The 110,218-nt window shown below is 66.2% G+C and carries 113 protein-coding genes and 2 tRNA genes (2 of these 115 cut by a window edge); 55 read left to right on the top strand and 60 right to left on the bottom strand.

Annotation, left to right across the window (positions count from 1 at the left end; translation table 11 throughout):
• From AC1DRD_RS11495 to AC1DRD_RS11460, 8 genes are all read right to left on the bottom strand, one after another.
• Positions 1-1,115: the 5' portion of an alpha-L-fucosidase gene (locus AC1DRD_RS11495; RefSeq protein ID WP_478041472.1), read on the bottom strand. Its footprint begins 532 nt before the window's first position; only the first 1,115 of its 1,647 coding nucleotides appear in the window; its start codon is at positions 1,113-1,115; its stop codon lies beyond the left edge, outside the window.
• A 199-nt stretch (positions 1,116-1,314) separates the two neighbouring features.
• Positions 1,315-1,390, bottom strand: a tRNA-Val gene (locus AC1DRD_RS11490).
• Between the two features lie 43 nt (positions 1,391-1,433).
• The gene (locus AC1DRD_RS11485; RefSeq protein ID WP_478031379.1) at positions 1,434-2,240 is read right to left on the bottom strand and encodes a hypothetical protein; all 807 of its coding nucleotides are present in this window, start codon (positions 2,238-2,240) and stop codon (positions 1,434-1,436) included.
• A 5-nt stretch (positions 2,241-2,245) separates the two neighbouring features.
• Positions 2,246-3,706, bottom strand: a complete 1,461-nt coding sequence (locus tag AC1DRD_RS11480; RefSeq protein WP_478031211.1) for an NAD(P)(+) transhydrogenase (Re/Si-specific) subunit beta — start codon at positions 3,704-3,706, stop codon at positions 2,246-2,248.
• A 97-nt stretch (positions 3,707-3,803) separates the two neighbouring features.
• Positions 3,804-4,115 (bottom strand): proton-translocating transhydrogenase family protein, encoded by a 312-nt coding sequence (locus AC1DRD_RS11475; RefSeq protein WP_066588195.1) that lies wholly within the window; start codon positions 4,113-4,115, stop codon positions 3,804-3,806.
• A 4-nt stretch (positions 4,116-4,119) separates the two neighbouring features.
• Positions 4,120-4,461, bottom strand: coding sequence for a hypothetical protein (locus AC1DRD_RS11470; protein ID WP_478041471.1), 342 nt, complete (start codon positions 4,459-4,461; stop codon positions 4,120-4,122).
• On the bottom strand, positions 4,458-5,579 hold the full coding sequence (locus AC1DRD_RS11465) for an NAD(P) transhydrogenase subunit alpha (RefSeq protein ID WP_478041470.1): 1,122 nt from the start codon (positions 5,577-5,579) through the stop codon (positions 4,458-4,460). Before AC1DRD_RS11465 ends, AC1DRD_RS11470 begins: the two co-directional genes overlap by 4 nt.
• 7 nt (positions 5,580-5,586) lie before the next feature.
• Complete coding sequence (locus AC1DRD_RS11460) at positions 5,587-5,721, bottom strand: aa3-type cytochrome c oxidase subunit IV (protein WP_478031214.1); 135 nt, start codon at positions 5,719-5,721, stop codon at positions 5,587-5,589.
• A gap of 158 nt (positions 5,722-5,879) precedes the next feature.
• On the opposite strand from AC1DRD_RS11460, the gene AC1DRD_RS11455 reads away from it, so the two are divergent.
• The 15 genes from AC1DRD_RS11455 to msrA (AC1DRD_RS11385) all read left to right on the top strand — a co-directional run bounded on the left by AC1DRD_RS11455 (position 5,880) and on the right by msrA (AC1DRD_RS11385) (position 21,165).
• The gene (locus AC1DRD_RS11455) at positions 5,880-7,298 is read left to right on the top strand and encodes a sigma-54-dependent transcriptional regulator (RefSeq protein ID WP_478041469.1); all 1,419 of its coding nucleotides are present in this window, start codon (positions 5,880-5,882) and stop codon (positions 7,296-7,298) included.
• Positions 7,299-7,505: 207 nt separating this feature from the next.
• A complete protein-coding gene (gene hisN, locus AC1DRD_RS11450) occupies positions 7,506-8,288 on the top strand; it encodes a histidinol-phosphatase (protein WP_478031217.1) in 783 nt (260 codons plus the stop codon).
• Between the two features lie 236 nt (positions 8,289-8,524).
• A complete protein-coding gene (rpmI, locus tag AC1DRD_RS11445; RefSeq protein WP_478031218.1) occupies positions 8,525-8,728 on the top strand; it encodes a 50S ribosomal protein L35 in 204 nt (67 codons plus the stop codon).
• A gap of 13 nt (positions 8,729-8,741) precedes the next feature.
• Positions 8,742-9,107 carry a 50S ribosomal protein L20 gene (gene rplT, locus AC1DRD_RS11440; RefSeq protein ID WP_066812844.1) on the top strand — a complete coding sequence of 122 codons (366 nt, stop codon included), beginning with the start codon at positions 8,742-8,744 and terminating at the stop codon, positions 9,105-9,107.
• 87 nt (positions 9,108-9,194) lie between these two features.
• Positions 9,195-9,680: a GNAT family N-acetyltransferase gene (locus AC1DRD_RS11435; RefSeq protein ID WP_478041468.1), complete on the top strand. Its 486-nt coding sequence runs from the start codon at positions 9,195-9,197 to the stop codon at positions 9,678-9,680.
• A complete protein-coding gene (gene pheS / locus AC1DRD_RS11430; RefSeq protein ID WP_478041467.1) occupies positions 9,673-10,749 on the top strand; it encodes a phenylalanine--tRNA ligase subunit alpha in 1,077 nt (358 codons plus the stop codon). Before AC1DRD_RS11435 ends, pheS begins: the two co-directional genes overlap by 8 nt.
• A 141-nt stretch (positions 10,750-10,890) precedes the next feature.
• Positions 10,891-13,266: a phenylalanine--tRNA ligase subunit beta gene (pheT, locus tag AC1DRD_RS11425; protein WP_478041466.1), complete on the top strand. Its 2,376-nt coding sequence runs from the start codon at positions 10,891-10,893 to the stop codon at positions 13,264-13,266.
• A 213-nt stretch (positions 13,267-13,479) separates the two neighbouring features.
• Positions 13,480-13,920 (top strand): hypothetical protein, encoded by a 441-nt coding sequence (locus tag AC1DRD_RS11420; RefSeq protein WP_478041465.1) that lies wholly within the window; start codon positions 13,480-13,482, stop codon positions 13,918-13,920.
• A 3-nt stretch (positions 13,921-13,923) separates the two neighbouring features.
• Positions 13,924-14,670, top strand: a complete 747-nt coding sequence (locus AC1DRD_RS11415; RefSeq protein ID WP_478041464.1) for an SDR family NAD(P)-dependent oxidoreductase — start codon at positions 13,924-13,926, stop codon at positions 14,668-14,670.
• A gap of 249 nt (positions 14,671-14,919) precedes the next feature.
• Entirely contained in the window at positions 14,920-16,317 is a 1,398-nt protein-coding gene (locus AC1DRD_RS11410) for a pyridoxal phosphate-dependent decarboxylase family protein (protein ID WP_478041463.1), read from the top strand.
• Positions 16,314-17,186: an aldose 1-epimerase family protein gene (locus AC1DRD_RS11405; protein WP_478041462.1), complete on the top strand. Its 873-nt coding sequence runs from the start codon at positions 16,314-16,316 to the stop codon at positions 17,184-17,186. Before AC1DRD_RS11410 ends, AC1DRD_RS11405 begins: the two co-directional genes overlap by 4 nt.
• Before the next feature lie 41 nt (positions 17,187-17,227).
• Entirely contained in the window at positions 17,228-18,757 is a 1,530-nt protein-coding gene (locus AC1DRD_RS11400; RefSeq protein WP_478031227.1) for a peptide chain release factor 3, read from the top strand.
• A 117-nt stretch (positions 18,758-18,874) separates the two neighbouring features.
• Entirely contained in the window at positions 18,875-20,074 is a 1,200-nt protein-coding gene (locus tag AC1DRD_RS11395; protein ID WP_478041461.1) for a pyridoxal phosphate-dependent aminotransferase, read from the top strand.
• Between the two features lie 232 nt (positions 20,075-20,306).
• Positions 20,307-20,450 carry a hypothetical protein gene (locus AC1DRD_RS11390; RefSeq protein ID WP_478041460.1) on the top strand — a complete coding sequence of 48 codons (144 nt, stop codon included), beginning with the start codon at positions 20,307-20,309 and terminating at the stop codon, positions 20,448-20,450.
• A 55-nt stretch (positions 20,451-20,505) separates the two neighbouring features.
• Positions 20,506-21,165 (top strand): peptide-methionine (S)-S-oxide reductase MsrA, encoded by a 660-nt coding sequence (gene msrA, locus AC1DRD_RS11385; protein ID WP_478041459.1) that lies wholly within the window; start codon positions 20,506-20,508, stop codon positions 21,163-21,165.
• A gap of 148 nt (positions 21,166-21,313) precedes the next feature.
• Here msrA (AC1DRD_RS11385) and pdeM read toward each other — a convergent pair whose 3' ends face one another.
• A complete protein-coding gene (gene pdeM, locus AC1DRD_RS11380) occupies positions 21,314-21,976 on the bottom strand; it encodes a ligase-associated DNA damage response endonuclease PdeM (RefSeq protein ID WP_478041458.1) in 663 nt (220 codons plus the stop codon).
• Between the two features lie 154 nt (positions 21,977-22,130).
• Between pdeM and AC1DRD_RS11375 the strand changes: the two genes are divergently transcribed.
• Positions 22,131-24,029 (top strand): potassium transporter Kup, encoded by a 1,899-nt coding sequence (locus AC1DRD_RS11375; RefSeq protein ID WP_478031234.1) that lies wholly within the window; start codon positions 22,131-22,133, stop codon positions 24,027-24,029.
• Between the two features lie 118 nt (positions 24,030-24,147).
• Entirely contained in the window at positions 24,148-25,506 is a 1,359-nt protein-coding gene (locus AC1DRD_RS11370) for a glycoside hydrolase family 27 protein (RefSeq protein ID WP_478041457.1), read from the top strand.
• A 77-nt stretch (positions 25,507-25,583) separates the two neighbouring features.
• Here the strand turns inward: AC1DRD_RS11370 and AC1DRD_RS11365 are convergent, their stop codons facing one another.
• The 3 genes from AC1DRD_RS11365 to AC1DRD_RS11355 form a co-directional block, all read right to left on the bottom strand.
• Positions 25,584-26,990, bottom strand: a complete 1,407-nt coding sequence (locus AC1DRD_RS11365; protein ID WP_478031237.1) for a M20/M25/M40 family metallo-hydrolase — start codon at positions 26,988-26,990, stop codon at positions 25,584-25,586.
• Positions 26,991-27,060: 70 nt separating this feature from the next.
• Positions 27,061-28,026 carry an aspartyl protease family protein gene (locus AC1DRD_RS11360; protein ID WP_478041456.1) on the bottom strand — a complete coding sequence of 322 codons (966 nt, stop codon included), beginning with the start codon at positions 28,024-28,026 and terminating at the stop codon, positions 27,061-27,063.
• Between the two features lie 50 nt (positions 28,027-28,076).
• Positions 28,077-29,486: a peptide MFS transporter gene (locus AC1DRD_RS11355; protein ID WP_478041455.1), complete on the bottom strand. Its 1,410-nt coding sequence runs from the start codon at positions 29,484-29,486 to the stop codon at positions 28,077-28,079.
• A gap of 325 nt (positions 29,487-29,811) precedes the next feature.
• Between AC1DRD_RS11355 and AC1DRD_RS11350 the strand changes: the two genes are divergently transcribed.
• On the top strand, positions 29,812-31,224 hold the full coding sequence (locus AC1DRD_RS11350) for a peptide MFS transporter (protein WP_478041454.1): 1,413 nt from the start codon (positions 29,812-29,814) through the stop codon (positions 31,222-31,224).
• A 299-nt stretch (positions 31,225-31,523) separates the two neighbouring features.
• Here the strand turns inward: AC1DRD_RS11350 and smc are convergent, their stop codons facing one another.
• The 4 genes from smc to AC1DRD_RS11330 are packed head-to-tail and all read right to left on the bottom strand — an operon-like array spanning position 31,524 to position 37,040.
• Positions 31,524-34,922: a chromosome segregation protein SMC gene (gene smc / locus AC1DRD_RS11345; protein ID WP_478041453.1), complete on the bottom strand. Its 3,399-nt coding sequence runs from the start codon at positions 34,920-34,922 to the stop codon at positions 31,524-31,526.
• Positions 34,923-34,953: 31 nt separating this feature from the next.
• On the bottom strand, positions 34,954-35,697 hold the full coding sequence (locus AC1DRD_RS11340) for a DsbA family protein (protein WP_478031245.1): 744 nt from the start codon (positions 35,695-35,697) through the stop codon (positions 34,954-34,956).
• Between the two features lie 21 nt (positions 35,698-35,718).
• Positions 35,719-36,447 carry a thioredoxin domain-containing protein gene (locus AC1DRD_RS11335; RefSeq protein ID WP_478041452.1) on the bottom strand — a complete coding sequence of 243 codons (729 nt, stop codon included), beginning with the start codon at positions 36,445-36,447 and terminating at the stop codon, positions 35,719-35,721.
• On the bottom strand, positions 36,444-37,040 hold the full coding sequence (locus AC1DRD_RS11330; RefSeq protein ID WP_478041451.1) for a DUF721 domain-containing protein: 597 nt from the start codon (positions 37,038-37,040) through the stop codon (positions 36,444-36,446). Before AC1DRD_RS11330 ends, AC1DRD_RS11335 begins: the two co-directional genes overlap by 4 nt.
• Before the next feature lie 80 nt (positions 37,041-37,120).
• On the opposite strand from AC1DRD_RS11330, the gene AC1DRD_RS11325 reads away from it, so the two are divergent.
• Genes AC1DRD_RS11325 through nudC form a run of 3 tightly spaced genes read left to right on the top strand, consistent with a single transcriptional unit; the run spans position 37,121 to position 40,319 of the window.
• A complete protein-coding gene (locus tag AC1DRD_RS11325; RefSeq protein ID WP_478041552.1) occupies positions 37,121-38,113 on the top strand; it encodes an A/G-specific adenine glycosylase in 993 nt (330 codons plus the stop codon).
• On the top strand, positions 38,113-39,450 hold the full coding sequence (locus AC1DRD_RS11320; protein ID WP_478041450.1) for a serine hydrolase domain-containing protein: 1,338 nt from the start codon (positions 38,113-38,115) through the stop codon (positions 39,448-39,450). The genes AC1DRD_RS11325 and AC1DRD_RS11320 overlap by 1 nt, the downstream gene beginning before the upstream one ends.
• Positions 39,447-40,319 (top strand): NAD(+) diphosphatase, encoded by an 873-nt coding sequence (gene nudC / locus AC1DRD_RS11315; protein WP_478041449.1) that lies wholly within the window; start codon positions 39,447-39,449, stop codon positions 40,317-40,319. Before AC1DRD_RS11320 ends, nudC begins: the two co-directional genes overlap by 4 nt.
• A gap of 30 nt (positions 40,320-40,349) precedes the next feature.
• Here the strand turns inward: nudC and AC1DRD_RS11310 are convergent, their stop codons facing one another.
• Positions 40,350-40,508 carry a DUF1674 domain-containing protein gene (locus AC1DRD_RS11310; protein WP_478041448.1) on the bottom strand — a complete coding sequence of 53 codons (159 nt, stop codon included), beginning with the start codon at positions 40,506-40,508 and terminating at the stop codon, positions 40,350-40,352.
• An 88-nt stretch (positions 40,509-40,596) separates the two neighbouring features.
• Here AC1DRD_RS11310 and AC1DRD_RS11305 point away from each other — a divergent pair, with 88 nt between their 5' ends.
• The 5 genes from AC1DRD_RS11305 to purH are packed head-to-tail and all read left to right on the top strand — an operon-like array spanning position 40,597 to position 46,056.
• Entirely contained in the window at positions 40,597-40,791 is a 195-nt protein-coding gene (locus AC1DRD_RS11305; RefSeq protein ID WP_478041447.1) for a hypothetical protein, read from the top strand.
• The gene (locus AC1DRD_RS11300) at positions 40,784-42,037 is read left to right on the top strand and encodes an RsmB/NOP family class I SAM-dependent RNA methyltransferase (RefSeq protein WP_478041446.1); all 1,254 of its coding nucleotides are present in this window, start codon (positions 40,784-40,786) and stop codon (positions 42,035-42,037) included. The genes AC1DRD_RS11305 and AC1DRD_RS11300 overlap by 8 nt, the downstream gene beginning before the upstream one ends.
• An 8-nt stretch (positions 42,038-42,045) precedes the next feature.
• Positions 42,046-42,708 carry a ribulose-phosphate 3-epimerase gene (gene rpe / locus AC1DRD_RS11295; RefSeq protein WP_478041445.1) on the top strand — a complete coding sequence of 221 codons (663 nt, stop codon included), beginning with the start codon at positions 42,046-42,048 and terminating at the stop codon, positions 42,706-42,708.
• The gene (locus AC1DRD_RS11290) at positions 42,705-44,429 is read left to right on the top strand and encodes a heparinase II/III family protein (RefSeq protein WP_478041444.1); all 1,725 of its coding nucleotides are present in this window, start codon (positions 42,705-42,707) and stop codon (positions 44,427-44,429) included. The genes rpe and AC1DRD_RS11290 overlap by 4 nt, the downstream gene beginning before the upstream one ends.
• Positions 44,430-44,478: 49 nt before the next feature.
• The gene (purH, locus tag AC1DRD_RS11285; protein WP_478041443.1) at positions 44,479-46,056 is read left to right on the top strand and encodes a bifunctional phosphoribosylaminoimidazolecarboxamide formyltransferase/IMP cyclohydrolase; all 1,578 of its coding nucleotides are present in this window, start codon (positions 44,479-44,481) and stop codon (positions 46,054-46,056) included.
• 211 nt (positions 46,057-46,267) lie between these two features.
• On the opposite strand, the gene AC1DRD_RS11280 is transcribed toward purH, so the two are convergent.
• From AC1DRD_RS11280 to AC1DRD_RS11230, 11 genes are all read right to left on the bottom strand, one after another.
• On the bottom strand, positions 46,268-46,768 hold the full coding sequence (locus AC1DRD_RS11280; protein ID WP_478041442.1) for an MmcB family DNA repair protein: 501 nt from the start codon (positions 46,766-46,768) through the stop codon (positions 46,268-46,270).
• A gap of 51 nt (positions 46,769-46,819) precedes the next feature.
• Positions 46,820-47,491 carry a cell wall hydrolase gene (locus tag AC1DRD_RS11275; protein WP_478041441.1) on the bottom strand — a complete coding sequence of 224 codons (672 nt, stop codon included), beginning with the start codon at positions 47,489-47,491 and terminating at the stop codon, positions 46,820-46,822.
• Between the two features lie 157 nt (positions 47,492-47,648).
• Complete coding sequence (locus AC1DRD_RS11270; protein ID WP_478041440.1) at positions 47,649-47,984, bottom strand: DUF1491 family protein; 336 nt, start codon at positions 47,982-47,984, stop codon at positions 47,649-47,651.
• Positions 47,981-48,451 (bottom strand): PaaI family thioesterase, encoded by a 471-nt coding sequence (locus AC1DRD_RS11265; RefSeq protein WP_478041439.1) that lies wholly within the window; start codon positions 48,449-48,451, stop codon positions 47,981-47,983. The genes AC1DRD_RS11270 and AC1DRD_RS11265 overlap by 4 nt, the downstream gene beginning before the upstream one ends.
• Positions 48,441-48,908 carry a PTS sugar transporter subunit IIA gene (locus AC1DRD_RS11260; RefSeq protein ID WP_478041438.1) on the bottom strand — a complete coding sequence of 156 codons (468 nt, stop codon included), beginning with the start codon at positions 48,906-48,908 and terminating at the stop codon, positions 48,441-48,443. Before AC1DRD_RS11260 ends, AC1DRD_RS11265 begins: the two co-directional genes overlap by 11 nt.
• Before the next feature lie 26 nt (positions 48,909-48,934).
• Positions 48,935-49,519, bottom strand: coding sequence for a ribosome hibernation-promoting factor, HPF/YfiA family (gene hpf / locus AC1DRD_RS11255; protein ID WP_478031272.1), 585 nt, complete (start codon positions 49,517-49,519; stop codon positions 48,935-48,937).
• A 58-nt stretch (positions 49,520-49,577) separates the two neighbouring features.
• Positions 49,578-50,276, bottom strand: a complete 699-nt coding sequence (gene dnaQ, locus AC1DRD_RS11250; RefSeq protein WP_478041437.1) for a DNA polymerase III subunit epsilon — start codon at positions 50,274-50,276, stop codon at positions 49,578-49,580.
• A gap of 8 nt (positions 50,277-50,284) precedes the next feature.
• On the bottom strand, positions 50,285-50,878 hold the full coding sequence (coaE, locus tag AC1DRD_RS11245) for a dephospho-CoA kinase (RefSeq protein ID WP_478041436.1): 594 nt from the start codon (positions 50,876-50,878) through the stop codon (positions 50,285-50,287).
• Positions 50,875-51,678 carry a shikimate dehydrogenase family protein gene (locus AC1DRD_RS11240; protein ID WP_478041435.1) on the bottom strand — a complete coding sequence of 268 codons (804 nt, stop codon included), beginning with the start codon at positions 51,676-51,678 and terminating at the stop codon, positions 50,875-50,877. Before AC1DRD_RS11240 ends, coaE begins: the two co-directional genes overlap by 4 nt.
• A complete protein-coding gene (locus AC1DRD_RS11235; RefSeq protein ID WP_478041434.1) occupies positions 51,675-52,265 on the bottom strand; it encodes a Maf family protein in 591 nt (196 codons plus the stop codon). Before AC1DRD_RS11235 ends, AC1DRD_RS11240 begins: the two co-directional genes overlap by 4 nt.
• Positions 52,262-53,074, bottom strand: coding sequence for a pyruvate, water dikinase regulatory protein (locus AC1DRD_RS11230; protein WP_066812336.1), 813 nt, complete (start codon positions 53,072-53,074; stop codon positions 52,262-52,264). The genes AC1DRD_RS11235 and AC1DRD_RS11230 overlap by 4 nt, the downstream gene beginning before the upstream one ends.
• Positions 53,075-53,360: 286 nt before the next feature.
• Here AC1DRD_RS11230 and hemE point away from each other — a divergent pair, with 286 nt between their 5' ends.
• The 5 genes from hemE (at position 53,361) to AC1DRD_RS11205 (ending at position 57,887) form a co-directional block, all read left to right on the top strand.
• Positions 53,361-54,404 (top strand): uroporphyrinogen decarboxylase, encoded by a 1,044-nt coding sequence (gene hemE, locus AC1DRD_RS11225; RefSeq protein WP_478041433.1) that lies wholly within the window; start codon positions 53,361-53,363, stop codon positions 54,402-54,404.
• On the top strand, positions 54,404-54,841 hold the full coding sequence (locus AC1DRD_RS11220) for a CopD family protein (RefSeq protein ID WP_478041432.1): 438 nt from the start codon (positions 54,404-54,406) through the stop codon (positions 54,839-54,841). Before hemE ends, AC1DRD_RS11220 begins: the two co-directional genes overlap by 1 nt.
• Positions 54,842-54,992: 151 nt before the next feature.
• Positions 54,993-56,249: a transcription termination factor Rho gene (rho, locus tag AC1DRD_RS11215; RefSeq protein ID WP_066805204.1), complete on the top strand. Its 1,257-nt coding sequence runs from the start codon at positions 54,993-54,995 to the stop codon at positions 56,247-56,249.
• Between the two features lie 301 nt (positions 56,250-56,550).
• Positions 56,551-57,204 carry a YjbE family putative metal transport protein gene (locus AC1DRD_RS11210; RefSeq protein ID WP_478041431.1) on the top strand — a complete coding sequence of 218 codons (654 nt, stop codon included), beginning with the start codon at positions 56,551-56,553 and terminating at the stop codon, positions 57,202-57,204.
• 47 nt (positions 57,205-57,251) lie between these two features.
• On the top strand, positions 57,252-57,887 hold the full coding sequence (locus tag AC1DRD_RS11205; RefSeq protein WP_478041430.1) for a TerC family protein: 636 nt from the start codon (positions 57,252-57,254) through the stop codon (positions 57,885-57,887).
• Between the two features lie 21 nt (positions 57,888-57,908).
• On the opposite strand, the gene AC1DRD_RS11200 is transcribed toward AC1DRD_RS11205, so the two are convergent.
• Positions 57,909-58,610: a dienelactone hydrolase family protein gene (locus tag AC1DRD_RS11200; RefSeq protein WP_478041429.1), complete on the bottom strand. Its 702-nt coding sequence runs from the start codon at positions 58,608-58,610 to the stop codon at positions 57,909-57,911.
• Positions 58,611-58,713: 103 nt separating this feature from the next.
• On the opposite strand from AC1DRD_RS11200, the gene AC1DRD_RS11195 reads away from it, so the two are divergent.
• From AC1DRD_RS11195 to AC1DRD_RS11170, 6 genes are read left to right on the top strand one after another with little or no spacing between them, the layout of a single operon-like run.
• Entirely contained in the window at positions 58,714-58,944 is a 231-nt protein-coding gene (locus AC1DRD_RS11195; RefSeq protein ID WP_066824160.1) for a DUF6489 family protein, read from the top strand.
• A 23-nt stretch (positions 58,945-58,967) separates the two neighbouring features.
• Positions 58,968-60,248 (top strand): tRNA uridine-5-carboxymethylaminomethyl(34) synthesis GTPase MnmE, encoded by a 1,281-nt coding sequence (gene mnmE, locus AC1DRD_RS11190; protein ID WP_478041428.1) that lies wholly within the window; start codon positions 58,968-58,970, stop codon positions 60,246-60,248.
• Between the two features lie 37 nt (positions 60,249-60,285).
• The gene (gene mnmG / locus AC1DRD_RS11185) at positions 60,286-62,124 is read left to right on the top strand and encodes a tRNA uridine-5-carboxymethylaminomethyl(34) synthesis enzyme MnmG (protein WP_478041427.1); all 1,839 of its coding nucleotides are present in this window, start codon (positions 60,286-60,288) and stop codon (positions 62,122-62,124) included.
• Positions 62,121-62,732: a 16S rRNA (guanine(527)-N(7))-methyltransferase RsmG gene (gene rsmG, locus AC1DRD_RS11180; protein WP_478041426.1), complete on the top strand. Its 612-nt coding sequence runs from the start codon at positions 62,121-62,123 to the stop codon at positions 62,730-62,732. Before mnmG ends, rsmG begins: the two co-directional genes overlap by 4 nt.
• The gene (locus tag AC1DRD_RS11175) at positions 62,729-63,514 is read left to right on the top strand and encodes a ParA family protein (protein ID WP_478031295.1); all 786 of its coding nucleotides are present in this window, start codon (positions 62,729-62,731) and stop codon (positions 63,512-63,514) included. The genes rsmG and AC1DRD_RS11175 overlap by 4 nt, the downstream gene beginning before the upstream one ends.
• Positions 63,511-64,419 carry a ParB/RepB/Spo0J family partition protein gene (locus AC1DRD_RS11170; RefSeq protein ID WP_478041425.1) on the top strand — a complete coding sequence of 303 codons (909 nt, stop codon included), beginning with the start codon at positions 63,511-63,513 and terminating at the stop codon, positions 64,417-64,419. Before AC1DRD_RS11175 ends, AC1DRD_RS11170 begins: the two co-directional genes overlap by 4 nt.
• A gap of 190 nt (positions 64,420-64,609) precedes the next feature.
• On the opposite strand, the gene holA is transcribed toward AC1DRD_RS11170, so the two are convergent.
• The 4 genes from holA to AC1DRD_RS11150 are packed head-to-tail and all read right to left on the bottom strand — an operon-like array spanning position 64,610 to position 69,098.
• Positions 64,610-65,629: a DNA polymerase III subunit delta gene (holA, locus tag AC1DRD_RS11165; protein WP_478031298.1), complete on the bottom strand. Its 1,020-nt coding sequence runs from the start codon at positions 65,627-65,629 to the stop codon at positions 64,610-64,612.
• Positions 65,626-66,123, bottom strand: a complete 498-nt coding sequence (gene lptE, locus AC1DRD_RS11160) for an LPS assembly lipoprotein LptE (protein ID WP_478031299.1) — start codon at positions 66,121-66,123, stop codon at positions 65,626-65,628. The genes holA and lptE overlap by 4 nt, the downstream gene beginning before the upstream one ends.
• A complete protein-coding gene (leuS, locus tag AC1DRD_RS11155; protein ID WP_478041424.1) occupies positions 66,120-68,612 on the bottom strand; it encodes a leucine--tRNA ligase in 2,493 nt (830 codons plus the stop codon). The genes lptE and leuS overlap by 4 nt, the downstream gene beginning before the upstream one ends.
• Positions 68,613-68,660: 48 nt before the next feature.
• Positions 68,661-69,098 (bottom strand): DUF3576 domain-containing protein, encoded by a 438-nt coding sequence (locus AC1DRD_RS11150; protein ID WP_478031301.1) that lies wholly within the window; start codon positions 69,096-69,098, stop codon positions 68,661-68,663.
• 229 nt (positions 69,099-69,327) lie between these two features.
• On the opposite strand from AC1DRD_RS11150, the gene AC1DRD_RS11145 reads away from it, so the two are divergent.
• Complete coding sequence (locus tag AC1DRD_RS11145; protein WP_478031303.1) at positions 69,328-69,984, top strand: hypothetical protein; 657 nt, start codon at positions 69,328-69,330, stop codon at positions 69,982-69,984.
• An 85-nt stretch (positions 69,985-70,069) separates the two neighbouring features.
• On the opposite strand, the gene AC1DRD_RS11140 is transcribed toward AC1DRD_RS11145, so the two are convergent.
• Positions 70,070-70,630: a thiamine phosphate synthase gene (locus AC1DRD_RS11140; RefSeq protein ID WP_478041423.1), complete on the bottom strand. Its 561-nt coding sequence runs from the start codon at positions 70,628-70,630 to the stop codon at positions 70,070-70,072.
• On the opposite strand from AC1DRD_RS11140, the gene AC1DRD_RS11135 reads away from it, so the two are divergent.
• Together AC1DRD_RS11135 and AC1DRD_RS11130 are read left to right on the top strand one after the other, a co-directional pair.
• Positions 70,629-71,291 carry a YggS family pyridoxal phosphate-dependent enzyme gene (locus AC1DRD_RS11135; protein ID WP_478041422.1) on the top strand — a complete coding sequence of 221 codons (663 nt, stop codon included), beginning with the start codon at positions 70,629-70,631 and terminating at the stop codon, positions 71,289-71,291. The genes AC1DRD_RS11140 and AC1DRD_RS11135 overlap by 2 nt on opposite strands.
• Positions 71,288-71,971: an HAD family hydrolase gene (locus tag AC1DRD_RS11130; protein WP_478031308.1), complete on the top strand. Its 684-nt coding sequence runs from the start codon at positions 71,288-71,290 to the stop codon at positions 71,969-71,971. The genes AC1DRD_RS11135 and AC1DRD_RS11130 overlap by 4 nt, the downstream gene beginning before the upstream one ends.
• 39 nt (positions 71,972-72,010) lie before the next feature.
• On the opposite strand, the gene ribA is transcribed toward AC1DRD_RS11130, so the two are convergent.
• The 4 genes from ribA to AC1DRD_RS11110 all read right to left on the bottom strand — a co-directional run bounded on the left by ribA (position 72,011) and on the right by AC1DRD_RS11110 (position 77,220).
• Positions 72,011-73,063, bottom strand: a complete 1,053-nt coding sequence (ribA, locus tag AC1DRD_RS11125) for a GTP cyclohydrolase II (protein ID WP_478041421.1) — start codon at positions 73,061-73,063, stop codon at positions 72,011-72,013.
• A gap of 10 nt (positions 73,064-73,073) precedes the next feature.
• Positions 73,074-73,865 (bottom strand): exodeoxyribonuclease III, encoded by a 792-nt coding sequence (locus tag AC1DRD_RS11120; protein WP_478041420.1) that lies wholly within the window; start codon positions 73,863-73,865, stop codon positions 73,074-73,076.
• 299 nt (positions 73,866-74,164) lie between these two features.
• The gene (locus AC1DRD_RS11115; protein ID WP_478041419.1) at positions 74,165-74,788 is read right to left on the bottom strand and encodes a LolA family protein; all 624 of its coding nucleotides are present in this window, start codon (positions 74,786-74,788) and stop codon (positions 74,165-74,167) included.
• A 128-nt stretch (positions 74,789-74,916) separates the two neighbouring features.
• On the bottom strand, positions 74,917-77,220 hold the full coding sequence (locus tag AC1DRD_RS11110; protein ID WP_478041418.1) for an FtsK/SpoIIIE family DNA translocase: 2,304 nt from the start codon (positions 77,218-77,220) through the stop codon (positions 74,917-74,919).
• A gap of 360 nt (positions 77,221-77,580) precedes the next feature.
• On the opposite strand from AC1DRD_RS11110, the gene AC1DRD_RS11105 reads away from it, so the two are divergent.
• On the top strand, positions 77,581-78,798 hold the full coding sequence (locus tag AC1DRD_RS11105; protein ID WP_478041417.1) for an FAD-dependent monooxygenase: 1,218 nt from the start codon (positions 77,581-77,583) through the stop codon (positions 78,796-78,798).
• A 43-nt stretch (positions 78,799-78,841) separates the two neighbouring features.
• Here the strand turns inward: AC1DRD_RS11105 and AC1DRD_RS11100 are convergent, their stop codons facing one another.
• Positions 78,842-79,246, bottom strand: coding sequence for a low affinity iron permease family protein (locus tag AC1DRD_RS11100; protein WP_478031319.1), 405 nt, complete (start codon positions 79,244-79,246; stop codon positions 78,842-78,844).
• A 67-nt stretch (positions 79,247-79,313) separates the two neighbouring features.
• Here AC1DRD_RS11100 and aguB point away from each other — a divergent pair, with 67 nt between their 5' ends.
• On the top strand, positions 79,314-80,162 hold the full coding sequence (gene aguB / locus AC1DRD_RS11095) for an N-carbamoylputrescine amidase (protein ID WP_478041416.1): 849 nt from the start codon (positions 79,314-79,316) through the stop codon (positions 80,160-80,162).
• A gap of 42 nt (positions 80,163-80,204) precedes the next feature.
• Here aguB and AC1DRD_RS11090 read toward each other — a convergent pair whose 3' ends face one another.
• Positions 80,205-80,828 (bottom strand): glutathione S-transferase family protein, encoded by a 624-nt coding sequence (locus tag AC1DRD_RS11090; RefSeq protein ID WP_478031321.1) that lies wholly within the window; start codon positions 80,826-80,828, stop codon positions 80,205-80,207.
• 143 nt (positions 80,829-80,971) lie between these two features.
• Here AC1DRD_RS11090 and AC1DRD_RS11085 point away from each other — a divergent pair, with 143 nt between their 5' ends.
• Entirely contained in the window at positions 80,972-81,844 is an 873-nt protein-coding gene (locus AC1DRD_RS11085; RefSeq protein WP_478041415.1) for a sigma-70 family RNA polymerase sigma factor, read from the top strand.
• Between the two features lie 13 nt (positions 81,845-81,857).
• Here the strand turns inward: AC1DRD_RS11085 and AC1DRD_RS11080 are convergent, their stop codons facing one another.
• Positions 81,858-82,106, bottom strand: coding sequence for a hypothetical protein (locus AC1DRD_RS11080; protein WP_478031323.1), 249 nt, complete (start codon positions 82,104-82,106; stop codon positions 81,858-81,860).
• A gap of 31 nt (positions 82,107-82,137) precedes the next feature.
• Positions 82,138-82,794, bottom strand: coding sequence for a uracil-DNA glycosylase (locus AC1DRD_RS11075; protein WP_478041414.1), 657 nt, complete (start codon positions 82,792-82,794; stop codon positions 82,138-82,140).
• A 26-nt stretch (positions 82,795-82,820) separates the two neighbouring features.
• On the opposite strand from AC1DRD_RS11075, the gene folK reads away from it, so the two are divergent.
• Positions 82,821-83,276 carry a 2-amino-4-hydroxy-6-hydroxymethyldihydropteridine diphosphokinase gene (gene folK, locus AC1DRD_RS11070; protein WP_478031327.1) on the top strand — a complete coding sequence of 152 codons (456 nt, stop codon included), beginning with the start codon at positions 82,821-82,823 and terminating at the stop codon, positions 83,274-83,276.
• Here the strand turns inward: folK and AC1DRD_RS11065 are convergent.
• The gene (locus AC1DRD_RS11065; protein ID WP_478031329.1) at positions 83,273-83,608 is read right to left on the bottom strand and encodes a hypothetical protein; all 336 of its coding nucleotides are present in this window, start codon (positions 83,606-83,608) and stop codon (positions 83,273-83,275) included. The genes folK and AC1DRD_RS11065 overlap by 4 nt on opposite strands.
• A gap of 108 nt (positions 83,609-83,716) precedes the next feature.
• Between AC1DRD_RS11065 and AC1DRD_RS11060 the strand changes: the two genes are divergently transcribed.
• Positions 83,717-83,792 (top strand) — tRNA-Lys (locus AC1DRD_RS11060).
• 275 nt (positions 83,793-84,067) lie between these two features.
• Here the strand turns inward: AC1DRD_RS11060 and galE are convergent.
• Positions 84,068-85,063 (bottom strand): UDP-glucose 4-epimerase GalE, encoded by a 996-nt coding sequence (gene galE / locus AC1DRD_RS11055; RefSeq protein WP_478041413.1) that lies wholly within the window; start codon positions 85,061-85,063, stop codon positions 84,068-84,070.
• An 82-nt stretch (positions 85,064-85,145) separates the two neighbouring features.
• On the opposite strand from galE, the gene msrA (AC1DRD_RS11050) reads away from it, so the two are divergent.
• Entirely contained in the window at positions 85,146-85,694 is a 549-nt protein-coding gene (msrA, locus tag AC1DRD_RS11050; protein WP_478031332.1) for a peptide-methionine (S)-S-oxide reductase MsrA, read from the top strand.
• 172 nt (positions 85,695-85,866) lie between these two features.
• Here msrA (AC1DRD_RS11050) and aqpZ read toward each other — a convergent pair whose 3' ends face one another.
• Positions 85,867-86,592, bottom strand: a complete 726-nt coding sequence (aqpZ, locus tag AC1DRD_RS11045; RefSeq protein WP_478041412.1) for an aquaporin Z — start codon at positions 86,590-86,592, stop codon at positions 85,867-85,869.
• Positions 86,593-86,703: 111 nt separating this feature from the next.
• Entirely contained in the window at positions 86,704-87,681 is a 978-nt protein-coding gene (locus AC1DRD_RS11040; RefSeq protein WP_478031335.1) for an L-threonylcarbamoyladenylate synthase, read from the bottom strand.
• Between the two features lie 41 nt (positions 87,682-87,722).
• On the opposite strand from AC1DRD_RS11040, the gene AC1DRD_RS11035 reads away from it, so the two are divergent.
• Both AC1DRD_RS11035 and AC1DRD_RS11030 read left to right on the top strand, forming a co-directional pair.
• Positions 87,723-89,441 carry an acyl-CoA dehydrogenase gene (locus AC1DRD_RS11035; RefSeq protein WP_478041411.1) on the top strand — a complete coding sequence of 573 codons (1,719 nt, stop codon included), beginning with the start codon at positions 87,723-87,725 and terminating at the stop codon, positions 89,439-89,441.
• The gene (locus tag AC1DRD_RS11030; RefSeq protein ID WP_478041410.1) at positions 89,438-90,256 is read left to right on the top strand and encodes an arylamine N-acetyltransferase family protein; all 819 of its coding nucleotides are present in this window, start codon (positions 89,438-89,440) and stop codon (positions 90,254-90,256) included. The genes AC1DRD_RS11035 and AC1DRD_RS11030 overlap by 4 nt, the downstream gene beginning before the upstream one ends.
• 10 nt (positions 90,257-90,266) lie before the next feature.
• Here the strand turns inward: AC1DRD_RS11030 and AC1DRD_RS11025 are convergent, their stop codons facing one another.
• The 4 genes from AC1DRD_RS11025 to AC1DRD_RS11010 form a co-directional block, all read right to left on the bottom strand.
• Positions 90,267-91,826 (bottom strand): hypothetical protein, encoded by a 1,560-nt coding sequence (locus AC1DRD_RS11025; protein ID WP_478041409.1) that lies wholly within the window; start codon positions 91,824-91,826, stop codon positions 90,267-90,269.
• Between the two features lie 111 nt (positions 91,827-91,937).
• A complete protein-coding gene (locus tag AC1DRD_RS11020) occupies positions 91,938-92,498 on the bottom strand; it encodes a hypothetical protein (RefSeq protein WP_478041408.1) in 561 nt (186 codons plus the stop codon).
• A 59-nt stretch (positions 92,499-92,557) separates the two neighbouring features.
• Positions 92,558-92,911, bottom strand: coding sequence for a GntR family transcriptional regulator (locus AC1DRD_RS11015; RefSeq protein WP_066805059.1), 354 nt, complete (start codon positions 92,909-92,911; stop codon positions 92,558-92,560).
• A gap of 39 nt (positions 92,912-92,950) precedes the next feature.
• A complete protein-coding gene (locus AC1DRD_RS11010) occupies positions 92,951-93,529 on the bottom strand; it encodes a nitroreductase family protein (protein WP_478041551.1) in 579 nt (192 codons plus the stop codon).
• A gap of 149 nt (positions 93,530-93,678) precedes the next feature.
• Here AC1DRD_RS11010 and AC1DRD_RS11005 point away from each other — a divergent pair, with 149 nt between their 5' ends.
• Both AC1DRD_RS11005 and AC1DRD_RS11000 read left to right on the top strand, forming a co-directional pair.
• Positions 93,679-95,490 (top strand): peptide MFS transporter, encoded by a 1,812-nt coding sequence (locus AC1DRD_RS11005; protein ID WP_478041407.1) that lies wholly within the window; start codon positions 93,679-93,681, stop codon positions 95,488-95,490.
• A gap of 42 nt (positions 95,491-95,532) precedes the next feature.
• Positions 95,533-96,231: an NnrU family protein gene (locus AC1DRD_RS11000; RefSeq protein WP_478041406.1), complete on the top strand. Its 699-nt coding sequence runs from the start codon at positions 95,533-95,535 to the stop codon at positions 96,229-96,231.
• 166 nt (positions 96,232-96,397) lie between these two features.
• Here the strand turns inward: AC1DRD_RS11000 and AC1DRD_RS10995 are convergent, their stop codons facing one another.
• Entirely contained in the window at positions 96,398-97,675 is a 1,278-nt protein-coding gene (locus tag AC1DRD_RS10995) for a dicarboxylate/amino acid:cation symporter (RefSeq protein WP_478041405.1), read from the bottom strand.
• 69 nt (positions 97,676-97,744) lie between these two features.
• Here AC1DRD_RS10995 and glmM point away from each other — a divergent pair, with 69 nt between their 5' ends.
• Positions 97,745-99,085 (top strand): phosphoglucosamine mutase, encoded by a 1,341-nt coding sequence (gene glmM / locus AC1DRD_RS10990; protein WP_478041404.1) that lies wholly within the window; start codon positions 97,745-97,747, stop codon positions 99,083-99,085.
• Between the two features lie 3 nt (positions 99,086-99,088).
• Here the strand turns inward: glmM and AC1DRD_RS10985 are convergent, their stop codons facing one another.
• The 4 genes from AC1DRD_RS10985 to AC1DRD_RS10970 all read right to left on the bottom strand — a co-directional run bounded on the left by AC1DRD_RS10985 (position 99,089) and on the right by AC1DRD_RS10970 (position 102,446).
• Positions 99,089-99,844 carry an exonuclease domain-containing protein gene (locus tag AC1DRD_RS10985; RefSeq protein ID WP_478031353.1) on the bottom strand — a complete coding sequence of 252 codons (756 nt, stop codon included), beginning with the start codon at positions 99,842-99,844 and terminating at the stop codon, positions 99,089-99,091.
• Positions 99,845-99,947: 103 nt separating this feature from the next.
• Positions 99,948-101,330, bottom strand: a complete 1,383-nt coding sequence (gene pgmG, locus AC1DRD_RS10980; protein WP_478041403.1) for a phosphoglucomutase/phosphomannomutase PgmG — start codon at positions 101,328-101,330, stop codon at positions 99,948-99,950.
• A 52-nt stretch (positions 101,331-101,382) separates the two neighbouring features.
• A complete protein-coding gene (locus AC1DRD_RS10975) occupies positions 101,383-101,676 on the bottom strand; it encodes a J domain-containing protein (protein ID WP_478031355.1) in 294 nt (97 codons plus the stop codon).
• A gap of 2 nt (positions 101,677-101,678) precedes the next feature.
• Positions 101,679-102,446 (bottom strand): division plane positioning ATPase MipZ, encoded by a 768-nt coding sequence (locus AC1DRD_RS10970; protein ID WP_478031383.1) that lies wholly within the window; start codon positions 102,444-102,446, stop codon positions 101,679-101,681.
• A 98-nt stretch (positions 102,447-102,544) separates the two neighbouring features.
• Here AC1DRD_RS10970 and panC point away from each other — a divergent pair, with 98 nt between their 5' ends.
• Positions 102,545-103,375, top strand: coding sequence for a pantoate--beta-alanine ligase (gene panC / locus AC1DRD_RS10965; protein WP_478041402.1), 831 nt, complete (start codon positions 102,545-102,547; stop codon positions 103,373-103,375).
• A gap of 84 nt (positions 103,376-103,459) precedes the next feature.
• On the top strand, positions 103,460-103,759 hold the full coding sequence (locus AC1DRD_RS10960) for an SEL1-like repeat protein (RefSeq protein WP_478033197.1): 300 nt from the start codon (positions 103,460-103,462) through the stop codon (positions 103,757-103,759).
• Between the two features lie 144 nt (positions 103,760-103,903).
• On the opposite strand, the gene topA is transcribed toward AC1DRD_RS10960, so the two are convergent.
• The 4 genes from topA to plsY form a co-directional block, all read right to left on the bottom strand.
• Entirely contained in the window at positions 103,904-106,447 is a 2,544-nt protein-coding gene (topA, locus tag AC1DRD_RS10955; protein ID WP_478033196.1) for a type I DNA topoisomerase, read from the bottom strand.
• Between the two features lie 59 nt (positions 106,448-106,506).
• Entirely contained in the window at positions 106,507-106,881 is a 375-nt protein-coding gene (locus tag AC1DRD_RS10950; RefSeq protein ID WP_478033194.1) for a hypothetical protein, read from the bottom strand.
• 317 nt (positions 106,882-107,198) lie between these two features.
• Complete coding sequence (dprA, locus tag AC1DRD_RS10945) at positions 107,199-108,281, bottom strand: DNA-processing protein DprA (RefSeq protein WP_478041401.1); 1,083 nt, start codon at positions 108,279-108,281, stop codon at positions 107,199-107,201.
• A complete protein-coding gene (gene plsY / locus AC1DRD_RS10940; RefSeq protein WP_478041550.1) occupies positions 108,274-108,843 on the bottom strand; it encodes a glycerol-3-phosphate 1-O-acyltransferase PlsY in 570 nt (189 codons plus the stop codon). Before plsY ends, dprA begins: the two co-directional genes overlap by 8 nt.
• 135 nt (positions 108,844-108,978) lie before the next feature.
• Here plsY and murI point away from each other — a divergent pair, with 135 nt between their 5' ends.
• A complete protein-coding gene (gene murI, locus AC1DRD_RS10935; protein WP_478041400.1) occupies positions 108,979-109,770 on the top strand; it encodes a glutamate racemase in 792 nt (263 codons plus the stop codon).
• Here the strand turns inward: murI and AC1DRD_RS10930 are convergent.
• Positions 109,767-109,949 (bottom strand): hypothetical protein, encoded by a 183-nt coding sequence (locus tag AC1DRD_RS10930; protein WP_478033188.1) that lies wholly within the window; start codon positions 109,947-109,949, stop codon positions 109,767-109,769. The two genes, murI and AC1DRD_RS10930, sit on opposite strands and share 4 nt — an antisense overlap.
• Before the next feature lie 198 nt (positions 109,950-110,147).
• Between AC1DRD_RS10930 and hemA the strand changes: the two genes are divergently transcribed.
• On the top strand, positions 110,148-110,218 hold the 5' end (the start) of the coding sequence (hemA, locus tag AC1DRD_RS10925; RefSeq protein ID WP_478041399.1) for a 5-aminolevulinate synthase. It continues 1,174 nt past the right edge of the window; only the first 71 of its 1,245 coding nucleotides appear in the window; its start codon is at positions 110,148-110,150; its stop codon lies beyond the right edge, outside the window.

Raw genomic sequence — 110,218 nt, 5'->3', positions numbered from 1 at the left:
GGCCGCGAATAATGCCACGATCCGATGCAGGTGCAGGTCTGCCACGGCGTATCGTGGATATCGTCGAGCACGCCGCGCTCGACGTTCCAGGTGATCGCCCGCTGCGCGAACGCGTCGAGCACGCCGCCGGTCATGATCACGTCGGGCGATCCGTGCCATTCGACCGCCTTGTTGTAATAATGGGCGACCGCCTCCAGCCCGTATTTGCCGAACGGAACGCCGGCATGGTCCATGAACATGAGGTCGGGTTTGTAATCCTCGACGATCTGCTTCTGACGTTTCAGCCATTTCTCGACGAAGCGGATGTTGCCCGACGGTAGCCCCTCGAGCCACTGGCCGTCGCGCTTGTCGTGCCAGTCCGACATGTCCTTGATGGATTGGATGCCGTCCGGCGCCACATAATAAGGCCCGGTATAGAGTTCCTGGGGGTCGAGGCCGTCCCAATATTTGCCCGCGCCGTGTTGCTTGCGGAGCCAATAGGCATCGTAGCGCCGGCCACGCATCGGCCCTTCCGCGTCATAGCCATAGGCCGGCTGATACCAATGCCAGGCATGGCCCGAATGGTTGGAGACCCCGAACCTCAAGCCGGCATCGCGCGCGGCCCTTTCCCAGGTCGCGAGGATGTCCTTTTTCGGCCCGACGCGCACGCTGTTCCATTCGTGGTGCTTGCTCGCGAACAGGTCGAGATTGTCGTGATGGCAGCCCATGCCGACGAAATAGCGCGCGCCCGCGGCGGCATATTTGCGGACGAGGTACTCCGGCTGCCAATTCTCCGCCTTCCAATCGCCGATGATGTCGATGAAGCCGGCCCGGCTCGGATGCCCGTAGCGCCGGACATGGTTTTCATAGGCCGTTTCGCCGCGGTCCCACGGCTGGCGACCCTGCATGTACAGCAGCCGTGCATACCAATCGCCGAATTCGGGCTGGCATTGCGGCCCCCAATGCGCCCAGATGCCGAGCTTGGCATCGCGAAACCATTCGGGGTGGCGGTACCCGGCGGCAAGCGACTGCCAGTCGGCAGTGAACGGCTCGCTTGTGGCTGCCTGGGTGACACCGACTCCGCCGGCCAGGGCCGCCGCTCCGCCGCTCAGCAACACGTCACGTCTCGTCAGCATTGGCCGCTCCCAACGGATGCGTGAACCGCCCTCGGCGTTTTCTCGCATATGAAAACGTGGATTACATATGCGAGAGCGAGAATCCAGATGCGCACTCAATCTTTCGGGCATGCGGCAGGCCTTTTGGCGCAAACGACCGCATTGCCCGCCACGGCCGCCCATCGGCGATTGGAGCCTACTTTGCCATGCTGAACAGGAATGGTGGGCGGTGACGGTCTCGAACCGCCGACCCTCTCGGTGTAAACGAGATGCTCTACCAACTGAGCTAACCGCCCGTACTTTTGTCCTCTGACGCGATGCGGCGCGGCACGCAAGGGGTCAGGCGATCGCGAGGCCGTTCTGCGCGAGTGTCGCGAAATAGCGATTCATGCGGTCGAACGCCGCCTCGCTCAGTGCCATGAACGCGCGACGGCGGTCGAACGGGTCGGGCTCGCGCACGAACAATCCGTCCTCGGTCATCTTCGAAATCCAGCGCAATGCAGTGCTCGGCGGCACTGCCGAGGCGATGCACAGGCTCGATACCGACACTTGGGCGCGTTCGAGATGCGCCGCATAGAGATCGAGCAGCATGTCCCAGGCGGGATCCTCGAACAGCACGTCCGGGAATGGCCGGCTGCGCAGCCGCCGCGCGCGGATCGCCTTGCGGACATCGGCCGCGGCGACCTGCACCGGCTCGGCGGGCACGCCATAGTCGCTGCGTTGATCGGCGACCGTGGCGGGAAGCGGGGGGGCTGCGGGCTCGACCGGCGCGACCAGGGCCTGCGCGACCGCCGCCGCGAGATCGGCCGGCTGCGGATCGCACAGCAAGGTGATCCGCCGGGCGAGCAACGATGCCGCGACCGCGTCGATCTGGCTTTCGGCCAGCGTGACGATCAGGCCGAATTCGGTTTCGAGCACATGGCCGAGCCGGTCGACCGCATCGTTCAGCGTATCGGCCGCGAGCTCATCGAGCGCGGCAATGACGAGCTGCGCGCCCGTGGCGCCGGGCAATGCGGCATCCGACCAATCAGCCTCGGCGACGATTACGGCACCCGCGCGGACCGCCGCGGCGGCGAGGTGAACGCGCGCATCGGTCTGGCCCAGCAGGAGCGCTCCGGGGCGCTGGATCGGCGTCGCGCCGTCCATCGCGATCACCCCAGCGCCTTCACGATCTCCTCGACCATCTTCTTGGCGTCGGCGAGGAGCATCATCGTATTGTCCTGATAGAAGACGTCGTTGTCGACCCCGGCATAGCCGACGCCGCCCATCGATCGCTTGATGAACAGCACGGTCTTGGCCTTGTTCACGTCGAACACCGGCATGCCGTAGATCGGCGAGCTCTTGTCGGTCTTGGCGGCAGGATTGACCACGTCGTTGGCGCCGATGATGAACGCGACGTCGGTCTGCGCGAACTCGCTATTGATGTCCTCGAGCTCGAACACCTCGTCATAGGGAACGTTCGCTTCGGCCAGCAGCACGTTCATATGGCCCGGCATACGACCGGCGACCGGGTGGATTGCGTACTTCACCCGAACGCCCTCTTCCTTGAGCTTGTCGGCCATCTCACGCAGCACGTGCTGCGCCTGCGCCACCGCCATGCCATAGCCCGGCACGATGATGACCTGTTCGGCCTGGCTCATCAGGAAGGCCGCGTCCTCGGCCGAGCCGCGCTTCCACGGACGGTCGGTCGCGGCCGCCGCCGCACCGCCACCGCTGTCGCCGCCGAACCCGCCGGCGATCACGCTGATGAAGCTGCGGTTCATCGCGCGGCACATGATGTAGGAAAGGATCGCGCCCGACGAGCCGACCAGCGCACCGGTGATGATCATCGCGGTGTTGTGCAGCGTGAAGCCCATCGCCGCCGCCGCCCAGCCCGAATAGCTGTTGAGCATCGACACCACGACTGGCATGTCGGCGCCGCCGATCGGGATGATCAGCAGGAAGCCGATCGCGAAGCTGAGGCCAGTGATCGTCCAGAACACCCAGGGCGATTGATCCTGGGTGAAGTAAGCGACCAGCCCGAGGATGCCCGCGAGCACCGCCAGGTTGATGACGTGGCGGCCAGGCAACATGATCGGCTTGCCGCCCATATTGCCGTTCAATTTGAGGAAGGCGATTACCGAGCCCGAGAAAGTGATCGCACCGATCGCGACGCCCAGACCCATTTCGATGCGGCTCTGGGTGAAGATGACGCCTGCTTCGGCGATGCCGAACGCCTCGGGGTTGAGGAACGCGGCACCCGCGACAAGCACCGCTGCCATGCCGACCAACGAGTGGAACGCTGCGACGAGCTGCGGCATCGCCGTCATCGCGATGCGCCGGGCAGTAACGATGCCGATTGTGGCACCGATACCGATCGCTACGAGGATTTCGATCAACGTGACCGTATCGAGGCGCGCCACATACGAATCTTCTGCATAGTTCGTGACCAACCAGGGCGCATGCGTCACCAGCGTCGTCAGCACGGCGATGGTCATGCCGATCATGCCGAAGCGGTTGCCGCGTTGGCTCGAGGTCGGGCTCGACAGCCCGCGCAGCGCGAGGATGAAACACACCCCGGCGACAAGATAGGCCAGCGACGCCCAGGGATTCACCGCGATCGCTTCTTCCATTCTGTCCTACCCCGTCATGCCAGCGGACGCTGGCATCTCCCTGTTACCCGCACGGTTCCAAGCCGCACGAGACCCCAGCTTTCGCTGGGGTGACGCATTATTTGTGACCGGCCGCCGGCCGGTCCTTCTTCTTGTACATCGCCAGCATCCGCGCAGTTACCGCGAAGCCGCCAAAGATGTTGACGCTGGCCAGCACCACCGCGAGCAGACCCAACCACTTCGACGTCGCGCCGGTACCGCCGATCCCGATCGCCGCGCTGGCGATCAGCGCGCCGACGATGATCACCGACGAGATCGCATTGGTCACCGCCATCAGCGGCGTGTGCAGCGCCGGGGTCACCGACCAGACGACGTAATAGCCGACGAACACTGCCATGACGAAGATCGAGAGGATCGAGATGAAGTCCATTGCCTTATTCTCCGGGCGCGGGCTGGGCGGCCAGCGCGGAATCGACGAGCTTGCGATATTCGGCGAGATTCGTTTGATAGACCATCATCACCGCACGGCAGTCGCCGGGGCCCGAGGGACCGGGCCGCGGCGGCGAAAAGGGCTGTTTGCCATAGCGCGCGATCAGGCGCTTGCGGATCGAGTCGAATTCGTCGTCGGCCGCCTTGCGATCGGGACCTTCGCATTTGAGGTCGGCGGCGCGCTGGTGAAACGCGACCATTCGGTAGAAGCCGAACAGCAGAGAGGGAGGCACTTGTGGCGCGGGCGTGGACTGCGCGAGCGCCAGGGCGACGAGCGCGATGCTCAACCCAATAGCCTCTGGTTGACGACCTTGCCGCCCTGCGTCAGCCGCACCGCATCCCCGATCTCTTCATCGAGCACCGGCTTGCCCGCTTCCTTGTCCCAGAAGGTCGAGAGGAAATTGTACAGATTGCGCGCGAACAGCGCCGAGCTGTCGGTGGCAAGGCGCGAGGCGACGTTCTTGTGGCCGACGATCCGCACGCCGTGCTTCTCCACCACCTCGCCGGCGACCGAGCCCTCGACATTGCCGCCGCTCTCGACCGCGAGGTCGACGATCACGCTGCCCGGGCGCATCGTCGCGATCTGGGCGTCGCTGATCAGCCGCGGCGCGGGGCGGCCGGGGATCAGCGCGGTGGTGATGACGATGTCCTGCTTGGCGATGTGCCCGGAAACCAATTCGGCCTGCGCCTTTTGATATTCCTCGCTCATCTCGGTGGCGTAACCGCCCGAGCCCTCGCCCTCGATTCCGGCGACATTCTCGACGAAGATCGGCTTGGCGCCGAGCGACTGGATCTGTTCCTTGGTCGCCGAACGCACGTCGGTCGCCGAGACTTGCGCACCCAGCCGCCGCGCGGTGGCGATCGCCTGCAGCCCGGCGACGCCGACGCCCATGACAAAGCATTTGGCCGCCGACACGGTGCCCGCCGCGGTCATCATCATCGGAAAGGCGCGACCATATTCGGCGGCGGCGTCGAGCACCGCTTTGTAGCCAGCCAGGTTCGCCTGGCTCGACAGGATATCCATCGACTGCGCGCGGGTGATGCGCGGCATGAATTCCATCGCCAGCGCCTCGATACCGGCGGCGGCATAGCCGTCGACCCGCGCGCGCTCGCCAAACGGATTGAGCCCGGCGACCAGCCAGACGCCCTTGGCGGCGTCCTTCAACTCGGCCGGATCGGGGCCCTGGATGCCGAGCACGATATCGGCGCCCTTGAGCGTCGCCGCCCGCGTCCCGATCGTCGCCCCCGCGCCTTCATAGCCGGCATCGTCATAGCTGGCGGCAGCGCCCGCGCCCTGCTCAACGGCGACCTGGGCACCCAGCGCGACGAACTTCTTGACCGTTTCCGGAGTCGCCGCGACGCGGCGCTCGCCCGAAGCGGTTTCCCGCAGGACGGCGATCTTCACCCGCGGCTTACTTGTGACCGGAGGAAATGAGCCAGATCACGATTCCCGCGATCAGGATGCACCCCACCGCGCCATATTTGAGCAACCCGAGCACCGAGTGATAGGTCGACTCATGTACTTTCATGTCGGTCTGGTCGGCCATGCCGCAACTCTCTCCACCCTGATTGTGCGGCGGTCTTAGCCAGCACCGCCCCGCGCCTCAAGCCCGCAAGCGTTAAGTTAGTGTCCGCATACGCTTAAGCTCACCTTTACCCGCTCGCCTTATGGTTACCACATGACCCAGGAGCAGAAGAGGGCGGGATGACGCGCAACGGACAGCGCCTCCTGATGTTGATCGACGACGAACCCGCGCAGCGCCGCCTCGTTTCGGCGATCGCCGCGCGGCGCGACTGGCGTTCGGTGTTCGCGCCCGATGGCGAGACCGCGATCGCGATGCTCGGCACTCAGGACGGGATGCAGCTCGACGCGATCCTGCTCGACAGTTTCGGCCCCGAAAGCGAAGCCGAGGCGCTGATCAAGGAATTGCGCGCCCGCCGTCCGCAGCTCCCCATCCTGATGCTCACCGCCAATGGCTCGGTCGCCCAAGCGGTCTCTGCGATGCGCGCCGGCGCCACCGATTATCTGGTCAAGCCGTTCGCGCCCGACCGCTTGTTGTCAGCGCTCGAAGTGGTCGTCGCCGGCACCGATGCGGGCGAATTGCGCCCGCTGACGGAGAAGATTCCGGCCCTGCTCGGCTTTGACGAGATCGTCGGCGCCTCCCCCGATTTCCGCGCCGCACTGGCGATCGCGGCCAAGGCGGCGCGCGCCCGCGTCCCCGTGCTGATCGAGGGCGAAAGCGGCGTCGGCAAGGAAGTCGTCGCCGAGGCGATCCATGCCGCAAGCCCACGCGGCAAGAAGCCGATGATCGCGATCAATTGCGGCGCGATCCCCGCCAATCTGGTCGAAAGCGAGCTGTTCGGGCACGAAAAGGGCGCCTTCACCGGCGCGTTCGAGCGCAAGATCGGCAAGTTCGCCGATGCCGATGGCGGCACGCTGTTCCTCGACGAGATCGGCGAGATGCCGCTCGACGCCCAGGTCAAATTGCTCCGCGTGCTGCAATCGGGCGAGGTCCAGCCGATCGGCGCGCGCCACACCCGCGAAGTCGACGTCCGCGTCATCGCCGCGACCAACAAGCGCCTGATCGAGGAAGTCGAGGCCGGCCGGTTCCGCGAGGACCTCTATTATCGCCTCAACGTCGTCCAGGTGACGATCCCGCCCTTGCGCGAACGCATCGCCGACATTCCCGCGCTTGCCCGGCATTTGCTCGCGCGGATCGCCGACCAGCCCGGGCTGCGCCCGCTCGGCATCACCGACGACGCGCTCGCGCTGCTCGGCCGCTACGTCTGGCCGGGCAATGTCCGCCAGCTGCAGAACGCGCTCTTCCGCGCCGCCGTCTTGTGCGAGGGCGACGCGCTGACCCGCGCCGACTTCCCGCAGATCGCCGCGCTCGGCACCGCGCGCGTGCCGACGCCCGGCGGCCAGATGGCGACCTCGGGCGGCGTCACCCTGTTCCGTCCCGACGGCAATATGCGTCCGCTCGAAGAGATCGAAGCCGACGTCATCCGCCTCGCCATCGGCCATTATCGCGGCCGCATGACCGAAGTCGCACGGCGGCTCGGCATCGGGCGCTCGACACTCTATCGCAAGCTCGGCGAGCTCGGCATCGACAACGCGGCGTGAGATGTGACCCCTCTCCCGCTTGCGGGAGAGGGAGGGGCCCGCCGCCGTCAGGCGGTGGGAGGGTGAGGGTCTTCTTTCTTCTGTCTCAGCACGCGCTCGAAGAAGAAAGAAGACCCTCACCCAACCCTCTCCCGCGTGCGGGAGAGGGCTTAAAGTACCCGCTTCCACCATTGCCGCCCCTTCTGACTCACCTTAGTGCCACCACGCATGCGCATCACCGATACCGACATCGCCCTCGCCATGGCCCTGGCCGACGCCGCCGGCGCGGCGATCCGCCCGCATTTCCGCGCGCCGTTCGACGTTGAGATCAAGGACGACGCCTCCCCCGTCACGATCGCCGACCGCGCCGCCGAACAGGCGATGCGCGCGCTGCTCGCCGCCGAAGCGCCGCGCGACGGGATTTCGGGTGAGGAATTCGGCACGACCGAAGGATCGACCGGGCGGCAATGGGTGCTCGATCCAATCGACGGGACGCGGGCGTTCATCGCCGGGCGGCCGCTGTTCGGCACGCTCATCGCGCTGGTGATCGACGGCTGGCCCGCGATTGGGATCATCGACCAGCCGATCCTGAAGGAACGCTGGGTCGGCGCGATCGGACGGCCGACCTTGTTCAACGGCAAGCCCGCCGCGACGCGGACCTGCCGCGAGCTGAGCCATGCCTTGCTCGCCACCACCTCGCCCGCCTTGTTCGACGATGCGCAACTCCATGCCTTCGAGCATCTCGACGGCGCGGTGCGGTCGGTCGTGCTGGGCGGGGATTGCTACAATTACGCCAGCCTGGCGTCGGGCTGGCTCGACCTGGTGGTCGAGGCGGGGCTCAAACTCCACGACTTCGCCGCGCTCGTTCCGGTGATCGAGGGCGCTGGTGGTCGGATGTGCGACTGGTCGGGCGACCCGCTGACCGCCGCGAGCAAAGGCGAAGTCGTAGCGGCCGGCGATCCGGCGCGCGTCGAGGAAGTGCTGGAAGCGCTGGCCTGTCGCGGACATTGATATTTTCACGCGGAGGCGCGGAGAACGCGGAGGATTTGGCTCGGATGCCCGCGACCCGATAGGCTGCCTTCTTCGCGCCTCCGCGCCTCCGCGTGAATCTGAATCCCCAGCCCGAGGTTGCTTTTCCAGGGACTCGCCGCTATGCGCGCCCACTTCCGAGCGATGCGGATGAAGTTTGCCCGGCCATCAAGGGCTGCCGCGGCATGCTTGCGCATCGCCATAGAGAAAGGACCAAAATGCCCAAGCTCAAGACCAAGAGCGGCGTGAAGAAGCGCTTCAAGCTCACCGCCACCGGTAAGCTGAAGCACGGCGTCGCCGGCAAGCGCCACCGGCTCATCAGCCACAACGGCAAGTACATCCGCCAGAACCGCGGCACCAAGGTGCTGTCGGACGCCGACACCAAGACGGTGAAGGCCTGGGCCCCGTACGGCCTGAACTGAGGAGCTAGATAATATGGCACGCGTCAAACGTGGTGTGACCACCCGCGCCAAGCACAAGAACATTCTTGAGCAGGCCAAGGGCTATTCGGGTCGCCGCAAGAACACCATCCGCATCGCTCGTCAGGCCGTCGAAAAGGCCGGGCAATATGCGTATCGCGACCGCAAGGTCAAAAAGCGGACTTTCCGCGGTCTGTGGATCCAGCGCATCAACGCCGGCGTCCGCGCCGAGGGTCTGACCTATTCGCAATTCATGCACGGCCTGAAGCTCGCCGGCATCGACCTCGACCGCAAGGTCCTGGCCGATATCGCGATGCACGAAGCCGAAGCGTTTACCGCCATCATCGCTCAGGCGAAGGCGGCACTGCCCCAGGCCGCCTAACAGCAGCCTGAGCGTTACGCAGATCAGGGGCGTCGGTGGCAGCACCGGCGCCCTTTTTCGTTCTGGAATACTCCCAAGGAGCCTTTCGTGGTCGAACTGAAAGCGATGCAGGACAGCGATTTCGCGTGGCTGCTGGGCGAGGCTCCGGCAGCGGCGAACCCGCCGGCGATCTGCGATGGCGGCGTCGCGCCGGTCGAGGTGATCGAGTTGATCCGCGGCGTCGCGGTGAAGAACCGAGACGCGTTGGGCGGCGACGTGGCCTGGTTGGTCGTCGCTGACGGCGAAGCGGTCGGGATGATCAGCTTCACGCGCCCGCACGACGGCAAGCGCCCGGAGATCGGCTACGGCATCGCCGACAGCCGTCAGGGACGCGGCCATGCCACCGGCGCGGTCACCGCCTTGCTGCCGATCCTGCGGGCGCGTGGCTTTGACGGCTTGACCGCGGAGACCGGGGTCGACAATCGGGCGTCGCAAGTAGTGCTGGAGCGCAACGGCTTCACCCGCACCGGCGAGCGCACCGACCCCGAGGACGGCGACCTCTATCTATGGACGATCGGATTGAACGATGAGTGATCTCGACCAGCTCAAGAGCGACCTGCTCGCGGCGATCGGTAGCGCCGATCTGGCCGGGCTGGAGGACATCCGCGTCTCTGCACTCGGCAAGTCGGGCAGCGTGACCGGGTTGCTCAAGACATTGGGCGGCATGTCGCCCGAGGAGCGCCAGACGACCGGCCCGCGCATCCATGCGCTGCGCGAGGCGGTGAGCGAGGCGCTGACGGCGCGCAAGACGGGGCTCGAACGCGAGGCACTCGACGCGCGGCTGGCGGGCGAGACGCTCGACATGACCTTGCCGGCGGACGTCCCGTCGGCCGGGACGGTCCATCCGGTCAGCCAGGTGATGGACGAGTTGGCCGAGATTTTCGCCGATCTCGGCTTCGCGGTCGCGACCGGTCCCGAGATCGAGGACGACTGGCACAATTTCACCGCGCTCAACATTCCCGAGTCGCACCCGGCGCGGGCGATGCACGATACTTTCTACTTCCCCGACCCGCCGGACGGGGAACGCAAGATGTTGCTCCGCACCCACACCTCGCCGGTGCAGATCCGCGCGATGATCGAGCAGAAGCCGCCGATCCGCATCATCGCACCCGGCCGCACCTACCGATCCGATTGGGATGCGACACACACGCCGATGTTCCATCAGGTCGAAGGGCTGGTGATCGACAAGGGAATCACGCTCGGCCACCTCAAATGGACGCTCGAGACGTTCCTGAAAGCCTATTTCGAGCGCGACGACATCGTGCTGCGCCTGCGCCCGAGCTATTTCCCCTTCACCGAACCGTCGGCGGAGGTCGATGTCGGCTATACGATCCAGAACGGCAAGCGAGTGATCGGCGGGTCGGACCATTGGATGGAAGTGCTCGGCAGCGGCATGGTCCATCCCAAGGTGATCGCGGCGTGCGGGCTCGATCCCGCCGAGTGGCAGGGATTCGCGTTCGGCTGCGGGATCGACCGGCTGGCGATGCTCAAATACGGTATGGACGACCTGCGCGCGTTGTTCGACGGCGATATCCGCTGGTTGAAGCATTATGGCTTCGCCGCACTGGATGTCCCGACGCTCAGCGGAGGTGTTGGGGCATGACCCATTCCCGTCGCCCCGGCGCAGGGGCACCCCGCAAAGTACTACTTTGCGGGGACCCCGCAGGCCGGGGCCGCTACGTGGCAGCGCGATGCCCTCTCCAACTCTACGGCCCCGGCCTCCGCCGGGGCGACGGGAACTGATATGAAGTTCACCCTGAACTGGCTCAAGGAGCATCTCGATACCCAGGCCTCGCTCGACGACATCGTCGAGGCGCTGACCCGCGTCGGGCTCGAGGTCGAAGGCGTCGACAATCCCGGCGAGAAGCTGGCGGCGTTCAAGGTAGCGCGCGTTCTGACCGCCGAGCGTCACCCCCAGGCCGACAAATTGCAGGTGCTGACTGTCGATACCGGCGACGGCGCGCCGCTTCAGGTGGTGTGCGGCGCGCCCAATGCCCGCGCGGGGCTGGTCGGCGTGCTCGGGCTGCCGGGCGCGATCGTGCCGGCCAATGGCATGGAGCTCAAGGTTTCGGCGATCCGCGGGGTCGAATCGAATGGCATGATGTGCTCGACACGCGAGCTCGAGCTGGGCGACGACCATGACGGGATCATCGAGCTTCCCGCCGATGCGCTGGTCGGCACGACCTTCCCTGAGTATGCCGGGCTCAACGATCCGGTGATCGACGTGTCGATCACGCCCAACCGCCAGGATTGCATGGGCGTGCGCGGCATCGCGCGCGATCTTGCCGCGGCGAGGCTGGGCACGCTCAAGCCGCTCGCCCAGGTCTATCGTGTCGAGGCGATCGCGCCAGTGGCGGGCGAAGGCCCGGGTCCCGACGTAGGCACCGACGACACCGCGGGCTGCCCGGCCTTCTACGGGCAGGAAGTGCGCGGCGTGACCAATGGTGCCGCGCCTGAATGGATGCGGCGCTTCCTCACCGCGATCGGGCAGAAGCCGATCTCGGTGCTGGTCGACATCACCAATTTCGTCTCGGTCGATCTCGGCCGACCGCTGCACGTCTATGACAAGGCCAAATTGTCGGGCGGCCTCGTCGCGCGGCGCGCCAAGGCCGGCGAGCAGGTGCTCGCGCTCAACGGCAAGACCTATACGCTCGACGAGACGATGACGGTGATTGCCGACGATGTCGCAGTCCACGATATCGGCGGCATCATGGGCGGCGAGCATTCGGGCGTGTCGGAGACGACCACCGACGTGGTCATCGAATGCGCCTATTTCGATCCCGACCATATCGCGCGGACTGGGCAGAAGCTCGGCCTGACCAGCGATGCGCGCCAGCGGTTCGAACGCGGCGTCGACCCCGCTTTCCTCGACGACGGGCTGGCGATCGCGACCAAATTGGTGCTCGACCATTGCGGCGGGACGGCGAGCGGGATCACCCGCGCCGGAGAGCCGCCTCTCGCGCCGCGCACGATCAAGTACGATCCGTCGCGGGCGGAGACGCTCGGCGGCCTCGCCGTCGCGCCTGAGCGGCAGAAGGATATCCTCGAACGCCTCGGCTTCGTGGTCGGCAGCGACTGGCAGGTGACGATCCCGAGCTGGCGTCGCGACGTCGACGGATCGGCCGACCTGGTCGAGGAAGTCATCCGCATCGAGGGGATCGACAAGGTCCAGCCCGTCCCGCTCGACCGTGCGCCCGGCGTGGCGCGCCCGACCGCGACCCCCGAGCAGAAGCTCGAACGCAAGCTGCGGCGCGCCGCGGCGGCGCACGGGCTCGACGAGGCGGTGACCTGGAGCTTCCTGAGCCAGGCCGAGGCCGATACCTTCGGCGGCGGGGCGTGGAGCCTGGCCAATCCGATCAGCGAGGACCTCAAGGTGATGCGGCCGTCGCTGTTGCCCGGTCTGCTGTCGGCAGCTGCGCGCAACCTTAATCGCGGCGTGGGCACCATTCGCCTGTTCGAGCTTGGCCGGCGCTATCTGCCCGAGGCCGAGCGTCCGACCTTGGGCGTAGTGTTGGCCGGCGATCGCCGGCCGCGCGGCTGGCAAACGGGCAAGGCGCAGGGCTTCGACGCGTTCGACGCCAAGGCCGAGGCGCTGGCTTTACTCGCCGCCGCCGGGGCGCCGGTCGACAATTTGCAAGTGATGGGGGACGCCGGCGAGACCTGGCATCCCGGCCAATCGGGCACCTTGCGGCTCGGTCCCAAGACCGTGCTCGCCGCGTTCGGCATGCTTCATCCGTCGACCGCCAAGGCGTTCGACCTCGACGGCCCGGTCGCCGCGGTCGAGCTCTATATCGACGCGATCCCGGGCAAGCGCTCGTCTGGTTTCATGCGTACGGCCTATGCGCCGGCCGCGCTCCAGGCAGTCAAGCGCGACTTCGCCTTCACCGTCCCCGCCGGCCTGACCGCCGACGCGCTGACCCGCGCCGTGCGCGGATCGGACAAGGCAGCGATCACGGCCGCGCGCGTGTTCGACCTGTTCGAACGCGATGGCGTCCGGTCGATGGCGATCGAGGTCACATTGCAGCCCAGCGACAAGAGCTTCACCGATGCCGATCTGAAGGCAGTGGCCGACAAGGTGGTTGGCGCGGCGGAGAAACTCGGGGCGACTCTGCGGGGCTAATATACCTGCCCTCACCCTTCCCACCGCCTTCGGCGGCGGGCCCCTTCCCTCTCCCGGCGGGAGAGGGAAGGAGGCGCGAAGCGCCGGAAGGGTGAGGGCAGAAATGGGACGAAGGGAAAGTAAGGTGCGGACGGCCCTGATCATCGGCGAAACACTCAATGTTGGCGGGCCGATCGTCGCGAGGGCGATTCAGCCTGGGGGGGCGCCCCAGCCATGAAGATCGACCATTTCCTCGTCGGCTTTACCGCGCTCCACGAGGAGCCGGGCGATATCTACACGCCGATCCTGCTGCCGGGCGATTTCGATCCGTTCGAACGGCAGGCGCGGTTCACGCAATATATCGACGCCGAGTTGCGGATGACCGGGCTGGGTAGCGCCGGCGGCGGCAGCGCGATCCAATTTCTCGATGAAGACGACGAAGACGAGGATCAGCCCGGCGATGGCCAGTGGCGCGTGCTTTATTCGATCATCGACACCGACGTGACCGACCTGGACGCCGGGCGTGCGCTGATCCGCGTACAGCTGGCGGAACTCGGTTGCCCCGCCGGCACCTTGCTCCAATTCGACGATCGCGAAGATCGCTGGGACGGCGAGCGCTGGCATCTGGCCGAAGCGCGGTCGATCGACGAAGAGAATTTGGACCCGAAGGAGTAGACGATGCGCACTGTCCTGATCACCGGCGGAACCTCGGGCATCGGCCAGGCCGCGGCGCGCGCGTTCGTCGCCGCAGGCTGGCGCGTGGTCGCGACCGGGCGGCGCCAGGAGCGGCTCGACGCGCTGGTCGCCGGGCTGGGCGCCGACAAGGTGCACCCCGCGGTGTTCGACGTGCGCGACGAGGCCGCGCGCGACGCGGCGCTCGACGCGCTGCCGGCCGAGTTCGGCGCGATCGACCTGTTGATCAACAATGCCGGGCTCGCGCTCGGCACCGCGCCGGCACAATCGGCCTCGCTCGATCAGTGGAAGACGATGATCGACACCAACGTCACCGCTCTGGTGTCGTTGACGCGCAAGCTCCTGCCCGCCTTGGTCGAGCGCAAGGGCGCGATCATCAACATCTCGTCGGTCGCGGCGACCTATCCCTATACCGGCGGCAATGTGTATGGCGGGACCAAGGCGTTCGTGCACCAATTCAGCCTGGGATTGCGCTCCGACCTGTCCGGCACCGGCGTCCGCGTCACCTCGATCGAGCCGGGCATGGTCGAGACCGAATTCACCCTGGTCCGCACCGAGGGGAACCAGGAAGCGTCCGACAAACTCTATGGTGGCGCCAATCCGATGACTGCCGAGGATATCGCCAACACGCTGCTATGGGTCGCCCAGCTGCCACCGCACCTCAATATCAATACGCTCGAGCTGATGCCGGTCAGCCAGTCCTTCGCCGGGTTCCAGGTCGCGCGGGCATAGGTCGTAAAATTCCCCTCCCTGCAAGGGAGGGGCTAGGGGTGGGTGAGCATCGGGCGAGGCTCGATGCCTCGTCCGATGCTGTTTTGACGGCAGCTTTTTAGAGTCTTTAGACGCGCAGACGCGCGCACCCACCCCCAACCCCTCCCTGCAAGCAGGGAGGGGAGTCCGAAAACCGAACGGCGATATAGCCCAAGCTTCGACAACAGGTTTCGGGTTGCGCCGGGTCGTCCACGCAACGACACCGGCGGGATGACCGACTCCGACTTCACCGCGATGATGCGCGCCGCCCAGGGCGCGATCGACTATCGCCGCCGCATTGCCACGGCGGAGACCACGCCCGCCGCGACGTACGCCGAGGTCTTGCCGGCGTTCGACGCTCCACTGCCCGAGCTGGGCGGGGATGCGGACGCGATCATCGCCGAGCTGATCGAGCGCGCGACGCCGGGGATCCGCGCCTCGACCGGCCCGCGCTTCTACGGCTGGGTGATCGGCAGCTCGCACCCGACCGGGGTCGCCGCCGACTGGCTGACCGCCGCCTGGGGGCAGAATGCCGGCAATATCCTGGCCGCGCCGGCAGCGAGCGCGGTCGAGGCGGTGGCGGCGCGCTGGCTGCTCGACCTGCTCGGCCTGCCCGGTGAGGCATCGGTCGGCTTCGTCACCGGCGCGACGGTCGCGAACTTCGTCTGCCTCGCGGCGGCGAGGAGCGAGGTGTTGCGCCGGGTCGGCTGGGACGTCGAAGGCGACGGCATGTTCGGCGCACCGCCGATCAATGTGCTGATCGGTGCCGATGCGCACGCGACGGTGTTTTCGGGGCTCAAATATCTCGGCCTCGGCGCGAGGCGGGTGACGTCGGTCGCCACCGACGACGCAGGGCGAATGCTGCCGAGCGCGTTCGAGGCGGCGTTGAAGGCGGCATCGGGGCCGGTCATCGCGATCGCCCAGGCCGGCCAGATCAATAGCGGGGTGAGCGATCCTTTCGCCGACATCGCCCCGATGGCGCACGAGGCGGGCGCCTGGCTCCATGTCGACGGCGCGTTCGGATTGTGGGCTCAAGCCAGCCACCGGTACGCGCACCTTACCCAAGGCGTCGAGTTGGCCGACAGTTGGGCGACCGACGGGCACAAATGGCTGCAGACGCCGTACGATTCGGGGTTCGCGATCGTCCGCGATGCCGAAGCGCACCGCCGCGCGATGGCGATCTCCGCCAGCTATCTGCCGCCCGCCGAGGGCGCCGAGCGCGATCCATCGGCCTATGTCCCCGAGCTCTCGCGCCGCGCCCGCGGGTTCGCTGCCTGGGCGATGATCCGCCAGCTCGGCCGCGCCGGGATTGCCGAGATGGTCGAGCGTTGCTGCCGGGTAGCCGCACGGATCGCCGAGCGCGCCGCCGGCGAACCGGGGATCGCGCTGGTGCTGGTGCCCGAACTCAACCAGCTGATGCTCCGCTTCGGCGATAGCGACGACGCGACGCGTGCCACGGTGCAGCGTGTGCAGGATGACGCGATCGCCTGGATCGGCGGGGCCGAGTGGCACGGACATTGGGTGATGCGCGTGTCGGTCAGTTCGTCGGCGACGACCGAGGCGGACGCGGACCTGACTGTCGACGCGATCGTTTCCGCCTGGCGGGCAGTAAGGGAGAACATCGCGTGACCGAAACCCTGATCGAGATCGGCACCGATCAGCTGTCGGCGGCGATCAATCCGCTCGGCGCCGAGCTCACGCAGTTGCGCGACGCCGAGGGTCGCGAGCTGATGACCGATGCCGATCCCGCTTATTGGACCGGGCACGCGCCGATATTGTTTCCGATCATCGGACGGTTGAATTGCGACACGCTGCGGCTCGATGGCCGCGACTATGCGATGAAACAGCACGGCTTCGCGCGGCACGAAACGTTCGACCTCGCCGCACGCACCGCCACCAGCGCGACGTTCCGACTGACCGCCAATGACGAGACGCGCGCCGACTATCCGTTCGAGTTCGTGCTGGAGGTCGGGTTCTCTATCGATGTGGCGACCTTGGCGATCGACGTGCGTATCTCCAATCCCGGTAGCGCGCCGTTGCCCGCGAGCCTCGGCTTTCACCCCGCCTTCGCCTGGCCATTGCCTTATGGCCGCCCGCGCGACGAGCACCGCATCATCTTCGCCGCCGACGACCCGGGCGACATCGTCGAGCTTGCCGGCGGGTTGTTCGCGTCGACGCGCCCCTCGCCGCTCGATGGCCGCGTCCTTCATCTTGCCGACGATCTGTTCGCCCAAGACGCGCTGATCTGGGATCCGGTGGCGTCGCAAAGCGTGACCTATCGCGCGGCCGATGGTCCGCAGCTCAGGGTCGATTTCCCCGATACGCCCTATCTCGGCATCTGGACCAAGCCCGGCGCCGCGTTCGTCTGTATCGAGCCGTGGCATGGCCATGCCGACCCCGCCGGGTTCGGCGGCGATTTCCGGACCAAGCCGGGCGTGTTCGAGGTCGCGCCGGGCGCGGACTGGACGGGCCGGATGGCGATCACGCTCGAACCCTGACCCTCGACCTAGGCCTACCCTGCGGCTAGGAGCCGCGGACCATGAGTATTTCCGACCGCCGCACCTTCGCGATCATTTCGCATCCCGACGCCGGCAAGACCACCTTGACCGAAAAGCTGCTCTACTTCGGCGGCGCGATCCATTTGGCCGGCGAGGTCAAGGCGCGCGGCCAGACGCGGCGCGCGCGGTCCGACTGGATGAAGATCGAGCAACAACGCGGCATTTCGGTCACCAGCTCGGTGATGACGTTCGAGAAGGACGGCATCACCTTCAACCTGCTCGACACGCCGGGGCACGAGGACTTTTCCGAAGATACCTATCGCACGCTGACCGCGGTCGATTCCGCGGTGATGGTGATCGACGCGGCGCGCGGCATTGAGGCGCAGACGCGCAAATTGTTCGAGGTCTGCCGGCTGCGGTCGGTGCCGATCATCACCTTCGTCAACAAGGTCGACCGCGAAGGCCGCCCGCCGTTCGAACTGCTCGACGAGATCGCCGACATACTCGCGCTCGACGTCGCGCCGATGAGCTGGCCGGTCGGCATGGGCGGGCAATTCCAGGGCGTGCTCGACCTCACCACCAACAAGGTCAGCCGGCCCGAGGGCGACAGCCGCGAATTCCTCGGCAAGGTCGACGACGCGCCCGAACTCCCGATCGACATCGCCGAGGAAGTCGAGCTGGCCCAGGCCGGCTATGCCGCGTTCGACGCCGACGCCTATCGCCATGGCGATTTGACGCCGGTCTATTTCGGCTCGGCGCTCAAGGATTTCGGGGTGGCCGAGCTGATCGCCGCGCTCGCCGATTACGCCCCGCCGCCGCGCCCGCAACCGGCCGAGCCGGCGCCGGTCTCGCCCAATTTCGACGAAGTCACAGGCTTCGTGTTCAAGGTCCAGGCCAATATGGACCCGCAACATCGCGACCGCATCGCGTTCATGCGATTGTGCTCGGGGGTGTTCAAACGCGGCATGAAGCTGACCCCGACCGGCCACGGCAAGCCGATCGCGGTGCATTCGCCGATCCTGTTCTTCGCGCAGAATCGCGAGGTCGCCGACGAGGCCTATCCAGGCGACATTATCGGCATCCCCAATCACGGCACGTTGCGGGTCGGCGATACCTTGTCCGAGCGCGCCGATGTGCGCTTCACCGGCCTGCCCAATTTCGCGCCCGAAATCCTGCGGCGCGTCGTGCTGAAGGATCCGACCAAGACCAAGCAATTGCGCAAGGCGCTCGACGACATGGCCGAGGAAGGCGTGACCCAGGTCTTCTATCCGGAGATCGGATCGAACTGGGTGATCGGCGTGGTCGGCCAGCTCCAGCTCGAAGTGCTGATCAGCCGGCTCGAGGCCGAGTATAAGGTCGCCGCGGGGCTGGAGATGGCGCCGTACGAGACCGCGCGCTGGATTTCGTCGGACGATCCGGCGGCGCTCAAGGAATTCCTCGACCTTAATCGCGGGTCGCTGGCCAAGGATCGCGACGGCAATCCGGTCTATATGGCGAAGTCGGCCTGGGACGTCGGCTATGTCGCCGACCGCTATCCCAAGGTGAAGTTCGCCGCGACGCGCGAGCGGTAACGGCAGCATTCGCGGTTGGGCGCCGACACAGCGAAGCTATAAAGCCGCGAAACTTTTGGTGCGGTTGCGAAGGCCGGTCGCATCGCTATAGCCGCGGGCGACCATCAGGAGCCCATCATGCAGCCTTCCGCCGCGCTCGCCCGCATCAAGCCCTCGCCGACGCTGGCGATCACCAGCCGCGTCCTGGAATTGAAGCGCCAAGGCGTCGACGTGATCGGCCTGGGCGCCGGCGAGCCCGATTTCGACACGCCCGACTTCATCAAGGAAGCCGGGATCAAGGCGATCCGCGACGGCAAGACCAAATATACCAATGTCGACGGCACGCCCGAGCTCAAGGAAGCGGTGCGGCTGAAGTTCAAGCGCGACAATGCGCTCGACTATGACATCAATCAGATCACCATCAACGCCGGCGGCAAGCACACCTTGTTCAACGCGATGGTCGCGACGATCGATCCGGGCGACGAGGTGGTCATCCCCGCGCCTTATTGGGTGAGCTATCCCGACGTCGTGCTGTTCGCCGGCGGCACGCCGGTGTTCGCCGCGGCGGGTGCGGACCAGAATTACAAGCTCAAGCCCGAGCAGCTCGAGGCGGCGATCACTGCCAAGACCAAGTGGGTGATCCTCAACTCGCCGTCCAACCCGACCGGCGCCGCCTATAGCGAAGCCGAATTGAAGGCGCTGGGCGCGGTGCTCGAGCGCCACCCGCATGTCTGGATCTTCGCCGACGACATGTACGAACATATCGTGTTCGACGATTTCAAGTTCACTTCGATCGCGCAGGTCTGCCCGTCGCTCTACGACCGCACGCTGACCGCCAATGGCTGCTCCAAGGCCTATGCCATGACCGGTTGGCGGATCGGTTTCGCTGCCGGCGCGCCGTGGCTGATCAAGGCGATGTCGAAGCTGCAATCGCAATCGACCAGCAATCCCTGTTCGATCGCCCAAGCGGCATCGGTGGCGGCGCTGACCGGCGACCAGGCGTTCCTGAAGGACAATGCCAAATTGTTCGAGCATCGCCGCGATCTCGTCGTGTCGATGCTCAACCAGGCGACGGGCATCACCTGCCCGCGGCCCGAGGGCGCCTTCTACGTCTATCCCGAATTCTCCGCGCTGATCGGCAAGACCACGCCGGGCGGCCGGACGATCGCGACCGACGAGGATTTCGTCACGTACCTGCTCGACGATGCCAAGGTCGCGGCGGTGCAGGGCGAGGCGTTCGGCCTCTCGCCGGCGATGCGGATCAGCTACGCCACGTCGGACGAACTGCTGCGCAAGGCGTGCGAACGGATCCAGACGGCCTGCGCCGCGCTGCGCTGAGAATGCTCAGTGTTCCTGCGAAAGCAGGAACCCAGGACCACGAGCGACACGGCCTGTAACCCTGGGCTCCTGCTTTCGCAGGAGCACGGCGTTGGGACGCCCCAAACCCAAACCCCGGATGAACGGACCGGCCAGAGAAAGTTCAGGCCCGGAAACCTATCGTTTCAATCATCAGGGTTGAAGCGGAACGCCATATTCCCGATTTCGCACCCGCAACCAAGGGACAAGAGCCATGAAGGCCATTCTCACTTCTTCGTTTTTCTGGCGGTTCGCCGGCGGCTTCGCTTTGGGCGGGTTCGGCGTGATGACGCTGCATCCGGCAGGCGCGCAGACCGCGCCGCAGACGCCGGCGTCCGTCGCTCATCTGGCGGATTGAAACCATGGGGCGCCGCGTTCCGTATCTATGTGATCGGAACAACGGAGCCCCGCGTATGATCAAATATGTCTTGCCGCTTGCCGCCGCTGGTGCGCTGGCCGCGGCGATCTTCACCAGCCCCCTCGCCCATGCCGAACGCGCGGTGCCGATCCCGGCGCCGGCGCATGATGTCCAGCCGACCGTGAAGCCCAATGTCGCGGTGTTGGCCGGCGGGTGTTTCTGGGGCATGGAAGCGGTGTTCGAGCGCGTCAAAGGCGTGACGAACGTCACTGCGGGCTATGCCGGCGGCACCGCCGCGACCGCGAGCTATGACCAGGTGTCGACCGAGGGAACCGGCCATGCCGAGGCGATCCGCGTCGCCTACGATCCGCGCGTGGTGAGCTATGGCACGTTGCTGCGCATCTATTTCTCGATCGCGCACGACCCGACCACGCTTAATCGCCAGGGTCCCGATCGCGGCACCAGCTATCGCTCGGCGATCTTTCCCCAGAATTCGGCGCAACGCGCAGTGGCAGCGGCATACATCGCCCAGCTTGGCCAGGCGAAGGCCTATTCGCGGCCGATCGTGACCAAGATCGAGACCGGCGGCTTCTATCCGGCCGAGGCCTATCACCAGCATTTCTTCGACAAGAATCCCAACCACCCGTACATCGTGGCGTGGGACAAGCCGAAGGTCGCGGCGTTCAAGGCGGCGTTTCCGGCGCTGGCAAAGTAAGCGTTCCCCTCTCCCGCTTGCGGGAGAGGGAGGGGCCCGCGAAGCGGGAGGGTGAGGGTCTTCTTCCTTCTTTTTAGACCTCATTGCCCGGAAGAAGAAAGAAGACCCTCACCCAAACCCTCTCCCGTAGACGGGAGAGGGCTAGATTTCATGCCGCCAACGGAAATCGCAGCAACCGATCGGCCACCGGCACCAGTGCCTCGCCGCACCGACCCACCGCGCGGACAATTTCAGGATGATGGACGTCGAGCCCGCCGGTGAGCGAACCGAACGCGGGCAGCACCAGCTTGGTGCCGGTCGCGACGAAGCACCGGCGCGACACCAATCGCCCGCGCACGCGGACGCGCAATTTGGGGTGGAAATGGCCCGACAATTCCGGCCGCATATCGCGCGGATCGGCTTCGTGTCGCAGCACCAGTCCGTCGATCTCGGCCTCGTCGACGATCTCGCCGCCGCAGGGGTCGGCCATTTCATGGTCGTGGTTACCGACGACCCAGACGAAGCGATGCGCCGCGGTGAGCGCGCGCAGCCGGTCCTGTTCGGCGGCGGGCAAGCGCTCGCATCCGCGCGAATCGTGAAAGCTGTCGCCAAGGCACCAAATCTCGGCCGGAGCGGTCGCCGCGACCGCGTTCTCCAGCGCCGCCAGGGTCGCCGCGCTGTCATAGGGCGGCAGCATCTGGCCGAAGCTCGCGAACCAGCTCGCCTTCTCGAAATGCAGGTCGGCGACGATCAGCGCACGCCGCGCGGGCCAGAACAGCGCGCCGTCAGGCAGCGCGGCAAACTGATGGCCGGCGAACGAAAAGGGAACCATTTCCCATCCATGCCGTAATAGCAAGGCGCGATCAATGGCTTGCGGCAGTGCAACAAATGCCACTTGATCGGCGCGCCAACAGGCGTAAAGCGCGCCGTCCTTCCCGGCAGGCCCATCCGACTCCATGTCAGCAGCCATTTCACCCCAAAAAACGATGTCGAAAAAGGCGCTTGCCGCGCTGACCATCGGCGCGATCGGCGTGGTATTCGGCGATATCGGGACCAGCCCGCTCTACGCCTTTCGCGAAGCACTGGGCCAGGCCGCAGCCGACGGGCTGACCGCCGACGAGATCCTCGGCGTGCTCAGCCTGGCCTTATGGTCGCTGATCCTGGTCGTCTCGATCAAATATGTCACCTTCCTGATGCGCGCCGACAATCAGGGCGAGGGCGGCGTGCTCGCGCTGGCGGCGCTCGCGCGGCGCGCGCTCGGCTGGCGCTCGCGCATCGCGTTGGTCCTCGGCGCGGCAGGCGCATCGCTGTTCTATGGCGACGCGATCATCACCCCATCGCTATCGGTGCTGTCGGCGGTCGAAGGCCTGCGCACGATTCCCGGCGGTGCTGATGCGATCGGCGAGCACACCATCATGGCGGTCACCATCGTGATCCTGATCGGGCTGTTCCTGATCCAGTCGCACGGCACCGCGCGCGTATCGGGATTGTTCGGCCCGGTCTGCGTCCTGTGGTTCCTGGTGATTGGCGGGCTGGGCCTGTACCATATCGCCGACGAGCCCGGCATCCTGTGGGCATTCAACCCTTATTATGCCGCCGGTTTCCTGGCGACACATGGCGTGCTCGGGCTGTTCGTGCTGGGCGCGGTGTTCCTGACGGTGACCGGGGCCGAGGCGCTGACCGCCGACATGGGGCATTTCGGGGCGAAGCCGATCCGGCTCGGCTGGTTCCTGCTCGCCTTTCCGGCCTTGTGCCTCAATTATCTCGGACAGGGCGCCTATACGCTCAACAAGCTCGAAGCAGTGCAGGCGGCCGGCGGCAAGTTCGAGAATGCCGATTGGTTCTTCCTGATGGCGCCCGAGCAGGTTCGCCCATTGCTCGTCATCCTGGCGACCTTGGCGACGATCATCGCCAGCCAGGCAGTGATCACCGGCGCCTATTCGCTGACGCAACAGGCCGTCCAGCTCGGCTTCCTGCCACGGCTCAGGGTGCGCAACACCTCGGCCGATTATGCCGGGCAGATCTATCTGCCGTCGATCAACTGGCTCCTGCTGGTCGGCGTGCTGGTGCTGGTGATCCAGTTCCGCACCTCGTCGGCGATGGCGGCGGCCTATGGCATCGCGGTGACGGGCACGATGGTGATCACTACCCTGCTCGCTTATGTCGTGGTGCGGCACAGCTGGCATTGGCCGCGCCATTGGGCGCTGGCGCTGATCCTGCCGTTCCTGACGCTCGACCTGATCTTTTTCGGCGCCAATATCCTGCGCGTGATCGAAGGCGGCTGGGTGCCGCTGGTGATCGCCGCGTTGATCGGATTGGTCATCTTCACCTGGGTGCGCGGCAAGGCGATCGTGAAGACCTTCGAGCAACGCCAGAGCGTCCCGCTCGCCGACCTTGCTGCTGCGCTCGCGCGCCGCGCGCCCGAGCGCGTCGAAGGCACCGCGATCTTCCTGACCGGCAATCCCGACAGCGCGCCCGGGGCGTTGCTCCACAACCTCAAGCACAACAAGGTGCTGCACGAGGTCAATCTGGTCGCATCGGTGCGCACTACCGACCGGCCGCAAGTGCCGCCCGAGGAAAGGTGCGAGGTCAAACGGATCGACGACAATTTCAGCGTCGTCATCCTGCGCTACGGCTTCATGGAAACGCCCGACGTGCCGCGCGCGCTGGCCGACGCGACCGAGGCGGGGCTGATCGACCTGCACCCGATGAAGGCGAGCTATTTCATCGGCCGCAACACGCTCAAGCCCGATGCCGAGGTCGGCATGCCGTTATGGCAGGACCGCATCTTCATGTTCCTGCAGCGCAATGCCAGCGACCCGACCGACTTCCTCCATATCCCGCCGGGCAAGGTGCTCGAGCTGGGCGAGCAGGTGACGGTTTAGACATTCCTGAAGCGGTCGACGACCCGACGAGCGAACTCAAATTGACTCGCGGGACGTCAGCAGCCAAGCGCTCGAGCCGGCGCGCTGGAAGTGCACCAGCAAAAAGGGGAGTGCAAATATGAACGGCCCGACGATCGACCGCCGCGCGCTGCTGCTGGGGACCGGCGCGGCCGCCGCGGCACCGGCCATCGCACGAGCCGGCCGCGCCCGCCGGAGCCCCCCGCTCGCGTCCACGCCGCCAATGGGGTGGAATAGCTGGAACAGCTTCGCCACCACGATCAACGAAGCCCAGGCGCTCGAGACCGCGACAATCATGGCGGCCAGACTGAAGCCGGCCGGCTACGACATCTTCACCATCGACATTCAATGGTACGAACCCGGCGCATCGAGCTACACTTATGCCGCCAAGCCAATGCCGACGATGGACGGCAATGGTCGGCTGCTTCCTGCCCCCAATCGATTTCCGTCGAGTGCGAACGGACGCGGCTTCGCGCCGATCGCGACGCACGTCCACCGGCTCGGGCTCAAGTTCGGCATCCACTTGATGCGCGGCATCCCGCGGCTGGCGGTCGAGCGCAATTTGCCGGTGCTCGGCACACGCTACACCGCGCGCGATATCGCCGATACCGCCAGCATTTGCCCGTGGAATCCCGATATGTACGGAGTCGATATGACCCGGCCGGGCGCGCAGGCTTATTACGACAGCGTCTTCCGGCTCTATGCGTCCTGGGGCGTCGATTTCGTCAAGATGGACGATATGAGCCGCCCCTATGACGCCCACGCGGCCGAGATCGAGGCCGCGCATCGCGCCATCCTTGCGACCGGGCGGCCGATCATCCTCAGCCTCTCGCCTGGCGAAACCCCGGTGATCCGCGCCGATCATGTCCGCAAACATGCGCAGATGTGGCGTATCTCGGACGATTTCTGGGACGAATGGCCGCTGCTGGAGGCGCAGTTCACGCGGCTGGAGAATTGGAACCCGCATCGCTCGCCCGGCTGCTGGCCCGACGCCGACATGCTGCCGCTCGGCCGCCTCGCGCTCGGGCAGCGCGACACCAAGTTCACGCCCGACGAGCAACGCACGCTGATGACCTTGTGGTCGATCGCACGCTCGCCGCTGATCATGGGCGGCGACCTGCGCCATCTCGACCAGGCGACGCTCGATCTGCTGACCAATCCCGAAGTGATCGCCGTCAACCAGCAGTCGAGCGACAACCGTCCGCACTTCCTGGCCGACGACACGCGTATATGGTCGGCGCGCCATCCCGACGGCGACACCTATCTCGCGCTGTTCAACACCGCTGCGAAGCCGCGCGAAATATCGATCGCCCTCAGCCAGCTTGGCCTGCGTGGCACGGTGCGCGTGCGCGATTGCTGGGCGCGCGCCGATGCCGGGACGGCGACGGGCCGGATCGTACGGAATGTGCCTTCGCATGGCGCGGCGTTGCTGCGTTTGAGCGGCGATAACCAGCGGTGACTTAGCTACTGGTGAGGCCAATGGCCCCTCCGGGTAGGCACCCACTTTGATCCGTTCACCGGTGAAGAAGGACTGAGTTACCCCGCATACGCCTTCACCAGGTCGTAGAGGTAATCGCGGCCGACATAGAGCGACTCGACGCGGATGCGTTCGTTCAATCCATGGATGCCGCTGAAGTCGGATTCGATGAACACGCCCGGCGCGCCATAGGTCGGGATGCCGATCGCTTCGAAGAAGATGCCGTCGGTGGCGCCGGTCGACATGCTGGGCAGCATCGGCACGCCGGGGAAATATTTGTCGGCCAGCGTCTTCATCGGTCCGACGATCTTGGGATCGAGCGTCGGCGGGATGCCGATCGGGCGGACTGGCTGGTTGGCGGTGACGGTCACCTTGGACCCGGCCAATTCTTTCAATTTGGCGAGCGTTCCGTCGACGCTTTCGCCCGGGAAGATGCGGCAATTGACGTTGGCGGTGGCCTTTTGCGGCAGCGCGTTCTCGGCATGGCCGGCGTTGAGCAAGGTCGCGACGCAGGTCGTCCTCAGGGTCGAATGCATCGCCTTGTCGAGCGAGACGATCTTGTCGGCCTCGGTATCACTGGGATTGGCGAGCAGCCGCTTGACGGCGGCGGCCATCGGCGCCGGTGTCTGCGGCGCGCCGGCGACCGCGGTGAAGAAGGCGCGGGTCGTGTCGGTGAACTTCACCGGGAATTCGTAGCCGCGCACTTTCTCGAGCGCGTCGGCAAGCTCGTAGATCGCGTTGTCGGGCACCGGCTGCGAACTGTGCCCGCCGGGATTGGTGGTGGTGAAGGTGAAGTTCTGCGCCGCTTTCTCGCCGACCTGAATCGCCAGCAACTCGCGCTCGCCCTTAGCATTGTAGCGCCCGCCGCCGCCTTCGTTGAGCGCGAATTCCGCGGCAATCAGATCGCGCTTGTTCGCGGCCAGCCATTGCGCGCCGTTGAACGCGTAAGTGGTCTCCTCGCCGCACGTCAGCGCCAGCTTGATCGTGCGCTTCGGTTTGTATCCGCTCGCCTTGAAGCGAATCATTGAATCGGCCCAGATCGCCGCCATCGCCTTGTCGTCGACCGTGCCGCGGCCATAATAGAAGCCGTTCTCCTCGATCAGCTTGAACGGATCGCGCACCCAATCCTCGCGCTTGGCGGCGACGACATCGATATGCGCAAGCAGCAGCATCGGCTTGGCCTTGGGGTCGCTACCCTTCAGGGTCGCGACCAACCCGCCATCCTTGGGATGGTCGGGGACCGAGAAGGGCGTCAGCTCGCTGTCGCTATAGCCCGCCGCCTTCATCCGCGCGGCGATCTGCGCGGTCGCCTGGGTGCAGCTGCCGATGTCGACCACCGTGTTGGTCTCGACCAGTTCCTTGTAGAGGCCGAAAAACGCTTGCTGGTCGGGACGGAGGTCGGCTGCCGCTCCGACCACCGGTTGCGCGACGAGGCCCGCCGCAATGATCCATCCCAAAGCGCGCATGCCGACCCCCGATTGTTGCGATGACCAGGAGACTAGAGCGCGAAATCAGGCGGCTGGCAACCGCCCGGGCTCAGGGACGCATGCGGGCCGAACTCGCCATCACGTTGCGCGGCAAGGTCAGGCGGATTTCGCGATTGGCGAAATCGATCTGGACACGGCGGAACAGCCGCAGCGAATCCATGCCGAGCATCAATGCCGGCGTATCGCTCAACCCGAACCGCTTGAACGGCACCGCATCGGCGAACGCGATCGGCAGCCCGTGGAAACCGACTCCCGCAATGTCGAGCGAGTCGATCACGCGGTAATCTGCCAGGAGATATTGGCCGGTCACCGCTTGCAGCGAGACCGTGCCGAGCGACTTTTCGGTCTTCACGCGCTTGAGCAAGGCGAGGTTGCCTACCGTCACCGGCGACCCGGTGTCGATCACCACCGAGATGCGTCTGCCGCGATAGCGCGCGTCGGTGACGATCAGCTGCCCGTAGAGATTCTTGGCCTTGATGACGATGTCGTCAGGGCTGCCCATCAGGCCGCGCTTCTTGGAAGCGCGAACCTCCATCACATTCTTGTCGAAATCGATCGACACGGCGTGGCCCTTGAGCGCGTCGATACCCAGCATGCCCGGCGCGCCGAGATTGGTCGCCTCGACCGCCGGCGCCTCGATCAAGTCGGGCGCGATCATGTTCACGCGGAGATCGGAGAGCTTGTAGGTGCCGAGCTCGGTCTGCCCCGCCATCGTCGTCACGCGGACGCGGCGTCCGGTGGCGAGCTTGAGGACGTCGGCCAGTTCGCGCGACACCACCGTCCGTTCCGACCCGGTATCGATGATGAAGGAATAGGGACCGCTCGGCCCGATCGACACGGGAACGGTCATGCGCTGATCGGCATCGGCGAAGCCGAGCAGCTCGGATGCGGTCGCTGCGGTGGTCGCGCCGGTCGCCGGAACCACCGGCGGATCCTGGGGAACGCCGCTATCGGCCGACGACGGGGCACCCGTCGCGACAAGGGCCAATATCAGCAAGGGGATAAACCCGCGCATGACCGAATGCTACGCCTGTTCCGGTCTTGTACCAAGCGAATTCGTTGGCCTCAGCGCGGCGCTGAATCCCCCTCCGGCACGGGTGCCAGCGCCCGCGCGACCGGCCGCGCGATCGCCAGCATCAGCACGCCGCCGACCATTCCGATCGCCCCGTCGAGCGTCCAGAAAGCGGCCGGGCTCATCGTGTCGTAGAAGCTGCCAACCCAGCCCATGATCACGCTGCCGAGAAAGAACGACAGGAACACACCGCCCATCAACGTCCCGGTCACTTGCTTGGGCGCCGCCTGGCTGATCAGCGCCAGCAACACCGGCCAATAATAGAGGAACGCGACCCCCATCCCGAAGAAACCGATCAACGCCCACCACACACCGGTCTTGCCGTCGGGACCGGCCAGCAGCGCTCCGGCGACGAGGACGAAAGCGGAGAGGCCGGTGAGCAACGATCCGATCGCGATCTTGACGACGTCCGACGGCTCGCGCCCGCGCTTCGCCTGCCACGCCCACAACGCGACCAAAGGCGGCACCGCGACGACCGAGGCGAAGGGATCGATCGAGTTGAACCACGACGGCGGGACACCACCCCATGGCGTCGACAGGCTGACATGCTGGTCGACCCACAGCACGCCGATGCTCCAGATCATCGGATAAGCGACATTGGGGAACAGGGTCATCGCGGCGACCAGGATCAGCAGCCACATCCGCTTGCGCTCGGCCGCGGTCATCGGCGGCAGCTCGACGCGGTCGGCGCGCGGGCTGCGGCCGGCCAGATGGCGCTGGCCGGCGAGGTAGATGACAAGCGCCAGCAGCATCAGCCCGGCCGCCGCGCCGAAGCCGGCGTGCCAGCCGTAGACGGCGGCGAGCGTCCCGCAAGCCAAGGGTCCCAGGATGGCGCCCACGTTGATGCCCGCCGAAAAGATCGTGTAGCCCTGCGTCCGCCGCGATTCCGCTTCGGCCGGATAGAGCTCGCCGACCTGCGCCGAAATATTGCCTTTCAGGCAACCCGAGCCGAGGATCAGCAACAGCAAGGCGATCAGGAACGAGGCGTCGAACGCCATCGCCAGATGCCCGGCGCACATCAGCAGCGCGCCGATCACCACCGTGGTCTTAGCCCCCAGCCAGCGATCGGCGATCAGCCCGCCGAGGATCGGGGTGAAATAGACCAGGCCGCCGTACCAGCCATAGATCAGCGACGCGAAGGCGACGTTGCTGAGCGCGCCGTGCCATCCAAACACCTGGCGCAACGCGGCCAGCCCCAGCACGTGCTCGGCATGACCCGGCAGGAACAATTGCTGCACCATGTAGAGCGTCAGCAGCGAGGTCATGCCGTAATAGCTGAACCGCTCCCAGCATTCGGTGAAGGCAAGATAGGCGACCCCGCGCGGGTGGCCGAAAAAAACGGTGTCGGCGCGAGCGGCTTCGGTCATGCGCACGGTGGTGCCGTAGAGCTCGGCCTGGGGCAAGCGGTCGTCTGAGATTTCGCGCGGGCGTCCGATGGTCCGTCAGGAGCTATATGTTTTCGCGCAAAGGCGCGAAGGCGCTAAGAAGGTTCGCGCGGAGGCGCAGAGGGCGCGAAGAACAAAGAGTCTCGCAAAGGCCACGCTCTCGGTTATCGCGCGCGCCGTCCGGAAGGAAAACACCTCTGCGTTCTCCGCGCCTCTGCGCGAAAAAGCGCTTCGCGCCTTCGCGTGAACTATATCAGACCGCCGGGGCGAAGATCCCAGACGCTGCCCATTGCCCCTATCGCACCATCGCCCTAGCCTCGTCCTTTCGGGTGGGAGCGGGTGCGTGACGATCGAAGAACCGGATGCCGGGCCGCGACCCGTCGATGTGCCGCATCGCCGCGAATTCCTGGGACATCCGCTCGGCCTGCCGGTCATCGCTTTCACCGAAGCGTTCGAGCGCTTTTCCTATTACGGCATGCAGACCTTGCTGGTGCTGTACATGGTCAAGGCGCTGCTGCTGGCGCCGCATGTCGAGCATATCGTCGGGTTCGGCTGGTTCAGCCACGTACTGGCAGGGATCTACGGCGCACCACCCAATACCCAGGCGCTCGCTTCGCACATTTTCGGCACCTACACGATGCTGGTCTATGTCACCCCGATCCTGGGCGGGCTGTTGGCCGATCGCTGGCTGGGCAAGACGCTGACGGTGACGATCGGCGCCTTGCTGATGGCGGCGGGCCATTTCCTGATGGCGTTCGACGTGTCATTCCTGCTCGCCTTGCTGTTGCTGGTGCTGGGCGTCGGCTGCCTCAAGGGCAATCTGGCGAGTCAGGTCGGCGCGCTTTACGCACCGGGCGACGGCCGCGCGACCGACGCATTCCAGATCTATTATATCGGCATCAGCGTCGGTGCCTCGGCCGCACCGCTCATCTGCGGCACGCTTGGCGAGAAGGTCGCGTGGCATTGGGGATTCGGCGCGGCGGGCGTGGGCATGGTGATCGGCCTGATCATCTATCTGTTGGGGCGGAGACATCTGCCGCCCGACCCTCTTGCGGAGCGTCAAACAACAAGCGTGCCTCGACCGCCAATGACTCGACGCGACATCCTCGTGCTTATGTTGCTGCTGTTCATGGTGCCGGTGCTGGCGGTCAGCGCGATCGGCAATCAGCAGATGTTCAATGCCTATCTGGTCTGGGCCGATCGCAGCTATCAATTCATGTTGCTTGGTTACCGAATGCCGACATCGTTCCTCGTCACGTTCGACGCCGTTACCGGCTTCTTGACATTGGGCGGCACGGTCATCTTCTGGCGACTCTATGCGCGGCGCTGGCGCGAGCCCGACGAGATGAGCAAGCTGATCATCGGCTGCCTAATCTCCTCGTCAGCGTTCGTCCTGGTGATGATCGTCGCCAGCCGTCACGAGGCGACCGGCGTCAAGCCGGCTCTATGGGTCGCGCTCGCCGTCAACACGCTCAATAATCTGGGGTTCGCCAACGTCTTCCCGGTCAGCCTCGCGCTCTATTCGCGCGCCGCGCCGCGGGCGATCTCGGGGACGGTGGTCGGCATCTATTATCTGTTCCTGGCGCTGGCCAATTACCTGGTCGGCGTGGTCGGCGGCTGGCTGGAGATCATGCCGGCCGGGCAATTCTGGGGAATCCATGTCGGCGCGATCCTGGGCGCGGCGGCGGTGTTCGTGGCGATCAAGCTGGTGTTCGGGAAGTTGTTGGTGCCGGAGAAAATAGGGCAGCAGCCGTGATCGCGATGGCACTCGCGCTGGCATTGGCCATCTCGGCGGACAAGCCGACCACTTACAAGCTGGTCGGCGGGCCAACGGACACAATCTATCCGAATCTGCGGCGATGCGAGCGCGCTCGGCGAATTGAGACGAGGAAGATACGAGATCGAATGCAACGGGCTCGCGCCAATCCGAGACGGCCACACCATTATCGCGCTACGGTTGAGCCAATTTGCCTTCCCTGGTGACGGATCAGAAACGAGCTTCTTCAGGACAACGTTATATGCGGCCGCAGACGAGAGCCACGCTGGCCGGGTACCTCACTCGGCGGCGAGCAAACTCTCCGCGCCGCCCAGGTCGACCGATACCAGCCGGCTGACGCCGCGTTCGACCATCGTCACGCCGAACAGCCGGTGCATGCGGCTCATCGTCACCGCATTGTGCGTGACGATCAGATAACGCGTCGCGGTTTCCTGGGTCATGCGGTCGAGCAGGTCGCAGAAGCGTTCGATATTGGCGTCGTCGAGCGGGGCGTCGACCTCGTCGAGCACGCAGATCGGCGCCGGGTTGGTTAGGAACAGGCCAAAGATCAGCGCGACCGCGGTCAGCGCCTGTTCGCCGCCCGACAGCAAGGTCAGCGATTGCAATTTCTTGCCCGGGGGCTGCGCCATGATCTCGAGTCCGGCCTCGAGCGGATCGTCCGAATCGACCAGTTCGAGCCGCGCCGCGCCGCCGTTGAACAAGGTCGTGAACAGTCGCTGGAAATGGCCGTTGACCGCCTCGAACGCGGCGAGCAGGCGTTGCCGACCTTCGCGGTTGAGCGTCCCGATCGAACCGCGCAACTGGGCGACCGCCTGGCCGAGTTCGTCGCGCTCGGCGGCGGCGTCGGTGCGCTGCGAATCGAGTTCGGCGAGTTCGGTTTCGGCGACCAGATTGACTGGCCCGAGCCGCTCGCGATCGATCAGCAATTTGTCGTGCTTGACCGATTCGTCCTGCGGATCGCCGACCTCATCGAGATCGAACCCGACGCGCTCGCCGAGCAGGGGCGGCGGGCAAGCGAAGCGCTCGCCCGACAGTCGCGCCATCTCGAGCCGGCGCAGATCCTGGTTTTCCGCGCGCGCCGTGGCTCCAGCGCGGGCCTCGCGCGCCAGCGACAGCGCTTCGGCGGCGATGCGGCCCGCTTCCTCGGTCGTGCGGACGCGCGCTTCGGCCTCGCGCTCGGTGACCGCCGCGGTGTCGGCGGCAGTGCGCAGCTCGGCATGGCCGGTTTCGTGCGCGGCAATCTGCGTGGCGAGTTCGGCCGGACGCGCTTCCGCCGCTTCGGCCTCGGCGGCGAGTTGCGCCTCCCGTTTGTCCATGTCGGCGATTCGCTTGGCCGCTTCGCCGGCGCGCGCTTTCCAGCCTTTCTGCTCGGCCTCGGCCGCCGCCAGCCGTTCGCGGTCGGCGGCGATCGCACGGTCTAGCTGGGCGCGATCGGTGCGCGCGTTGGAGGCATTGGCGCGGCGCGCCTCGGCCTCGGCCTGGAGCCGCGTCACCGCGGCGCGCGTGTCGGCGCCATCGGGCAGGGCTGCCCGCGCCGCCTCGGCCCGCGCCAGTTCGGTTTCGGCTTCACCGACTTCGGCCGCCACGCGGCGCCCGCGCGTGTCGAGATCGGCACGCTGCGCCTCGATCCGTTCGAGCTGCGCGGTGGCGCGATCCTCCGTGCGCGTCGCCTCGCGCGCGGCATTTTCGGCGCGCTCGAGCGACGCGCGCGCTGCCTGGGCGTCAGCGCGCGCGGAAGCGATGCGGCGTTCAGCCTCGTCGAGCTGGCCATTGGCTTTCTCGACCGCGCTCTGCGCTTTGGGGCGTACCTTGTTGAGCGCCGCCAAGCGGTTGATTCGCTCGAGCCGTTCGGCGGCGGCGGCGCCACCCGACTTGGCGACATAGCCGTCCCACCGCCGCAAGGTACCGCCGAGCGTCACCAGCCTCTGCCCGACCGCGAGGACATGGCCGTCGTCGCGTTCGGCGACCAGAATCTGCGCCAATCGCCTCGCCAGCGCCGCGGGCGCTTCGACATGATCGGCGAGCCGCGTCAGCGCGCCTGCCGCCGGATCGCCCGGCTGCGGCTCGGCGCCAGCCCAATAGCGATCGGCCGCGGCGTCGAGCCCGGTTTCGAGATCGTCGCCGAGGGCGGCCGCCAGCGCGCGCTCGTACCCCGGCGCGGCGCGGACATGGTCGAGCAGGCGGTCGCGTCCCGACGGGCGGGTCGTCTTTTCGAGCGCGAGCACTTCGCTTTCGATCGCGGCGAGCTCGGCGCGTGCCGCGGCCCGCGCCTGTTCGGCGGCGTCGCGCGCCTCCTGCGCTGCGCGTTCGTCGGCGTCGGCACGGGCACGGGCGCCGCGCGCGGTTTCGGTCGAATCGAGCGCGTCGGCGCGCGCCTTGATCGCGCGGTCGCGTTCCTCGCGCAGCGGCGCGGCATCGCCCAGCGCCTTCAGTTCGGCGGCCAGGCTCGTCTGATCGCGCAACGCGCGGTCGTGCCGCGCCTTGGCCGCCGCCGCCGCCGCGTCGGCAACACGCGCATCGGCGAGTTCGGCCGCTTGCCGGCTCATCGCTTGGGCAAGCGCGACATCGGCGTCGCGCGCCGCGCGTTCGGCCTCGGCCAAATTGGCGTCGAGCGCGGGGAGCCGCGCGGCGGCCTCGTCGGCGCGTTTCGCCAGCATCTTGGCTTCGGCATCGAGCCGCGCCAGCGCCTCGGCGGCATCGACCGCCAGCGCCCCTTCGCGCTCGCGGTCCTCGCCGATCCGGTTGCGTTGTCCAGCAAGCTCGACGATCCGCCGCTCGGCCGCGCCGTGTTCGGCGCGCAGACCGGCGAGCGCATGCGCCGCCTCGCTCGCCGCTTCACGCGCCGCGGTCGCCACCGCGCGGGCGTCGCCCAGCGCTTCGGTTGCGGCATGCTGGTGCGCGGTCGCCGCGCGCTGCGCCTCGGCGGCGGCCGCCACTTTCTCCTCGCATTGCGCGGCTTCAGCCTTGGCGGCATCGGCCGCCGTCGCGGCGTCGCGCCAGCGCGCGAAGACCATCCGCCCTTCGGCGACGCGGATCTGATCCGAGAGCAGCCGATAGCGCTCGGCCTGGCGCGCCTGACGCCGCAGTGCCGAGGCGCGCGCTTCCTGGTCGGCCATGATCTCGTCGAGCCGCAGCAGATTGGCTTCGGTCGCGCGCAGTTTCTGCTCGGCATCCTTGCGGCGGACATGGAGACCGGCGATCCCGGCGGCCTCCTCGAGCATTGCGCGGCGTTCGGTCGGCCGCGCCGAGATCACCGCGCTGATCCGACCCTGGCTGACCAACGCCGGCGAATGCGCGCCGGTCGCGGCATCGGCGAACAGCAAGGCGACGTCCTTGGCGCGGACGTCGCGCCCGTCTATGCGATAGGCCGATCCCGCGCCGCGCTCGATCCGCCGCACCACTTCGGTCTCGCTGCCGTCGATCTCGGCCAGGATCGACACTTCGGCGAAATCGCGCGCGGTGCGCTTGTCGGTGCCGGCGAAGATGACGTCGTCCATCCCGGCGCCGCGCATCGACTTCGGGCTGTTCTCGCCCATCGTCCAGCGCAGCGCTTCGAGCAGGTTGGACTTGCCGCAGCCATTGGGGCCGACCACGCCGGTCAGCCCCGGTTCGATGCGGAGATCGGCCGCGTCGACGAAGCTTTTGAACCCCGACAGTCTCAGCCGTTTTATCTGCATTCGCTCAATGGCCCCCCGGCGCGGTCAACCGTCAGGCGCCCCGTGCCTTGAGCACGGGTTCGAGCGTCGCCCAGTCGCCGACATCGTTGAGCTTCTCGCCATTGATGATGAAGGTCGGCGTGCCGCTGATCTGGAACTTGTCGTTGGCGAACTTGGTGCGCTCGACCAGCTTGTCGACCGCCGCCTTGTCGTTGAGGCAGGCGCGCGCCTTGTCCTCGGGCAGGCCGCGCTGCTTCATGAAATCGAGATAGCCGAGCCCCTCGGCATACATGGTCGCGACCTGGTTCGGGGTCGCGCCTTGCGCCGCCTGGACCTTGGCCGACACCGCCTGCTCGTTGGTCAGCAAGGTCTGCTGGTTGGCGAACATCTGATCGAGGATCGGGAAGAAGGTCGCGGTGTCGCCCGAACATTGGCCGAGCAGGATCGGGCCGAGGTCGAGCGGACCATGGACCGGATATTCGCGGAATTCGTAGCTGACCTTGCCCGCGGAAATGTACTTCTCCTTGAGCGCCGGGAACCCTTCCTGATCGAACTTGCCGCAATAGGGGCAGGCGCGCGATCCATATTCGACGATCTTGAGCGGCGCATCGGGATTGCCCATCCGCATGCCGCCTTCGGGCGTCTTCACGACCGTGTCGACCCAGGCGGTACCGGCGGGAGCGGGCTTGGCGGCGACCGGCGCGGCAGGAGTCGCGCTGTTGGCGTCGCTGCCCGACCCGCCGCAAGCGGCGAGCGCCAGCAGCGGCAGAGCGGCGAAAAGGGGCAAGATCTTCATGTACTACTCCCTTGGGAAAATTCAGGCGCCGGCGGCGGCGAGCAGCGGTTGCAGATTGGCCCAATCATAGACGTTGTCCGCCTTGGTGCCATTGATGATAAAGGTCGGCGTGCCGCTGACGCCATATTGTTTCTCGGCGGTGTCGGTCATGGCGACGACGCGGTTGAGCGCGACGCGATCGGCCAGGCATGCCTTGGCGCGCGCGGGCGCCATGCCGCGCCGTGTGGCCAACGCGACATAGCCGAGATCATTCGCGACGGTGGTCGCGATCTGGTTGGGGCTCGGGTTGGTCATCGTCTTGAGCTTTGTTTCGGTCGCCTCGGCCTTGGCGAGCAGCGCCTGCTGGCCGGCGAACATCGCGTCGAGCAAGGGGAAGAATTGTCCCGGCGAAACGCACCGGCCGAGCAGAATCGGCCCGAGATCGAGCGCGCCGTGCACCGGAAAGTCGCGGAATTCGTAGCTGAGCTTGCCTGCGGCGATCGGGCCGGTCTTGAGCGCCGGCAAGCCTTCCTTGTCGAACAGCGCGCAATGCGGGCAAGTGCGCGAGCCATATTCGATCAGCTTCACTTTGGCGTTCGGATTGCCCATCCGCATCCCGCCTTCGGGCGTCGCGGCGACGACGTTGATCCAATTGACCTTGGCCGGGGCGCGTTTGGCCGGCACCGCCTTCTTCACCGGTGCCTTGGTCGCGGCGCCGGCGGCCAGCGGGAGCCCGGCGATCAGCGCCAGTACCATCAACGCACGGATCATTTCTCGGTCTTTCCTATAACGGGAACTTTGACGGGCCCGATGACGGGGATACCGCGATTGCCCGCGACGCCGGCGGCGAGCGCGGCCAGCACCGCCTGCAATTCGGGATCGGCGATCGCGCGCAGCCCCGGGCCGAGTTCGGCGGGCGGGATGGCGACCGGGCGCAGGCTGGGGGGCGCGGTCCGCGGCGTGCGCTCGGCGACGCGCCCCTGTTTGAGCGTCAGCCGCGCGACCGCCGCGTAACCGAAGAAGCGATTGACCCGCTCGACGATCTCGGGCGCGATATGCTGCATCATCGACGCGTGCGCGCCCTTGACCGTAACCGTCAGCACGCCATCGGCCTTCTTGCCGGGCGGGAAGCGGATCGATTCGGGCGACGATACGCCAGCATATTTGGGTCCGACGATTTCTGCCCAGCGCGTGACGATTCCGGACTGGATGAAGCCGAACCGCCGGAAAGCGGCGCCGCCGACCTGTGGCAGCAAGTCGCCGACCGCGCGCGCCGGTCCACCCCGCGGGCGCCCAGAATCCTTGGCGAAGCCTTTGGCCGGCGCGGGTTTAGCCGGGCCTTTGGGGGTGGCGCGCTTGCTCATTCGGTCATCCATGCCATAGCCGCGGGGTGGCCGCCAAGCTTCCTTCCGCACCATCCCTGTCCGGTTTTGTCGCGCCGGCGCTGTTGCGCTGGTACGACACCCATCGCCGCACCCTGCCATGGCGCGCCGGGCCGGGCGGGCGTGCGGATCCCTATCGCGTCTGGCTGTCCGAAGTGATGCTGCAACAGACCACCGTCGCGACGGTCGGGCCGCGCTTCGCCGCCTGGGTCGCGCGCTGGCCCGATTTCGCCAGCCTGGCCAGCGCCGACGAAGCTGACGTCATGGCGGCGTGGGCGGGGCTGGGCTATTACGCCCGGGCGCGCAACCTGGTCGCCTGCGCACGCGCAGTCGTCGCCGAACATGAGGGCGTTTTCCCGCGCACCGAGGCCGAGCTGCGCGCGCTGCCCGGGATCGGCGACTATACCGCCGCCGCGATCGCCGCGATCGCGTTCGACGAGCCCGCAACCGTGGTCGACGCCAATGTCGAGCGCGTCGTCGCGCGGCTGTTCCGACTGGAAGACAAGGCGACGATCCGCCCCGCCGCAGCAACGCTGACGCCGGCCGTCCGCACCGGCGATTTCGCCCAGGCGATGATGGATCTGGGCGCCACGATCTGCACGCCGCGCGTGCCCAAATGCCTGTTGTGCCCGCTGCGCGACGGATGCGCGGCCCATGCGGCGGGCGATCAGGAGCTTTATCCGGTCAAGCCGGCCAAGGCCGCCAAGCCGACGCGGCACGGCACGATCTTCTGGGCGCGCAATGGCGGCGACGTGCTGCTGGTGCGCCGGCCGCCAAAGGGATTGCTCGGCGGCATGCGCGCGCTGCCGACCGGACCGTGGAGCGCCGAGCCGCCTGGCCTGGCCGATGCGCCCGCGCCTGCTGATTGGCGCCTGCTCCCCGCGACGGTCGAGCACGTCTTTACCCATTTCAGATTGCAACTCGTGCTTGCGACCGCGCCGATCGATCGGCATGCAGCGCCGGACGGCGCCATATGGTGGCCGATCGAGTCGCTGGGGGAGGCGGGTCTGCCGACCGTCTTCGCCAAGGCGGCGAGCGCGACGGGAGAGCCTTGATGATCCGCCTGACTCCTTTCCTCACCGCCACCGCGACGATCGCGTTGCTGACCGGCGCCGGCATCGCCCAGACCGCCAGCGTACCGCTGCCCGCACCGGCTGCGGCACCCGCGACCGCCAGCCCGCTGCCCGCCACCCAGGCGCTCTATGATTCCTACGTCGCCACCAACAAGATGCCCGGCATCGTCGGCGCGTTCGGCGCGGGCAACGTCCCGACCATGTTCGTCTCGGCGGGCAAGATCGCGACCGACGCCAATGCCGCGCCGGCCGGCCCCGACAGTTTGTGGCGGGTCTATTCGATGACCAAGCCGATCACCGCGATGGCGGCGATGATCCTGATCGAAGACGGCAAGATGAAGCTCGACGAACCGGTCAGCGACTTCCTGCCCGCGTTCAAGACGATGCGCGTCCAGCTCAACGAGAATACCGTCGACAGCCGTCCGGCGGCGCGCCCGATCACGATCCGCAACCTGCTGACGCACACTGCCGGCCTGGGCTACAATATCGTCACCAAGGGGCCGTTGCTCCAGCTCTATATGGACAAGGGTCTCACCCCTGGTCAGGTCAATGCGGCGATGGAGATCGATGCGCGCAAGACGCGCCCCGCATCGCTCCAGGAATTCGCCGACCGGGTCGCGACCGTCCCGCTGATCGCCGATCCGGGGACCAAGTGGAGCTATTCGATCGGGCTCGATTTGATGGGCGCAGTGATCGAGAAGGCGAGCGGGATGCGCTTCGACGCGTTCGTCCAGCAACGCATCTTCGACCCGCTCAAGATGAAGTCGAGCTATTGGTCGGTCCCGGCGAGCGAAGTCGGGCGGCTGTCGACCAATTACGCCTTCCTGCCCGGCGACAAGCTCTTCGCGCTCGATCCGGCCGCGACCTCGGCCTATCTGTCCCCGCCCAGCTTCCCTTATGGCGGTGCCGGACTGGTGATGTCGGCGCGTGATTACGACACGTTCCTGCACATGCTGCAAAATTATGGCGAGCTCGACGGCGTCCGCATCATGAAGCCCGAGACCGCCAAACTCGCCATGTCCAACTTGCTGCCCGCAGGCGTCGAGTTCGGCGGCGTGGCGGGCGCCACCGGCGGAACCTCTGGCCCCAAAATGGGCTTCGGCGCCGGCGGGTCGGTGGTGCTGGAGGACAAGGCGAATTCGATGGGCGCGGGCACCTATGGCTGGGGCGGCGCCGCCGGCACCGCCGCCTGGGTCAATCCGGCCAAGAAGATCCGCGGCACGATCATGGTCAATTACTTCCCCGCCGACAAATGGCCGATCCGCGACGAGACGGTAAAGGCGCTGATCAGCGACATGCAGCGATTCAAGACCAAGTGATTCGCCCAGGTTTTACCGGTAGCCCACTAGATCGGGCCGACCCGCTGCGTCACGATGCCGAGAAACTGGCGGCGGCGATGGGCGACTGGCGCGCCAAGCTGCTCAAGCTCGACAATTTCGAGCCCGACGTGGCCGAGGACGGCACGCTCGGCTGGACCAGCCTGGCCGACGCGCCCGACGATGCCGAACTGGTGCTGCTCGGACTGATCGACGGCAAGCCGCATTTCGCCGCTTACGTGCCGGGCATGCGCGCGCCGGCCGGTCGCTCGCCGAGCCTGTTCCGCGCACTCGACCTGATGCGGCCGGAGGAAGCGGAAACCTATGCCGCGGCGCGCAGCGTGCTCGACTGGCATAGCCGGCATCAATTCTGCCCCAATTGCGGGACGCAGACCGCGATGTTCCGCGCCGGCTGGGGGCGGTTGTGCCCCAATTGCGGCGCCGAGCATTTCCCGCGCACCGATCCGGTGGTAATCATGATCGCCGAACATTCGGGCCGCGCTTTGGTCGGCCGCGGGCCGCAATGGCCGGCAGGGCGCTATTCGGCGCTGGCCGGGTTCATGGAGCCGGGCGAATCGATCGAGGAAGCGGTCGCGCGCGAGATTTTCGAGGAAGCCGGCGTGCGCGTCCGCAACGTGCGCTATATCGCCAGCCAGCCCTGGCCATTCCCCTCGTCGCTGATGATGGCGTGCATCGGCGAGGCCGAGGATGACGTCATCACGATCGATCCGCACGAATTGCAGGACGCGATGTGGGTCAGCCGCGAGGATGTGCGCAAGTCGCTGGCCGGCGACCCGTCCGCGCCGTTCCTGTCGCCCCCGCATTACGCGATCGCGCATACCTTGCTGACGGCGTGGGTGGAGGAGGGGTAGTTCGCCGTCGCCGCTTGAGCGGAGGCGATCCTAGAAATCGACCGCGATGCCCTTCAGCGTCCAGTCACCGTACCGCGTCGGATCCTCGCCCAGCGGATCGTCCTTGGACGGCTCGACCTTTTCCGGTTCGGGCACCGGCGGGCTCGGCGTGAGGTAAACGGGCGGCTTGACGTGCGGCGGGCGGGGCATGGCTGGGTCCAGGATTGAACGTGATGATCGACGATCCACATTGGTTCGATCGGCGATCGGTGCAATAGGCGATCGCATCGGAGGGTCCTTGGGCGGTTTTATCGCAGAGATTTTCGGCGGAATCATCCTGGACGGGGTCGTCTGGGGGACCGGCGCGCTCATTCTCAAGGTGATCAATCCGTCCGCAAAGGTCGACGACACGGGAGCAGTCGTCGTTGGCCTGCTCGCTTGGCTCCTCATCATCTTCGCGGTGATCGCTATCGGATATTGGCAATTTGGTTGACCATTCGCTTCCCCCCGGCGTCCCCGCCCGCCAGGCCGCGCTTCGCCTGCTCGATGCTGTGCTTCGCCGCGGCGAGACGATCGACCAGGCAGCACCGCGCGTGCTCTCCAGCCTGAAGGCGGAGAACGACCGCGCGCTTGCCCGCGCGATCGCGGCCGAAGTGCTGCGGCACCTGCTGGATCTAGACGCGCTGATCGATTCGGCGACGCAGCGGCCATTGCCGCATGACGCCAAGGCGCGCTTCGCGCTGCGCATCGCACTCGCCCAGTCGCTACGGCTCGGAACGCCGGGGCATGCGGCGATCTCGACCGTGCTGCCGCTGGTCGATGGCGGGCCGCGCAAATTGGTCCATGGCGTGTTCGGCACGCTCGACCGGCGCAAGGCGACCTTGCCCGAGCCCCCGACTCTACCCGACGCCGTCACCGCGCGCTGGCAAGCGGCCTGGGGCGACGACATGGTGCAGGCCGCGCGACGCGCTATCGCCGAGCCGCCACCCGTCGACCTGACCCTGGGCGGAGAGGAGGGGCCTGAGGGACTCGAGTTGATGCCCGGCCAGCGCCGCTTGCCGCGCGGCACCGCGATCCCCGATTTGCCCGGCTTCTCGGACGGCGATTGGTGGGTGCAGGATCTGTCTGCCGCGATCCCCGCGCGCCTGCTCGGCCCGGGGAAGGGGAGCGCGATCGACGCCTGCGCCGCGCCGGGCGGCAAGACGATGCAGCTCGCCGCCGCAGGCTGGGGCGTCACCGCGATCGACGCGTCGGAAAGTCGTCTGGCACGACTTCGCGATAATCTGGCGCGCACGCATCTGACGGCGGAGATAATCGCCGCCGACGTCGCTTTCTGGTCGCCGCCGGCGCCGGTCGACGCCGTGCTGCTCGATGCGCCGTGCAGCGCGACCGGCATTTTCCGCCGCCATCCCGACGTGCTCCACCGCGTCCACCCGGCGATCATCGAGGAAGCGGCGCATTTGCAGCGCCAGTTGCTGGTCCAGGCGGCAGGTTGGGTGAAAAAGGGCGGCACGCTGGTCTATGCGACTTGCTCGCTCGAGCGCGAGGAAGGCGAGGAGCAGGCCGAGACCTTCCTCGCCGCCAATCCCGATTTCACTATCGATCCGGTCCGCGCTGGCGAGCTTCCCGCTGGAATCGCGCCCAATCCGCGCGGCTGGGTACGCATTCTGCCAGGCGCGTTGGAAGAACAGGGCGGTTGTGACGGCTTCTTCATTGCCCGATTCGCGAGGGCTGGTTAGAGCAGGGCATGTCCCATCCCGTCCGCATTGCCCCGTCGATCCTGAGCGCCGATTTCGCCAAACTGGGCGAGGAAGTTCGCGCGATCGATGCCGCCGGCGCCGACTGGATCCATGTCGATGTAATGGACGGACATTTCGTCCCCAACATCACGATCGGCCCGCAAGTGGTGAAGGCGATCCGCCCGCACACCGCCAAGCCGCTCGACGTCCATCTGATGATCGCGCCGGTCGATCCCTATCTCGACCAGTTCGCTGAAGCCGGCGCCGACACCATCTCGATCCATGTCGAAGCGGGGCCGCATACGCACCGCAGCCTTCGCCATATCCGCAGCCTGGGTAAGCGTGCGGGGGTCGTTCTGACGCCGCAAACCCCGGCCAAGGCGCTCGATTATCTGATCGAGGAAGTCGATCTGGTGCTGGTGATGAGCGTCAATCCCGGCTTTGGCGGGCAGAGCTTCATTCCGTCGGCGCTGCGCAAGATCGAAGCGATCCGCAAGATGATCGACAAGCAGGGCCTGGATGTCGACCTCGAAGTCGATGGCGGGATCGATCGCGAGACCGCGCCTCAGGTGATCGCGGCGGGTGCCGATGCGTTGGTCGCGGGCACTGCCACTTTCCGCGGCGGGCCAAGCGCCTATGCCGCCAATATCGCGGCGTTGAGGGGCGGGTGACGGACGAGCGCGCGCCAGACGGCATCGACGAAGGCAAGCGGCTGATCCGCATCGGGAGCAGCGCCGGCCTGTCGCTCGCCGACCGGGTCGCCGAACGCTTCCGCAAGCTCGCCTGGCGCACCCCGCTCCACGCCCTTCGGCTGCGCGGCCGCCATCCGCTCAAACTGGTCGCGGTGCCCGAGGATCCGTTCGTCGGCGATCCGCGCCGTGGCAATGCGCTGCTCGACGGACGCATCGCGGTGCGTGGCGACAGCGTGGCGATCGCCGATCTCGATTTCGCCAAGCCCGATTGGTCGAAGCCGCTGGCGCAATACCTCCACAGCTTCGCCTGGCTACGCGACCTGTCGACCGTGGCGACGCGGCCGGTCGGCGTGCCGATCGCCGAGACGATCATGCGGCTGTGGCTGGAAGTTCATGCCGACAAGGTCAGCGAACCCGCCTGGACGCCCGAATTGTGGGGCCGGCGCATCCTCCACTGGACCGCGCATGCGCCGCTGATCCTGTCGTCGTCCGATCTGGTCTATCGCAGCAAGGTGCTCAACACGCTGGCTCGCGGCGCCCGCCACCTCGACCGCAGCGCCGACAAAGCGCCCGCTGGCGTCGCGCGGATCGCGGCCTGGTGCGGCGTGATCTGCGCCGGACTGCTGATCCCGGGCGGCGATCCGCGCCGCCAGATCGGCGAGGACGGGCTGGAAAAGGCGATCGAGAGCGCGGTGTACGAGGATGGCGGCGTGATCGCGCGCGCGCCGCTGGCGCAGGTCGACATCATCATGCTGCTGACCGCGTTGCGCGAGGCCTATACCGCACGGCGGCTGGCGCCGCCGGCGACCTTGTCCGCCGCGCTCGGCCGGATGGTTCCCGCGCTACAGGGCGTGTGTCACGGCGATCATGGTCTCTCGAGCTGGCAAGGCGGCGGCCCGATCCGCGGCGAGCGGATCGACGAGATCGTCGCGGCGACGGGGGTGCGCGCGCGGCCGCTGCGCCAGGCGCGCGACTGGGGCTATCAGCGGCTGGCGCAAGCCGAGGCGGTGGTGATCGTCGATGCCGCCCCGCCGCCGGTGTCGCGGCTGGCCGAAGGCGGCTGCGCCTCAACCCTGGCGCTGGAGATGTCCGATGGCGCCGAGCGGCTGATCGTCAATTGCGGCGGCGCGCGCGCGGCGATCGCACAGATTCCGGCGACGCTGTCCGAAGGGTTGCGCACCACCGCGGCGCATTCGACCCTGGTGGTCGGCGACAGCAATTCGACCGCGATCCATGCCGACGGCACCTTGGGCAAGGGCGTCGCCGAGGTCGAACTGGCACGGCAGGAAAGTAACGGCGCCAGCCGGCTGGAAGCGAGCCATGACGGTTATGCCCGGCGGTTCGGCTTCCTCCATCGCCGCCAATTGCTGCTGGCGGGCGACGGCCGCGAGCTGCGCGGCGACGACATGCTGTTACCGGCCGGACGCAAGCGCAAGGTCGGCACGATCCCGTTCGCGATCCGCTTCCATCTGGGGGCAGGGGTCGAAGCGGCACCGACCGCTGACGGCATGGCGGCATTATTGCGCTTGCCGTCGGGAAGATTGTGGCAATTCCGCTGCCGCGGCGGGTCGCTGACGATCGAGGAGAGTCTGTGGATCGACCCCGACGGGCGACCGGTTTCCACCCAGCAATTGGTGGTCAGCGGCGAAGCGGCGGCGGGCGGCGAGAATATCAGCTGGGCCTTGAAGCGCGCGACCTGATCGGCAATGGGGGCGGCGACTTCTTCCCAGCCCAGTACAGGAATTCGCCATGGCCACCGACATCGTCCCCATCCGGCGGGCGCTGCTGTCCGTTTCGGACAAGACCGGAATCGTCGACCTGGCGACGGGGCTCGCGGCCAAGGGCGTCGAACTCGTCTCGACCGGCGGCACCGCCAAGGCGCTGCGCGACGCCGGGCTGGACGTCCGCGACGTCTCCGACCTGACCGGTTTCCCCGAAATGATGGACGGGCGGGTCAAGACGCTCCACCCGATGGTCCATGGCGGCCTGCTCGCGGTGCGCGACGATCCCGAGCACGCCAAGGCGATGGAAGACCATGCGATCGGTGCGATCGATCTGGTCGTGGTCAACCTCTATCCGTTCGCGCAGACCGTCGCCAAGGGCGCCGCACGCGACGAGATCATCGAGAATGTCGATATCGGCGGCCCGTCGATGGTGCGATCGGCGGCGAAGAACCATGCCTTTGTCGCGATCGTCACCGATCCCGCCGATTATGCGCTTCTGGACAAGGGTGAGACGACCTTCGACGAGCGCAAGAAGCTCGCCGCCAAGGCGTTCGCCGCCACCGCGACCTATGATTCGATGATCGCGAGCTGGTTTGGATTCGCCGACCAGGGCCAGATGTTCCCCGAGACGCTGCCGCTCGTCCTCAACCAGCCGACCGTGTTGCGCTATGGCGAGAACCCGCACCAGCAGGCCGCCTTTTATCGCCATGCCGGGCCGTCGGCGCGCGGCATCGGCCAGGCGCGTCAGGTGCAGGGCAAGGAACTGAGCTACAACAATCTCAACGACGCCGACGCCGCGCTGCAGTTGGTCGCCGAATTCCGCGACGCCGAGCCGACCTGCGTGATCGTCAAGCACGCCAATCCCTGCGGCGTCGCGACTGCGGCGAGCCTCGAGACTGCTTATGCCGAGGCGTTCGCCTGCGACACGGTGTCGGCGTTCGGCGGGATCATCGCGGTCAACCGGCCGCTCGACGCGGCAACCGCGCGCCAGATCACCGGGATCTTCACCGAAGTGGTGGTCGCGCCCGATGCCGATGAGGAAGCGCTGGCGCTATTCGCGGCGAAGAAGAATCTGCGGCTGCTGCTGACCGGCGAACTGCCCGATCCGGCGCGCGCCGGGCTCGACGCCAAGTCGATCACCGGCGGCTGGCTGATCCAGAGCCGCGACAATGGCCGCGTCACTGCTGCCGATTTGAAGACCGTGACCAAGCGCCAGCCGAGCCCGCAGGAACTGGCCGACTGCCTGTTCGCCTGGACCGTCGCCAAGCACGTCAAGTCGAACGCGATCGTCTACGCCAAGGACGGCGCCACCGCCGGTGTCGGCGCGGGGCAGATGAACCGGCTGGAGTCGGCGCGCATCGCCGCCTGGAAAGCCAAGGACGCCGCCGACAAGGCCGGCTGGGCAACGCCGCGCACGATCGGCTCGGCGGTCGCATCGGACGCCTTCTTCCCGTTCGCCGATGGCTTGCTGGCGGCGGTCGAGGCGGGCGCCACCGCGGTGATCCAGCCGGGCGGCTCCATCCGAGACGATGAAGTCATCGCTGCCGCCGACGAGGCCGGACTGGCGATGGTGTTCACGGGCATGCGCCACTTCCGGCACTGATTCTTGATTCACGCAAAGGCGCTAAGGCGCAAAGAATTTTTCGCGCAGAGGCGCAGAGAGCGCGGGGATAAAAATGAGCCCCGCAAAGCGAGGCTCACGATCTTATTTACAGTGTTGGTCCGCTCCGCGGCCCAGTGCGAGAACACCTCTGCGCCTCTGCGCGAAAATCTACTCTCTTCTTTGCGCCTTCGCGCCTTCGCGTGAATCAAATTCACTCCGCCTGAAGCAGGAACCCCAACTCAGGATCCGCCAACCCGCTCGCCCGACGGGCCGCCCGTCGCGCGAAGGCCAAGGTGCAACGCTTGCGCCCAGGCGCCGTCAACGGATGGGTGGCCGCTTCGCGCAGGATCGCGGCGTCGTAGCGGTCGGCGATGATCACGCCCGAGCGTTCGGGGAGGAAAGCATCGCCGTGGAGCGGGCCATGGTCGAAGCCATCGGGCACTGCCCAGAAGAAGCGGTCGCAATGGTCGAGATAGTCGAACCATTTGCCGTCGCCGAGCAGATCGGCACGCGACACCTTGATCTCGACGATGACGATTTGCCCACGCGAATCGATCGCCATGATGTCGGCACGGCGTCCGCCATCGAGCGGGACTTCGGTCATCGCCGCGAGATCGTGGCGCGCGAGCATGCGAATGACGCCGCGCGCGACATCAGCCGCGCACAGCGCCTCGGTTCCATTGGGCGGACAACGGGGAGACGCGTCAAGCATCTCCCCGCTTTAGAACATCACCGGAACATCGGGAAGACCCGATGACGATTTTTACCGGAAGAAGACGTGGTTGCCGATGGTGGCGACGCGGGGTCGGCCCCAGCCGGGGGAAACACGACGCGCGTGGAAATAGAGCGCGCCCGGCGTCGGATTATCCCATTCCTTGTCCATCGCGACCTGCGCGATGGCCATCGCGGTGCGATATTGCGCGGCCGAGCGAATCGCCGGGATCGTGCCGCCACGGATGAACGAGAATTGCCCCGGCTGCTTGACCACACCGCAGATCGTGCGCGGGAATCGGCCCGAATTGGTGCGGTTGATGATGACGTTGGCGACCGCGAGCTGGCCCGACAGCGGCTCGCCCTTGGATTCGAAATAAACCGCGCCGGCAAGGCACGACAGCTCAGAATCGGCGTCGTCAGAGAAATCCTGGCCAGCGACCGCAGCGGCCAGGCTGGCGAATTGCAGCCCCGGCGCGGGCGCCGGCGCCGCCGAACGGACCTCGTCGGAGGAGGTCGGCGCACTGTCACCCGGATCGATCGATGGAACCGGCTTGGGGACTGATGGGTTGATGGCGGTAGTGGCAGCCGTGGTGGCCATTGCCGGGATCAGCGTAGCGTCGCGATCCGCTCCCAGGGCCTTGCTCGAGACGGTGAGGCCGCCGAGCGTGGTTAGTGCAAGGAACGTCGCCGCGAGGTTCGCGGCGCGAGAGGAAAACAGCATTTAGACTTGCTAAAGTGCGGTTGGGGCGCGGACTCGATCGCAAGGAAAAGGATCGCCCGGACCACCACCCGACTGCGTAACCGTTAGGGATCGCACCCCGTCGCGGCACAACGCGGATAATTGGTGAATAATCCCTTGAATTGTGCAGCGCAGCAAGTCAATCGCCGACCAGGGTTTCAGCGGCGAACCGTTCCGCCTGCGGGATATCCAGTTCCACTACCCAGAGATCGGGATCGTTTCGGCGCCGTTTCGCCCAATAGTCGGTCAGCGCCTGCGCATCGCCCTCGGGGCCGACCGCGATCAACTCGACATCGCCGCTCGGACCGATCCCACGTTCCCACAGCCGGGCATTCTGGCCGCGATCCTGCGCCACCACGAGTACGGCACCGGCGGTCGCGTCGCCCTTGGCCAGGACGGTGGCGAAACCGCCCGCCTGGTTCGCGCGGCGGACCAGCGCATTGACCAGCGCGCCGGTCGCCAGCCGTGCGCTCACGCCGAACGGTAACCGGGCAAGCCGGCCAGCGCGATCGACGAGCGCATGAACGTGCCGGTGCCGCGCGCGACTTCTTCGCCCTGCTCGTCGATCAGCCGCGCTTCGCCGACGAAAACGCGGCGCTGGCCGCTGACCCATTTGCCCTCGGCGATCACCGGTCCGGCCTTTAACGGCCGGGTGAACAGCAGGTTGAACGCGGTGGTCAGCAGGAAACGATCGGAGACCAGGCTGTTGCAGGCATAGAAAGCGGCGTCGTCGAGCATCTTGAAATAGCTCGTGCCGTGCACCGCGCCGCCGGCATGATAATAGCGCTCGTCGATCTCGAAATGGATCCGCGCAATGCCGCTTTCGGGGATTTCCAGCCGCGATTTGAACAATTGGTTGATCGGCGCCGCTGCGTAGAGCGATTCGAGCGCGCGGAAATGCGCTTGGGCACCCGAATCCGCGCCGCCCGATTCAGGCGGCATCCCTGGCCTCGTCCTGGGTCAGCAGGAAATAGAGCGCGTCCTTCGACCCGGCGCCGCGCAATTTGGCGACGAACGCGGCGTCGCGCAGCAACCGCGATACCCGCGCCAGCGCCTTGAGGTGCGCGGCGCCGGCATCTAGCGGCGAAAACAACGCGAACACCAGATCGACCGGCAGATCGTCGACCGCGGCGAAATCGATCGGCCGCGCGAGCTCGACGAACACGCCATGGATCGCCTCGATCCCCTCGATCCGCGCGTGCGGGATGGCGATGCCGCCGCCGAATCCGGTCGAACCGAGTTTCTCGCGCTGGGCGAGTCCCTCGGCCGCGGCCTTGGCGTCGATGCCATAGGCCGTCGCGGCGAGCGCGCCGAGCTGTTGGAACAGCGTCTTCTTGCTCGCCGCCGCCAGCCCCTCGGCAACCGCTTCGGGCCGGACCAGGTCCGACAGGTCGATCATATCGCGCTCTCTTCCGGCTTCTGGCGTTAGCTGGCGCGCTGCGGCTCTACCCAGCCGATCGTGCCGTCGCCGCGGCGATAGACCATGTTGTACGACCCCGTCCCGCTATTCTTGAACATCAGCGCCTGGGTGTTGCGCAGATCGAGCATCATCACCGCGTCGGATACCGATGCCTCGGGCACGTCGACCCGGGTTTCGGCGATGATCAGCGGCGAATCACCGGCTTCGTCCTCGTCGGTCGAATCCTGGAACAGGGTATAGCCGGCATTGGCGGCGGGTTCGGCCTCGCCGTTGACGATCGTCCCGGCCGCCTTGCGATCCTTCAGCCGGCGCATGTAGCGGCGCAGTTGCTTCTCGATCTTGTCGGCCGATCCATCGAACGCGCCGTGCGCATCGTTGCCGTCATTGCTGGCCTTGAGCACCAGACCATGCATGACGTGCGCGACGACATCGCATTTGAATCGATTGTCGTGCGGGCCTTTCCCGAAAGTCACCTGAGCAGAGATGGCGCGCGAGAAATATTTGTCCGCAATACCCTGGAGGCGATCCTGGACATGGCCCTTCAGCGCTTCGCCCGTTTCAACCTGATGTCCCGAGACACGGATATCCATTTTCTCTTCTCCATTCTTGGCGACGGTGGCGCATTCGCCTTGTCCCTCGCAACGCGCGTCAACCGGACGCCTCGGCCCCCCATAAAGGGTTTTTGAGCGTCGCCACGAACCCGGCGTGGCGCGCCAGTTCGTCCGCGCTCGGCTCGAATACGCGCATCGGCCGTGGTTGGGCGGTGCGCGGATCGATGTCGATCACGGAGATTTCGATTGTTTCCTCGACTTCGCTGACCAGGGTCAGGCCGATCTGGCGGCCGCCGGTCAGCTCGATATAGACTTGCGACAGCAATTGCGCGTCGAGCAATGCGCCGTGGAGCACGCGGTGGCTGCGGTCGATGCCGTAGCGCGTGCAAAGCGCGTCGAGCGAATGTTTGGCGCCGGGGTGGCGCTGGCGCGCCATCGCCACGGTGTCGATCATGCGGTCGAGCGAGATGATCTCGCGGCCGATCTTGCCGAGCTCGCCGTTCAAGAAGCCGAAATCGAAGCTGGCATTGTGCGCGACCAGCCGCGAATCGCCGAGGAACTCGAGCAGCTCGTCGACCTTTTCGTGGAAGCGCGGCTTGTCGGACAGGAAGACGTCGGACAGCCCGTGGACGCGGAACGCCTCGACCGGCATCGGGCGTTCGGGATTGAAATACAGGTGGAAACTGCGTCCGGTCTCGACACGATTGATCATCTCGATACAGCCGATCTCGACCATACGGTCGCCCCCGCTGAAGGAGAGGCCGGTGGTTTCGGTGTCGAAGACGATTTCGCGCATTTGTCCTTTTATCGGTCTTGGCTGGCACGGACGCAAGCTATCACCCTACGCACGGCGGCACGGGTTTGATCCATCGGGCAATCGGTCGCGATAACATGGTCCGCGCGCCCTCTTTTTTCGGCATCGGGGGTCTGGCGAGCGAGAATTTCGGCGAGTCGTTCGCGAGTCATGCCGGGTCGCGCCAGGACGCGCGCCTGCTGGGTTGCGGCGTCGGCGGACACCACCACGACGACATCGACATTGCGGTCGCCGCCGGTCTCGAACAGCAAGGGAATGTCGAACACGACCATGTCGTCGTCGCCATGCTGTGCCAGAAACGCGGCGCGCTCCTCACCGACCGCCGGATGGACGATCGCCTCGAGCCGCTCGATTGCCGCATCGTCGCCGAACACGCGGGCGCCGAGTTCGGCGCGATCGACGCCATCGGGACCGGTCGTGCCGGGGAAAGCCGCCTCGATCGCCGGCAGCAGCCGGCCGCCCGGTCCCTGAAGCCGGCGCACCGTCGCATCGGCATCGAAGATCGCAATCCCTTCATCGGCGAACATCTGCGCCACCGCCGATTTGCCCATCCCGATCGAGCCGGTAAGGCCGATTGTCTTCATGACGTCAGCAGCGCTCTCAGCTCGTCGTCGCGATCGCGCGGGGGTTCGGCGCCGAACAGCAGTTCGAAGGCCAAAGCGGCCTGGCCGATCAGCATGTCGAGCCCGTCGACCGTATCGAGGTCGCGCGCCCGCGCTGCCTTGAGCAGCCCGGTTTCGAGCGGCGCGTAAACCACGTCATAGACCACCGCATCGTCGGGCAATGGCGCCAGATCGAGGTCGAGCGGCGGTTGCCCCGCCATGCCGAGCGAGGTGGCGTTGACCAGCAAGGCGGCCGGCGGCAGCGGCGCGTCGAGCTTGAGCGCATCGCCCTTGAGCCCGAAGCTGGCGAGCAACGCGGCGCCTTTGAGCGGATTGCGGTTGAGCAACGTGACTCGCCCCACCCCCACGCGAGACAGCGCGAACAAGATCGCACGCGCCGCGCCGCCCGCCCCAACCACCACGATCGGCTGGCCGGCGAGATCCAGCCCCGAAATCGGCGCATAGAATCCGGCGGCGTCGGTATTGGTCCCGACCAAAGCGCCCTCCGAGCGGAACGCCAGATTGATCGCGCCGATCGACTCCTTCACCCCGCCGCGATCCTCGACAAAGGCGAGCGCAGTCTCCTTGTGCGGAATGGTGATGTTGCAGCCGAGCCAGTCGGGGTCGGTGGTGCGCGCGGCGAAATAGTCGGCCAGCCCCTCGGGCGTGACGCGGGTGGCGCGATAGTCGCCGTCGAGGCCGAGCGCCTTCAGCCAGAAGCCGTGGATCAGCGGCGATTTGGAATGGCTGATCGGGTCGCCGATCACTTCGGCGTATTTCATGACGTCATTTCCCCCCGCGTGCGCAGATAATCGAGCACCGGAAGCAACGGCATACCGAGCACGGTGAAATGGCTGCCCTCGATCCGGCCGAACAATTGCACGCCGGGACCTTCGATGCGGAAACAGCCGACACAGCCCGCGATCGCCGGCCATTCGAGGTCGAGGTAGGCCTGGATGAAGGCTTCCGACAGCGGACGGACGAACAGCCGCGCGCGGTCGACGTGACGCCAGACCGGCCGGCCCTGCTCGGCGATCACCGCCGCGCTCCATAAGGCATGCTCGCCATTGGACATGGCGCGGAGGTGATCGCCGGCCTGGTCGCGAGTCATCGGCTTGTCGAGCAGCCTGCCGTCGGCGAGCGCGACGATCGAATCGCTGCCCAGCACTAAGGCCGAGGGATACGCCTGCGATACTTTCAATGCCTTGAGCTGGGCCAGCGCGTCAGCGATGTCGCGGGCCGGCTGGCCGACCATTGCCGCCTTGACGCCATCCTCATCGACCCGCGCAGGTTCGGCGATATAGGTCACGCCGGCGGCATCGAGCATCGCCCGCCGGGAAGCGCTTTGTGAAGCAAGGATCAGCGTCATTCGTCACCAGCCTGGTCGTTGATCAAGGCGACAATTGCCGCCGCGGTCTCCTCGATCGAGCGCCGCGTGACGTCGATCACCGGCCAGCCATTATCGGCGAACATCCGCCGGGCGAAGGCGACTTCTCGGGTCACGGCTTCCTGATCGACATAAGCGGTTTCCGGGGATTGGTTGAGCGAGAGCAGACGATTGCGCCGCACCTGGATCAGGCGATCGGCGCTCGTCGTCAGTCCAACGACAATCGGATGCTGGAGCTCGAACAATTTTGCGGGCGGCGGGCTTTCCGGGACGATCGGGATATTGGCCGTCTTGTAGCCGCGATTGGCGAGATAGATCGAGGTCGGCGTCTTCGAGGTGCGCGACACGCCGGCAAGGACGATATCGGCCTCTTCCCAATTCTCCCAGCCGATGCCGTCATCATGCGCGATGGTGAACTGGATCGCATCGACGCGCGCGAAATAAGCGGCGTCGAGCACGTGCTGGCGGCCGGGGCGCGCCTTGGCCTGTTGGCCGAGCAAATTGGACAAAGCGTCGTTGACCGGATCGAGCGGCGCCACCGCTGGCAAGCCCAATGCGCGGCACCGCGTCTCCAGCGCCCGCCGCATCTCGCCCGACACCAAGGTGAACAGCACCAGCCCAGGATTGTGCGCGATCTCCTGCAGGATGCGCTCGAGATGCGCCTCGCTTCGGACCATCGGCCAGAAATGACGGATCGTCTCGACATCGTCATATTGCGCCAGCGCGGCCTTGGCGATGTTCTCCAGCGTCTCGCCGGTGGAATCGGACAGGAGGTGCAAATGGAGCCGCATTTTTCAGCGTGCCGGAAAGCCTGTGGGCAACATCGGGAAAACCGCTAGCGCAAGTCATCCTCTCGGCCAAGCGATGGTCGGCGGTGGATAAAGCCGTCGGTCATCCACAACGTCATCGACAGGGGACGTTTCCCCGCACAGGCTGTGGATTGCGGGGACGAAAGAATGGAATCGGCGCGGTTGCGTGAGTCCGCTGCCGTCAAGCTGTTGGCATTTACGGGACGAACGCATAAGCCCCGGCATCCACGCGCCAACAACTACAACAACCTTCTATCAATATATCTATATGACTCTTGGGACCGCCCCGATTCCGGAAAAACTCCTACTCGCGACGTTGCTCGGCGAGCGCCACGACGTGCCTCCGGTCTGGCTGATGCGCCAGGCGGGACGCTATCTTCCCGAGTATCGCGACCTGCGCGCTCAAAAGGGCGGCTTCCTCGACCTTGCCACCGACAGCGAGACGGCATGCGAGATCACCCTGCAGCCGGTCCGCCGCTTCGGGATGGACGGCGCGATCCTGTTCTCCGACATATTGATAGTCCCCTGGGCGCTGGGACAGCGTCTGTGGTTCGAAACCGGCGAAGGCCCACGCCTGGCCCCCAAGCTGGTCGACACTGCGCTTAGCGAGCTTGTGGCAGTACCCGAGCGGCTCGAGCCGGTGTACGAGACGGTGCGACGCGTGGTCGCCTTATTGTCCGCCGAAACTACCATGCTGGGTTTTGCCGGCAGCCCGTGGACGGTCGCGACTTATATGGTTGAGGGCCAGGGCAGCCGCGATCAGGGCTCAACCCGGCGCCTCGCCTATCGCGATCCCCCAGCGTTCCAGGCGATCATCGATGCGATCGAGGCGATGACGATCGACTATCTGTCGAAACAGATCGAGGCGGGCGCCGAGGCGGTGCAATTGTTCGACAGCTGGGCGGGCAGCCTGGCGCCGAGCGAATTCGAACGCTGGGTGATCGCGCCGACTGCGCGCATCACTGCGGCGCTGGCCGAACGCCATCCGACGACGCCGGTGATCGGTTTTCCCAAGGGCGCCGGCGCCAAGCTTGCCGCTTATGCGCGCGAGACTAAAATCAGCGCTGTCGGGCTGGACGAAACTGTCGATCCCGTCTGGGCGAACAGCGCACTTCCCGAAGGCCTGCCCGTCCAGGGCAATCTCGATCCGCTCGCGCTGATCACCGGCGGTGACGCCATGACATCGGCCGCGCGGCGCATCCTTGCGGCCTTCGCCGATCGCCCGCATATCTTCAACCTGGGTCACGGCATCCTGCCCGATGCGCCGATCGCGCATGTCGAGCAGCTCCTAAATTTCGTAAGGAACGGATGATGGAATTCCTCGCCTCGATCTATCTGTGGCTCAAGGCGGCGCACGTCATTTTCGTGATCTTCTGGATGGCGGGGCTGTTCATGCTGCCGCGCTATCTGGTCCATCACCAGGAGGCGCTCGGCACGCCCGAGGCGGCGAAATGGGTCGAGCGCGAAACCAAATTGCGCAAGATCATCATGACCCCGTCGATGATCCTGGTCTGGGTGTTCGGCCTGACCATCGCCACGGTCGGCCAGCATTGGAGCGAAGGCTGGCTTCACGCCAAGCTGCTGCTGGTGATCGTGATGAGCGGTTATCACGGCTGGATGACGGCTTATGCCAGGAAGCTCGCCGGCGGCAAAGCGACGCTGACGTCGAAGCAGCTTCGCCTGATCAACGAACTTCCCGCGCTGTTTGTCGCGCTGATCGTCATCCTGGTGGTGGTGAAACCGTTCTGATCGCCTTGACTTGAGGGAATCGCGCCCATAGATCGTGGAGACGAGCGGTGCCCTTCGGGACGCTCGCTCTCCTCCTTCCTCCAGCATCGTCGCGGTCCTCGCCGACAGAAGCTCGAAAAATCTCCCCCAAGTCACCCGGAATACACCCGAAATGCATCTTAAAGACCTCAAGAAGAAACCCCCCGCCGAGCTCGTCGCGATGGCCGAAGAGCTGGGGGTCGAGAGCGCGTCGACTCTGCGCAAGCAGGATCTGCTGTTCGCGATCCTCAAGGAACAGGCCGAAAATGGCGAGCTGATCATGGGCCTGGGCACGATCGAAGTGCTGCCCGACGGTTTCGGCTTCCTGCGCAGCCCGGAGGCGAATTACCTCGCCGGCCCCGACGACATCTACATCTCGCCCAACCAGGTCCGTAAGTTCGGCCTGCGCACCGGCGACACGGTCGAAGGCGAGATCCGTGCGCCCAAGGACGGCGAGCGCTATTTCGCGCTGACGCGGCTGACCAGCGTCAATTTCGACGATCCCGACGCGGTCCGCCACCGCGTCAATTTCGACAACCTCACGCCGCTCTATCCCGAGCAGAAGCTGACGCTCGACCAGCTCGACCCGACGATCAAGGACAAGTCGGCGCGGGTGATCGACATCGTCAGCCCGCAGGGCAAGGGTCAGCGCACCTTGATCGTCGCCCCGCCCCGCGTCGGCAAGACGGTGATGCTGCAGAACATCGCCAAGGCGATCACCGACAACCATCCCGAAGTCTTCCTGATCGTTCTCCTCATCGACGAGCGCCCGGAAGAAGTCACCGATATGCAGCGCAGCGTGAAGGGCGAGGTCGTCAGCTCGACCTTCGACGAACCTGCGCAGCGCCACGTCCAGGTCGCCGAAATGGTGATCGAAAAGGCCAAGCGCCTGGTCGAGCACAAGAAGGACGTCGTGATCCTGCTCGACTCGATCACCCGCCTCGGCCGCGCCTACAACACTGTCGTCCCATCGTCGGGCAAGGTGCTGACCGGCGGTGTCGACGCCAACGCGCTACAGCGCCCGAAGCGCTTCTTCGGTGCTGCGCGCAATATCGAGGAAGGCGGCTCGCTGTCGATCATCGCCACCGCGCTGATCGATACCGGCAGCCGCATGGACGAAGTCATCTTCGAAGAATTCAAGGGCACCGGTAACTCGGAAATCGTCCTCGACCGCAAGGTCGCCGACAAGCGCATCTTCCCGGCGATGGATGTCGGCAAGTCCGGTACCCGCAAGGAAGAGCTGCTGGTCGAGAAGAGCAAGCTGTCGAAGATGTGGGTGCTGCGCCGCATCCTCATGCAGATGGGCACCACCGACGCGATGGAATTCCTGCTCGACAAGATGAAGGATTCGAAGACCAACGAAGACTTCTTCGACAGTATGAACCAGTAGCCGAGAACGGCTTGAGCCAGCACCGCTGGCTCAGGACTCGTTCCGGCTCGGCCGGCGGAGCGCAGCTCCGACCGACGGCGCGGATTTACTCCGCGCCGCCCGCCCCCATTGTCGACGAACCAAACGACCCGTCGCCCCGGCGGAGGCCGGGGCCTCAAGCGGTGTTGGACCGTCGCCAGCGGCCCCGGCCTCCGCCGGGGCGACGGCTTCGATGCGATGGCACATCCGACAAGCGTGTCGGCGCGGCTAACCCCGCGCCGTTTTCATTTGCACCCCTCCCCCTCGCTGCTAACGCCTCCCCATGCCGGTCATCGATATCTCCGACGTCTTCACCGCCGCGGGCCTCGCCGCATTGGGCCAGGTCATCATGATCGACCTGATGCTGGCCGGCGACAACGTCGTCGTCCTGGGCACACTCGCCGCAGGCCTGCCCGAAAAGGACCGCAAGCGTGTCCTGTCGATCGGCGTCGGCGTCGCATTGCTCTGCCTGGTGGCATTCGCATTCGTCGCGACGCAATTGCTCCACGTCGTCGGCCTGCTGTTCGCCGGCGGCGTGTTGCTGTTGTGGGTGGCGTGGAAGCTGTTCCGCGAGCTGCAGCACGCACGGCGCCACGACAAGGCGGTTGCCGCCGATGCCGCTACGCCGGCCCGCGCACCCAAGAGCTTCGCCAAGGCGGCGTTCCAGGTCGCGCTCGCCGATCTGTCGATGAGCCTCGATAACGTGCTCGCCGTGGCCGGCGCGGCGCGCGATCATCCCACCGTATTGCTGTTCGGGCTGGCGCTGTCGGTCACGCTGATGGCGATCGCGGCCAATTACATCGCGCGGCTGATCGAGCGCTATCACTGGATCGCGTATCTGGGGTTGGTCGTGATCCTCTACGTCGCGGGATCGATGATCCACGAAGGGATCGTCGATCCGTCGATCGGGCTTGGACGGTTGTTCGGCTGGATTTGATTAGCCCGGGAACATCCGTCACGTTAGCGGGCTTGTAGAGACCGCCGATGACCATCGCCGACTTCTTCTCCGCCGAATCGCTTGCCGTGCTGGGCGAGGTCGTGGTGATCGATCTGGCGCTGGCGGGGGACAATGCCGTTGTGGTCGGTGCGCTTGCCGCTGGCTTGCCCCACGACAAGCAACGCAAGGTCATCCTGTTCGGGACGCTGGCGGCGTTGGTGCTGCGTATCCTGTTCGCGCTAGTCGCGACCTATCTTCTTAATTTCGTTGGTATTTTGACCGCTGGCGGGTTGCTGCTGCTGTGGGTGGCGTGGAAGATGTGGCGAGAGTTGCGCCATCATGCCGGCCACGACGAAATACATGCAGGGCGCACCAAGACCTTTGGCGGCGCGGTCATCGCCGTTGCGCTCGCCGATGTCAGCATGAGTCTGGACAATGTCCTCGGCGTCGCCGGCGCGGCACGCGACCACCCGGCGATCCTGATCTTCGGCCTGGTCTTCTCGGTCGCTCTGATGGGACTAGCCGCCAATTATATCGCGCGCGTGATCGACCGCTATCGCTGGGTCGCCTATGTCGGGCTGGCAGTGATATTGTGGGTGGCGTGCTCGATGATCTACGACGGCCTGACCGACCGGCGGATCGGCGTGCTGCCGGCGCTGGGCGTCGACATCAGGTTACCGTAACATGCTGTTATATAAGATAAATCAGTCCAAATTATCGGCGAAGAACGCCATCGTGCGGTCGTCCGCCTGATTGGCAGCCTCTTCTCTCCGGCGGTTGCCGAACTCGGTCGCGAAGCCGTGGTCGACTCCGGGATAGTCGTGCAGCGTGACTTTGGGGTGGTCGTCCAGCCCCTCGTGCATCGCCTTCTGCACCTCGGGGCTGACGAAGCCGTCGGCGCCGGCGATATGGAGCATCAGCGGCCGCGCGATGGCGTGCTTCTCGCGCAACAGGCCGTCCACGCCGACCGCGTAATAGCCGACGGTCGCGTCGATATCGGTGCGCGCGGCGGTCATATAGGCGAGCCGCCCGCCCAGGCAGTAACCGACCGCGCCGACCTTGCCGCCGCCAACGCGGTCGCGCGCGGCATGGATCGCCGCCTCGATGTCGCGGATACCCTGATCCTGATTGAACTTGCCCATATGCTCGAGCGCGGCCTTGAACTGATCGGGGATGTCGGGATCGAGCTCGATACCTGGCTCGAGCCGCCAGAACAGATCGGGCGCGATCGCAAGATAGCCTGCCTCGGCGAGCTGGTCGCATTTGCGGCGGATGCCGGCATTCACCCCGAAAATCTCCTGGATGACGATGATCGCCGCGCTCGCGCTGCCCCCGGCAGGCTCAGCAACATAAGCATCGAAGCTGGCATCTTTTTCGAGCGTCTCGATCTTGATCGTCGCGGTCATGGCTCTCTCCGAATGGGGCGTTGCGATTGATGGTCCGTCGCGCGCATACAGGTCGTTCAAACAGGTAGCAGCGCGGCCGGCGCGCTCAAGCGGAGTTTCGGCGATGAAGATCAATGTCGAGGTGGATTGCACCCCCGAAGAGGCGCGCCGCGCGATCGGCCTGCCCGATCTGACGCCGATCCATGACAAATATGTCCAGGCGCTGATGGGCGCGATGGACGGTAATATGGTCAAGCCCGAACTGCTCGAGACGATGATGAAGAGCTGGATGCCGATGGGCGATGCCGGGATGCAATTCTGGCGCAAGATGTTCGAGGGCGGCAAGAGCGAGTAATCGCCGTTTGGCGTGACATTGCCATGAGCACGATCTTTGCCCCTTCGTCCGGTCTGCCGCCGGCGGCGATCGCGGTCATCCGTATCAGCGGCCCACAGGCTCTTGCGGCGTCGCGGGCGCTAGCTGGCGATTTGCCTGTTCCACGTGAAGCACGGCTGCGGACCTTGCGCGACCCGGCGAGCGGCGATCATCTCGACAGCGCGCTGGTGCTGGTCTTCCCCTCCCCCAACACCGCGACGGGCGAGGATCTGGTCGAACTGCACGTCCATGGCGGTCGCGCGGTAGTTGCCGCGGTCGAGGCGGCTCTGGCCCGACAGCCGGGATTGCGGCGGGCCGAGCCAGGCGAGTTCACCCGGCGGGCGCTGACCAATGGCCGCATCGATCTTGCCGAAGCGGAAGGCCTTGGCGACCTGTTATCGGCGGAGACCGAATTGCAGCGGCGCGCGGCGCTGGCGATGGCTGACGGCACGCTGTCGCGGCAGATCGCCCATTGGCGCGCCGCGCTGCTTGGACTGGCGGCACGGCTCGAAGCGTCGCTCGATTTTTCGGACGAGGCCGACGTCGACCCGGTGTTGCTCGATAGCATTCGAAGCGGCGCCCGGACGGTGGCGTCCGCGATCGAAGCGGCGCTTAGCGCTCCTGCGGTGGATCGCCTGCGCGACGGCATCCGCGTCGTACTGGCGGGCCCGCCCAATAGCGGCAAGTCGACCTTGCTCAATGCATTGGCCAGGCGCGAGGCGGCGATCGTCTCGCCGATCGCGGGGACGACGCGCGACCGGATCGAGGTGCCGGTCTCGCGAGCCGGCATCCCCTTCGTCTTGACCGATACAGCCGGGCTGCGGGATTCGACGGGCGACGTGATCGAGGCGATCGGAATCGATCGTGCTGGGCAGGCGATCGCCGGGGCCGATCTGGTGCTGTGGTTGGGTGACGAGAACCCGCCCGAGGACCGGATGCTATGGCTCCATGCCCGCGCCGATGTGGCCGGCCGCGAGGATATGCCCGTTGGTGCGGCACTCGCGGTGTCGGCGGAGACGGGCGCCGGAGTCGAGCAGATATGGGAACTGCTGGTGAGTCGCTCGGCGGCGCTGATCCCCGGCGCGACCGATATGGCACTCAATCAACGTCAGCGGTCTCATTGCCAGGAGGCGCTTGAGGCACTTGGTGACATCGGTGCATCGGACGAGCTCGTCGTTGCCGACGCATTGCGGCGGGCCAACGTGGCGCTGGCGCGAATCACCGGCGATGTCGGCATCGAAGCGATGTTGGATGCCTTGTTCTCTAGGTTCTGCATCGGAAAGTGAGTGTTCCACGTGGAACATCCCTGCTAATCGCGCCGCCATGAACAGCTTCGATGTCATCGTGATCGGCGGCGGCCATGCCGGTGTCGAAGCCGCCGCGGCGGCCGCGCGACGCGGCGCGTCGGTCGCGTTGGTCACGTTCGACGCGCGCAATATCGGGACGATGTCGTGCAACCCGAGCATTGGTGGGCTCGGCAAAGGGCATCTGGTTCGCGAGGTCGATGCCTGCGACGGGATTATCGCGCGCGCCGCCGATGCCGGGGCGATTCATTATCGCATGCTCAACCGCTCCAAGGGTGCCGCGGTGCGAGGTCCGCGAGTCCAGGCCGATCGGCGCCGGTTCGGTGCAGCGGTGCGGGAACTGCTCGCGCGGCATGAAGGCGTCCAGATAGTTGCGAACGAAGCGACGGCATTGGTGATCGACGGCGGCCGGGTGGCCGGCGTCGAGATGGCCGATGGCGAGCGCCTCGCCGCACCTGCTGTGGTGCTGGCAACCGGGACATTCCTGGGCGCCCGCATGTTCCGCGGCGACGAGCGCGATGCGGGCGGGCGCCTGGGCGAACGCGCGGCGACGGTGATGGCTACGCAGTTGCGCGATCTCGGGTTGCCGATGATGCGGCTCAAGACCGGCACCCCGCCGCGCCTCGATGGCCGCACGATCGACTGGGCGCGGACCGAAGTGCAGCCGTCCGAGGTGGATCGCTGGACGATGTCGGCGCTGTCGAAGAGCCGCCCCCTCCCCCAATTGTGGTGCGCGATCACCCGGACCACGGAGGCGACGCACGCGATTATTCGTGGGGGCCTCGATCGCTCCCCGCTCTTTTCAGGCGATATCGAAGGTGTCGGCCCGCGTTACTGCCCATCGATCGAGGACAAGGTCCACCGCTTTGGCGATCGCGATGGGCACCAGATCTTCCTTGAACCAGAGGGGCTGGATGACGCCACGGTATATCCCAATGGCATTTCCACCTCCCTGCCCGCCGATGTGCAGCAGGCCTTGATCGCCTCCATTCCTGGGCTTGAACGCACCCGGATCACCGCGTTCGGCTATGCGGTCGAATATGATCATATCGATCCGCGAGCGCTCGACCACCGTTTGGCGGTCGCGGCGCTGCCCGGCCTGTTCTGCGCCGGGCAGATCAACGGCACGACGGGATATGAGGAAGCCGCGGCGCAGGGCCTGGTCGCTGGCGCCAATGCCGCAGCCGTCGCGCTCGGCATCGCCGATTTCGTACCTGACCGCGCGCAATCCTATCTCGGCGTGATGATCGACGATCTGGTCCTGCAAGGCGTTACAGAGCCCTATCGCATGCTCACCGCACGCGCCGAGTTCCGGCTGCGGCTCCGCGCCGACAATGCGGAGACGCGATTGAGTGCGGTCGCCGAGGCGGCTGGTCTGCTCGGCGAGGAGCGGCTGCACCATGTCCGCGGGCGGGAGGCGGAACGAGCTGCCGTCGATGCGCATCTGGCTGAGCCGCTCACCGCGAGCGCGCTGGCGGCGCTTGGCGCGCAAGTCGCGCAGGACGGTGCGCGGCGTTCCGCCGGTGAGTGGCTGCGTTTTCCCGGCGTCGAGCTGGCGCACGTCTCCCCCGCCCTTGCCGCATCGCCTACCCCCGTCGTCGATGAGGCGATCGAGGACGCGCGCTACGCTCCCTATGTCGAGCGGCAAGAGGCCGAAGTATCCGAGCTGCGCGCAAGCGAGCGCATCGCGCTGCGATCGGATCTCGACTTCGCGGCGATTCCCGGCCTGTCCAACGAAATGGTCGAACGGTTGACGGCGGCACGCCCGGCGACCCTTGCAGCCGCAGGACGCATCCGTGGCATCACGCCGGCGGCGCTCACCGCAATCCTGCTCCACGCGACGCGGGCCGCAGCGTGACCGAGGATGAGGCGCAAGACTGGGCGGCGGCGCGGTTCGACGCCGAGGCGATCGGGCGGCTTGAGCATCTGGCGGCAATCGTCACGGTCGAGAGTGACCAGCAGAATCTGATCGCGCGCTCGACCCTGGCGACGATCTGGTCGCGGCATATCGTCGATTCGCTGCAGCTCGCGCCGCTGGCGCCCGACAAGGGTGATTGGCTCGATATCGGAACGGGCGCGGGATTTCCCGGGCTCGCGCTGGCAGCGGTGCAGCCCGAACGCCGCTTCATCCTGGTCGAGCCGCGCCGGTTGCGCGCCGATTTCCTGCGCGAAACCGCTGCGACGCTTGCCCTTCCCCAAGTCGAGGTGATTACCGGCAAGGTCGAGAATGTTCGCCAACCCGTCGCGGTCATTTCTGCGCGGGCAGTCGCGCAGGTGGCACAGATAATCGCGTCGGCGGCGCAATGCGCCAGCAATGAGACACTTTGGCTGCTACCAAAGGGCCGAGCGGCGCGCGAAGAGGTGGCGCGCGCCAAGCAAAGATGGCATGGAATGTTCCACGTGGAACAGAGCATCACCGATCCAGACTCGAGCATCGTGATCGCGCGCGGAGTACGGGCGCGATGACCGTCATTGCCGTGGCCAACCAGAAGGGCGGCGTGGGCAAGACCACGACGGCGATCAATCTGGGCACCGCGCTGGCGGCGACCGACAAGCGAGTGCTGATCATCGACCTGGACCCGCAAGGCAATGCCTCGACGGGGCTCGGTATCCATCGCGCCGATCGCAAGAAATCGAGCTACGACATTCTGATTGGCGACTGCTCAGTGGTCGACGCGGTGGTCGGGACGGTGGTGCCCGGGCTCGACATCGTCCCCGCGACGGTCGATCTGTCGGGCGCCGAAATCGAGTTGGTCGATTATGAGGAACGCACGCACCGGCTCGACCATGCGCTTGAAGTCGCGAGCGATCGCTGGGATGTTGTACTGATCGACTGCCCGCCCTCGCTCGGCTTGCTGACGATCAACGCGATGGTCGCGGCCGATTCTTTGCTCGTGCCGCTGCAATGCGAATTCTTCGCGCTGGAAGGCCTGAGCCAGTTGCTGTCGACGGTCGAGCGCATCCGCTCGCGATTCAATCCCGGCCTGGCGATCCTGGGGGTCGCGCTCACCATGTACGATCGCCGCAACCGGCTGACCGACCAGGTGTCGGCGGATGTCCGCGCGGTGCTGGGCAAGGTGGTGTTCGACACGGTGATCCCGCGCAACGTGCGGCTATCCGAAGCGCCTAGCCATGGGCTACCAGCCTTGATCTACGATTATCGCTGTTCGGGGTCCGAAGCCTATATGGCGCTGGCGCGTGAGTTGATTGGGCGCCTGCCCCCCGCTGCCCCGGCGATCGCCGCATGACCACAGAAGCTCCCCGCAAGCCGCGCCCCAGCCTTGGCCGCGGCCTCAACGCTCTGCTCGGCGACATCGCGCCCGAAGCGGTGCCGACGGTGGGTGGCGGCGAAACACCCGCGGGTATTCGCATGCTGCCGGTTGGCGCACTGACGCCACAGCCGGGCCAGCCGCGCCGCGTGTTCGACGAAGCCTCACTCGAGGAGCTGGCGCAATCGATCGCCGCGCGCGGCGTGCTCCAGCCGATCCTGGTCCGCCCGCACGGCCGCAATTATCAGATCGTCGCTGGCGAGCGCCGCTGGCGCGCGGCGCAACGTGCCCGGCTGCACGAAGTCCCCGTGATCGTCCGCGAGCTCGACGATGCCGATACATTCGAAATCGCGCTGCTCGAGAATATCCAGCGCCGCGATCTCAACGCAGTCGAAGAGGCCGATGCGTATAAGCGGCTGATCAACGAGTTCGGCCATACACAGGAAGCGTTGGCCAAGCTGGTCCACAAGTCGCGCAGTCATATCGCTAACCTATTGAGATTGCTTGATCTTCCGGAATCTGTCCTGTCGCTGTTGACCGACGGCAAGATCGACATGGGGCATGCGCGCGCCTTGATCGGCGCCCCGGATGTGGAAAGCCTCGCAGCCGAGGTAGTGGCTCGCGGCCTGTCGGTGCGCGAGACCGAGCGGCTGGCCAAGGCAGCGAAGGACGACGGGACATCGGGCGGCCATGGCGGTGGCAGTGGTGGTGGCCATGGCGGACGCAATGCCGATATCGCCGCGCTCGAACGCCAATTGACCGACGTGATCGGGCTGGGCGTGAAGATCACCTATGGGGCGAAGGGCGGGACGCTGACCGTGTCCTATTCGACGCTCGACCAGCTCGACATGGTGTGCCAGCGGCTAACCGGCGAACCGCTTTAATTGTTCACGCGAAGGCGCAGAGAAAGCGGAGATTTTGGAGAGCCTCGCTGCGCGAGCGAGGCTCAGCGTTTGATCGCCGCATTTGAGTTTCGCGCGCAGCCCACAGCGAAACACCTCCGCGCTCTCCGCGCCTCCGCGCGAACATCAATCTATTCTTCTTCGCGCCTTCGCGCTTTTGCGTGAACCAAATCTACCGCATCCGCGCCGCGGCGCGTGTCGTCTCCGTAATCGCGACGTCGGACAACAATTCCCCTGCCCCGCCCGGCGCCATCAACTGACGTTCGGCCCGCCGTAACCGGTCGATCGCCGCGGCGATGTCGGGCGATTTCCATTTCTGGACCTGGCGGATCATCCCCGGTTCCTCGCGGAAATGGACTCGCCGTGCCTTGACCACCGCCGATGGCTGTTTGCCGGCATCGACCTCGGCGCGCATCGCCGCCAGCGTCATCAGCTTGCGGACGATCTGGCGCAGCAATGGGATCGCAGCACCGCCCGAATCGGCGAATCGGGCCAGTTCGCGCGCGATGTCGTGCACCCGCCCCTCCAGCGCGGCATCGACCACGTCGGACATTTGCGATTCGCCGAGATCGGCCCCCAGCGCGTCGAGCGCCTCGTCGTCGAGCTCGCGCGGCCGGTCGGTCGCCGCGTCGAGATAGAGCGCGAGTTTCTCCACTTCACGCGCGATCACGCTGCGATCGCCGCCCGATGCCGCCATCAACCGCCGAATCGCCGTCGGCGTCGGGCGCAGGCCGTATTCGCGCGCGATCCCGACCACCATGCGGTCGGCATTGGCGCCATCGGGAATGTAGCAGGCGAAGCTCATCGCCGCCGGCTGCGCGATCGCGAACTGGACCAGCTTCGAGGTGGTGCGCAGCCCCGGCCCGATCATCACCACCGGATGCTCGACTTGCGGCTCGGCGAGCAGCATTTGCGCGGCCTCAAGCGATTCGTCGCCGGCATTGGCGACCAGGATCCAGCGCCGCCCACCGAACAAGGCGAGCGACCGCGCTTCGTCGACCAGCTTTCCGGGATCGCCGCGCAGCGCGGGCCCTTCCATCGCGACCTTTTCGGCATCGGCGCCAAGCGCCCGTCCCAGCCGCGTGGCATAGTCCATCGCGCCCGCTTCGTCGGGACCGTGGAGCAGATAGAGCCGAACCGCGGAAGCCGCCGAATCCAGCGAGTTAACTAGCTGATTTTCGGACGCTTTCACTTCGCCGAGGCGGCGGCGCGGCGCTGATAGACGGCGATCCGCGTGACGATCTGATCGGCGACGATCTGCGACAGGTTTTCGAGCGCGGTGTTCTCGGCCGCGATCGTGGCATATTCCGAATTGACCACGTCGATGCCGGCATCCGACCCCGCGGTCGCGTCGACCAGCACTTCGCCGCTCGACGCATTGACCAGCTGGTACCGCGCGCGCAGCGACCGGCGCTCGCGCGTGATGGTGTCGTCGCGCTTCACGCCCAGGCCGGTGATCGAATCGTCGAGCTTGACCTCGAGCCGGTACAGCGCCGGCTCGCCGCTGCGCGAGGGCAGGCGATCGCGCAGCGCGGTCGACATCAGATAGCCGTTCTTGCCGGCAATCGGCGCGACCTCAATTCGCGACAGGCTGGAAGCGACCGGACCCGAAGCCCCGCCTTCATAGAGCGGGTGGAGGCCACAGCCGGCGGTCGCCAGCGCGAGGAGGAGCGCGAGTCGCTTCATGCGACCAGATTGACCAGACGATCGGGCACGACAATCACCTTCTTCGGTTCGGCGCCGTCCAGGATGCGGAGCACGTTGGGATTGGCGCGCGCCGCGGCTTCGACCACCGCTCTGTCGCTGCCCTTGGGCATGACCAACGTATCGCGCAACTTGCCGTTGACCTGCACCGCGATCGTCACCTCATCCTCGACCAGCAACGCCGGATCATAAGACGGCCAGTCGGCATTGGCGACCAGCCCGGATCCGCCCATCGCCGCCCAGGCTTCTTCGGCGAGATGCGGGGTCATCGGCGAGACCAGGCGGACGAGCGTACGGATCGCGTTGCTGCGCGACGCGGAGGGCTTGGCCTTCTCGATCGCATTGACCAGTTCGTAGAGCTTGGCGACGGCCTTGTTGAATTGCAGCGCCTCGATGTCGACGGCGACGCCGGCGATCGTCTGCGCCAGCTTGCGATCGAGCGCTACGTCATTGCCCTCGCCCTGCTCGATCCCATCGACCAGGCGCCACAGCCGCTGGACGAAGCGCCACGAGCCCTCGATTCCGGCCTCGGACCAGGCGAGGTCACGTTCGGGCGGCGAATCGGACAGCATGAACCACCGCGTCGCGTCCGCGCCATATTGGTCGACGATCGGCTCGGGATCGATCGTGTTCTTCTTTGATTTGGACATCTTCTCGGTGCGGCCGACCGTGATCGGTTGCCCCGTGGCGATCTCCTTGCCGTCGCGCACGTCATCGGGGCTCAGCCATTTGCCCTCGATCGACTTATAGGTCTCGTGCGTCACCATCCCCTGGGTGAACAACCCGGCGAACGGCTCGGCGATGTCGAGCATGCCGATATGCTTCAATGCGCGCGTCCAGAAGCGGGCATAGAGCAGGTGCAGGATCGCATGCTCGACCCCGCCGATATATTGCCCGACCGGCAGCCATTGCTCGGCCATCGCGCGGTCGAACGGTCTGTCCTTGGGCTGGCTGGCGAAGCGGATGAAATACCAGGACGAATCGGCGAAAGTATCGAGCGTATCGGTCTCGCGCACGGCCTTGCCGCCGCAGGACGGGCAATCGACATGCTTCCAGGTCGGGTGGCGGTCGAGCGGGTTGCCGGGAATGTCGAAGGCGACATCCTCGGGCAGCACCACCGGCAGCTGGTCGCGCGGCACCGGCACCGCGCCGCATTGGTCGCAGTGGATGATCGGGATCGGCGTGCCCCAGTAACGCTGGCGGCTGACTCCCCAGTCGCGCAAGCGATAGACGGTGGTGCCCTTGCCCCAGCCGCCCGCCTCGGCGCGGATGATCACCTCGCGCTTGGCGTCCTCGACATCCATGCCGTCGAGGAAGTGCGAGTTCACGATCGTGCCCGGGCCTGAATAGGCTTCGGCATCGGTGAAATCGGCGTCGGTGCGGTCGCCGTCCGATACGACGCGGCGGATCGGCAACTGATATTTGGTCGCGAATTCGAAGTCGCGCTGGTCGTGCGCGGGCACGCCGAACACCGCGCCGGTGCCATAGTCCATCAGCACGAAGTTCGCGATATAGACCGGGATTTGCCACGCCGGATCAAAGGGATGCGTCGCGGTGATGCCGGTGTCGTAGCCCAGTTTCTCCTGCGTCTCGAGCTCGGCCGCGGTGGTCCCGCCCTGCTTGCACAGTTCGATGAACGCGGCCGCCTTCGCATCGCGCGTGGCGACGCCCTGGGCGATCGGATGGTCGGCGGCGACCGCGATGAAACTCGCGCCGAAGATCGTGTCGGGGCGCGTCGAGAACACCTCGACCGATCCGCCGTCGGACAGCGACCAGGCGAATTGCAGCCCCTGGCTCTTGCCGATCCAATTCTCCTGCATCACCCGGACCTTGTCGGGCCAGTGATCGAGGCCCTTCAGCCCTTCGAGCAGTTCGTCGGCGAATTGGGTGATCTTGAGAAACCACTGGTTGAGCTTGCGCTTCTCGACCAGCGCCCCCGACCGCCAGCCGCGGCCGTCGATCACTTGCTCGTTGGCCAGCACGGTCATGTCGACCGGATCCCAATTGACCGCCGATTCGCGGCGATAGACCAGGCCGGCGGCGAGCATGTCGAGGAACAGCGCTTGTTCCTGGCCGTAATAATCGGGTTCGCACGTCGCGATCTCGCGCGACCAGTCGAGCGCGAAGCCCAGTCGCTTCAGCTGCGCCTTCATCGTCGCGATATTCTGGCGGGTCCAGCCGCCGGGATGGACGTGCTTTTCCATCGCGGCATTCTCGGCCGGCATGCCGAACGCATCCCACCCCATCGGGTGGAGCACTTCCATCCCCTTCATCCGCCGATAGCGCGCGAGCACGTCGCCCATCGTGTAGTTGCGGACATGGCCCATATGGATCCGCCCCGACGGGTAGGGAAACATCTCGAGCACATAGCTTTTGGGCTTGGGCGAATCGTCTCGCGCGGCAAAGGTCTGGGAATCATCCCAGATCTTTTGCCAATGGGCATCCGCTTTCAGCGGGTTGAAGCGCGACATTAGGGTCTATCCTGCTGGGCGGGCATTACCCGCCCGCCGGGTTCTTGCTTATTTAGGAGCGATCGCCTGGCGACGAAGGTCGCGGGCACGCGTAAGGATCACGTCCTCGAGCTTCTGCACCGTCGCTGCCTGGACCGGCGCCGCGACCCACTGACCGTTGGTGCTGACTTCGCGCAATGCCGCGACGCGGATCGCATCGGCGCGCAAATCCTGGTCGAGGATCGACACCGTGACCTTCATCCGCTCGCCGGGCGAGCGCGGATTGACGTACCAGTCGGTGACGATGACGCCGCCGTTGGAATCGGTCTGGAGCAGCGGCATGAAGCTCAGCGTATCGAGGGTCGCTCGCCACAGATAGGCGTTGACGCCGATCGTCGTCACCTTCGACGCGGCGATATCGGCCTTGGCGGGCCCTCCCCGGTGGTGCGCGCACGCCATCAGTGAGAGCGGAAGGGCCAGATACGCGGCACGGCGCAGAAGGGTCATCGGTCGTTCCCTGATACGAAAGGGGGAGATTATCGCGCATCTATAGACACAGGGCCGTCCGCCGCAAGCGCCGACAGACCAGAACGAGTCTGTGGACGCAATGCAACACTCGGCGGAAAAACGCGATCACCTGTGGCGAGTCGGGATCGAACCGTGTTAGGGCTTGTATGACTATTGGAGTCGCAGGGAACCAATCGTGGTTGGGAAGCGGGCAATTTTCGGAACTGTGGTGGGGACGCTAGCCGTCACCGCCGCGTTTGCCGTGCCCGCGATCGGCGCACCCGATGCCGCCAAGCGGTTGATTTCGCGCCCTGTCGCGTCTTTCTTCACCCCGGCCTCGGCCGATCCCAAGCTTGCCGCGCTGATCGCGCGCAACGGGCTCGACACGACTCCGTTCCGGTTCACGCCGGCCGAATCGCGTGGCACGCAACGCCGCGTGACGCCGCCGCCAGCGGTCAAGACCGGTGTCGTGACGCTGCGCGGCGCGCCGACGGTCGATACCGATTCGGTCGGCCTGGCGCCGATCGCCTATGATCTCGGCCGCAACGCTCCGGTCAAGCACGTCGTGACGCCGAGCGATCTCAAGATCGATCTGGCCGCGAGCCCGGTCGGCACCAAGCCGATCGATCTCGGCACCAGCTTCTCGGTCCGCCGCGCCAACAGGCTGAAGGCGACCAGTGAACGTACCACGGTCGGCGATACGCGCCTGGTGGGATCTCTGCCCAAGGATTCGATCGATGTCGGCGGGTCCTATTCGCTCAGCCGCAATCTCGATGTGACCGCGGGCGTCCGCTACAAGTCGCAGGATCGCGATCGCCTCGCCCCGCTGCCCGATGCGCAGCGTGACAGCCAGGCGGTGTACGTCGGAACCGCGTTCAGGTTCTAAGCCCGTTTCAGGGATTTAACGCAGTTAAATCGCGCTCGGAAACGGGCTCGGCCGGCCTCGCGTAGCGAGGACCGACGGCGCGAATTCACTTCGCGCCGCCACCGCCCGCGCCCCACGCGTCGATCGCCGCCCAGCCATCGAACCCGGCCATTCCCCGGAATCTCCGCGCGCCCATTCCGCCAAGCGCGATCACGATAACCGGCAGACCTTGAGCAATCCGCCGCGCCTTCCGCTCGCCCAACCCATCATCCCCCGGATGCGACCGAGTCCCAAACACCGGCGACACGAACAGCACGTCCGCCCCGCGCCGCACCGCGGCGACCGCCTCGGCCCGATCATGCGCCGCCGCCGTCCGCAGCCCGCTCCCACGCACTCCGCCATGCACTCCATCCTCGCCGAACCCAGCCCGCTCCCCGGCCCGAACCACCACCAACCCGCGCGCGCGCGCAACGCGCACCACGCGCCGAAACAGTACCCGCCGCTCCCGAACCGGCATCGCATAATGCCGGAACACCACGCCGCTCCCGCGCGGCAAGCGCCGCAGCGCCGCCCACAGCCCGTCGCCGAGCCGCTCGTCGGTCATCAGCCACAAAACTGGGATCGGGGACTGGCGATGCGGCACGACCCTGCCTATAGCGCGCGGCATGACGACCGACGACCCCGCCGCGCGGCTCACCGGCGTCCGCGATGCGATTGCCCGGGCGGCGAAGCTCGCCGGGCGCAGCGACGCGATCGAGCTGATCGCCATTTCCAAGACGCACCCCGCCGAGGCGGTCGAGCCGCTGATCGCCGCGGGACAGCGCGTGTTCGGCGAGAATCGCGTGCAGGAAGCGCAGGGAAAATGGCCAGCGCTGCGCGAACGCCACGCCGACCTCCGCCTTGCTCTGGTCGGCCAGCTGCAATCGAACAAGGCGGCCGACGCGGTGGCTCTGTTCGACGAAATCCATTCGGTCGATCGCGCGTCGCTGATTGCCGCTCTGGCCAAGGCGATGGAAAGCGGCCGCCGCCCCGGTTGCTTCGTCCAGGTCAATATCGGCGACGAGCCGCAAAAGGGTGGCTGCGCGATCGCCGATCTGCCCGCTCTGCTCGCCGAAGCGCGCGCCGCCGATCTGCCGATCGTCGGGCTGATGGCGGTGCCCCCGCTCGAGGTCGAACCGGCACCCTATTTCGCATTGCTCGCCAAGCTGGCGCGCGACAACGGCCTGACCGGCCTCAGCATGGGGATGTCGAGCGATTATCCGACCGCGGTGACGCTTGGCGCTACCCATGTCCGCGTCGGATCGGCACTGTTCGGAGCGCGGACATGAGCGGCGGTGTGATCCCGATCAGGTTCGCGGCGTTGCTGTTCGATTTCGACGGTGTGCTGATCGAGAGCGAATATATCGGCAACAAGCATATCGCCGATTTCCTGACGTCGATCGGCCACCCGACCACGCCCGAAGAGTCGATGGCCAATTTCATGGGCTATGCGGGCAAGGATTTCCTCGATCGGGTGGAGGCGTGGATCGGCCGCGCATTGCCCGAGGACTTCTTCGCCGCGCGCGAGGCCGAGGATGCGCGCGTGATGGCGGAAGGGATCGGCGAGGTCGCCGGCGCGATCGCCTTCGTCCGTTCGCTGCCCACGGACCTGCCCAAGGCGGTGGTATCGTCAAGCTCGACGCGCTGGATCAGCCGCCATCTCGAGCATATCGGCCTGTCCGACATTTTCGGTGATCATCTCTATTCGGGCCGCGAGCATGTCGAGCGTGGCAAGCCGGCGCCCGATCTCTACCTTTATGCTGCCGACAAGCTCGGCGTGACGATCGGCGACTGTGCGATCATCGAGGACTCGCCGGTCGGCGCAACCGGCGCGGTCGCCTCGGGCGGGCACGTCATCGGCCTGTGCGCGGGCAGCCATTGCGCGCCCGATCATGCCGACCGCCTGCGCGCGATCGGGGTGGCGGCGGTGGCATCGAACTTTGACGACGTGGCAAGCCTGCTCGCCTGACGCCCAACCGTCACCTTGGGCTAACACTCCAACCGTGGCTTAAAGCTGATGCCCCGTGCGATCGCGTTTGGTCGCGAGGTACTTCGCATTGAACGGATTGGGCGGCAGCGCGATCGGCACGCGTTCGGCGACCGTGATTCCCGTCGCCTCGAGCACGCGGACTTTCTCCGGATTGTTGGTCAGCAGGCGGATCGTTGTCTGACCGAGCAGATCGAGCATCCGCGCCGCGACGCGGAAATCGCGCGCATCGACCGCGAACCCCAATCGCGTATTGGCGTCGACCGTGTCGAACCCCTGATCCTGCAGCGCATAAGCGCGCAATTTGTTGACCAGCCCGATCCCGCGCCCTTCCTGGCGGAGATAGAGCAGGATACCCCAGCCGGTATCCTCGATCGCGTGGATCGCGGCATGGAGTTGCGGCCCGCAATCGCATTTCAGGCTGCCGAGCACGTCGCCGGTCAGGCACTCGCTGTGCAGGCGGACCAGCGGCGGGCGGCCATCGGGCTGGCCGATGATCAGCGCGACATGCTCGCCCGGCGAATCGGGTGATCGGAACGCCACGATCTCCGAATTCTCCGAGCCGGCGACCGGCAATTTGGCGCGCGCGGCGATCGCCAGGCTGATCGGGTCCTCGAACGCCTCGATATCGGCGATGGTGATGACCTCGTCCGGCGCCGAGCCGACGAAGAAGGCGGGAAGCACACCGGCGGTGCGTGCGAGCGACAGGGCCGCCGCCATGACGTCACGATCCTCGACATGGATCGCGCGGAACGGGCCTTTCATCGGCGTCGCCATGTCGAGCTGCGGATCGGCGAGCGCGACCGCGCAGTCGAAATCGATCCAGAAAGTGCGTTCGACCAATACCGGCGAATCGGGAATCGCCGCCTCGAGCTGATTGGCAAGCTTGAGCGTGGCGGCGCGCCCGGCCGACAACAGGATCGGCGACTCGCCTTCGGGGTCGAACGCCTTCATCCGCCCGGCATCGGCGGTTTCGATCGCCAGCAGCCCGACTGGGTCACCGGCGCCGCGAATCGCGATCGGCCAGCCGCGGCGCAGCGCATCGATCGCGCGGGCGACGTCGCGCGCGCTCATCGTGGCGCCTTCACAGGTCGAACTCGGTCATGATCGGGACATGGTCCGACGGCTTGAGCCAGTTGCGGCAGTCCTCGAACACCTGATGCGACCGCGCCGTGGCCGCGACATCGGCGGTCGCCCACATATGGTCGAGCCGCCGGCCGCGATCGTTGACCGTCCAATCGGGCGAGCGATAGCTCCACCAGGTGTGGAGGCGCGCCGGCGCCGGATAGAAATGGCGCCCGAGATCGACCCACGAGTTCGAATCCTTGAGCCGATTGAGCGCGTCGACCTCGATCGGCGTGTGGCTGACGACCTTGATCAGTTGCTTGTGGCTCCACACGTCCGATTCGAGCGGCGCGATGTTGAAGTCGCCGGTCAGGATGGTCGGGCAATCGAGCGTCGACGACCAGGCGGTCATCCGCTCGACGAAATCGAGCTTCTGGCCGAACTTCGGATTGACCTCGCGGTCGGGGATGTCGCCGCCCGCTGGCACATAGACATTCTCCAGCCGCACGCCGTTGGGCAACCGCACGCCGACATGCCGCGCCTCGCGATTGGCTTGCCAGTCGAATCGGTCGTCCTCGACCAGTGGCACGCGGCTGACGATCGCGACGCCGTGGTGCATGCGCTGACCATGGAGGAAGATCGTGTCATAGCCGAGCGCACGGAACGCGCCTTCGGGGAAGTCGGTGTCGATCACCTTGGTTTCCTGCAGGCACAAGATGTCGGGCGCGACCTCGCGCAGGAATTTTTCGACGATCTCGATGCGGAACCGCACCGAGTTGATGTTCCAGGAGACGATCTTGAGGGAGGTCATGTGCTCGCGATGTAGCTATCGATCCGTCGCGGTGCCAGTCTGCTCCGCCACCCGACCTCCCAACGTCAGTATTCTATGGGAGGTCGGGTGGGGGAGCGGGCTGGCACCGCCCATCGGCGAGAGCCGATCAAAAAAAGGAAAGGCCCCTGTTCCGGGGGCATGGAACAGGGGCCGACCTAGCGTTCGTCACGCAGGCGGGAAGTGGTCCGTTTCAGGCAACAGGGGGAAAATCCTGAACCGCCCCACATCCGCGAGAACTGTATTAAGCGGGCGAAGCTGTCGCCCAGATGAACGGTCGGTTATTTTCTTGGGCCGCCGCGCACTGGATCGTTGAAGCGGAACGTTCCGTCGGAAATCGGCACGTTGAACTTTGGGTCCGACAGTCGAATCGTCGTGCGATTGTTCTGCGCGTCGAGCGCCACCCAGCCGCGCAGGATGAGGCCGGCCGGCCCCGCCGCGTTGCGCTCGAACACCAACGTGATGCGGCCATATTCGGGATGTTTGGGATCGCTGGCGTCGACCGAAATGACCGAAGGATCGGCAGTCGGCATCACCTTGGCGAAGCGGCTGATGTCCTTGCCGGGATCGAGCAGGACGCCCAACGGCGACCCGCCGATCGGCCAACGCTGTTTCTGCCCGACCTGATAGTCGAGGAACCATAGAGACTTGCCGTCGGCCACGATCAGGATCGGCACGCCCTTCTGGTACTGGAAGCGTAGCTTGCCCGGTTGCTTCAACGACAGGGTGCCGGTCAGCGTCTTGCCGTTGCGGTCATACTGGCTGAACGCCGCGGACATCGACTGCACGGCGCGCAGATGCTCCTGGACCTTGGCAAGGTCGGGCGAGGTCGCCGCCGGCGCGGCGATCGCAGCGGTGGCAGCGAAAGCGGGCACGAACAACAGCGCTAGGGCGCGAGACGTCACGAATATTCTCCTGAAACAGGCGACCAGGGTGGCGCCAAAGGCTTGAACCCGCTCTGAACGCGCGAGTCCTGGTCCGGTTCAGCTGCGCCGAACCGGAGCCGGTGCCGGTCAGCGAAGCTGACATCATATTACAGCGGGTTGCCCTCGCGGTCGCGCAACACTTCTCGCCGGCCGACATGATCGGGGCGGCCGACGATGCCGTCCTTTTCCATCCGCTCGATCAACCGCGCCGCCGAATTATAGCCGATTCGCATTTGGCGCTGCAGCCAAGAGGTCGATGCCTTCTGGCTTTCGACCACCAGCTGGATCGCGCCGCGATATTGCTGGTCCTCGGCCGAATCCTCGCCCAGCGGCGCGCCGTCGAGCGCGAAGCCGTCCTCATTCTCCTCGGTGACCGACTGGATGTAATCGGGCTGGCCTTGCGCGCGCCAGTGATCGGCGACGGCCCGCACCTCGTCGTCGCTGACGAACGGGCCGTGGACGCGGCTGATCTGCTTGCCGTACGCCATGTACAGCATGTCGCCCTTGCCGAGCAGCTGCTCGGCGCCCTGTTCGCCCAGGATGGTGCGCGAATCGATCTTGCTGGTGACGTTGAACGAGATGCGCGTCGGCAGGTTCGCCTTGATCACGCCGGTAATGACGTCGACCGACGGGCGCTGCGTCGCCATGATCAGGTGGATGCCGGCGGCGCGCGCCTTTTGCGCCAGCCGCTGGATCAGGAATTCGACTTCCTTGCCTGCGGTCATCATCAAATCGGCGAGCTCGTCGACGATGACCACGATCTGCGGCAGCGGCTCGAATTCGAGCTGCTCTTCCTCGTAAACCGGCTTGCCGTCCTCATAGCCGATCTGGACCTTGCGCCCCAGCGGCTGGCCCTTGACCTTGGCGGCGCGAACCTTGTCGTTGAAGCTGGCGAGCCCGCGCACGTTGACCGAAGCCATCATGCGATAGCGGTCCTCCATCTGCTCGACCGCCCATTTGAGCGCGCGAACCGCCTTGGACGGGTCGGTGACCACCGGCGACAGCAGATGCGGGATGTCGTCATACATGCTCAATTCGAGCATCTTCGGATCGATCATGATCATCCGGCACTGCTTGGGATCGAGCTTGTAGAGCAGCGACAGGATCATGCAGTTGAGCCCGACGGACTTGCCCGATCCGGTCGTGCCGGCGACGAGCAGATGCGGCATCGGCGCCAGGTCGACGATCACCGGATCGCCGGCGGTATTCTTGCCCAGCACGATCGGCAGCGACGCCGACTGATCCTCGAACGCGTCCGACGCCATCAGCTCGTGCAGATTGACCGTTTCACGCCGCGCATTGGGCAATTCGATGCCGATCACGGTGCGTCCGGGGATCGGCGCGATGCGTGCGGACACTGCCGACATGTTGCGCGCGATATCGTCGGCGAGCTGGACGACTCGGCTCGCCTTGGTCCCGGCGGCGGGCTCGAGCTCGTAGATCGTCACCACCGGCCCCGGATGGACCGCGGTGATCTGACCCTTGACGTGGAAATCGTCGAGCACGGTTTCGAGCAGCCGCGCATTGCGCTCCAGCGCGGCCTTGTCGATCGGCCCGCCGGTCGATGGCGGCGCCGCCTTGAGCAGATCGAGCGGCGGCAACGGATAATTGTCGCGCAGGTCGAAACTGCCCTGTTTGGGCTTGGCTGGCTTGGCCGGCGCGGGCGCGGCATTGCGCTCGGCGATGACCGGCGCCGGGCGATTGTCGGGCAAAGCGACGGCGCGCGGCTGGCGAATCGATTGTTCGGACTCCATGTCGATCACACGATCGCCCGGGCGCTGGTCGGTCAGGCGCTGCACCTCGGCGGCGCGGCCGATCCGCGGCATCGCCGGCACGCGCGGGATCCCGACTTCCAGGCTCATGAACCAGATCACCGCGCCCGACAGCCCCGCGAGCGTCCCGACCACTCGGTCGGTCCACAATATCGCGACAGGATTACCGATCAGCGCGATCAGCCATTTGAGGCCGTCGGCGATCAGCATGCCGACCAGGCCGCTTTTGCCCGCCGGCCAGTCGAGGCTGGCACCGCTTGAGACGAATCCCTGCGCGGTCGCGACCAGCGCGAGCCCGAATGCGGCGGTCAGTGCCATCCGCACCCAGCCGCCGACCTCTTCGTCGCGCCACAGCCGCCAGGCGATTACTGGCCCCACCGCCAGCATGCCCCAGGCCGGCCAGCCCAGCACGGTGTAGGCCAGGTCGGCGAACACCGCGCCCGGATAGCCGATCAGATTCTGCGCCGGCCCGCCCGCAGCGGTGCTGAGCGACGGGTCGCCCGAATGATAGCTGGCGAGCGACAGGACGAGCAGCACCGACACCGCGGCGACCGCCACCGCGACGATCATCGCGCCCGATCGGGCCGCGCCCGCCTTCACCGTTTCCCGCCAGAGCGGCGTCTGCGCGCGGCTGGCCATGGTCGAATCCCCCGAAATGTACGCTGTGCGTTCACGATGGATTCTCGCTCTACCGGAGTCCGACGTCAAGGCGGTGTGGATGGAGAGTGCGCTGGCCGAGCTAAATCCTCCCCATTTATGGGGAGGGGGACCAAGACGCGCAGCGGCTTGGTGGTGGGGGCTAGCCTCCCCGGACTCGCTGGCGGCCCGCCCCCTCCACCATTGGCTGCGCCAATGTGTTCGGACGAGATCGTGTCCCCCGGACACGATCTTGGCATGCCGGGGGCATGCCAAAGTCCGAACACCCTCCCCGTGAACGGGGAGGATTTGCGTTCCTCGCCCCCCATTGCCGCTCGGAACCTCAAGTCGTAGGGATTCGGCATGTCTCAGGCTGATCTTCTCATCCTTGGCGGCGGGCTGGTCGGCAGTGCGCTCGCGGTCGCGGCCGATGCGCATGGCATCACCAGCATCGTGGTCGATCCCGCCGATCCGGCGGTGGTCACCGCGGCGGGATTCGACGGGCGCGCCTCCGCGATCGCCAGCGCGCCGATGAACATGCTGCGCGCGATCGGGGTCGCCGATCGGCTGGCGGGCAAAGGCTGTCCGATCGAAGGCATCCGCGTGTCCGACGGGCTCGCTCCTGGTGCGCTCGATTTCGTGCCGCAGGACGGTGAGACCGCGCTCGGCACGATGTTCGAGAATCGCGATCTGCGCGCCGCCTTGCTCGATGCCGCCGGCGCCGCGCCGGGCGTCGACCTTCACATGCAGACGCGCGCCGTCGCGATCGAGCGCGACGAAGCTGGCGTTCGCGCCACGTTAAGCGACGGCAGCCAGGTGCGGGCGTCGTTGCTGATCGGCGCGGAGGGCCGCAATTCGCCGACGCGCGAGGCGGCGGGGCTCAACGTCGCGCGCTGGACCTACGACCATGTCGCCTTGGTCACCTCGATCGGCCACGAGCACAGCCACGAGAACGTCGCCTACGAGATCTTCTATCCCGAGGGACCGTTCGCGATCCTGCCCTTGAACGACGATGATCGCGGGCACCGCTCGGCGATCGTCTGGTCGGTGCGCGGGAACCAGGGCCCCGGCATGCAGAAGCTCGGCGACCGCGGCTATATGGCCGAGCTCGAGCGCAAGATGGGCGGGTTCCTCGGCAAGATCACCTGGCTCGGTCCACGCTTCGCGCATCCGCTGGGATTCCATCATGCCGCGACGATCACCGCCGAGCGGCTGGCATTGGTCGGCGACGCGGCGCACGGCATCCATCCGATCGCGGGACAAGGGGTCAATGTCGGCTTCCGCGACGTCGCTGCCCTGGTCGAAGTGCTGGTCGACGGCAAGCGGATCGGGCTCGACGTCGGCGATCGCGCGCTGCTGACGCGCTACGAACGCTGGCGCAGCCTCGACACCTTCATGGTCGCGGCGGCGACCGACGGCCTGACCCGATTGTTCGGCATTCCCGGCAAGACCGCCAGCGCGGTGCGGCGATTCGGACTATCGGCGGTGCAGCACGCGCCGATGCTCAAGGACCGCTTCATTGCCGAAGCACGCGGCGAATCGGGCGCGTTGCCAAAATTGCTGGCGGGGTTGGCGGTTTGATCCATTCAACTCCTCTCCCGGAAGGGGAGAGGAAAAGCAGGGCTCACAACCGATTGATCAGCCGCTGGACCGAAGCGTGGTCGGTGCCGGCGCCGACCTCGCTGCATTCCTTTTCCAGCTTCGCCTTGATCTGCTCGAGTTCATCCTGCGTCAGATGCTCGATCCCAACGAACTCGTCGCGCGGCCCTTGCAGCGAGCGGATCAGCTCGTCGAGCTTGGCCTGGATCGCCGATCCGTCGCGATTCTGCGCATTCTGGATCAGGAACACCATCAGGAAAGTGACGATGGTGGTGCCGGTGTTGATGATCAGCTGCCACGTGTCGGAATAATGAAAGATCGGCCCTGTCACGCCCCAGACGATGATCACCGATAGCGCCAGGACGAACGCCGGCGGACGCCCGGTCCAACTCGCGACCTTGCCCGCGATCGTCTCGAAAATACGCTCCATTCGCCGCTCCTCTTGACCCTGCGGCAGGGACTGCCACTTTCCACCCTTCCCCGCTATGGCAGAGGTCATGACCCAGATCAGCGTCGCCGCGCTCCAGCTCGCCTTTTCCGATGATATCGAGGCGAATATCGCCAACGTCTCGCGCCTGGTCCGCGAGGCGGCGGGCAAGGGCGCGCAAGTCATCCTGCCGCCCGAATTGTTCGAGGGCGAATATTTCTGTCGCGTCGAGGACGAAGGGCTGTTCGCCAACGCCAAGCCGACCGCCGAGCATCGTGCGGTGTTGGCGATGCAGGACCTCGCCGCCGAATTGAAAGTGTGGATCCCGACCAGCTTCTTCGAAGCCGACGGCCCGCATCATTATAACAGCCTGGCGATGGTCAATCCGGACGGCAAGGTCGCCGGCGTCTATCGCAAGAGCCACATTCCCGACGGGCCCGGGTACGAAGAGAAATTCTATTTCCGCCCCGGCAATACCGGCTTCAAGGTGTGGGACGGCCCCTCGGCCAAGTTCGGCGTCGGGGTGTGCTGGGACCAATGGTATCCCGAAACCGCGCGCGCGATGATGTTGATGGGCGCGGAAATCCTGTTCTATCCGACCGCGATCGGCAGCGAGCCGCACGACGAAGCGCTCGACACCGCGCGGCTATGGCGCCGCGCGATGGTCGGCCATGCGGTGTCGAACGTCGTACCGGTGGTCGCCGCCAACCGCGTCGGCACCGAGCACGGCCAGACCTTCTACGGCACCAGCTTCATTACCGACGAGCGCGGCGACATCCTGGCCGAGCTCGATCGTGAAGAAGAAGGCGTGATCACCGCGACGCTCGACCTCGATCGCGTCAAGCGCCACCGCGCCGCATTCGGCTTCTTCCGCGATCGCCGGCCGGAACTGTACGGCCGGCTGGTGCAAGACATCTGATCGCGAAACCGGGCGCCGCTCGATGGCGACGCCCGGCTGACGTCACGCCGCGACGGCCATCCGCGGCTGGCCGAGCGCCTTTTGCCATGCCGGCAGCAGCGCGATCGTGTCGTAGAAGCGCTGCACATTGGGATAGGCGTCGAAGTCGACCGGCATCGCGTCGCGATACGGCTCGGCTGAGGCGATCGCGAAGTCGACGAAGCTCAGCCGGTCGCCGAGCATGAACTCGCGCGTCGCGAGATGGGCGTCGAGCACCGGCAGCAGGCGCGCCGCCTGTACCAGCGCATCGTCGACCAACGGCTGGTTGGTCTCGCCCCAGCCCAATTGCGGACGCACGACCGATTCGAAGAAGATCGTGCCGAGCGCCTTGTTGTAATGCACGCCTTCCCACAGCAGCCAGCGCAGCATGTCGAGCCGCTGGCGACGGTCGCCAGGGATCATCGCACTGCCCTCGGCGAGATAGAGTCCGATCGCGTTCGATTCCCACAGCACGAAATCGCCGTCGACCAGGGTCGGCGCCAGGCGGTTGGGATTGATCTCGCCATAAGCGTCGGACTGGACCTGCTCGACGGTCATGGCGTCAATCTCCACCGGCAGGTCGAGATGGTGGATCAGCGCCAAAACCTTGCGGGAATTCAGCGATTTGGTCAGCGCATAGAGCTTCATGTCAGTCTCCGTCGAACCGGGCAGCCCAGCGCCGCCCGCTATCGCCAAGGACGGAGGCTCGGCGAAAAAGGATTCGCGCGACCGAATCTTTTTCCGCGCCGCCACCGTCTCTCCCGGTAGAAGAATGGCGGATGGCGAGGGACATGACGGACGAGACGGATCGGACACGGATCGAGGCATTGCTGGTCGAGCTACGGCCGGCGCTGCATCGCTATGCCGCGCGGATGGTGGGATCGGTGCTCGATGGCGAGGATGTCGTCCAGGACGCGATCGCGCGCGCCATGGCGGCACTCGACCGCACCCCGCCGGAGGGGGATGGCACCGCTTGGGCGTTCCGCATCGCGCACAATACCGCGATCGACCATTTGCGCGCGCGTGCCCGCCGCGCCGGCGAGCAGGAGATCCAGGAGGAGGATATGGTGTCGGATGGTGACGAGGCCGCGCGCCGCTTTGCCGCCGGTGCCGCGCTGGCGGTGTTCATGCACCTGCCGCCGCTGCAGCGTGGGACCGTCATCCTGAAAGACGTGCTGGGCTATTCGAACGAGGAAGCGGCGGGGATTCTCGACACCACGCTGGCCGCGACCAAGGCGGCGTTGCACCGCGGCCGCGCGCGCCTCCGTACGCTCGCCGACGCGCCGTCATCCTCGCCGCCCGCCGATCATGACGACCTGATCCGGCTGCAGACCTATGTCGACCGCTTCAATGCGCGCGATTTCGACGCGATTCGCGCGATGCTCGCCGACGATGTGCGGTTCGAGCTGGTGGCGCGGATGACGCGCGACCGCGCGGCATTCGAAACCTATTTCACGCGTTATACCGAAATGACGTCATGGCGCTTGTCGGTCGGCATGATCGAAGGTCGCGCCGTGGCGATTGTCCACGATCCCGCCAATCCGGCCGGACCACCGACCGGGATGATCGTGATCGATTGGGCCGATGGGCGGATCGTGCGGCTGCGCGATTTCTATCACGCGCGTTACGTGCTGCGCGACGCGGTGATCTCGCCGCTGGCTTAGGGCTAAGCACCGGTCAACGTTTCCGCCTGGCCTTTGGCGCAGCCTTGGGCCGCGACTTGCCGCGGCGGAGCAGGAATGCGGTCAGCCCACCGATCGCGGCAACGCCCGCGGCGACGGCTCCGCCCACCAGCACCATGCGCGCCCGACCGGATTGTTCCTCCTCGGGTTCGGGAGCGGGCGGCGGCGCGTGGTGCTCGTGCGGCGGCTCGGCGATCGGATAAGGCGACTGGTTGTCGGGCGGAACGGGCGGTTCGTGAGTCATGCCCGAAACAACCGACGACTGCGGACGAAGTTCAACCGCGCAATGCGATCGCGCGCGCGAACACCGCCTCGAACATCTCCGCGGTCAGGCGGCCGGTATTCTGATTGTAGCGCGAGCAATGATAGCTATCGATCAGCATCCGCCCGTCGGGCACGCGATGTTCGGCGAGATGCGCAAAGCGGCATTTGGGCAGCTTGCCGCCGAGCACCTTGACCGCCGACTGGTGCGCGATCTGGCCGAGCGCGACGAACACCCGGGCATTGGGCAGCATTTCGACCTGACCGGCCAGGAATGGGCGGCAGCTATGGATTTCCTCGGGCGTCGGCTTGTTCTCGGGCGGCAGGCATTTGACCGAATTGCAGATGATCACGCCGTCGAGCGCCAGTCCGTCATCCGGCCGCGATTGATAGGTGCCGCGGGTGAAGCCGAATTTGGCGAGTGTCGCGAACAACAAATCGCCGGCATAATCGCCGGTGAACGGCCGCCCGGTGCGGTTGGCGCCGTTCTTTCCCGGCGCCAGGCCGACAATACACAGCCAGCCATTGGGATCGCCGAACGCGGGCACCGGGGCGTTCCACCAATCGGGATGCTCGACCCGCAATTGCTCGCGGAACGCGACCAGCCGCGGACAGCGCGGGCAATCGTGCGGCGGTTCGGTGTCGGGGATCGGGCCGGGTGCAAAGTCCATGCGCTTGCGGTAGGCCCCGTGACGTCATGCCGTCCAGTTATGTCATCGCCTTGGGTTCCAACCGCCGCGGCCGTCACGGCGCACCCGCCGACGAGGTGCGCGCGGCGCTGGCGGCGATCGGCGGTGTCGTCATGACGTCACCGTTGGTCGCGACCGCTCCGCTCGGGCCGGCGCGGCGGCGCTTCGTCAACGCCGCGGCGCTGGTCGAGAGCGAGGACAGCCCGCCCGAAATGCTGGCGCGATTGAAGGCGATCGAGACCGCGTTCGGGCGGCGGCGCGGGCAGCGCTGGACCGATCGCGTGATCGACCTCGACATCATCCTGTGGTCGGACGGCGCCTGGGCGGGCGACGGGCTGATCGTGCCGCATCCCGAATTCCGCCGCCGCGACTTCGTGCTCCGGCCGCTTGGCGCGATCGTGCCGGACTGGCGCGATCCGGTCACGGGGCGCACGGTGCGCCAGCTCGCGGCGCGTATCCGCTAGAAGGTGCGCGCGCTTCCGACCGAGGCGATCGCCGCGCCAAACAGCACCAGCCACAACAGGCAGACGATCAAAGCGAGCCCGCCCGTCACCAGCCCGCCAACGGCAAGCCCCTTGCTGGTCGGGCTCTTCAGCCCGATCCCGCCGGTGATGAGCGCGGCGGGGGCGAGCAGCCACGAGATCAGCCCGATGATCGGAATGATCGAACAGATCAGTCCCAGGATGCCCAGAACCAGCGACGCGGTCGCCGCGCCTGACCCTTCCGAGTATGTGGGTTCGGGATAATAAGGAACCGGGCGCACCGACGGGCGCATAGGATCGGGATCGCTGGCCATGATGCCCCTTATCGTTGCAATTCGGCATGGCTAGCGGCGATGGCGCCCGATGCCAAGCGGCGCAATGGTTGACCCGGCCTTCCTCGCCCCGTAAGCGCCGCGACCTTGGGGCTCGTAGCTCAGTCGGTAGAGCAACGGACTTTTAATCTGTAGGTCCCGGGTTCGAATCCCGGCGAGCCCACCACCATTTCTAAGCGGCTCAGGCTTGTCTTCCTCTCCCCTTGTGGGAGTTCGAGGTAAACAGCGCCCCGCGCTGTTTAGGCCATGCCGGGGGCATGGCGGACCTCGAACTGATAGCGAAGCTTGCGAGCTTGCTCGCTAGCGTAGCTTGGTGAGGGGAAGCGGAGCGCAGCTCCGCGCGGTCGCTGTGCGACCGCTCCCCTCACCCAACTTCGACTAGGGGCCTGACGGCCCCAAGTCTCCGTATCCCTCTCCCACAAGGGGAGAGGGTTTATTTGGTCAGCCTCTTTCAGCCAGCACCCGCTCCCAGGCCAGCGCGTCGCGAACGATGCGGTCGAGATCGTCGTACTGCGGCCGCCACGGCAGGGTCGCCAGGATGCGGCGATTGTCCGACACCAATTCGGCCGGATCGCCCGCGCGGCGGTCCTGAAGCACGCGCTTGACCTCATGATTGGTCACGCGATCGACCGCGTCGAGCACCTGCAGCACCGAATAGCCATGGCCATAGCCGGCGTTCATCGTGAGGTTCTCGTCGGGCTCGGCGATCAGCCGGTCGAGCGCGTGGACGTGCGCGGCGGCGAGGTCGCTGACATGGATGTAATCGCGCACGCCCGTCCCGTCGGCAGTGGCGAAATTGGTGCCGAACACGCCGACATGATCGCGCTTGCCCGTCGCCGCCTCGACCGCGACCTTGATCAGATGCGTCGCGCCCGCGGTCGACTGGCCCGACCGGCCCTGGGGGTCGGCGCCTGCGACGTTGAAATAGCGCAGCGCGCAATAATTGATCGGATGCGCCGCGGCGACGTCCTTCAGCATCGCCTCGGTCATCAGCTTCGACATGCCATAGGGATTGATCGGCAGCTTGGGATCGTCCTCCGCGACCGGCACGCGCTCGGGCGTGCCATAGGTCGCCGCGGTCGAGCTGAAGATGAAATGCTTGACCCCCGACACCACCGCGCTTTCGATCAGCGCGCGGCTCGCGACGGTGTTGTTGCGATAATATTTGAGCGGGTTCTCGACCGATTCGGGCACCACCACCGATCCGGCGAAGTGCATCACCGCGAGGACGTCGTGCTCGCGCATCGCGGCGCGGACCTTATCGTCATCCTCGATATTGGCGACGACCAAGGTGGCGCGCGGATCGACCGCCCAGTCGAACCCGGTGACGAGATTGTCGACCACCACCACGTCCCAGCCCGCGTCGAGCAAGGCCAGCACCGCATGGCTGCCGATATAGCCCGCGCCGCCCGTGACCAGCACTTTGCCCTTGCTCATTCACGCATCCTTTTCGTCCGCCTCTTTGCCGCTGCGCGCGCCGTACCTATCTTTGGACCAACTTGAAAAGGGAGTGAGACGAATGTCCCTCGAATTTGCGACGCTTGCCGGTGGCTGCTTCTGGTGCACCGAGGCGGTGTATAACGATGTGATCGGCGTCGAGAGCGTCGAAAGCGGCTATATCGGCGGCCATGTCGCCAACCCGACCTACAAACAGGTGTGCGGCGGTGACACCGGCCATGCCGAAGCGATCCGCGTCGGTTTCGATCCCGAGCGTATCTCCTATGCCGACCTGCTCGACATCTTCTTCGCGACGCACGATCCGACCACGCTCAATCGCCAGGGCAATGACGTCGGCACGCAATATCGCTCGGCGATCTTCCCGCACGATGCGGCGCAGGAGGAAGAAGCCAAGGCGGCGATCGTCCGCAATGCGGGCGAGTGGCCGAATCCGATCGTGACGACGATCGAGCCTTTGGGTGAATGGTATCCGGCCGAGGATTATCACCAGGAATATTGGGACGGCGAAGGCCAGCGGAATCCCTATTGCCTGGCGGTGATCCCGCCCAAGCTGAAGAAGCTCCGCAAGAGCTTCGCCGCACGGTCGAAAGCCGAGACCGCGGCGGCCTGAACTGTAAGCTCCCCTCCCTGCAAGGGAGGGGCTGGGGGTGGGTGCGCGCGTCTGCGCGCCTCAAAGACTCATCGACCGATCACCAAACAGCGCCGGACGAGGCATCGAGCCTCGCCCAGCGCTACACCCACCCCTTGATCCCCTCCCTTGCAGGGAGGGCAGGGTCAGATACCTAGAGCGCCTCACCCTCGACCGGCGGCCGGACCGTCGCATCGGCGCCCAGCGCCTTGTAGACGACACCGCCCAGAATCCCGCCGATCAGCGGCGCAACCCAGAACACCCAGAGTTGCTCGATCGCCCAGCCGCCGACGACCAAAGCCTGGCCGGTCGAGCGCGCCGGATTGACCGAGGTGTTGGTCACCGGAATCGACACGAGGTGGATCAGCGTCAACGCGAGCCCGATCGCGATCGGCGCGAAGCCGGCCGGCGCGCGCGTATCGGTCGCGCCCATGATCACGATCAGGAACATGAAGGTCATCACGACCTCGATCGTCACGCAGGCGACCAGCGAGTATTTGCCGGGCGAATGCTCGCCGAATCCGTTGGTGGCGAATCCGCCCATCTCCCAGCCCGGTTGTCCGGAGGCGATGAAATAGAGCAGATAGGCGGCGATCACCGCGCCGAGCACCTGGGCGACGACATAGAGCGGGATGTCCTTGCCGGCGAAGCGCCCGCCCGCCCATAGCCCCAGCGTGACCGCGGGGTTGAGGTGACAGCCCGATATATGTCCGATCGTATAGGCCATGGTCAGCACGGTCAGGCCGAACGCCAGGGCGACTCCGGCAAAACCGATGCCGGCAGCGGGAAAATTACAGGCCAGGACCGCGGCACCGCAGCCGCCGAAAACGAGCCAGAACGTGCCGATAAGCTCGGCGAGCCCGCGTTGGATGTTCGTCATACGCCCCTCTCCTTGGTCGTGCCGCCTTACGGAACGAGTGCCGGAACGGCCCGATGGCGAGAGACTAAGCCTCGTTTCGGCTGTGTAAAGACGTAACGGCTTGTTTTGCAGTCATTCCCGATGCGATGCGCGGCGCAGGCGATCGTTGATCGCGACGCCGATCCCTTCATTGGGGACGGGCGCGATCGCGATTTTCGGCTGCGACGAGGCGTCGCCGCGGTGCAGCGCGTCGAACAGATTGGCCGCTGCCTCGGCCAGATCGCCGCTCGGCGAGAGATTGTCGTTGCCCCCGGTCGCGGCGAATCCGATCATCCATTCGTCTTCGGCGCCGCGCGGCGCGTCGATCCGCAAGGGTTTGCGCGGCGCGTAATGCGCGAGCAGCTGGCCCGGCGATTCGATCTGCTCGGGCTGGCCGTCATCTTCGCCGGTATCGAAGCGATCGAGCTTCACGCCGGGCCGGGTAATCGCCGCGCGCACCTCGTCGATCGTCACCGGCCCATGGCGCAGGATGCGCGTCATCCCGAACACTTCGCGGACGATGGTCGATTCGATCCCCTGGCTGGTCGGCCCGTCATCGAGGATCAGCGGGATCCGCCCGTCGAGGCTGGCGGCGACATGCTCGGCGCGGGTCGGGCTGATCGACCCCGAGGCATTGGCCGAGGGCGCGGCGAGCGGCCGCCCGCTCGCTTCGAGCAAGGCGCGCATCGCGCGGTGGCGCGGCACGCGGATCGCGATCGTCTCGAGTCCCGCGGTCACCAAAGAGGCGATCTGCGCCGACGGCTTGAGCGGCAGGACCAGGGTCAGCGGCCCCGGCCAGAACGCCTCGGCCAGCGCATCAGCGCGCCGGTCGAACGCCGCGATCCGCTTCGCCTCGGCGAGATCGGGGACATGGACGATCAACGGATTGAAACTCGGCCGCCCCTTGGCTGCATAGACGGCGGTCACCGCGGCGGCGTTGGTCGCGTCGGCGGCCAGGCCATAGACCGTTTCGGTCGGCACCGCGACGCAGGCGCCTTGCCGGATCAGCGCCGCCGCTTCGGCGACAGAATCGGCTCCGTAAGGTAAAGTGCGGGTGAGTTGCGCGTCCATCGCCGGGGGCTATAGCGCGTCGGATCAGGAGAGGAAGCCGAATGCCCTTCAATCCCGCCGTTCGTGAGCAGCGTTTCGTGCTCGACCATGTCGCCCAGCTCGCCGATCTCGCCGCGAGCGAGCGCTTCGCCGATGCCACGCCCGATCTGGTCGACGCGGTGCTCGAAGGCGCCGGCGCCTTCGCCGCCGGCGAATGGGCGCCGCTGGCGAGGGCAGGCGATACCGACGGGCCGAAATGGACTCCCGAGGGCGTCAAGATGCCGGCCGGCTATCCCGAAGCCTATCGCGCTTATGTCGACGGCGGCTGGGGCACGATCGGCGCGCCCGGCGATTTCGGCGGGCAAGGCCTGCCATTCGTGCTGGCCAGCGCGGTGCTCGAGACGTTGGGCGCCGCCAATATGGGCTTCGCGCTGGCGCCGACCCTGACCGTCGGCGCGATCGAGGCGCTGCTCCATCACGGCACGCCCGAGCAGCAGGCGGCCTACCTGCCCCATCTCGCGACCGGCGCCTGGACCGGCACGATGAACCTGACCGAGCCCCAGGCCGGGTCGGATGTCGGTGCGCTGCGCAGTCGCGCCGAACCCGCGGGCGACGGCAAATGGAAGATCTCGGGCACCAAGATCTTCATCTCGTTCGGCGACCACGACATGGCCGACAATATCGTCCACCTCGTCCTCGCCCGCACGCCGGGCGCGCCCGAGGGGACGCGCGGTATCTCTTTGTTCCTGGTGCCCAAATACCGGCTCGACGCCGACGGCAAGCCCGGCGACTTCAACGACGTCCGCGTCGTCTCGATCGAGCACAAGATGGGGCTGCACGCCTCGCCGACCTGCGTGCTGTCGTTCGGCGACCATAATGATTGCATCGGCGAGCTGATCGGCGCGGAGAATGCCGGCATGCGCGCGATGTTCACGATGATGAACAATGCCCGGCTCAATGTCGGGCTACAGGGCGTGCAAGTGGCCGAGGCGGCGACGCAGAAAGCGGTCGATTATGCCCGCGAGCGTATCCAGTCGGCGCGCGCCGGATCGGCCGACAAGACCCCGGTGGCGATCATCGAACATCCCGACGTCCGCCGCATGCTGATGCGGATGAAGGCGCAGACCCAGGCGGCACGCGCCTTGGTCTATCTCGCCTCGGCGCAAGTCGACCGCGCGGGCCTGGGTGACGAGGCGGCGAAGGACCGGCTCGAAATCCTGACTCCGTTGGCCAAGGCGCATGGCACCGATCTCGGCAACGAAGTCGCCTCGCTCGGCATCCAGGTCCATGGCGGCATGGGCTATATCGAGGAGACCGGCGCGGCGCAGTTCTTCCGCGATGCCCGCATCACCCCGATCTACGAAGGCACCAACGGCATCCAGGCCGCCGATCTGGTCGGGCGCAAGCTCGGCCTGTCGAACGGCGCGGCGTTCGCGACGCTGATCGCCGACATGCGCGCCGAGGCCGAGGAGTCGGCGCTGCGCATGCTGATCGATGCCTGTGACGAAGTCGGGCGGCGGCTGGCGACGGCGGACGCCGATGATCGGCTGGCGGCGAGCTACCCCTTCCTCACCATGGTGTCGGTCGCGGTGTGCGGCTGGCTGATGGAGCGGCAGGGGCGCGCGGCGGCCGACGGCGATGACGATTTCCTGCGCATGAAGCGCGCGGTCTGCGCTTTCTATGTCGAGCAGATCGTGCCCGAGGCGCTGGGGCTGCACGCCGCGGCGACAGCACCCGCGGCCGGGCTCTACCAATTACCTGCGGAGCTGTTCGCGGCATGAGCTTCGACCTCGACGCCTATTTCGAGCGGATCCGGCTCGCCGAGCGTCCGGCCTGCGATCTCGAAGGTTTGGCCACGCTCCAGCGCGCGCACCGACTGGCGATCCCGTTCGAGAATCTCGATATCCGGCTCGGTCGCGGCATCGCGATCGACAGCGACTCGGTGTTCGCCAAGCTCGTGATGCGGCGGCGCGGCGGCTATTGTTTCGAACAGAACCGATTGTTCTGTGACGCGCTGACCGAATTGGGGTTCACCGTGCGGCCGCTGCTCGCGCGTGTCTGGTTTGGCGCCACCGCGACGCCCGGACGCACGCACATGGTGCTGCTGGTGACGATCGACGGGCAGGATTGGCTCGCCGATGCCGGCTTCGGCGGCAGCTATTCGCCGATCATGCCGCTGATCGATGGGGCGGAGGCGACCGCGCCCGACGGCGCCTTGTTCCGTCTGATCAACGACAAGCGCGGCTGGGTATTGTCGCGCGACGGCAATCCCGCAACCACCGACGGGCGCGATGCGGGCGAGGGCTGGGTCGAGCAATTCAGTTTCACCCTCGACGAGGTGCCGCAGATCGACCTCGCCATGTCCAACCATTGGACCGCGACCGCGCCGAACACGCGCTTCACCGACCTCGTCGTGGTCAGCATCGTCCTGCCCCACGGCTTCGCCGCGCTGACCGATCTCGCCTATCGCCGCCATTCGGCAGGCGAGGACACGACCGGCACGATCGACGACCCGCGCGTCTATCGCCTGCGGCTCAGCATGTTGTTCGGGATCGACTTGAGCGAAGAAGAAGTCGCGCGGCTGGGATTGTTCTAGGGCGCCGCCTTTAATTGCCGTCGTCAGGAGGCAGATGCAGAACCCGTCCGCCAATGCGTTCGTGGCGAGGATAGGCCATGTGGATCGCCTCGACGACTTTCGGATTGAACCGTTGATCGAACACCACGTCACCACGATCGCCATCGGTGACGAAAAACGCGAACCTGCGCTGTTCGATCAGCTTCACGAACTTGGCTTCGTCATAGCGCCCGGCGCTGCCTAGCTCCGCGACGATCGATGGCTCCCAGCGCATCGCTTGTCCCGCTCTGATCAACAGCGTCGCATCGTCGGAAATCACCGGCCGTTTGGCCTGGCGGATGCGAGCGGCAATCGCATCGAGCGCTTGCTGCTGAACCTTGACGGCGCCGCGATCGGGCAAAAGCCCGGCTCCGGCGGTTTGCAGCGGCAGGACAATGCCGACCAGCCCCAACAGGATCACGTTCGGCTTCGCCGGCAAGCGCAATGTCGAGCGCAACACCGGCACCATCGCGATGCCGAACAATATGGCGAGCTCGGAAAACCAGTCGATCAAATAATTGTCGCTCGCGCCCGATTTCAGGATCGCCGGCAGCATCAATGTCTTGCAGGCCAGTGTCGCAGCAACGACCGAGAGCGCCACGTTTTTCGAATCGCTGGCGAGCCACGCCCTGAGATCGCGCCAATGCTGCAGGCCCGAGCCGCGAACGCTGTCGAGCAGGCCGAATGCCGCTATCCCGATCACCGCAATATTGGCCAGCAGCACGGTGCCGAACGCCAGGGCGTGATCCCAGATGATGCGGTTGATATTGTACGAAACGATATTGAGCAGAAAGCCGCCTTGGGTAGCGGATTCGAGCACAGCAAGGATGGCCAGGCCGCTACCGACCGAAACGGCAGCCATCAGCCAGGCCCGTGAAGGGCGCACCGCGAGAAGGACCAGGAACGCGCCGGCAGGCGCCGGCAGGCTGGTCTGGCGGGTGTACAATGCGATGGTGAACATGAGGCCGGCAGCGACACAGGCGCCAATCGACCGGGGCGCATGGATCGCCAGTAGCATGCCCGCGAGCGACAAGGCGCAGGCCAATAGATCGATCCGCATCAACAGCGCCCATTCGTCGACCACCGGCAGCGTGAGGAACGCTAATCCCGCGATCGTCGCGGCGCCGAAGACCACCTTGCGGTTTTCGCCGGCGAGGGCATGGGCGGTAAGCCGCGCGATGAGCATTGCGCATGCGGCCGCCGATGCCAGCGACACGAGCCGCCCGGCGTAAAGCTCGTCGATTCCGGCGACCCGCGCGACGCCTGCCGCGCAAAGATGGAAGATGGGCGGGTATTCATAGGCGATCGCGGGATAGATGCCGATCGCCTGATACCCCTGGCCCTGGACGATGTTGCGCATCTGCTGCCAGACCACGCCTTCGCCGTAATCAAAGGCATAGGGAAAGCTGAACGCGATCGAAGCGTGCGCGGTAAATCGGACGAGCGCGACGAGGAACACTGCCACCAGGATGCCGATCGTCGCGCGACTGACCAGGGTCATGTCGGGCTTGAGCGCTGCGGCTGACCCGCTCCCCGTTTCCTGCCCCGCCATGGTCAGCTAATTACCGGCAGCGTTCGCCACGTCAAAGCGGATCGCGGAACGTCCGCACTTGGGAGAAGCGTTCGCGGGGGCACGATCAGCTCCTCGTCCCAACAGCGTCGCTCAATGCTCCGACTGGATACAGCCTTCATCCCCCGCCGCCGGACGGTCCACCGACTTGCCGCCGACGAACCATTGCGGCTTCGGCCCCAGCTTCATGTCGTAATAACAGATTTCCGCACCGGTGCCGTCGGGGGCGATCGCGATCGTCCAATTATGGTCGCTGCAATTGTGCTCCTGGCACTCGTTCATCAGCAGCTTGCCGTTCTGCAGCACGATCGGGCTCGCCGGCCCGGTAGTGTCGGCCAGCCATTTGCGCGCCTCGGCGTTCGCCCCCGACCCGGCGATTGCCGCCTTGACCGCGTCGGTTTCGGTGAAGGTCTTGCCGGCAATCTTGTCGTACGGCGATTTGCCGGCATAGCCGGCCAGCGACGGCGCCTCGGTCGGCGGCGCGATGGCGTTGCCGGGCACTGCACTCGCGTTGTCGGCGGGCGAGGCGACGATGTCGGTGTTGGTGGTGGTCGTTTCCACCGTGACGTTATTGGTCACTGTCGCGGTCTGCGGAGCGCAGCCGACGAGCAGGATGAGCGACAGGGTAGCGAAAGCGAGCGTCGATCTTGCCATGACCATCTCCTCGATAGAGAAGCAGCATGTGCGCCGCGGCGATCGATGGCACCGGAAATTCAGGCGCCTTCGCGCTCGAGCAGGTCGGCGGCGTCGAGCCCGAGCAGTTCGATATAATCGGCGATGCGCGGCCATTGCTGGGTCACGAAGCGATCGCGCTCGGCGATGCGGAGCTTTTCCGCCGCGCCGGGCAGGACGAACATGCCGACGCCGCGCCGAACCTCGACATAACCGTCGTCCTGGAAACTCTGATAGGCCTTGGCGACGGTCAACGGGTTGGCGCCATGTTCGGCCGCGAGTGCGCGGACCGACGGCAATTGGTCGCCCGCACGATATTCGCCCCGCAGAATCGCCGCCGAGATCGTGCCCCTCAACCGGATGTAAACCGGGCTGTCATCATTGCTAAGTGCCATGGTGCATTAATACAGCAACGGTGAAAAGAGTCCAGTCAATTACCCTTGCCATGTTGAAATAATCTTTTGCAGATCGGGGCGCGGCCTTTCTTCTAGTTGCTTTCCCGGCGTTCCCAGGAAGATATACCCGGCGATCCGTTCGGGTTCCGCGCCGAACGCATCGCGCACCGCGTCGGAATAGGCCGCCCAACCAGTCAGCCAGCCACCGGCAAACCCCAAAGCGTGCGCGGCATGAAGCAGGTTCATGCCCGCGGCGCCCGCCGATAATTGCTGTTCCCATAACGGGATATGGCTGTCGACCTTGGGCGACGACAGCACCACCACCAACGCCGGCGCCTGGGTCGCGAATTGCTCGAGTGCCTCGATCTCCAGCCGCGCCGCCTGCGGCCGCTCGGCGCGATAGGCAGCGGTGATCGTTTCGGCCAGCGCGGCGCGCTTGTCGGCGGGAACGATCACGAACCGCCACGGCGCGAGCTTGCCATGGTCGGGGGTACGCGCGGCAATCTCCAGGATCTGCTGCAGTTGCGCATCGTCGGGGCCGGGCGCGACAAGGTCGCGCGGCTTGCCCGACCGGCGGGTCGACAGCAGCGAAAGCGGCGTGGAGCGGTCGTTGAACATCGTCGCCATCTAGGAATGCACACGACCACCGGCAACGGAGTCTGTGCCCCGCTGTCGGTATATTTACTCGCCTCGCTTTGCCGCTAGTCTCGCTTCATCCACTCGCCGCGTTTTGAGACGGCGGGAGCAAGAATTCAGGGAGCGAATGCATGGTGGACACCCCGACCGCGGACAATCCGCGCGAGCCGGACATCACCCACACCAACCCAGCGGCGGAGGGAACTTGGCTCGGCCATCCCAAGCCGCTCTATTGGCTGTTCGGGACCGAGATGTGGGAGCGGTTCGGCTTTTACGGCATGCGGGCGCTGCTCACGCTCTATCTCACCAAGCATTTCATCCTCGGCGACCGCGCCTCGACCGGTCTCTATGGCGGCTATACCGCGTTGGTCTATCTGACCCCGCTGGTCGGCGGATTGCTTGCCGACCAATATCTCGGCTCGAAGCGCGCGGTGCGTTTCGGCGCGCTGATGATGGCGGTCGGCTATTTCACGCTCGCCTTCGGCGGTCAGCCGGCCAAGCCCTATCAGGTGATTGACGGCAAGAAGTACGAAGTGGTCGTCGATCATTTCCGCGACACCCCGACCAGCGACCCGCAAGAGGCGCGCTATCTGATTGACGGCAGCCAGAAGCTGGCGATGCGGGGTAACGACGATGGCAGCCTGTCGCTGCTCGCCGCCGACGGGCACGAGGTCCGCAAGATCGCCAAAGGCAGCTATGCCGAGGAAGCCGAGCGCAGCCCGCTCCTGACGATGATCCTGTTGATGGCGCTATCGTTGGTCTCGGTCGGCAACGGCTTCTTCAAGCCCAATATCTCGACGATGGTCGGCGAGCTCTACGAACAGGGCGACCGCCGCCGCGATGCCGGCTTCACCATCTTCTATATGGGGATCAACACCGGCTCGATCCTCGGCCAGTTCCTCTGCGCGATCTTCGCCGACAGTTTCGGATGGCCGTTCGGGCTCGGCCTCGCCGGCGTGGCGATGGTGATTTCGTTCTTCATGATCAGTTATCATGGCGGCCGGCTCGACGCGTACGGCAATCCACCTCCTCGCGAAGGTCCCGACCGGGCGATGCTGATCTACGTGCTCGCGATCGTCGCCGTGCCGGTGGTCTATTTCCTGTTCGTCAATTTGATGCAGGCCGAGGAACCCGCCGCGGGCTCGGGCTTCATCGGCTATCTCGCGTCGCTCCCGCTGACGGGTAAATTGCTGTTCGGCACGTTCATCGTCTCGGTCCCCGGCATCCTCATCTGGTCGTTCGTGAAGGGTAGCCGCAAGGAAGGCGAGATGATGGTCGCGGCGATGGTGCTGATCGTCTTCAACGTCGTCTTCTGGACCTTGTTCGAACAGGCCGGGTCGAGCCTGACCCTGTTCGCCGACCGCAATACTGACCGCACCATCATCGGCGACTGGGTGATGTCGGCGCCGCAGACGCAGAATTTCAACCCGATCTCGATCGTGCTGCTGGCGCCAGTGATGAGCGCCTTTTGGGGCTGGCTCGCGCGGCGCGGCTGGGAGCCCTCGATCCCGATCAAGTTCGCCGGCGCGTTGATGGGCGTGGGCGCTGGCTTCCTGTTCCTGGTCTGGGGATCGACCTTCGCCGACAGCAATTTCAAGGTCGGGTTGTGGTGGCTTGCCGGGCTCTACGTGATCCATTCGATCGCCGAATTGTGCATCTCGCCGGTCGGGCTGTCGATGATCACCAAATTGTCGATCGCGCGCGTCGTCGGGCTGATGATGGGGGTGTGGTTCCTGTCGATCTCCGTCGCGCAATATGTCGCGGGTCTGGTCGCGCAATTTGCCAGCGTCGAGACGGTTGGCGGGCAAGCGACCAATTTGAAGGTCAGCCTGGATACCTATACGCACACCTTCACGACGATCGCCCTGGTGGCGATCGGACTCGGCCTGCTGCTGCTCCTGCTGGCCTGGCCGCTCAAGAAGTGGATGCACGGGGTCCAGTGATGGCCTAGGCTCTCCCCCGGAACGGTTCGGGGGAGAGGGTCCATGAGTCCGTTATGCTGGGAAATCGCTGCCGCGGTGGCGTTCGTCGGGTCGCATTTCCTGCTGTCGCACCCGTTGCGTGGCACCATTGTGCGCGCGATCGGCGAGCTGCCGTTCCAGGGCGTCTATTCGCTGGTCGCGCTGGCGACGTTCGGCTGGCTCGCGCTCGCGTTCCGCGCGGTGCCGCCCGAGGCGTCGTTCTGGGCGGTCGGCGACGGGCTGTGGATCCTGAGCACGGTGATCATGTTCTTCGCGAGCATCATGTTCGTGGGGTCGCTGCTCGGCAATCCGGCGCTGCCCGGACCGCCGCGTGCTGCGAGCGCACTGCCCGAACCGCGCGGCGTGTTCAGCGTGACGCGGCATCCGATGATGTGGAGCTTCACGCTTTGGGGCGTGGCGCATATCCTGGTCGCGCCGACGCCGGCGAATATCGTGCTGGCGAAGACGATCATCTTCCTCGCTTTGGTCGGCGCCGCGCTCCAGGACAGGAAGAAGGAAAAGCTCCAGCCCGAGACCTGGCGGGCATGGGAAGCGCATACCAGCTATTGGCCGCTCGGGGCGATCCTCAGCGGGCGCGTCAAGTTCACGCCCGCCGGGGTCGTGCCGGCCGTGGGCGGGATCGCGTTGTGGCTCGCCGCGACCTGGGCGCATTTGCCGCTGGCGGGCATGCCCGCGGGGATTTGGCGCTGGATCGGTGGGTAGGGGTCCGAGTTTCCCTCTCCCCTTGTGGGAGAGGGAAGGGGCCCGCTCGGCGTAGCCGAGTGGGAAGGGTGAGGGGGACTCCAAGGGTTCGCCGACTCCCCCTCATCCTTCCGGCGCTTCGCGCCTCCCTCCTTCTCCCACAAGGGGAGAAGGAGTGTAGCCAAGATCACCCAGGCAGCTGCTCAACCATCCGATCGGTCTCGCCCTCACCTTCCGTCGTAACCCCACTCCGCACCGCGATCGTGCCGGTGACCGCGACGTCCATCGTCACATTGCCCAGCGTCCGGAACAAGTCAGGCACCGTCTCGACCGCGACCAGCAGCCCCAGCGCCTCGAGCGGCACGCCCATCGCCACCGCTACCGGCGCGACCGAGGCGAAGAAGCTGATCGTGCCCGGCAGCGATACTGACCCCATCGTCGTGATCGCCGCGGTGACGACGCCGGCGGCGAGCTGGCCGGGGCCGATTGGCGTGCCGGTCAGATGCGCGACATAGAGCGCGACCGCCAGGTTCATCGCCGGGCTGGTCGCGCGGAACACCGCGACCGCGATCGGCAGGACGATGCCCGACACCCGCGCCGGGGCGCCGATCGCCTCGCTCGAGCGGAGCATGGTCGGGAGCGAGGCGAGCGAGGACGAGGTGCTGATCGCGACGATCTGGCTCGGCAGGACGGCGCGGGCGAAGCGCCCGATGCTTATGCGCGCACCGATCGCCGCGATCGGATAGGCCGACAGCAGCACCAGGATACCGAGCGTCGAGACGATCGCGACATAATGCGCCAGCGCGCCGAACGCGGCCGCGCCGGTTTCCATGCCCACTCCGAACGCCAGGCAGAACACGCCGAGCGGGGCGAGCACCAGCACCCAGCCGATCACCACGATCATCGCGTCGGCGATCGCCTGGAACAGATCGACCATCAGCTTGCGGCGATCGGGCTGCAACCGGGTGATGGCGAAGGCGAACACCATCGCGAACACGGTCAGCGGCAGGAAAGCGTCGGTCGCGGCGGCGTCGATGATGTTGGTCGGCACGATCTTGTCGAAGAAATCGCCCAGCGTCGGCACCTGGCCGGCGGTCTTGGCGCTCGACAGCGAGGCCCTGAGCGCCATTGCCCAATCGGGGCGGAGCGGGAACAGCTTGAGCAGCAATGGCGTGAGCAGCGCCGACATGATCGTGTTGAACCACAGGATGACGACGAAGAAGATCAGCGCGCGCCCGGCGATCTTGCCGGCGCGCGCCGCTTCGGCCGAGGCGGCGATGCCGATCACCAGCAGCGCCACGACCAGCGGCACGATCACCATCTGCAGCCCGTGCAGCCAGGCGCCGCCGATCCGCTTGGTGAAGACCAGGACCCAGCCGCCGGCGTCGGGCGCCCAATTGGCGAGCGCGATACCCAGCGCCAGGCCCGCCACCAGCGAGATCAGGATCCTCAATGCTTGGCTCATGCTCGCCCTTCTTCGTTTGCCGCGCTAAGAGGCGGCCTTGGCGCGGGATAGCGGACGGAAACGGGCAGAATGGCAAGAAAATATTTCGGTACGGACGGTATTCGCGGCCTGACCAACATGCAGCCGATGACCGCGGTGATGGCGATGAAGGTCGGCATGGCGGCCGGCGCGCATTTCGTTCGCGGCGACCACAAGCATCGCGTGGTGATCGGCAAGGACACGCGGCTGTCGGGCTATATGCTCGAAAACGCGCTGGTCGCCGGGTTTACCAGCGTCGGCATGGACGTGACTTTGTTCGGGCCGCTGCCGACCCCGGCGATCGGCATGCTGACCAAGTCGATGCGCGCCGATCTGGGCGTGATGATCTCGGCCAGCCACAACCCTTACGCCGATAACGGCATCAAATTGTTCGGTCCGGACGGCTATAAATTGAGCGATGCCGACGAGACGGCGATCGAGGCGCTGATCGACGGCGACGTCGCATTGGCCGATGCGCCCGATATCGGCCGCGCGCGCCGGGTCGAGGATGCGCGCGGGCGCTATATCCATTTCGCCAAGGCGACTTTCCCCGACGATCTGACGCTCGACGGACTCAAGATCGTGGTCGATTGCGCCAATGGCGCCGCCTATCAGGTCGCGCCTTCGGCCTTGTGGGAATTGGGCGCCGAGGTCATCGCGATCGGCGTCACGCCCAACGGCAAGAATATCAACGATCAGGTCGGATCGACCGCGCCGGAGACCTTGTGCGAAACCGTGGTCGCCAGCGGCGCGCATATCGGCATCGCGCTCGACGGCGACGCCGACCGTCTGATCGTCGTCGACGAGAATGGCCGCGTGATCGACGGCGATCAGCTGATGGCGGTGATCGCGACCGGCTGGGCGCGGGCGGGCAATCTCCGCAATGGCGGGCTGGTCGCTACGGTGATGTCCAACCTGGGACTCGAACGCCATCTCAGCGCGCAGGGGATCAAGCTGATCCGCACCGCGGTCGGCGACCGTTATGTGCTCGAAGCGATGCGCGGCCAGGGATACAATGTCGGCGGCGAGCAATCGGGGCACATCATCCTGTCGGATTATGCCACCACCGGCGATGGGCTGGTCGCGGCGCTGCAGATCCTCGCCGAACTGGTCCGCTCGGGGATTCCGGCGAGCGAATTGCTCCATCGCTTCGATCCGCTGCCGCAATTGCTCAAGAACGTGCGCTTCAAGGGCGGCAAGCCGCTCGACGATGCCGGGGTCAAGGCAGTGATTGCCGATGCCGAGGGCGAACTCGAGGGCAAGGGCCGGCTGGTGATTCGCCCGTCGGGCACCGAGCCGGTGATCCGGGTGATGGCCGAGGGCGAGGATGCCGCTCAGGTCGAGGCGGTGGTCGACCGGATTTGCGAGGCGGTTAAGACCGCGGCAGGGTAATCTCTACAGCAACAGGCCCTGCAGATTGGCGCGCCCGACCGCGCCGCCGCCACGCCGCCGGGCGAGTTCGGTCTCCGCGGTGAAGCGCACGTCGGGGTCGCGGTCGGTCAGGAAGCCGGCCAGGCTGTCCTCGGCGATCTCGCTCCATTCCTTGCCGCGATCCGGCCCGTAGCGCACGCGCGGCAGCAGGCCGGGCTGGTTCGACCATTCGATCAATTGCGCGACCGACGCCTCGTTGAGCATGTCGCGCAGATGGTGCGCGGTGACATAGGCGTCGGGAAAGGCGCGGTGCGCGGGCAGGCCGCGTTCATGCTCGAGCCCCTCGGGCTTACGCCAATAACGTAGCACCTGGTTGGAGAAGCTCGGGCTATCGGGCCACAGCCTGAGCGCGCATTTCCACGTGCAGATCCAGTCGGCGCCGTGAGTCAGCGTCGGGGTGCAGAATTGCTCCTCGAAATCGGCGCGATGCGCGGCGAGCGCGATGCGGCGCGGATAGGGATCGAGCACCGGACGCGCGACATCGATCCAATAAGGCGCGTCGGCCACCTGTTCGTCGAGAATATGATGGATCGCCTGGGTGATTGGCGGGATCGGTCGGCCGGGATTGACCATCCGGCTGCCGCCCTCGCCGTATATTTCCCAGCGCCCGTCCGCGCCCAGCGCGACGTCCTGCCAACCCACTTCCAGCACGCCATGCTGCGGCGGCGCGTCGCCGGTGGTTTCGAGGTCGATGACACGGATGATCGAGGGGGACGCCATTCGGGCTAGATGGGGGCTTTGGCCGGGAAAAGCCACCTAGGGCCACTTTGCAACCGTCATCCCCGCGTGCGCGGGGATGACGATGTGAAGTCTGCCGGGAGACTCAATGCCCCGCTTGCGGCCCGCGCTCGAGCCCGCTTGCCGCCAGCTGCGCGTCGATCTGCGCGAGCAGGCGGTCGAGCGCGGGCTGATCCTTCGCCTCGGCGCGCGCGACCAGCACGTCCTGGGTGTTCGACGCGCGGAGCAGCCACCAGCCGTCGGGCGTGTTGACCCGCGCGCCGTCGGTGCGGTTGACGTCGGCGCCGTCGGTTTCGAGCCGGTCGAGCACTTCGTCGATCACCGCGAACTTGCGGCTTTCGTCGACCTGAAAGCGCATTTCGGGCGTGTTGACCATCACCGGCATGGCGTCCTTGATCTCGTTCATCGACTTGCCGATCATGTGGACCGCGCGGATCAGCCGGACCGCGGCATATTGCGCATCGTCGAAACCGTAGAATTCGTGCGCGAAGAAGATGTGGCCCGACATCTCGCCGGCGAGCGGCGCGTGCGTCTCCTTCATCTTGGTCTTGATCAGGCTGTGCCCGGTCTTCCACATCAACGGCTGCCCGCCCAGCTCGGCGATGCGGTCGTACAGCGCCTGGCTCGCCTTGACGTCGGCGATGATCGTCGCGCCAGGCAATTCCCGCAGCACCGGCTCGGCCAGGATCGACAATATCTGGTCGCCCCAGATCACCCGGCCCTTCCCGTCGATCGCGCCGATCCGGTCGCCGTCGCCGTCGAACGCCACGCCGAAATCGAGTCCCTTCTCCGCCACCAGCGCCTTGAGCTGGGCCAGGTTCTTTTCCTCGGTCGGATCGGGATGATGATTGGGGAAATTGCCGTCGACCTCGGTGAACAGCAAATGATGCTCGCCCGGCAGCAATTTGGTCAGCTTCTCGATCACCGGACCAGCGGCGCCGTTGCCGGCGTCCCAGCCAATCCGATAGGCGCCGCCCGAATAGCCGGCCATCAGCCGGCCGACATAATCGTCGACGATATCGACATCGGCGACCTCGCCCTCGCCTTCCTCCCAATCGCCCTCGGCCGCCATCCGGCCGAGTTTCTGGATGTCCTCGCCGAAGAACGGACGATGCTGCAGCACCATCTTGAAGCCGTTATATTCGGCTGGGTTGTGGCTGCCGGTGATCTGGATGCCGCCATCGACTTCCAGCTCGGCCTCGGCCCAGTAAAGCTGCGGGGTCGGACCCATCCCGGTGCGGATCACGCTCACCCCCGACGCGAGCAACCCTTCGACCAATGTCGCCTCCATCGCCGGCGATGAAATACGGCCGTCGCGTCCCACCGCGACGCGGGTGCCGCCGGCGCGGCGCACGATCGTGCCGAAGGTGCGACCGATCGCGCGAGCATCGTCGGTCGACAGGGTTTTGCCGACGACTCCGCGGATATCGTATTCGCGCAGGGATGTAGGATCGAAACGGTGGGTCATGGGGGCTCCCGTCAGGTTGATGCGCGCCCAATCCGCCGAGCAGGGAAAAAGTTCAATCCCTCGGCTCAATCCTCGGCTTCAACAAGATGTCGCGCGCCTCATTTACGCGACGAGCGAGCTCGTCGGTGCCGCCATGATCGGGATGGACGTTGCGCAACAGGCGGCGGTGCGCGACGCGAATCTCGTCGCGACTGGCGCCGGGATCGAGTCCCAGCACGGCCAGCGCGCTGATCTCATCCTCGCTGCGTTGCGGCTTGCGGCGGCCGTCGGTCCAGACCTTCTTGGGTCCTTGCCACAGCCACCAGCCGAACCAGGCAACCGCCAGTGCGAGGAGGAGCTTGGCCATGATCAGGCGAAGAGCGGCAGGACCGGCTCGGGCAGCGCGAGCGCCGCCATCATCTCGCGCAGCTCCTGCCGCGCGGCGACATGCGCCATGCCCATCTCACCGAAATCGCGGCTGTCGATCATCGTCAGCCCCTTGGGAAACAATTCGCGATAGATGACGCGCTCGCCCAAGCCCGGAATGATGCGGAATCCCACGCGCTTGGCGAGCTGGTCGAGCGCGTCGGACACGCGGCGCATGTTGCGCGCCTCGATATGCTGGAGGCGGTTGCGCAACACGACCCAGTCGATCGCCACGCCATCGGCCTTGGCCCGGGCCTTGCGCGCGTCCCAGATCAGTTCGGCGTAGAAGCTCGGCCGGGTGACCTTGTAGGTGTCGGGGTCGACCTGCCCGATCAGGTCGAAATCGACGAAGCTGTCGTTCATCGGCGTGACCAACGTATCGGCGCGGCTCGCCGCCAGTCGCCCGAACCGGTCGTCGCGGCCGGGGGTGTCGATCACCACGAAATCGGCGTCGCTGCAGAGCCGGCCTAACGTGTCGTCGAAAAATTCCAGGCTCTCGCCGTCATGCGCGGCGAAGGCGGGCGTCGGCAGCTCGCGACTGGTGCGCTTGGCGGTGGCGACGCGATTCTCGAAATAGCGCGCCATGGTGCGCTGGCGATGGTCGAGGTCGAACGCCGCGACGCGCGCGCCGCGCGCCTGCAGCGCGATCGCGACATGGACCGCGGTGGTCGACTTGCCGGTCCCGCCCTTTTCGTTGGCGAAGACGATCATATGTGGTTTGCTGGCGTCCGCCACGTAAAGACCCTGGTTGCCTGAGATGCCCCGCGCCTCTTACAGGCGAACCCTCGTCTATCGAAGCGACAAGTCCCATGCAAATTGTCCATCATCTGCCCGATTTGAGACGCGCGACCGCCGAGCTGCGCAGCGATGGCGCACGCGTCGCGCTCGTGCCGACAATGGGAGCGCTCCATACCGGGCATATGGCGCTGGTCGACGCCGCGCGGGCGACAGGGGCGAAAGTCGTCGCGTCGATCTTCGTCAATCCCAAGCAATTCGGTCCGAACGAGGATCTGTCGCGCTATCCGCGCCCGGCGGAAGCCGACAAGGCGTTGCTGATCGCCTATGGCTGCGACCTGTTGTGGATGCCGGGAGTCGACGACATGTACCCGGCGGGGTTCGCCACCAACGTCTCGGTGTCGGGCGTGAGCGACGGGCTCGACGGCGCCGCGCGGCCCGGCCATTTCGACGGCGTCGCGACGGTGGTCTCCAAATTGTTCAACCAGGTGCGCCCCGACACGGCCTATTTCGGCGAAAAGGATTTTCAGCAGCTCGCGGTGATCCGCCGCGTGGTCGCCGATCTCGATATGGAGCTGGAGATCGTCGGGGTGCCGACGGTGCGCGAGGCCGACGGGCTCGCTTTGTCGTCGCGCAACATCTACCTTTCGCCCGACGAGCGCGCGCGAGCCGTGGCGCTGCCCAAGGCGCTGGCCGAGGCCAAGCGCGCGATCGAGGCGGGGGAGCCGGGCGCGATCGATGCCGCGATAACGTCGCTGGCCGAGTCAGGCTTCCTCACCGATTATGTCGCCTTGGTTGACGCCGCGACCCTGGGCGATCCGCAGCCGGGCAAATCCCGTCGCCTGCTCGCCGCCGCGCGACTCGGCACGACTCGGCTGATCGACAATCTCGACATAGCGCCCTGAATTTCGTGGTTAAACGCCGTTAACCATTTGTTGACCGCTCGCCCCCCAAGGTAGCCCGGCCAAAGGGATAAAGGGGTGGCGACGATGGGCAGCAGCCTGAAGAATGCGCAGTTCCTGATCGAAAGCCGGCTGAGCGATGCCGCGCGGGGCGATTGGAATGCGTGCTACGATCTCGGGGTCGATTATTCGACCGGCGCGAACGGCGTCGATCTCGATCTGGTCGAGGCGCACAAATGGTTCAACCTCGCCGCGTCGCGCGGCGGCCATGAAGGCGCGCGCTATTGCCGCGCCGAAGTGGCCGATGAAATGACCGCACGAGAGATTGCGGAGGCGCAGACGCGTGCCCGGTCGTGGTTGAACGAAACGAGCAGCCGGGCCGCGTAACCGCCGTCATCCCAGACTCGTCCCCGCACCCGCCGCGCCGTCTGACAAATCGTCATCCCAGCGAAAGCTGGGATCTCAAGCAATTGAGATTCTGCGCGAGACCCCAGCTTTCGCTGGGGTGACGATTACTCGCTGGGGCGACGACTATTTCGCCGCCGCCTTCTTCTTGGCCGGCGCCTTCTTCGCAGCAGCCTTCTTCGCCGGAGCCTTTTTCGCCCCGCGCTTCCCCTTGCCGCCGGCCGGTGCCGCGGCTGCGCGCGTGTCGATCAATTGCGCCGCTTCCTCCAACGTCAGCTGATCCTTGTCGATCGTCTTGGGCAAGGTCGCGTTGGTCGTGCCGTCGGTGACATAGGCGCCATAGCGCCCTTCCATCAGCTTGATCTCGAGTTCGGTGCGCGGATGCGTGCCGAGCACCTTCAACGGCTCGCGCGATCCGCGCGCCGGACGGCCGCCATTCGCCGCCGCTTCGGCCAGTTTGACCACTGCCGCGTTCATCCCGGTCTCGAACACTTCGGCGGTCGACTGCAGCCGGGCATATTTGCCGTCATGCGCCAGATAGGGACCATAGCGCCCGATCGACGCGGTGATCATGTTGCCGCTCTCGGGATGCGCGCCGATTTCGCGCGGCAGGCTCAGCAGCTTCAATGCCCAGTCGAGATCGAGTTCGATATCCTTGGGAATCGACGCGCGCTTGGCATCCTTGCCCTCGCCGAGCTGGATATACGGTCCGAACCGGCCTGCCTTGCGCTCGACTTCCAGCCCCGTCTCGGGATCCTTGCCCAGCGATTCGGGACCGCTGTCCTCACCGTCCGCAGCACCCGCCTGGGCGAAGCGGCGGGTATATTTGCATTCGGGATAGTTGGAGCAGGCGATGAACGCGCCGAACCGGCCGCCGCGCAGCGACAATTGGCCCAACCCGCAATTGGGGCACAGCCGCGGATCGCCGCCATCGGCCTTGTCGGGGAAGAGGTAAGGCGCGAGGAACTGGTCGAGCTGCTGCGTCACTTCGGACGGCTTGAATTCCATCACCTCGGCGGTGCGCGGCTTGAAGTCGCGCCAGAACGCCTCGAGCACTTTCTGCCATTGTGCGCGGCCGCCCGAAATCTCGTCGAGTTCGTCCTCGAGCCCGGCGGTGAAGTCGAAGCTGACATATTTCTCGAAAAAGCGTTCGAGGAAGGCGGTTACCAGCCGGCCCGATTCCTCGGCGAAGAAGCGATTCTTCTCGACGCGGACGTAGTCGCGGTCCTTGAGCGTCTGGATGATCGAGGCATAAGTCGACGGCCGCCCGATGCCGAGCTCCTCGAGCCGCTTGACCAGCGACGCTTCGGAGAAGCGCGGCGGCGGCTGGGTGAAATGCTGTTCGGCAGTGACGTCGCGCTTGGCCGGCACGTCGCCGTCGCGCAGGCGCGGCAGGCGGCGCGATTCCTCATCGCCCTCGTCGTCACGGCCTTCCTCGTACAGCGCGAGATAGCCGGGGAAGAGTACGACCTGCCCGGTCGCGCGCAAGCCGTGGCGGCCGGTGCCGTCGGCGAGGTCGATCGTGGTGCGCTCCATCTGCGCCGAGGCCATCTGGCTCGCCATGGCGCGCTTCCAGACCAGCTCGTAGAGCCGGGCATGGTCGCCCGACCCGGCATGGTCGCGGCGGAAATCGGTCGGGCGGATCGCCTCATGCGCTTCCTGCGCGTTCTTGGCCTTGGTCTGGTATTGGCGCGGCTTGTCGGGGACGTAATTGGCGGCATAGCGCTCGGTGATCGCCTTGCGCGCGTCGGAAATGGCGCTGCCGTCCATCTGGACGCCGTCGGTCCGCATATAGGTGATCGCGCCATCCTCGTAGAGCGCCTGGGCGATGCGCATCGTGTGGCTGGCCGAGAAGCCGAGCTTGCGCGCGGCCTCCTGCTGCAGGGTCGAGGTGGTGAAGGGCGGCGGCGGGTTGCGCGTGGCGGGCTTGGTCTCGACCGACTGGACGGTGAAGCGGCCATTCTCGACGTCCGCTTTCGCCTTGAGCGCGTCGCCTTCCTTGCCGATCGACAAGCGGTCGAGCTTCTCGCCGTTCCACTTGATCAGCCGCGCGGTGAACGGCGTGCCGTCCTGCTCCAGGGTGGCGGCGACCGACCAATATTCCTGGCTGACAAAGGCTTCGATCTCGCGCTCGCGGTCGACGATCAGGCGCAAGGCGACCGACTGGACGCGGCCCGCCGACTTGGCGCCGGGGAGCTTGCGCCACAAAACGGGGGAGAGCGTGAAGCCGACCAGATAATCGAGCGCGCGGCGGGCGCGATAGGCGTCGATCAGGTCCTCGTCGAGCTGACGCGGATGCTTCATCGCCTCGGTCACGGTCGCCTTGGTGATCGCGTTGAAGGTGACGCGCTCGACCTGCTTGGGCAGCGCCTTGCGGTTGCGCAGGACTTCCTGGACGTGCCACGAAATCGCCTCGCCCTCGCGATCGGGGTCGGTCGCCAGGATCAGGCGGTCGGCCTTCTTGGCCTCGTCGGTGATCGCCTTGAGCTGCTTCGCCTTGTCGGCGTAATTTTCCCAATCCATCGCGAAGCCGGAATCGGGATCGACCGATCCGTCCTTGGGCGGCAAGTCGCGGACATGGCCGTAGCTCGCGAGAACGCGATAGTCGCTGCCCAGATATTTCTCGATGGTTTTCGCCTTGGCGGGCGATTCGACGATGACAAGCTGCATGGCGATGAAAAGCGATCCTTACGTGTACGCGCGAGGATGGGGAGCCCCGATGATGCCCGTCAAGCCGGGGCCTTGAGGCTCCGCCAGGCGAGGAAGAAGGCAATTCCCAGGATGAGGTCGCCGTTCGTCACGGCAAAGGTGGAGGTCGGCGCGCGTCCGTTCAACCATAGAATGAGGCTGGGGATCCAGAATCCGAATTTGGCCACTGCGGCGAGCGGCATGAAGGCGCGGTAGCCGACCGGGTCGCCGCCGATCGTCCAATAGACCAATTGCCACGCCGCGGCGGCGCCGACGAAACCATAATAATAGATCGGATGGTCGAGCATCGCTGCCGGTGCCGCGACCTGCCGCTCGAGGAAATAGAGCGGCACCAGGACGATCAGGCCGTAGATGGCTGCGGCGCGGAACAGCCAGCGGGCGGCCCTGGGAGTCATGCGAACACCTCGTTCGATTGGTTTCGAGAAATCGGTTACCGATGATTCTGTGTTTCGCATATCTCTGCCGATCAGCCGCCGCGACCTGAAAGGTCGTCATGCCGGGCTCGTCCCGGCATCCACCGTGCAGGTTAGCGCATAACTGGAGCTTCTTTTCCCGGGCTTGCCGCCCGGTGGCGTTCGAGCGAGATCGTGTCCCCCGGACACGATCTTGGCTTGCTGGGGGCAAGCCAAAGCTCGAACGGGCACAAGGCCGGGGTGACGTTCGGCTCATTCGATTCCAAGATCTCAACGCGTTCAGCGATGTTCGCGACGAGCTATTGGATCAGGCTCACCCTGCCCCCCGCATGGCGCTCGATCCGGCCGGCCAGTTCGAGTTCGAGCAGGACCAACGCGACCGTCGCGGGCGGCAAATCCGATTGGCGGATCAGTTCGTCGATCGCCACCGGCACCGGGCCGAGCAGGCCGATCAGCGCGCGGCGCTCGGCATCGTCAGGCTCGCCGCCGGGACGTCCGTCGAACGGGCTCGCCGGCGCGCGCACCATGCGCGGGTCGATCGGGCGGATCGTCTCCAGGATGTCGGCGGCCGACTGGACCAGCGCCGCGCCTTCGCGGATCAGCAAATTGCAGCCCTGGGCGCGCGGCTCAAGCGGGCTGCCGGGGACCGCCATGACGTCACGTCCCGCTTCCGCCGCCAGCCGCGCGGTGATCAGCGATCCCGATCGCGGCGCCGCCTCGACCACGACAGTGCCGGTCGCCAGCCCGGCGATGACTCGGTTGCGGTGGGGGAAATTGCGCGCCAGCGGCTCGCTGCCCGGCGGCTGCTCGGCGATCAGCAGGCCCTGCTCGGCGACCTGCTCCTGCAACGCGCGATTCTCGGGCGGGAAGGCGATATCGATGCCGCTCGCGATCACCCCAATCGTGCCGGTCGCCAGCGATCCCTGATGCGCCGCGGTGTCGAGCCCGCGCGCCAGCCCGGAGACGATCACCACGCCCTCGCGCCCCAACTCGACAGCCAATCCCCGCGCGAAGCGGCACGCCGCGGCCGAGGCGTTGCGCGCGCCGACCATCGCCACGCTGGTGTGCGCGAACAGAGCACTATCGCCCCGGATCGTCATCACCGCCGGCGCATTGTCGAGCTCGGCGAGCAGCGGCGGATAATCGGCGTCGTCGATGAACAGATAGCGCGCGCCGAGTTTCTCGACCCGGGCGATCTCGCGCTCGACGGTCGCGGCGTCGGCGATCCGGGGCGGCTTGCCGCCGCCGCGCGCGGCGAGGTCGGGCAAGGCCTCGATCGCGCGCTCGGCGCTGCCGAACCGGGCGAGCAACTGGCGATAGGTGACGGGGCCGATCGTCGGCGTACGGATCAGCCGCAGCCGCGCAAGCCGCGGGTCAGCCATCCTTCTTGGCGCCGATCCTCGGCTCGTTGCCCTGGATCAGCCGTTCGACATTGGCGCGATGCTTCCACAACACGATCAGCGCCAGCGCGACGAGCAGGAACACCGCATCGAAATCGCCCAGCACCGCTGCCGTGATCGGCGCGGAGATCGCGGCGGCCATGCCCGCGACCGACGAGATGCGAAGCACCGCGAGCAGCCCCAGCCAGACCAGGGCATAGACCAGCCCGATAGGCCAGTGCAGCGCGAGCACGATCCCCATCAGGGTCGCGACTCCCTTGCCGCCCTTGAACTTCAACCAGACCGGATAGCAATGGCCGAGCAAGGCGGCCGCGGCGGCGGGAATCTGATGGCCGTGGAACAGCCAGCCGGCGATCAGCACCGCGGCGGCGCCCTTGGCGAGATCGAGCAGCAAGGTCGCGGCGGCGAGGCCCTTTCGCCCCGTCCGCAACACGTTGGTCGCGCCGATATTGCCCGATCCGATCTGACGAAGGTCGCCGGCGCCGAACGCGCGGGTCAGGATGACGCCGAACGGGATCGATCCGAGAAGGTAACCGAGCAGCATGGCGCCGGCCGGCGCTGCCCACAGATATTCCGTCGCCACCTGAACGCTCCCCCAATCGGCTGGGTACATAATCGAGCGCGTTGGCGGATGCCACTTATCTTGATCAGAATGGATGCATCCCCCTAGAGGCCGTACATGGACGATCGCCCATTATTGTTGTTCGATTCGGGTGTCGGCGGGCTGTCGGTGCTCGCCGCCACCCAGGCGCTGCTGCCCCGGGCGCCCCTGGTCTATGTCGCCGATTCGGCGGGATTTCCCTATGGCACCAAGAGCGAACTGGAGATCGCCGCGCGGGTACCGGCGCTGCTCGGGCGGCTGGCCGAACGCTACGACCCGCGACTGATCGTGATCGCGTGCAACACCGCCTCGACCATCGCGCTCGGCACGGTGCGCGCCGCGCTTGATGTGCCGATCGTCGGTACCGTGCCGGCGATCAAGCCCGCCGCGGCGATCAGCGAGACGCGCGTGATCGGCGTGCTCGGCACCGATGCGACCGTACGCCAGCCTTATGTCGACGATCTCGCCGCGCGCTTCGCCGGCGATTGCACCGTCCTGCGCCACGGCTCGGCCGCATTGGTCGAACTGGCCGAAGCCAAGCTCCACGGCGAATCGCGTCCGATCGCCGAGTATCGCGCGGCGATCGCCGGATTGTTCGACCAGCCGGGAGGCGACCGCATCGATGTCGTCGTCAACGCCTGCACCCACTTCCCGTTGGTCGGCGACGAACTCGCCGAAGCCGCGCCGCATCCGGTGCGCTTCGTCGACGGCGCGCCGGGAATCGCGCGGCGAGTCGTATATTTGACGGAGGGGCAGGACTGGCCCGAAACGCCGCTCCATCGCGCCGTCTTCACCCGGTTCGGCGATGCCGAACGCCACCTCGCCCCGGCGCTGGCGCGCTATGGCATCAACCGCGCCGAATCGCTTTAGCGCTCTTGGACGGCGGGTCGGGGCGCCATGCGCAATCGCTGGGCGTATTGTTCGGCCAGCAATTGATGCGCGTGGCGCGCCGAGGGGTCGGCGGACTGCTCGGCGGCAATCCGTTCCTGCGCCTCGCGCCGGGCAAGATAATCTGAATCCTGGCCTTCGAGGCCAATCTGGTTGGACATCACAAAGCTCCGACAATTCAAGCGGGAGCGTTCCTGCTCTCGATCGCCCGGCCTGTTCGGACCCGTGAACGCCGGCGACGACTCGCTCTATACCACGCCAATGCGACACTTGCGCTGACACAAAGCAGTTTCGCGATTGCGGCGTTTGCACCTCTTACCCATGGAAAATCGGTAAAACCCACGTTATTGGCGCAGTTCATGAGCGATTCCACCGCGCGGCCCGTCGATTATTCGCGGGTATTCACCCAGGCGATCGACCGGCTGCATGC

It is taken from the genome of Sphingomonas sp. P4_G2 (assembly GCF_056401155.1).
This window is presented reverse-complemented; position numbering and strand designations above follow the sequence as displayed.

Excerpts from the sequence above, each read along its gene's own strand:
- AC1DRD_RS11485 (WP_478031379.1), bottom strand. The coding sequence starts at position 2,240 with ATGGACGGCGCGACGCCGATCCAGCGCCCCGGAGCGCTCCTGCTGGGC.
- AC1DRD_RS11480 (WP_478031211.1), bottom strand. The coding sequence starts at position 3,706 with ATGGAAGAAGCGATCGCGGTGAATCCCTGGGCGTCGCTGGCCTATCTT.
- AC1DRD_RS11475 (WP_066588195.1), bottom strand. The coding sequence starts at position 4,115 with ATGGACTTCATCTCGATCCTCTCGATCTTCGTCATGGCAGTGTTCGTC.
- AC1DRD_RS11460 (WP_478031214.1), bottom strand. The coding sequence starts at position 5,721 with ATGGCCGACCAGACCGACATGAAAGTACATGAGTCGACCTATCACTCG.
- AC1DRD_RS11455 (WP_478041469.1), top strand. The coding sequence starts at position 5,880 with ATGACGCGCAACGGACAGCGCCTCCTGATGTTGATCGACGACGAACCC.
- hisN (WP_478031217.1), top strand. The coding sequence starts at position 7,506 with ATGCGCATCACCGATACCGACATCGCCCTCGCCATGGCCCTGGCCGAC.
- rpmI (WP_478031218.1), top strand. The coding sequence starts at position 8,525 with ATGCCCAAGCTCAAGACCAAGAGCGGCGTGAAGAAGCGCTTCAAGCTC.
- rplT (WP_066812844.1), top strand. The coding sequence starts at position 8,742 with ATGGCACGCGTCAAACGTGGTGTGACCACCCGCGCCAAGCACAAGAAC.
- pheS (WP_478041467.1), top strand. The coding sequence starts at position 9,673 with ATGAGTGATCTCGACCAGCTCAAGAGCGACCTGCTCGCGGCGATCGGT.
- pheT (WP_478041466.1), top strand. The coding sequence starts at position 10,891 with ATGAAGTTCACCCTGAACTGGCTCAAGGAGCATCTCGATACCCAGGCC.
- AC1DRD_RS11420 (WP_478041465.1), top strand. The coding sequence starts at position 13,480 with ATGAAGATCGACCATTTCCTCGTCGGCTTTACCGCGCTCCACGAGGAG.
- AC1DRD_RS11415 (WP_478041464.1), top strand. The coding sequence starts at position 13,924 with ATGCGCACTGTCCTGATCACCGGCGGAACCTCGGGCATCGGCCAGGCC.
- AC1DRD_RS11410 (WP_478041463.1), top strand. The coding sequence starts at position 14,920 with ATGACCGACTCCGACTTCACCGCGATGATGCGCGCCGCCCAGGGCGCG.
- AC1DRD_RS11400 (WP_478031227.1), top strand. The coding sequence starts at position 17,228 with ATGAGTATTTCCGACCGCCGCACCTTCGCGATCATTTCGCATCCCGAC.
- AC1DRD_RS11395 (WP_478041461.1), top strand. The coding sequence starts at position 18,875 with ATGCAGCCTTCCGCCGCGCTCGCCCGCATCAAGCCCTCGCCGACGCTG.
- AC1DRD_RS11390 (WP_478041460.1), top strand. The coding sequence starts at position 20,307 with ATGAAGGCCATTCTCACTTCTTCGTTTTTCTGGCGGTTCGCCGGCGGC.
- msrA (WP_478041459.1), top strand. The coding sequence starts at position 20,506 with ATGATCAAATATGTCTTGCCGCTTGCCGCCGCTGGTGCGCTGGCCGCG.
- pdeM (WP_478041458.1), bottom strand. The coding sequence starts at position 21,976 with ATGGTTCCCTTTTCGTTCGCCGGCCATCAGTTTGCCGCGCTGCCTGAC.
- AC1DRD_RS11375 (WP_478031234.1), top strand. The coding sequence starts at position 22,131 with ATGTCGAAAAAGGCGCTTGCCGCGCTGACCATCGGCGCGATCGGCGTG.
- AC1DRD_RS11370 (WP_478041457.1), top strand. The coding sequence starts at position 24,148 with ATGAACGGCCCGACGATCGACCGCCGCGCGCTGCTGCTGGGGACCGGC.
- AC1DRD_RS11365 (WP_478031237.1), bottom strand. The coding sequence starts at position 26,990 with ATGCGCGCTTTGGGATGGATCATTGCGGCGGGCCTCGTCGCGCAACCG.
- AC1DRD_RS11360 (WP_478041456.1), bottom strand. The coding sequence starts at position 28,026 with ATGCGCGGGTTTATCCCCTTGCTGATATTGGCCCTTGTCGCGACGGGT.
- smc (WP_478041453.1), bottom strand. The coding sequence starts at position 34,922 with ATGCAGATAAAACGGCTGAGACTGTCGGGGTTCAAAAGCTTCGTCGAC.
- AC1DRD_RS11340 (WP_478031245.1), bottom strand. The coding sequence starts at position 35,697 with ATGAAGATCTTGCCCCTTTTCGCCGCTCTGCCGCTGCTGGCGCTCGCC.
- AC1DRD_RS11335 (WP_478041452.1), bottom strand. The coding sequence starts at position 36,447 with ATGATCCGTGCGTTGATGGTACTGGCGCTGATCGCCGGGCTCCCGCTG.
- AC1DRD_RS11330 (WP_478041451.1), bottom strand. The coding sequence starts at position 37,040 with ATGAGCAAGCGCGCCACCCCCAAAGGCCCGGCTAAACCCGCGCCGGCC.
- AC1DRD_RS11320 (WP_478041450.1), top strand. The coding sequence starts at position 38,113 with ATGATCCGCCTGACTCCTTTCCTCACCGCCACCGCGACGATCGCGTTG.
- AC1DRD_RS11310 (WP_478041448.1), bottom strand. The coding sequence starts at position 40,508 with ATGCCCCGCCCGCCGCACGTCAAGCCGCCCGTTTACCTCACGCCGAGC.
- rpe (WP_478041445.1), top strand. The coding sequence starts at position 42,046 with ATGTCCCATCCCGTCCGCATTGCCCCGTCGATCCTGAGCGCCGATTTC.
- purH (WP_478041443.1), top strand. The coding sequence starts at position 44,479 with ATGGCCACCGACATCGTCCCCATCCGGCGGGCGCTGCTGTCCGTTTCG.
- AC1DRD_RS11280 (WP_478041442.1), bottom strand. The coding sequence starts at position 46,768 with ATGCTTGACGCGTCTCCCCGTTGTCCGCCCAATGGAACCGAGGCGCTG.
- AC1DRD_RS11275 (WP_478041441.1), bottom strand. The coding sequence starts at position 47,491 with ATGCTGTTTTCCTCTCGCGCCGCGAACCTCGCGGCGACGTTCCTTGCA.
- AC1DRD_RS11265 (WP_478041439.1), bottom strand. The coding sequence starts at position 48,451 with ATGCCGCCTGAATCGGGCGGCGCGGATTCGGGTGCCCAAGCGCATTTC.
- AC1DRD_RS11260 (WP_478041438.1), bottom strand. The coding sequence starts at position 48,908 with ATGATCGACCTGTCGGACCTGGTCCGGCCCGAAGCGGTTGCCGAGGGG.
- hpf (WP_478031272.1), bottom strand. The coding sequence starts at position 49,519 with ATGGATATCCGTGTCTCGGGACATCAGGTTGAAACGGGCGAAGCGCTG.
- dnaQ (WP_478041437.1), bottom strand. The coding sequence starts at position 50,276 with ATGCGCGAAATCGTCTTCGACACCGAAACCACCGGCCTCTCCTTCAGC.
- coaE (WP_478041436.1), bottom strand. The coding sequence starts at position 50,878 with ATGAAGACAATCGGCCTTACCGGCTCGATCGGGATGGGCAAATCGGCG.
- AC1DRD_RS11240 (WP_478041435.1), bottom strand. The coding sequence starts at position 51,678 with ATGAAATACGCCGAAGTGATCGGCGACCCGATCAGCCATTCCAAATCG.
- AC1DRD_RS11235 (WP_478041434.1), bottom strand. The coding sequence starts at position 52,265 with ATGACGCTGATCCTTGCTTCACAAAGCGCTTCCCGGCGGGCGATGCTC.
- AC1DRD_RS11230 (WP_066812336.1), bottom strand. The coding sequence starts at position 53,074 with ATGCGGCTCCATTTGCACCTCCTGTCCGATTCCACCGGCGAGACGCTG.
- hemE (WP_478041433.1), top strand. The coding sequence starts at position 53,361 with ATGACTCTTGGGACCGCCCCGATTCCGGAAAAACTCCTACTCGCGACG.
- AC1DRD_RS11220 (WP_478041432.1), top strand. The coding sequence starts at position 54,404 with ATGGAATTCCTCGCCTCGATCTATCTGTGGCTCAAGGCGGCGCACGTC.
- rho (WP_066805204.1), top strand. The coding sequence starts at position 54,993 with ATGCATCTTAAAGACCTCAAGAAGAAACCCCCCGCCGAGCTCGTCGCG.
- AC1DRD_RS11210 (WP_478041431.1), top strand. The coding sequence starts at position 56,551 with ATGCCGGTCATCGATATCTCCGACGTCTTCACCGCCGCGGGCCTCGCC.
- AC1DRD_RS11205 (WP_478041430.1), top strand. The coding sequence starts at position 57,252 with ATGACCATCGCCGACTTCTTCTCCGCCGAATCGCTTGCCGTGCTGGGC.
- AC1DRD_RS11200 (WP_478041429.1), bottom strand. The coding sequence starts at position 58,610 with ATGACCGCGACGATCAAGATCGAGACGCTCGAAAAAGATGCCAGCTTC.
- AC1DRD_RS11195 (WP_066824160.1), top strand. The coding sequence starts at position 58,714 with ATGAAGATCAATGTCGAGGTGGATTGCACCCCCGAAGAGGCGCGCCGC.
- mnmE (WP_478041428.1), top strand. The coding sequence starts at position 58,968 with ATGAGCACGATCTTTGCCCCTTCGTCCGGTCTGCCGCCGGCGGCGATC.
- mnmG (WP_478041427.1), top strand. The coding sequence starts at position 60,286 with ATGAACAGCTTCGATGTCATCGTGATCGGCGGCGGCCATGCCGGTGTC.
- AC1DRD_RS11175 (WP_478031295.1), top strand. The coding sequence starts at position 62,729 with ATGACCGTCATTGCCGTGGCCAACCAGAAGGGCGGCGTGGGCAAGACC.
- AC1DRD_RS11170 (WP_478041425.1), top strand. The coding sequence starts at position 63,511 with ATGACCACAGAAGCTCCCCGCAAGCCGCGCCCCAGCCTTGGCCGCGGC.
- lptE (WP_478031299.1), bottom strand. The coding sequence starts at position 66,123 with ATGAAGCGACTCGCGCTCCTCCTCGCGCTGGCGACCGCCGGCTGTGGC.
- leuS (WP_478041424.1), bottom strand. The coding sequence starts at position 68,612 with ATGTCGCGCTTCAACCCGCTGAAAGCGGATGCCCATTGGCAAAAGATC.
- AC1DRD_RS11150 (WP_478031301.1), bottom strand. The coding sequence starts at position 69,098 with ATGACCCTTCTGCGCCGTGCCGCGTATCTGGCCCTTCCGCTCTCACTG.
- AC1DRD_RS11135 (WP_478041422.1), top strand. The coding sequence starts at position 70,629 with ATGACGACCGACGACCCCGCCGCGCGGCTCACCGGCGTCCGCGATGCG.
- AC1DRD_RS11140 (WP_478041423.1), bottom strand. The coding sequence starts at position 70,630 with ATGCCGCGCGCTATAGGCAGGGTCGTGCCGCATCGCCAGTCCCCGATC.
- AC1DRD_RS11130 (WP_478031308.1), top strand. The coding sequence starts at position 71,288 with ATGAGCGGCGGTGTGATCCCGATCAGGTTCGCGGCGTTGCTGTTCGAT.
- ribA (WP_478041421.1), bottom strand. The coding sequence starts at position 73,063 with ATGAGCGCGCGCGACGTCGCCCGCGCGATCGATGCGCTGCGCCGCGGC.
- AC1DRD_RS11120 (WP_478041420.1), bottom strand. The coding sequence starts at position 73,865 with ATGACCTCCCTCAAGATCGTCTCCTGGAACATCAACTCGGTGCGGTTC.
- AC1DRD_RS11110 (WP_478041418.1), bottom strand. The coding sequence starts at position 77,220 with ATGGCCAGCCGCGCGCAGACGCCGCTCTGGCGGGAAACGGTGAAGGCG.
- AC1DRD_RS11105 (WP_478041417.1), top strand. The coding sequence starts at position 77,581 with ATGTCTCAGGCTGATCTTCTCATCCTTGGCGGCGGGCTGGTCGGCAGT.
- AC1DRD_RS11100 (WP_478031319.1), bottom strand. The coding sequence starts at position 79,246 with ATGGAGCGTATTTTCGAGACGATCGCGGGCAAGGTCGCGAGTTGGACC.
- aguB (WP_478041416.1), top strand. The coding sequence starts at position 79,314 with ATGACCCAGATCAGCGTCGCCGCGCTCCAGCTCGCCTTTTCCGATGAT.
- AC1DRD_RS11090 (WP_478031321.1), bottom strand. The coding sequence starts at position 80,828 with ATGAAGCTCTATGCGCTGACCAAATCGCTGAATTCCCGCAAGGTTTTG.
- AC1DRD_RS11085 (WP_478041415.1), top strand. The coding sequence starts at position 80,972 with ATGACGGACGAGACGGATCGGACACGGATCGAGGCATTGCTGGTCGAG.
- AC1DRD_RS11080 (WP_478031323.1), bottom strand. The coding sequence starts at position 82,106 with ATGACTCACGAACCGCCCGTTCCGCCCGACAACCAGTCGCCTTATCCG.
- AC1DRD_RS11075 (WP_478041414.1), bottom strand. The coding sequence starts at position 82,794 with ATGGACTTTGCACCCGGCCCGATCCCCGACACCGAACCGCCGCACGAT.
- folK (WP_478031327.1), top strand. The coding sequence starts at position 82,821 with ATGCCGTCCAGTTATGTCATCGCCTTGGGTTCCAACCGCCGCGGCCGT.
- AC1DRD_RS11065 (WP_478031329.1), bottom strand. The coding sequence starts at position 83,608 with ATGGCCAGCGATCCCGATCCTATGCGCCCGTCGGTGCGCCCGGTTCCT.
- galE (WP_478041413.1), bottom strand. The coding sequence starts at position 85,063 with ATGAGCAAGGGCAAAGTGCTGGTCACGGGCGGCGCGGGCTATATCGGC.
- msrA (WP_478031332.1), top strand. The coding sequence starts at position 85,146 with ATGTCCCTCGAATTTGCGACGCTTGCCGGTGGCTGCTTCTGGTGCACC.
- aqpZ (WP_478041412.1), bottom strand. The coding sequence starts at position 86,592 with ATGACGAACATCCAACGCGGGCTCGCCGAGCTTATCGGCACGTTCTGG.
- AC1DRD_RS11040 (WP_478031335.1), bottom strand. The coding sequence starts at position 87,681 with ATGGACGCGCAACTCACCCGCACTTTACCTTACGGAGCCGATTCTGTC.
- AC1DRD_RS11035 (WP_478041411.1), top strand. The coding sequence starts at position 87,723 with ATGCCCTTCAATCCCGCCGTTCGTGAGCAGCGTTTCGTGCTCGACCAT.
- AC1DRD_RS11030 (WP_478041410.1), top strand. The coding sequence starts at position 89,438 with ATGAGCTTCGACCTCGACGCCTATTTCGAGCGGATCCGGCTCGCCGAG.
- AC1DRD_RS11025 (WP_478041409.1), bottom strand. The coding sequence starts at position 91,826 with ATGGCGGGGCAGGAAACGGGGAGCGGGTCAGCCGCAGCGCTCAAGCCC.
- AC1DRD_RS11020 (WP_478041408.1), bottom strand. The coding sequence starts at position 92,498 with ATGGCAAGATCGACGCTCGCTTTCGCTACCCTGTCGCTCATCCTGCTC.
- AC1DRD_RS11015 (WP_066805059.1), bottom strand. The coding sequence starts at position 92,911 with ATGGCACTTAGCAATGATGACAGCCCGGTTTACATCCGGTTGAGGGGC.
- AC1DRD_RS11010 (WP_478041551.1), bottom strand. The coding sequence starts at position 93,529 with ATGTTCAACGACCGCTCCACGCCGCTTTCGCTGCTGTCGACCCGCCGG.
- AC1DRD_RS11005 (WP_478041407.1), top strand. The coding sequence starts at position 93,679 with ATGGTGGACACCCCGACCGCGGACAATCCGCGCGAGCCGGACATCACC.
- AC1DRD_RS11000 (WP_478041406.1), top strand. The coding sequence starts at position 95,533 with ATGAGTCCGTTATGCTGGGAAATCGCTGCCGCGGTGGCGTTCGTCGGG.
- AC1DRD_RS10995 (WP_478041405.1), bottom strand. The coding sequence starts at position 97,675 with ATGAGCCAAGCATTGAGGATCCTGATCTCGCTGGTGGCGGGCCTGGCG.
- glmM (WP_478041404.1), top strand. The coding sequence starts at position 97,745 with ATGGCAAGAAAATATTTCGGTACGGACGGTATTCGCGGCCTGACCAAC.
- AC1DRD_RS10985 (WP_478031353.1), bottom strand. The coding sequence starts at position 99,844 with ATGGCGTCCCCCTCGATCATCCGTGTCATCGACCTCGAAACCACCGGC.
- pgmG (WP_478041403.1), bottom strand. The coding sequence starts at position 101,330 with ATGACCCACCGTTTCGATCCTACATCCCTGCGCGAATACGATATCCGC.
- AC1DRD_RS10975 (WP_478031355.1), bottom strand. The coding sequence starts at position 101,676 with ATGGCCAAGCTCCTCCTCGCACTGGCGGTTGCCTGGTTCGGCTGGTGG.
- AC1DRD_RS10970 (WP_478031383.1), bottom strand. The coding sequence starts at position 102,446 with ATGATCGTCTTCGCCAACGAAAAGGGCGGGACCGGCAAGTCGACCACC.
- panC (WP_478041402.1), top strand. The coding sequence starts at position 102,545 with ATGCAAATTGTCCATCATCTGCCCGATTTGAGACGCGCGACCGCCGAG.
- AC1DRD_RS10960 (WP_478033197.1), top strand. The coding sequence starts at position 103,460 with ATGGGCAGCAGCCTGAAGAATGCGCAGTTCCTGATCGAAAGCCGGCTG.
- topA (WP_478033196.1), bottom strand. The coding sequence starts at position 106,447 with ATGCAGCTTGTCATCGTCGAATCGCCCGCCAAGGCGAAAACCATCGAG.
- AC1DRD_RS10950 (WP_478033194.1), bottom strand. The coding sequence starts at position 106,881 with ATGACTCCCAGGGCCGCCCGCTGGCTGTTCCGCGCCGCAGCCATCTAC.
- dprA (WP_478041401.1), bottom strand. The coding sequence starts at position 108,281 with ATGGCTGACCCGCGGCTTGCGCGGCTGCGGCTGATCCGTACGCCGACG.
- plsY (WP_478041550.1), bottom strand. The coding sequence starts at position 108,843 with ATGCTGCTCGGTTACCTTCTCGGATCGATCCCGTTCGGCGTCATCCTG.
- murI (WP_478041400.1), top strand. The coding sequence starts at position 108,979 with ATGGACGATCGCCCATTATTGTTGTTCGATTCGGGTGTCGGCGGGCTG.
- AC1DRD_RS10930 (WP_478033188.1), bottom strand. The coding sequence starts at position 109,949 with ATGTCCAACCAGATTGGCCTCGAAGGCCAGGATTCAGATTATCTTGCC.